Annotated in this window: 105 protein-coding genes and 2 pseudogenes (1 of these 107 only partly in view); 52 read left to right on the forward strand and 55 right to left on the reverse strand. The window is 63.0% G+C overall.

Annotated features, from left to right (window positions below; all coding sequences use genetic code 11):
- Window positions 1-29 precede the first annotated feature (29 nt).
- Genes KIP88_RS22820 through KIP88_RS22830 form a run of 3 tightly spaced genes read right to left on the reverse strand, consistent with a single transcriptional unit; the run spans window position 30 to window position 3,080 of the window.
- Window positions 30-1,058, reverse strand: coding sequence for an SGNH/GDSL hydrolase family protein (locus tag KIP88_RS22820; RefSeq protein WP_374226499.1), 1,029 nt, complete (start codon window positions 1,056-1,058; stop codon window positions 30-32).
- A 13-nt stretch (window positions 1,059-1,071) separates the two neighbouring features.
- A complete protein-coding gene (locus KIP88_RS22825) occupies window positions 1,072-1,842 on the reverse strand; it encodes an SGNH/GDSL hydrolase family protein (RefSeq protein ID WP_249790956.1) in 771 nt (256 codons plus the stop codon).
- On the reverse strand, window positions 1,839-3,080 hold the full coding sequence (locus tag KIP88_RS22830) for an OpgC domain-containing protein (RefSeq protein WP_214490244.1): 1,242 nt from the start codon (window positions 3,078-3,080) through the stop codon (window positions 1,839-1,841). Before KIP88_RS22830 ends, KIP88_RS22825 begins: the two co-directional genes overlap by 4 nt.
- Window positions 3,081-3,314: 234 nt before the next feature.
- On the opposite strand from KIP88_RS22830, the gene apaG reads away from it, so the two are divergent.
- Window positions 3,315-3,707 carry a Co2+/Mg2+ efflux protein ApaG gene (gene apaG, locus KIP88_RS22835; protein WP_214490382.1) on the forward strand — a complete coding sequence of 131 codons (393 nt, stop codon included), beginning with the start codon at window positions 3,315-3,317 and terminating at the stop codon, window positions 3,705-3,707.
- A gap of 842 nt (window positions 3,708-4,549) precedes the next feature.
- Here apaG and KIP88_RS46630 read toward each other — a convergent pair.
- Window positions 4,550-4,680, reverse strand: a pseudogene (locus KIP88_RS46630) (Hsp33 family molecular chaperone); the annotation flags it as partial.
- A 101-nt stretch (window positions 4,681-4,781) separates the two neighbouring features.
- Here KIP88_RS46630 and KIP88_RS22840 point away from each other — a divergent pair.
- On the forward strand, window positions 4,782-5,099 hold the full coding sequence (locus tag KIP88_RS22840; protein WP_214490383.1) for a hypothetical protein: 318 nt from the start codon (window positions 4,782-4,784) through the stop codon (window positions 5,097-5,099).
- Between the two features lie 142 nt (window positions 5,100-5,241).
- On the opposite strand, the gene KIP88_RS47895 is transcribed toward KIP88_RS22840, so the two are convergent.
- The gene (locus KIP88_RS47895; protein WP_283848525.1) at window positions 5,242-5,364 is read right to left on the reverse strand and encodes a hypothetical protein; all 123 of its coding nucleotides are present in this window, start codon (window positions 5,362-5,364) and stop codon (window positions 5,242-5,244) included.
- A gap of 103 nt (window positions 5,365-5,467) precedes the next feature.
- The gene (locus tag KIP88_RS22845) at window positions 5,468-5,728 is read right to left on the reverse strand and encodes a DUF1488 domain-containing protein (RefSeq protein WP_214490245.1); all 261 of its coding nucleotides are present in this window, start codon (window positions 5,726-5,728) and stop codon (window positions 5,468-5,470) included.
- A gap of 412 nt (window positions 5,729-6,140) precedes the next feature.
- On the opposite strand from KIP88_RS22845, the gene KIP88_RS22850 reads away from it, so the two are divergent.
- The 4 genes from KIP88_RS22850 (at window position 6,141) to KIP88_RS22865 (ending at window position 8,199) form a co-directional block, all read left to right on the forward strand.
- The gene (locus KIP88_RS22850) at window positions 6,141-6,440 is read left to right on the forward strand and encodes a hypothetical protein (protein ID WP_308163627.1); all 300 of its coding nucleotides are present in this window, start codon (window positions 6,141-6,143) and stop codon (window positions 6,438-6,440) included.
- Between the two features lie 133 nt (window positions 6,441-6,573).
- Window positions 6,574-6,957: a response regulator gene (locus KIP88_RS22855; protein WP_214490246.1), complete on the forward strand. Its 384-nt coding sequence runs from the start codon at window positions 6,574-6,576 to the stop codon at window positions 6,955-6,957.
- A gap of 109 nt (window positions 6,958-7,066) precedes the next feature.
- Entirely contained in the window at window positions 7,067-7,846 is a 780-nt protein-coding gene (locus tag KIP88_RS22860; protein WP_214490247.1) for a sensor histidine kinase, read from the forward strand.
- 101 nt (window positions 7,847-7,947) lie between these two features.
- On the forward strand, window positions 7,948-8,199 hold the full coding sequence (locus tag KIP88_RS22865) for a hypothetical protein (protein ID WP_308163628.1): 252 nt from the start codon (window positions 7,948-7,950) through the stop codon (window positions 8,197-8,199).
- Between the two features lie 103 nt (window positions 8,200-8,302).
- Here the strand turns inward: KIP88_RS22865 and KIP88_RS22870 are convergent, their stop codons facing one another.
- The 3 genes from KIP88_RS22870 to KIP88_RS22880 form a co-directional block, all read right to left on the reverse strand.
- Window positions 8,303-9,304, reverse strand: coding sequence for an Hsp33 family molecular chaperone (locus KIP88_RS22870; RefSeq protein ID WP_214490248.1), 1,002 nt, complete (start codon window positions 9,302-9,304; stop codon window positions 8,303-8,305).
- Window positions 9,305-9,496: 192 nt separating this feature from the next.
- Window positions 9,497-10,423, reverse strand: a complete 927-nt coding sequence (argF, locus tag KIP88_RS22875; protein ID WP_214490249.1) for an ornithine carbamoyltransferase — start codon at window positions 10,421-10,423, stop codon at window positions 9,497-9,499.
- Window positions 10,423-11,631, reverse strand: a complete 1,209-nt coding sequence (locus KIP88_RS22880; RefSeq protein ID WP_214490250.1) for an aspartate aminotransferase family protein — start codon at window positions 11,629-11,631, stop codon at window positions 10,423-10,425. Before KIP88_RS22880 ends, argF begins: the two co-directional genes overlap by 1 nt.
- Window positions 11,632-12,148: 517 nt before the next feature.
- Here KIP88_RS22880 and KIP88_RS22885 point away from each other — a divergent pair.
- Window positions 12,149-12,658 carry a GcrA family cell cycle regulator gene (locus KIP88_RS22885; RefSeq protein WP_214490251.1) on the forward strand — a complete coding sequence of 170 codons (510 nt, stop codon included), beginning with the start codon at window positions 12,149-12,151 and terminating at the stop codon, window positions 12,656-12,658.
- Between the two features lie 283 nt (window positions 12,659-12,941).
- Here KIP88_RS22885 and phoB read toward each other — a convergent pair whose 3' ends face one another.
- The 10 genes from phoB to KIP88_RS22935 all read right to left on the reverse strand — a co-directional run bounded on the left by phoB (window position 12,942) and on the right by KIP88_RS22935 (window position 22,759).
- Window positions 12,942-13,649, reverse strand: a complete 708-nt coding sequence (gene phoB, locus KIP88_RS22890; protein WP_214490252.1) for a phosphate regulon transcriptional regulator PhoB — start codon at window positions 13,647-13,649, stop codon at window positions 12,942-12,944.
- Between the two features lie 11 nt (window positions 13,650-13,660).
- Entirely contained in the window at window positions 13,661-14,377 is a 717-nt protein-coding gene (phoU, locus tag KIP88_RS22895; RefSeq protein WP_214490253.1) for a phosphate signaling complex protein PhoU, read from the reverse strand.
- Between the two features lie 11 nt (window positions 14,378-14,388).
- Complete coding sequence (gene pstB, locus KIP88_RS22900) at window positions 14,389-15,210, reverse strand: phosphate ABC transporter ATP-binding protein PstB (RefSeq protein ID WP_214490254.1); 822 nt, start codon at window positions 15,208-15,210, stop codon at window positions 14,389-14,391.
- Window positions 15,207-16,052 (reverse strand): phosphate ABC transporter permease PstA, encoded by an 846-nt coding sequence (pstA, locus tag KIP88_RS22905; RefSeq protein WP_214490255.1) that lies wholly within the window; start codon window positions 16,050-16,052, stop codon window positions 15,207-15,209. The genes pstB and pstA overlap by 4 nt, the downstream gene beginning before the upstream one ends.
- 4 nt (window positions 16,053-16,056) lie before the next feature.
- Window positions 16,057-17,046 (reverse strand): phosphate ABC transporter permease subunit PstC, encoded by a 990-nt coding sequence (pstC, locus tag KIP88_RS22910; RefSeq protein WP_214490256.1) that lies wholly within the window; start codon window positions 17,044-17,046, stop codon window positions 16,057-16,059.
- A 185-nt stretch (window positions 17,047-17,231) separates the two neighbouring features.
- Window positions 17,232-18,242 (reverse strand): phosphate ABC transporter substrate-binding protein PstS, encoded by a 1,011-nt coding sequence (pstS, locus tag KIP88_RS22915; protein WP_214490257.1) that lies wholly within the window; start codon window positions 18,240-18,242, stop codon window positions 17,232-17,234.
- Between the two features lie 139 nt (window positions 18,243-18,381).
- Entirely contained in the window at window positions 18,382-19,683 is a 1,302-nt protein-coding gene (locus KIP88_RS22920; RefSeq protein WP_214490258.1) for a cell wall metabolism sensor histidine kinase WalK, read from the reverse strand.
- Window positions 19,684-19,726: 43 nt separating this feature from the next.
- Window positions 19,727-20,788: a lysylphosphatidylglycerol synthase domain-containing protein gene (locus tag KIP88_RS22925; protein WP_214490259.1), complete on the reverse strand. Its 1,062-nt coding sequence runs from the start codon at window positions 20,786-20,788 to the stop codon at window positions 19,727-19,729.
- A gap of 277 nt (window positions 20,789-21,065) precedes the next feature.
- Window positions 21,066-21,362, reverse strand: a complete 297-nt coding sequence (locus tag KIP88_RS22930; protein ID WP_214490260.1) for a hypothetical protein — start codon at window positions 21,360-21,362, stop codon at window positions 21,066-21,068.
- A gap of 2 nt (window positions 21,363-21,364) precedes the next feature.
- On the reverse strand, window positions 21,365-22,759 hold the full coding sequence (locus KIP88_RS22935) for an OmpA family protein (RefSeq protein ID WP_214490261.1): 1,395 nt from the start codon (window positions 22,757-22,759) through the stop codon (window positions 21,365-21,367).
- Between the two features lie 167 nt (window positions 22,760-22,926).
- On the opposite strand from KIP88_RS22935, the gene KIP88_RS22940 reads away from it, so the two are divergent.
- Window positions 22,927-23,985, forward strand: coding sequence for a polysaccharide deacetylase family protein (locus KIP88_RS22940; RefSeq protein WP_214490262.1), 1,059 nt, complete (start codon window positions 22,927-22,929; stop codon window positions 23,983-23,985).
- Window positions 23,986-24,297: 312 nt separating this feature from the next.
- Complete coding sequence (locus tag KIP88_RS22945) at window positions 24,298-25,098, forward strand: SDR family oxidoreductase (protein ID WP_214490263.1); 801 nt, start codon at window positions 24,298-24,300, stop codon at window positions 25,096-25,098.
- A gap of 373 nt (window positions 25,099-25,471) precedes the next feature.
- Here KIP88_RS22945 and KIP88_RS22950 read toward each other — a convergent pair whose 3' ends face one another.
- From KIP88_RS22950 to KIP88_RS22975, 6 genes are all read right to left on the reverse strand, one after another.
- Window positions 25,472-25,744, reverse strand: coding sequence for a hypothetical protein (locus tag KIP88_RS22950; protein ID WP_214490264.1), 273 nt, complete (start codon window positions 25,742-25,744; stop codon window positions 25,472-25,474).
- A gap of 27 nt (window positions 25,745-25,771) precedes the next feature.
- The gene (boxB, locus tag KIP88_RS22955; RefSeq protein WP_214490386.1) at window positions 25,772-27,208 is read right to left on the reverse strand and encodes a benzoyl-CoA 2,3-epoxidase subunit BoxB; all 1,437 of its coding nucleotides are present in this window, start codon (window positions 27,206-27,208) and stop codon (window positions 25,772-25,774) included.
- Window positions 27,209-27,365: 157 nt separating this feature from the next.
- Window positions 27,366-29,054 (reverse strand): 2,3-epoxybenzoyl-CoA dihydrolase, encoded by a 1,689-nt coding sequence (gene boxC / locus KIP88_RS22960; protein ID WP_214490265.1) that lies wholly within the window; start codon window positions 29,052-29,054, stop codon window positions 27,366-27,368.
- 106 nt (window positions 29,055-29,160) lie between these two features.
- Complete coding sequence (locus tag KIP88_RS22965; protein WP_214490266.1) at window positions 29,161-29,676, reverse strand: DUF309 domain-containing protein; 516 nt, start codon at window positions 29,674-29,676, stop codon at window positions 29,161-29,163.
- 30 nt (window positions 29,677-29,706) lie between these two features.
- On the reverse strand, window positions 29,707-30,525 hold the full coding sequence (locus KIP88_RS22970; protein WP_214490267.1) for an alpha/beta fold hydrolase: 819 nt from the start codon (window positions 30,523-30,525) through the stop codon (window positions 29,707-29,709).
- A 176-nt stretch (window positions 30,526-30,701) separates the two neighbouring features.
- The gene (locus KIP88_RS22975) at window positions 30,702-32,249 is read right to left on the reverse strand and encodes a benzoate-CoA ligase family protein (RefSeq protein WP_308163629.1); all 1,548 of its coding nucleotides are present in this window, start codon (window positions 32,247-32,249) and stop codon (window positions 30,702-30,704) included.
- Window positions 32,250-32,279: 30 nt separating this feature from the next.
- Here KIP88_RS22975 and KIP88_RS22980 point away from each other — a divergent pair, with 30 nt between their 5' ends.
- Complete coding sequence (locus KIP88_RS22980) at window positions 32,280-33,281, forward strand: helix-turn-helix transcriptional regulator (protein ID WP_214490387.1); 1,002 nt, start codon at window positions 32,280-32,282, stop codon at window positions 33,279-33,281.
- A gap of 85 nt (window positions 33,282-33,366) precedes the next feature.
- On the opposite strand, the gene KIP88_RS22985 is transcribed toward KIP88_RS22980, so the two are convergent.
- Window positions 33,367-33,657, reverse strand: coding sequence for a hypothetical protein (locus tag KIP88_RS22985; RefSeq protein WP_214490269.1), 291 nt, complete (start codon window positions 33,655-33,657; stop codon window positions 33,367-33,369).
- A gap of 135 nt (window positions 33,658-33,792) precedes the next feature.
- Here KIP88_RS22985 and KIP88_RS22990 point away from each other — a divergent pair, with 135 nt between their 5' ends.
- Window positions 33,793-34,326, forward strand: coding sequence for an AAA family ATPase (locus KIP88_RS22990; protein ID WP_214490270.1), 534 nt, complete (start codon window positions 33,793-33,795; stop codon window positions 34,324-34,326).
- Between the two features lie 171 nt (window positions 34,327-34,497).
- Here the strand turns inward: KIP88_RS22990 and KIP88_RS22995 are convergent, their stop codons facing one another.
- Window positions 34,498-34,986 (reverse strand): GNAT family N-acetyltransferase, encoded by a 489-nt coding sequence (locus KIP88_RS22995; RefSeq protein WP_214490271.1) that lies wholly within the window; start codon window positions 34,984-34,986, stop codon window positions 34,498-34,500.
- A 4-nt stretch (window positions 34,987-34,990) separates the two neighbouring features.
- Window positions 34,991-35,782, reverse strand: coding sequence for an IclR family transcriptional regulator C-terminal domain-containing protein (locus KIP88_RS23000; RefSeq protein WP_214490272.1), 792 nt, complete (start codon window positions 35,780-35,782; stop codon window positions 34,991-34,993).
- A 94-nt stretch (window positions 35,783-35,876) separates the two neighbouring features.
- On the opposite strand from KIP88_RS23000, the gene KIP88_RS23005 reads away from it, so the two are divergent.
- Both KIP88_RS23005 and KIP88_RS23010 read left to right on the forward strand, forming a co-directional pair.
- Complete coding sequence (locus KIP88_RS23005) at window positions 35,877-37,235, forward strand: aromatic ring-hydroxylating dioxygenase subunit alpha (RefSeq protein ID WP_214490273.1); 1,359 nt, start codon at window positions 35,877-35,879, stop codon at window positions 37,233-37,235.
- Between the two features lie 145 nt (window positions 37,236-37,380).
- Window positions 37,381-38,817, forward strand: a complete 1,437-nt coding sequence (locus KIP88_RS23010; protein WP_214490274.1) for a glutamine synthetase family protein — start codon at window positions 37,381-37,383, stop codon at window positions 38,815-38,817.
- A 259-nt stretch (window positions 38,818-39,076) separates the two neighbouring features.
- Here KIP88_RS23010 and KIP88_RS23015 read toward each other — a convergent pair whose 3' ends face one another.
- The 7 genes from KIP88_RS23015 to KIP88_RS23045 all read right to left on the reverse strand — a co-directional run bounded on the left by KIP88_RS23015 (window position 39,077) and on the right by KIP88_RS23045 (window position 45,297).
- Entirely contained in the window at window positions 39,077-39,790 is a 714-nt protein-coding gene (locus tag KIP88_RS23015; protein WP_214490275.1) for an ABC transporter ATP-binding protein, read from the reverse strand.
- Window positions 39,783-40,538, reverse strand: coding sequence for an ABC transporter ATP-binding protein (locus tag KIP88_RS23020; RefSeq protein ID WP_214490388.1), 756 nt, complete (start codon window positions 40,536-40,538; stop codon window positions 39,783-39,785). The genes KIP88_RS23015 and KIP88_RS23020 overlap by 8 nt, the downstream gene beginning before the upstream one ends.
- Window positions 40,539-40,554: 16 nt before the next feature.
- Window positions 40,555-41,502 (reverse strand): branched-chain amino acid ABC transporter permease, encoded by a 948-nt coding sequence (locus KIP88_RS23025; protein WP_214490276.1) that lies wholly within the window; start codon window positions 41,500-41,502, stop codon window positions 40,555-40,557.
- Entirely contained in the window at window positions 41,499-42,416 is a 918-nt protein-coding gene (locus tag KIP88_RS23030; protein WP_214490277.1) for a branched-chain amino acid ABC transporter permease, read from the reverse strand. The genes KIP88_RS23025 and KIP88_RS23030 overlap by 4 nt, the downstream gene beginning before the upstream one ends.
- Window positions 42,417-42,656: 240 nt before the next feature.
- Window positions 42,657-43,832, reverse strand: a complete 1,176-nt coding sequence (locus tag KIP88_RS23035) for an ABC transporter substrate-binding protein (RefSeq protein ID WP_214490278.1) — start codon at window positions 43,830-43,832, stop codon at window positions 42,657-42,659.
- 248 nt (window positions 43,833-44,080) lie between these two features.
- Window positions 44,081-44,968 carry a sigma-70 family RNA polymerase sigma factor gene (locus KIP88_RS23040; RefSeq protein WP_214490279.1) on the reverse strand — a complete coding sequence of 296 codons (888 nt, stop codon included), beginning with the start codon at window positions 44,966-44,968 and terminating at the stop codon, window positions 44,081-44,083.
- 20 nt (window positions 44,969-44,988) lie between these two features.
- The gene (locus KIP88_RS23045) at window positions 44,989-45,297 is read right to left on the reverse strand and encodes a hypothetical protein (protein ID WP_214490280.1); all 309 of its coding nucleotides are present in this window, start codon (window positions 45,295-45,297) and stop codon (window positions 44,989-44,991) included.
- A 212-nt stretch (window positions 45,298-45,509) separates the two neighbouring features.
- Here KIP88_RS23045 and KIP88_RS23050 point away from each other — a divergent pair, with 212 nt between their 5' ends.
- The gene (locus KIP88_RS23050) at window positions 45,510-46,784 is read left to right on the forward strand and encodes an NAD(P)/FAD-dependent oxidoreductase (RefSeq protein ID WP_214490281.1); all 1,275 of its coding nucleotides are present in this window, start codon (window positions 45,510-45,512) and stop codon (window positions 46,782-46,784) included.
- Between the two features lie 6 nt (window positions 46,785-46,790).
- On the opposite strand, the gene KIP88_RS23055 is transcribed toward KIP88_RS23050, so the two are convergent.
- The 3 genes from KIP88_RS23055 to KIP88_RS23065 form a co-directional block, all read right to left on the reverse strand.
- Complete coding sequence (locus KIP88_RS23055; RefSeq protein WP_374226500.1) at window positions 46,791-48,467, reverse strand: tannase/feruloyl esterase family alpha/beta hydrolase; 1,677 nt, start codon at window positions 48,465-48,467, stop codon at window positions 46,791-46,793.
- A 170-nt stretch (window positions 48,468-48,637) separates the two neighbouring features.
- Window positions 48,638-49,849, reverse strand: a complete 1,212-nt coding sequence (locus KIP88_RS23060) for an ABC transporter substrate-binding protein (RefSeq protein WP_214490282.1) — start codon at window positions 49,847-49,849, stop codon at window positions 48,638-48,640.
- Window positions 49,850-49,956: 107 nt separating this feature from the next.
- Window positions 49,957-51,168, reverse strand: a complete 1,212-nt coding sequence (locus KIP88_RS23065) for a cytochrome P450 (RefSeq protein ID WP_214490283.1) — start codon at window positions 51,166-51,168, stop codon at window positions 49,957-49,959.
- Window positions 51,169-51,248: 80 nt separating this feature from the next.
- On the opposite strand from KIP88_RS23065, the gene KIP88_RS23070 reads away from it, so the two are divergent.
- Window positions 51,249-51,779: a MarR family winged helix-turn-helix transcriptional regulator gene (locus KIP88_RS23070; RefSeq protein WP_214490284.1), complete on the forward strand. Its 531-nt coding sequence runs from the start codon at window positions 51,249-51,251 to the stop codon at window positions 51,777-51,779.
- Between the two features lie 257 nt (window positions 51,780-52,036).
- Here KIP88_RS23070 and KIP88_RS23075 read toward each other — a convergent pair whose 3' ends face one another.
- Window positions 52,037-53,248: an ABC transporter substrate-binding protein gene (locus KIP88_RS23075; RefSeq protein ID WP_374226501.1), complete on the reverse strand. Its 1,212-nt coding sequence runs from the start codon at window positions 53,246-53,248 to the stop codon at window positions 52,037-52,039.
- A 113-nt stretch (window positions 53,249-53,361) separates the two neighbouring features.
- Here KIP88_RS23075 and KIP88_RS23080 point away from each other — a divergent pair, with 113 nt between their 5' ends.
- Window positions 53,362-53,877: a MarR family winged helix-turn-helix transcriptional regulator gene (locus KIP88_RS23080; protein WP_214490285.1), complete on the forward strand. Its 516-nt coding sequence runs from the start codon at window positions 53,362-53,364 to the stop codon at window positions 53,875-53,877.
- A 6-nt stretch (window positions 53,878-53,883) separates the two neighbouring features.
- Here KIP88_RS23080 and KIP88_RS23085 read toward each other — a convergent pair whose 3' ends face one another.
- The gene (locus tag KIP88_RS23085; RefSeq protein ID WP_214490286.1) at window positions 53,884-55,746 is read right to left on the reverse strand and encodes a feruloyl-CoA synthase; all 1,863 of its coding nucleotides are present in this window, start codon (window positions 55,744-55,746) and stop codon (window positions 53,884-53,886) included.
- 167 nt (window positions 55,747-55,913) lie between these two features.
- On the opposite strand from KIP88_RS23085, the gene KIP88_RS23090 reads away from it, so the two are divergent.
- Both KIP88_RS23090 and atzF read left to right on the forward strand, forming a co-directional pair.
- Window positions 55,914-56,429 carry a MarR family transcriptional regulator gene (locus KIP88_RS23090; RefSeq protein ID WP_214490287.1) on the forward strand — a complete coding sequence of 172 codons (516 nt, stop codon included), beginning with the start codon at window positions 55,914-55,916 and terminating at the stop codon, window positions 56,427-56,429.
- A 208-nt stretch (window positions 56,430-56,637) separates the two neighbouring features.
- Window positions 56,638-58,443 (forward strand): allophanate hydrolase, encoded by a 1,806-nt coding sequence (atzF, locus tag KIP88_RS23095; protein WP_214490288.1) that lies wholly within the window; start codon window positions 56,638-56,640, stop codon window positions 58,441-58,443.
- Between the two features lie 92 nt (window positions 58,444-58,535).
- On the opposite strand, the gene KIP88_RS23100 is transcribed toward atzF, so the two are convergent.
- The 10 genes from KIP88_RS23100 to ugpB all read right to left on the reverse strand — a co-directional run bounded on the left by KIP88_RS23100 (window position 58,536) and on the right by ugpB (window position 69,320).
- Window positions 58,536-59,186: a GntR family transcriptional regulator gene (locus KIP88_RS23100; protein ID WP_374226502.1), complete on the reverse strand. Its 651-nt coding sequence runs from the start codon at window positions 59,184-59,186 to the stop codon at window positions 58,536-58,538.
- 71 nt (window positions 59,187-59,257) lie between these two features.
- Window positions 59,258-59,671, reverse strand: a complete 414-nt coding sequence (hpxZ, locus tag KIP88_RS23105; protein ID WP_214490290.1) for an oxalurate catabolism protein HpxZ — start codon at window positions 59,669-59,671, stop codon at window positions 59,258-59,260.
- Window positions 59,672-59,673: 2 nt separating this feature from the next.
- Window positions 59,674-61,071: an AtzE family amidohydrolase gene (locus KIP88_RS23110; RefSeq protein WP_214490291.1), complete on the reverse strand. Its 1,398-nt coding sequence runs from the start codon at window positions 61,069-61,071 to the stop codon at window positions 59,674-59,676.
- Between the two features lie 7 nt (window positions 61,072-61,078).
- The gene (locus tag KIP88_RS23115; RefSeq protein WP_214490292.1) at window positions 61,079-61,261 is read right to left on the reverse strand and encodes a DUF4089 domain-containing protein; all 183 of its coding nucleotides are present in this window, start codon (window positions 61,259-61,261) and stop codon (window positions 61,079-61,081) included.
- A gap of 19 nt (window positions 61,262-61,280) precedes the next feature.
- Entirely contained in the window at window positions 61,281-63,083 is a 1,803-nt protein-coding gene (locus KIP88_RS23120; RefSeq protein ID WP_214490293.1) for an ABC transporter ATP-binding protein, read from the reverse strand.
- 64 nt (window positions 63,084-63,147) lie between these two features.
- Complete coding sequence (locus tag KIP88_RS23125; protein ID WP_214490294.1) at window positions 63,148-64,047, reverse strand: ABC transporter permease; 900 nt, start codon at window positions 64,045-64,047, stop codon at window positions 63,148-63,150.
- 9 nt (window positions 64,048-64,056) lie between these two features.
- Complete coding sequence (locus KIP88_RS23130) at window positions 64,057-65,070, reverse strand: ABC transporter permease (protein ID WP_214490295.1); 1,014 nt, start codon at window positions 65,068-65,070, stop codon at window positions 64,057-64,059.
- 12 nt (window positions 65,071-65,082) lie between these two features.
- A complete protein-coding gene (locus KIP88_RS23135; RefSeq protein ID WP_214490296.1) occupies window positions 65,083-66,702 on the reverse strand; it encodes an ABC transporter substrate-binding protein in 1,620 nt (539 codons plus the stop codon).
- A gap of 229 nt (window positions 66,703-66,931) precedes the next feature.
- Entirely contained in the window at window positions 66,932-67,885 is a 954-nt protein-coding gene (locus KIP88_RS23140) for a phosphotransferase (protein WP_214490297.1), read from the reverse strand.
- 124 nt (window positions 67,886-68,009) lie between these two features.
- On the reverse strand, window positions 68,010-69,320 hold the full coding sequence (ugpB, locus tag KIP88_RS23145) for a sn-glycerol-3-phosphate ABC transporter substrate-binding protein UgpB (protein WP_249790959.1): 1,311 nt from the start codon (window positions 69,318-69,320) through the stop codon (window positions 68,010-68,012).
- Between the two features lie 368 nt (window positions 69,321-69,688).
- Between ugpB and KIP88_RS23150 the strand changes: the two genes are divergently transcribed.
- From KIP88_RS23150 to KIP88_RS23300, 31 genes and pseudogenes are all read left to right on the forward strand, one after another.
- Window positions 69,689-69,874, forward strand: coding sequence for a hypothetical protein (locus KIP88_RS23150; protein ID WP_214490299.1), 186 nt, complete (start codon window positions 69,689-69,691; stop codon window positions 69,872-69,874).
- Between the two features lie 89 nt (window positions 69,875-69,963).
- Window positions 69,964-71,958: a HAMP domain-containing sensor histidine kinase gene (locus KIP88_RS23155; protein ID WP_214490391.1), complete on the forward strand. Its 1,995-nt coding sequence runs from the start codon at window positions 69,964-69,966 to the stop codon at window positions 71,956-71,958.
- Window positions 71,928-73,673: a DUF3369 domain-containing protein gene (locus KIP88_RS23160; RefSeq protein ID WP_214490300.1), complete on the forward strand. Its 1,746-nt coding sequence runs from the start codon at window positions 71,928-71,930 to the stop codon at window positions 73,671-73,673. The genes KIP88_RS23155 and KIP88_RS23160 overlap by 31 nt, the downstream gene beginning before the upstream one ends.
- A complete protein-coding gene (locus tag KIP88_RS23165; protein WP_214490301.1) occupies window positions 73,670-74,410 on the forward strand; it encodes a response regulator in 741 nt (246 codons plus the stop codon). Before KIP88_RS23160 ends, KIP88_RS23165 begins: the two co-directional genes overlap by 4 nt.
- A gap of 573 nt (window positions 74,411-74,983) precedes the next feature.
- On the forward strand, window positions 74,984-75,595 hold the full coding sequence (locus KIP88_RS23170; protein WP_214490302.1) for a sigma-70 family RNA polymerase sigma factor: 612 nt from the start codon (window positions 74,984-74,986) through the stop codon (window positions 75,593-75,595).
- 559 nt (window positions 75,596-76,154) lie between these two features.
- Window positions 76,155-76,646: a hypothetical protein gene (locus tag KIP88_RS23175; RefSeq protein WP_249790960.1), complete on the forward strand. Its 492-nt coding sequence runs from the start codon at window positions 76,155-76,157 to the stop codon at window positions 76,644-76,646.
- A 33-nt stretch (window positions 76,647-76,679) separates the two neighbouring features.
- On the forward strand, window positions 76,680-77,663 hold the full coding sequence (locus KIP88_RS23180) for a formylglycine-generating enzyme family protein (RefSeq protein WP_214490303.1): 984 nt from the start codon (window positions 76,680-76,682) through the stop codon (window positions 77,661-77,663).
- A 37-nt stretch (window positions 77,664-77,700) separates the two neighbouring features.
- Window positions 77,701-79,395: an arylsulfatase gene (locus KIP88_RS23185; RefSeq protein WP_214490304.1), complete on the forward strand. Its 1,695-nt coding sequence runs from the start codon at window positions 77,701-77,703 to the stop codon at window positions 79,393-79,395.
- Between the two features lie 158 nt (window positions 79,396-79,553).
- Window positions 79,554-81,183: pseudogene (locus tag KIP88_RS23190) on the forward strand (arylsulfatase).
- A gap of 96 nt (window positions 81,184-81,279) precedes the next feature.
- Window positions 81,280-82,314, forward strand: a complete 1,035-nt coding sequence (locus tag KIP88_RS23195; protein ID WP_249790961.1) for a MoxR family ATPase — start codon at window positions 81,280-81,282, stop codon at window positions 82,312-82,314.
- Between the two features lie 7 nt (window positions 82,315-82,321).
- Window positions 82,322-83,305, forward strand: coding sequence for a DUF58 domain-containing protein (locus KIP88_RS23200; protein WP_214490305.1), 984 nt, complete (start codon window positions 82,322-82,324; stop codon window positions 83,303-83,305).
- Entirely contained in the window at window positions 83,298-83,789 is a 492-nt protein-coding gene (locus KIP88_RS23205) for a DUF4381 domain-containing protein (protein WP_214490306.1), read from the forward strand. The genes KIP88_RS23200 and KIP88_RS23205 overlap by 8 nt, the downstream gene beginning before the upstream one ends.
- The gene (locus KIP88_RS23210) at window positions 83,782-84,780 is read left to right on the forward strand and encodes a VWA domain-containing protein (RefSeq protein ID WP_214490307.1); all 999 of its coding nucleotides are present in this window, start codon (window positions 83,782-83,784) and stop codon (window positions 84,778-84,780) included. Before KIP88_RS23205 ends, KIP88_RS23210 begins: the two co-directional genes overlap by 8 nt.
- Window positions 84,773-86,299, forward strand: coding sequence for a VWA domain-containing protein (locus KIP88_RS23215; protein WP_214490308.1), 1,527 nt, complete (start codon window positions 84,773-84,775; stop codon window positions 86,297-86,299). The genes KIP88_RS23210 and KIP88_RS23215 overlap by 8 nt, the downstream gene beginning before the upstream one ends.
- Window positions 86,296-87,690, forward strand: a complete 1,395-nt coding sequence (locus tag KIP88_RS23220) for a BatD family protein (protein ID WP_214490309.1) — start codon at window positions 86,296-86,298, stop codon at window positions 87,688-87,690. Before KIP88_RS23215 ends, KIP88_RS23220 begins: the two co-directional genes overlap by 4 nt.
- A gap of 82 nt (window positions 87,691-87,772) precedes the next feature.
- Window positions 87,773-89,473: an arylsulfatase gene (locus tag KIP88_RS23225; RefSeq protein WP_214490310.1), complete on the forward strand. Its 1,701-nt coding sequence runs from the start codon at window positions 87,773-87,775 to the stop codon at window positions 89,471-89,473.
- 44 nt (window positions 89,474-89,517) lie between these two features.
- Window positions 89,518-90,834 carry a DUF1214 domain-containing protein gene (locus tag KIP88_RS23230; RefSeq protein WP_214490311.1) on the forward strand — a complete coding sequence of 439 codons (1,317 nt, stop codon included), beginning with the start codon at window positions 89,518-89,520 and terminating at the stop codon, window positions 90,832-90,834.
- A 17-nt stretch (window positions 90,835-90,851) separates the two neighbouring features.
- Entirely contained in the window at window positions 90,852-91,367 is a 516-nt protein-coding gene (locus tag KIP88_RS23235; protein ID WP_214490312.1) for a hypothetical protein, read from the forward strand.
- Between the two features lie 11 nt (window positions 91,368-91,378).
- Window positions 91,379-92,803 carry a DUF1254 domain-containing protein gene (locus KIP88_RS23240; protein ID WP_214490313.1) on the forward strand — a complete coding sequence of 475 codons (1,425 nt, stop codon included), beginning with the start codon at window positions 91,379-91,381 and terminating at the stop codon, window positions 92,801-92,803.
- Between the two features lie 85 nt (window positions 92,804-92,888).
- A complete protein-coding gene (locus tag KIP88_RS23245; protein WP_214490314.1) occupies window positions 92,889-94,385 on the forward strand; it encodes a DUF1254 domain-containing protein in 1,497 nt (498 codons plus the stop codon).
- A 24-nt stretch (window positions 94,386-94,409) separates the two neighbouring features.
- On the forward strand, window positions 94,410-96,539 hold the full coding sequence (locus tag KIP88_RS23250; RefSeq protein ID WP_214490315.1) for an adenylate/guanylate cyclase domain-containing protein: 2,130 nt from the start codon (window positions 94,410-94,412) through the stop codon (window positions 96,537-96,539).
- Window positions 96,536-97,525, forward strand: coding sequence for an ABC transporter substrate-binding protein (locus KIP88_RS23255; protein ID WP_214490316.1), 990 nt, complete (start codon window positions 96,536-96,538; stop codon window positions 97,523-97,525). Before KIP88_RS23250 ends, KIP88_RS23255 begins: the two co-directional genes overlap by 4 nt.
- A 43-nt stretch (window positions 97,526-97,568) precedes the next feature.
- Window positions 97,569-97,814 carry a DUF3302 domain-containing protein gene (locus KIP88_RS23260; protein ID WP_214490317.1) on the forward strand — a complete coding sequence of 82 codons (246 nt, stop codon included), beginning with the start codon at window positions 97,569-97,571 and terminating at the stop codon, window positions 97,812-97,814.
- Window positions 97,811-98,752 (forward strand): HlyD family secretion protein, encoded by a 942-nt coding sequence (locus KIP88_RS23265; RefSeq protein WP_214490318.1) that lies wholly within the window; start codon window positions 97,811-97,813, stop codon window positions 98,750-98,752. Before KIP88_RS23260 ends, KIP88_RS23265 begins: the two co-directional genes overlap by 4 nt.
- Window positions 98,753-99,203: 451 nt before the next feature.
- Window positions 99,204-99,404 carry a hypothetical protein gene (locus tag KIP88_RS23270; RefSeq protein ID WP_214490319.1) on the forward strand — a complete coding sequence of 67 codons (201 nt, stop codon included), beginning with the start codon at window positions 99,204-99,206 and terminating at the stop codon, window positions 99,402-99,404.
- 391 nt (window positions 99,405-99,795) lie between these two features.
- Window positions 99,796-100,755: a hypothetical protein gene (locus tag KIP88_RS23275; protein WP_214490320.1), complete on the forward strand. Its 960-nt coding sequence runs from the start codon at window positions 99,796-99,798 to the stop codon at window positions 100,753-100,755.
- A 147-nt stretch (window positions 100,756-100,902) separates the two neighbouring features.
- Complete coding sequence (locus KIP88_RS23280; RefSeq protein WP_214490321.1) at window positions 100,903-102,312, forward strand: cytochrome ubiquinol oxidase subunit I; 1,410 nt, start codon at window positions 100,903-100,905, stop codon at window positions 102,310-102,312.
- Window positions 102,309-103,316, forward strand: coding sequence for a cytochrome d ubiquinol oxidase subunit II (gene cydB / locus KIP88_RS23285; protein WP_249790962.1), 1,008 nt, complete (start codon window positions 102,309-102,311; stop codon window positions 103,314-103,316). Before KIP88_RS23280 ends, cydB begins: the two co-directional genes overlap by 4 nt.
- Window positions 103,313-103,444: a DUF2474 domain-containing protein gene (locus KIP88_RS23290; protein ID WP_214490322.1), complete on the forward strand. Its 132-nt coding sequence runs from the start codon at window positions 103,313-103,315 to the stop codon at window positions 103,442-103,444. Before cydB ends, KIP88_RS23290 begins: the two co-directional genes overlap by 4 nt.
- Before the next feature lie 155 nt (window positions 103,445-103,599).
- Complete coding sequence (locus KIP88_RS23295) at window positions 103,600-104,199, forward strand: L,D-transpeptidase (RefSeq protein ID WP_214490323.1); 600 nt, start codon at window positions 103,600-103,602, stop codon at window positions 104,197-104,199.
- Between the two features lie 51 nt (window positions 104,200-104,250).
- Window positions 104,251-105,291, forward strand: coding sequence for an amino acid ABC transporter substrate-binding protein (locus tag KIP88_RS23300; protein WP_214490324.1), 1,041 nt, complete (start codon window positions 104,251-104,253; stop codon window positions 105,289-105,291).
- Window positions 105,292-105,477: 186 nt separating this feature from the next.
- Here KIP88_RS23300 and KIP88_RS23305 read toward each other — a convergent pair whose 3' ends face one another.
- Both KIP88_RS23305 and KIP88_RS23310 read right to left on the reverse strand, forming a co-directional pair.
- The gene (locus KIP88_RS23305; RefSeq protein WP_214490325.1) at window positions 105,478-106,617 is read right to left on the reverse strand and encodes an acyl-CoA dehydrogenase family protein; all 1,140 of its coding nucleotides are present in this window, start codon (window positions 106,615-106,617) and stop codon (window positions 105,478-105,480) included.
- 174 nt (window positions 106,618-106,791) lie between these two features.
- The gene (locus KIP88_RS23310; protein WP_214490326.1) at window positions 106,792-107,976 is read right to left on the reverse strand and encodes an acyl-CoA dehydrogenase family protein; all 1,185 of its coding nucleotides are present in this window, start codon (window positions 107,974-107,976) and stop codon (window positions 106,792-106,794) included.
- A 160-nt stretch (window positions 107,977-108,136) separates the two neighbouring features.
- On the opposite strand from KIP88_RS23310, the gene KIP88_RS23315 reads away from it, so the two are divergent.
- Window positions 108,137-108,682: a carboxymuconolactone decarboxylase family protein gene (locus tag KIP88_RS23315; protein WP_214490327.1), complete on the forward strand. Its 546-nt coding sequence runs from the start codon at window positions 108,137-108,139 to the stop codon at window positions 108,680-108,682.
- A 165-nt stretch (window positions 108,683-108,847) separates the two neighbouring features.
- Window positions 108,848-109,351 carry a VOC family protein gene (locus KIP88_RS23320; RefSeq protein ID WP_214490328.1) on the forward strand — a complete coding sequence of 168 codons (504 nt, stop codon included), beginning with the start codon at window positions 108,848-108,850 and terminating at the stop codon, window positions 109,349-109,351.
- Between the two features lie 114 nt (window positions 109,352-109,465).
- On the opposite strand, the gene KIP88_RS23325 is transcribed toward KIP88_RS23320, so the two are convergent.
- The 3 genes from KIP88_RS23325 to KIP88_RS23335 form a co-directional block, all read right to left on the reverse strand.
- The gene (locus KIP88_RS23325) at window positions 109,466-110,692 is read right to left on the reverse strand and encodes an MFS transporter (RefSeq protein ID WP_214490329.1); all 1,227 of its coding nucleotides are present in this window, start codon (window positions 110,690-110,692) and stop codon (window positions 109,466-109,468) included.
- A gap of 119 nt (window positions 110,693-110,811) precedes the next feature.
- Window positions 110,812-111,174 (reverse strand): nuclear transport factor 2 family protein, encoded by a 363-nt coding sequence (locus KIP88_RS23330; RefSeq protein ID WP_214490330.1) that lies wholly within the window; start codon window positions 111,172-111,174, stop codon window positions 110,812-110,814.
- Window positions 111,175-111,201: 27 nt separating this feature from the next.
- Window positions 111,202-112,446: an MFS transporter gene (locus KIP88_RS23335; protein WP_214490331.1), complete on the reverse strand. Its 1,245-nt coding sequence runs from the start codon at window positions 112,444-112,446 to the stop codon at window positions 111,202-111,204.
- 232 nt (window positions 112,447-112,678) lie between these two features.
- Between KIP88_RS23335 and KIP88_RS23340 the strand changes: the two genes are divergently transcribed.
- Window positions 112,679-114,348, forward strand: partial view of a prolyl oligopeptidase family protein gene (locus tag KIP88_RS23340; protein ID WP_214490332.1) — the 5' portion only. The gene runs 388 nt beyond the window's last position; only the first 1,670 of its 2,058 coding nucleotides appear in the window; its start codon is at window positions 112,679-112,681; its stop codon lies off the right edge, out of view.

Consider the following 114,348-nt stretch of genomic DNA (forward strand, 5'->3'; position numbering starts at 1 on the left):
GACCCTCCCCCTCCAGGGGAGGGTGGCGATCACATCGGCCGATACGCCCGCACGTCTGACGGCACGTTGACGCCGAGCTTGATCTGGCCGACCGACCTGATGATGTCGTCGCCGAGCAGTTGCGCGAAGCAGGCATAGCCCCAGTCGCTCATGTGCAGGCCGTCGGCGATCACGAAATTCTCGATCGGGATCGCCTGCTTCTCGTGCCAGTCCTTCATGACCGCGAAGCGCGGGAAAATGCCGACCTTGCGAAGCTCGGCGGTCTTGTTCAGCAGCGTCATCATCTTGCCGGCGCTTTCGGCGTGCTCGTTGACCCGCGGCGAATATTGCGGATCGATCAGCACGACGTCGGCGCCAACGGCCTGAATGCGCGTGATGCCTTCCTCGACGAGTTTTGCCGTCTCGCCCGGATCGAGGTTGCGCAGCACCGCGTTGGTGCCGACCTGCCAGATCACCAGATCCGGATGCATGTCGATGACGGAAGTCTGCAGCCGCTTCATCATTTCGGGTGCATCCTCGCCGCCCTTGCCGGCATTGACGACGGAGATGTCGGCCGTCGGATATTGCCGGCGCAATTGCGCGGCGAGCCGGTTGGGGTAGTTGAATTCCGGCGAGGTCGCGCCGAAGCCGGCGGTCGATGACGATCCGAACGCAACGATCACCACCGGCTGACCCGCGACGAGCTTGTTCGCGACACGCGGCAGCGACCCCATCGATTTGGAGCCGCCCTTTGTCGGCAGGCACGGAACACGGCTGAAGATGTCCCCGGCGGATTTCGCGACCTCCTTCACCTTGTCGATCGCCTTGCCGGTGATGCCCTTCGCGGCAGGATTGGCCGCAGCCACCGGCGCGGCCTGCGGCGGGATGCTTTCAGCCGAGGGCTTCTGTTCGGTCTTGTTTCCAGATTTGGCGCTATCGGACAGCGCCGCCTGCTGGGCGGTCTGTTGCGGGGCCGCCTGGGCATGCAGCGGAAGCACCGAGGCGGGCATCAGCAGCGCCAAGCCCGCGACGGAGACAGTCAGCAATGTCGATAAGCGAAAAGGGCAGTGACGGCTCATTAAGGCTAGTTCCCTAATTCTGCTGCGCCTGGTCAAGGCGGGCCGCATCGAGCACAAATTTCGACAGCGCGCGGCCAATGCAGCCATGAACCCGTTTGGCCATATCGGTGCCATGGAAAGTACTGAACAGGTCGAAATCTCCGGCGTCGTTCCAGTGACGCATGATGGCAAACCGGTCGAACAGCGGAACACTATGCTGCTGCGCCACCACGCGCATACTATCTAGGTATGGCGGCGCAGAAATCATCGTTTCCGTGCGCGGGCTGTATTGCAGATTGACCAGAACCACATCGGCTCCTGCATTTTGCAGCGCAGCAACTCCCTCGTCGACGGCACTGCGAAAATCGTCGGGATCGACGGATCGCATAGCATCGACGGTCCCCGTCTGCCAGATGACCAAAGTAGGCCTTTTTGCTTCCACCAGCTTAACGAGGGTGGCGTCAGTCTCCTCAGCGGTTTTTCCGGGCTGTAATTCTACGGATAGATTGATCGGGATCGAAGGCAGCTTCTCCTTCAGCGCGGCTTGCAATTTGGCGGGATAGGCGCTGTCAGCCGAAGCGGCGATGGTCGAGGAACGGCTGCCCACCACGAGGATGGTCAACGGCCGGCCGTTCTTGACGGCCTCGGTGACCTTCGGCAGCACGCTTTCGGTGTTCAGGAGATAGGCCGGCACCTCGCAGGCCTGGGGTGAGGCCTGGGGGGCCTCCTCGGCGCGCGCCAAGCCGGTAGCCGCAAGGCCGGCGAACAGGGACAGGGCTAGTACGGCTCCAGAATTGGGCCTCATACGCTCCCTCCAGCCATATCGGCATTGCCGCCCGTGCGCTTGTTTTTGGACGCATCTTTGTCGGCCGAATGCTTGTACCACGAAATCACCCACGCCACGCCCCACATGATGAGGATTCCGGCAAGGCTGACCAGGGCGTGCGTGACAGCACCCCCGCCAACTTCGGCCAGCACGAAGTGCCCTGCGAAGGCCAGGAAGACGCCGAGACAGAATATCTCAAGTGAATGCTGGCCACACAGGATCAATGGTCGCAGCCAGGGCGATTTCAGGCCCGACCAATCCTTGGGCAGGAAGCGCACCGTGAGCGCCGCCAGCGCCAGAAAATGGGCAAACCGCAGCACGTCCAGATCGGTCTTGGTGATCGGGTACATCCACTGTTCGAGCCGCTTCGGCATCAGAAAGCTGAGCTGCGGTATGTGCCAGGTCAACGTGACGAAGAACGCAAACAGCAGATAGGTAATGCAAATCCACATCGTCACCGGCGACGACAGGATGCGGGACATGCGCGCCGCGCCGCCCAGCGCACACCAGGCGCCGAATACGAACAGCAACTGCCAGCAGAACGGATTGAAGATCCAGAAGCCGCTCGGATAGGCCGTCAGGTACCAGTCGAAGTGCCATGTCAGTGCGTACAGCAGCACCGACAGCCCCAGCGCGATGTCGGCCCGCCACTTCATCAGCCACAGGATGATCGGCAGAAACAGCATCAGCACGATGTAGAGCGGCAGCACGTCCATATTGACGGGCCGGAATCTCAGAAGCAGCGCCTGGACGATGGTGACGTCAGGCTGCTTGAGAAAATCCAGGATGCCCATTTCTTCGCTGTAGAGCGGGTTCTCGAAACGGGTCGCGACGTAGGAAATCTCGGCGAGGAAGATCGTGAACAGGAACACATGTGCGACGTAGATCTGCCAGACCCGGCGCATGATCCGCGCGGTCGCCACTACGAAGCCGGCCTGCAGCATCGCGCGGCCGTAGACGAAGGCGGCGGTGTAGCCGGAGATGAAGATGAAGATCTCGGTGGCGTCGGAAAATCCGTAATTGCGGATCGTGAACCAGGTCAGGATATTGGTCGGCAGATGATCGACGAAGATCAGCCACAGCGCCATTCCGCGAAACAGGTCGAGCCGCAATTCGCGCTCGCCGGCCACCGGCAGCGCAATCGCCGGCGCGGAAGTCGCCGCGGCCTTGCTATCGCTGAGGGTCGTTCCGGCAACGGGATCGGCAATGGACGACATCTGGCACCGTGAGTTGAGCTTTTAGGCGTGCACTGTCCGGGAACGATAATATCGGCCCGCACCTTGCACACAAGGTACGCAAACAGATACGGGGCCAGACCGCGCGCGGGTGCGCTCTAGAATGGAACTATGTTGAAACCGCGATCAAACAACCGGCAAACCCGGCGCACCGGCGATTGTTCCCCCGGCATTCTTGGCTATGATGCGGAACAGGATTTCCGAAAGCTTGCCCGCATGTACCGCGCCGTCACCCGCCAGATCGAAGTCACCGTCGAACCGAACTTCCTCCCCGGGCGCTCGTCGGTCGACAAGGGCCAGTATTTCTGGTCCTACACGATTGTGATCACCAACACCGGCGCCGAGACCGTGCAGCTCCGTACCCGGCATTGGATCATCACCGACGCCACCGGCCGCAAGCAGGAAGTCCGCGGCGAAGGCGTGGTTGGCGAGCAGCCTGTTCTGGCGCCGGGCGAGCGCTTCGAATACACGAGCGGCGTGCCGCTGCCGACCGCGTCGGGCTTCATGACCGGGCGCTACCAGATGGTCAGCGAAAGCGGCGAACGATTCGAGATCGACGTGCCGACGTTCTCGCTGGATAGCCCCGATAGCAGGCGGGTGTTGAACTAACGAGGGGCACCGCTCTCTCCACGTCATTGCGAGCGAAGCGAAGCAATCCACGCCTCGGCGCGGGGATAGATGGATTGCTTCGCTGCGCTCGCAATGACGTGGAGATAGCGACGCAGCACAACGTCGTCCCCCGCGAAGGCGGGGGATCCAGTACGCCGCGGCCTCTCGGTTCAATCACTTCTGTCTCTGGGATACTGGGTCACCCGCCTTCGCGGGTGACGACAATTGAATATGCGTTCGTAATCTCGCGACATGAACTGTCCGAGGTTGCCAGAAACTTCCCGCCCTCTCGAAATAGAGGGCGCAGGGAAGACCGGGTGCGCGCTGCACCCGCGGTCTCGCGTGCGATTTGCGCAAACAAAACTGCACACGAGCATACAGGGCAGCGGGAGCATTCCGGCCTTCCCTGCGCAATGGCTTTACGGCTTACTTCGTGCTCTCCCCGGAGAACGGCTCTTTTGCCTCCGTCGCCCCCAAGAAGCTTCGCTTCTCCAGGACTTAACGCCAGCACCGCGACGTCCGAACCACACGACTTCGCCGTACGCTTCAGGCGCGTACGTCTCGCGCGCCTCTCGCGTCCATCGCATCTCACCGCACGTTCGTGACGATCGCGAGCGTCCCTCATCTGCCGTGAGACAGGCGGAGTTATGCCGGTGATTTGGCCTGCAAGTTAAGCGGAATATTTTTGCAAGGGGGACTGGACAGGATTCAGGTGATTTGCCCGACAAGTGAAATGGCCGCGAATTGTAGGGTGGGCAAAGCGCAGCGTGCCCACCATTCAGCAGCAATGTCGTGGATAGGTGGTGGGCACGCTTCGCTTTGCCCACCCTACAAAACGGCCGTTACTCCTCCACGCCCGCTGCATGCGGGGTGAACTGGTAGACCGAGGAGAACTCGTAGGTCATCACTACCTTGTCGTCCTTGACCATCTCAGCCCGGTCCTTCGCGCAAGGCTTTTCAGCATCGGCGAGCCCTCATCACGTGCGATTGGTGACAATTAATAGCCGGCTGCGGGAACCATTGCCCTGCGAGCCTATTGGCTTCCTGACACAATCACTTTTGGAAAGAGACATTATGAAAAATCTCGCAATCTATCTGGCGGCAGGCGCAAGTGCGCTTCTCGTGACGGCCGCTTCCGCTGCACCGCTTTCCCCGAATGTATCAGTCGCTCCGGAGAGCAACATTCAAAACGTTCGCATGGTTTGCAATGAGGCAGGCCAGTGCTGGCGCCAACGCGGTGAACGCCGCGTCATTGTCCGTGAGCACCATGATTCATATGGATATGCTCCCCGTCGCGAGCGCTATATCGAGCGCCGTGGCTATGGAGACGGTGGCGGCATCGGCATCCGCGCGCCCGGCGTCAGCGTCGGAATCGGCACCGATCGCTATTGAGGAAGCCGACAACAGTCTGAACACGAAAGAAGCCGCGGAGAAATCCGCGGCTTTTTTTGATGCAAACTCGAGTAGCTCGGAGCGAATGGTCAGCCGGCATCGAGCCGGCGCTCCGACATGCGGCGCTCAACTTGGCCGGTGTTCACACGTGAGGGGCGCTTGCTCCCCGCAGCCGCTCGACGAACCAGAAGGCCCCGATCGTAACGAACGACAGAACGAAAAATGCTCCGCAGGCCAGCAAAGTCGGCACTGAACTTATATCCATGACATCCTCCAGGGTTGATCGCTTGCAGTTTCTGTTCGCGACGAACGAGCACCTGCGCCCGGCCTGCCACGTCATCTCGGCTAACAGATCAAAAGCGCTCGTTTCAAAAATCTGCGGCGACCAGATCGTAAGAGCCCCGGCCTCCACGGACGTAAACCTTCGCAGCCGCCGCGCATATCACATCGCGGTTGCAATCGAACGCGTTCAGGAAACCGGACTCGTCGGGGCGGGCATCTGGCTGAATTCGCCTCAATGCGCCCTCTTCTATAAAGAATGTCGCTTCCAGCGCGCTGTCATGCCCCCAGAACCGCACGGCTCGCCGGGTCTGGTCATACGAGCGGCTGTGATTTGGAAACTCAATCATGGCTTACCACCGATCGGATTACAGGCGTCAAGCCACGCGTCTCACCGGCCTTCACACGACCGGTATCGCGGCCTGGTTCAACGACCTCGAGACGCGCACATCGAAGCGATGTGCGGTTGGTCAATGTCGCTGACAAGATTTGGCGTGGCTAAGCTTCGCGCTGCCGTAAAGGCGATGCTGAAGCAATACGATGGCGCTTGGATTGAGATGGCTACTCAATGCCGCATTACAATGCCTGCCAGGCAGCTCCCAGAAAACAAATTGCGAATCTCCTCGCTATTCGCCTGATAGTCACTATGTTCAAGATATCACCGCGCGCCCCGGGCTGTTATCGGTGACTGAGAGCGTTGCGCTCCCGCCTTAGCCAAAAGGGCGGTCACATGCCAAAACTCCCCGCATTCAATCTTCGTGAGTGGCTGGTACCTCGGGTATTGATGCCGATCTTTCTTGTGCTGCTGGTCGCCGCTGCGATGGTTATTCAATGGTGATCGAGCGTAGCGCGGTTTCACCGCTGGACGGTCGATCTCCGATTAAATCTCAATCTTCGCTGGCGCACGATCTGGACGCCAGGGCGGTGATCGCCCTGGATGAGGCTCGCGAGATGCCGCCGGGAGATGAGCGCACCGAGGCTACTCACAAAGCAATGATCCTTCGAAATGCCGCTGAAATGCACGAACTGCTCTACGGCAAGCGTGGCGCACCGGGCGTATGACGGAGGCTTAGTCCGTTGGCACCGAGCTTTTGGTGTCATTGTCGAGCCAGCGGGGATCATATGGGCAGCGAGATACTTGTCCCATATGAACACCTATCCAAGTCGATCGCCATTCCCCGCGAGCGCCCTTTTGATGGCACTTGATCATTCATGCATTCCCGCCGTCGTTCTCATTGTCGAGGACGAGATGGTGCTCCGCATGCGCGCGGTCGACATGGTGGAAGACGCCGGATACACGCCACTCGAGGCGCTGGATGCCGCCGAAGCCGTCGCCATCCTGGAATCCCGATCCGACGTCGCGCTGATGTGCACCGATATCCAGATGCCCGGCCAAATGGACGGCGTCGGACTTGCGCACGCCGTGCATGCGCGTTGGCCGACCATCAGCATCATCGTGGTATCGGGGCAATTGGACCTGCCGCACCTCGATCTTCCTCCCCGCAGCAGGTTTATCGGCAAGCCACTCAATGCCGGGGAAGTGATCGCCGAAATGCGCGACATGATCGGTTACGCCTGAGACGCCAGTGCCTTTCACGCCGAATACGGCCCAAAGCGCGTGATTTCGGCGAAAACCCCGCCCCCCCGAAGATCAGTGCGGTATCCAGCCTATGATGATACGATCAGCGATGTCTGAAGCCGATCTCCGGACGGAACCGCGTCCCGCAAGCAGCACATCCCCATACCAGGACGAACTGGCGGCAGAAAATGTCAGCCTGCGGCTTCTGCTCGCGCAGGCCGAGATCAATGCGCAGAGTCTGCTGGCCACGGCCGGCATCGACGCCAGGGAGCGCGAGGCGGCCGACAAGCTGCAGAAGCTGATCCTCGAGGAGCTGCACCACCGCATCAAGAATACACTCGCAACCGTCGGCGCCATCGTCTCGCAGAGTCTGCGCGACCTGCCCGAAGCCAGGCACGCGCAGCACGCCATCGAAGGCCGGCTGCTTGCGCTCGGGCGAGCGCACGATCTGCTTTTGCAGGCAAGATGGAGCAGCGCGAATCTTGGCACGATCGTCCGCAGCGCCACCGAAGCCTTCGATAATCCCGATCAGCCGAAATTCTCGATTTCGGGGCCCGATATCCGGATGACATCTGGTGCCGTCATTGCCATCGCGATGACGCTCAACGAACTCTGCACCAACACCACGAAGTTTGGCGCCCTGTCGGTCCCTCAAGGACGCGTCGACATCAAATGGACACTGGATCAACAGGCGCAGCGCCTGCACTTCGTATGGACCGAGACGAACGGTGCGGCAGTCCGCCCGCCCAAACAGCGCAGCTTCGGCACGCGGCTGATCGAGACGCTCGGCAGGCAACTCCGGGGCGACGTGCGGCTAACCTATGAGCCGACCGGGTTCGTCTACACATTCGACGTGCCGATGGCTTCCCTGACTTCGGCGGCGTCATAGGCCCTTCTTCAGGAATTGCGAAAGCCAATCGTCCCATCCGTCCGGGCTGGCCCGCCCTACGCGCTCCAGATCAAAACAACGTAACGAACCCGAAAGAACCCATGATGAAAAAACCCGTCCTCACAATTGACGAACCCCAGCCGAAAAAAGCGATACGAGCCGACCGGCCTCCCACCGATGGCTTCGTGACGGTTGTCGACGGCCATTTCAAATCGGAGTTTGACACCGCCGAGGCAGCCGAAACGGCGGCGCGGAAATTGAAGTCGGCTTACCCGATGCTCCAGATCGAAATCTATGATGCTGCCAAAATGGTCCGCACATTGGTGAGCGAGACCGTCATCCCGGCGAAATAGCAGTCCGTAGGGTGGGCAAAGCGAAGCGTGCCCACCATTCAAGGATGGTCTCTCGGATAGGTGGTGGGCACGCTGCGCTTTGCCCACCCTACGAAACTATCGCCTACTCCTCCACGCCGGCTTCCTGCGGCGTGAACTGGTAGACCGAGGAGCAGAACTCGCAGGTCACCACGACCTTGTCGTCCTTGACCATCTCGGCGCGGTCTTTTGGCGCGAAGCTTTTCAGCATCGCAGAGACCGCATCGCGCGAGCACGAGCATTGCGCGCGCAGGGGCAGCGGCGTGAACACGCGCACGCCGCGCTCGTGAAATAATCGATACAGCAGGCGCTCGCCCGACAGATCGGGATCGATCAGCTCGACATCCTCGACGGTGCCGATCAGCGACTGGCCCTCGACCCAGGCGTCATCTTCGGCAACGGAATGCGTCACCGCGCCATCGGGCGCATCGCCGGGATGCAGGTCGGCCTGCCGCGCCCGCTCCGGCGCCTTCGGCAAGAACTGCAGCAGCATGCCGCCGGCACGCCAACGGTGTTTTCCGCCGTCGCCGCCGCGCCATTCCTCGCCGACCGCGAGCCGCACACGGGTCGGGATCTGCTCGGAGCGCAGGAAATATTCATGCGCGGCGTCTTCGAGGCTGCCGCCGTCGAGCGCCACCAGCCCCTGGTAGCGGCTCATGTCCTGCCCCTGATCGATGGTCATGGCGAGATGGCCCTTGCCGAGCAGAGTGCCTGAATCCTGGCCGTCTTTCAGCCGCTTCGCGTCATAGCGCGCATAGGCGCGCAAGCGATCGGGCGACTGGAAATCCACGATCAGGAACGAAACCGGGCCATCGGTCTGCGTCTGCAGGATGAAGCGGCCGTCGAATTTCAGCGCCGTGCCGAGCAGCGTCGCCAGCACGATCGCTTCGCCGAGCAGCTTGCCGACCGGCGTCGGGTAATCGTGCTTGGTCAGGATTTCGTCGAGCGCGGGGCCGAGCCGGGTCAGCCGTCCGCGCAGGTCGAGTTCTGCGACCTCGAACGGCAGCACCGCGTCATCGACGGGGACGGACGACGGCGCACGAATGGGCGCCTCGGTCGTGATTTTGATGTCTGATTGTGAATCCATGGCGCCTTATCTGGGGTCGGAACATGCAAAACGAAAGGGGTTGAAGAGCGGCGAACTATCTCCACTCGTCGTCCCTGCGAACGCAGGGACCCATAGCCACCGGCGTTCCGAGTTAGGCAAGGCATCAGCCACTGCCTTCATCATTGGGGCCGCGGCGTATGGGTCCCTGCGTTCGCAGGGACGACGAGAGACCTACGCCACTTCGTTAAAACACCAGGCCAGAATGCCTTTCTGCGCGTGCAGGCGGTTCTCCGCTTCGTCGAACACGACCGATTGCGGACCGTCGATCACCTCGTCGGTGACCTCCTCGCCGCGATGCGCGGGCAGGCAGTGCATGAAGATCGCATCCTTGCTCGCCAGCGACATCAGCTTGGCATTGACCTGATAGGGCTTGAGCACGTTGTGGCGGTGTTCGCCGTCCTTGTCGCCCATCGACACCCACGTGTCCGTGACGACGCAATCGGCGCCGCGAACGGCGGCCTCGGGATCGTTGCCGAGCACGATCGGGGCTTGCGTTGCCTTGATCCAGTCCTTCATCGCCTTGTTCGGCGCGAGCTGCGGCGGGGTCGCGACATTGAGCTTGAACTTGAAACGCTCCGCCGCATGCGCCCAGGACGCCAGCACGTTGTTGTCGTCGCCAGTCCAGGCCACGGTGCGGCCTTCGATCGGCCCGCGATGCTCCTCGAAGGTCATCAGGTCGGCCATCACCTGGCAGGGATGCGAGCGGCGCGTCAGCCCGTTGATCACGGGCACGGTGGCGTGCGCGGCCAATTCCAGCAGCGCATCGTGGTTGAGGATGCGGATCATGATCGCATCGACATAGCGCGACAGCACGCGCGCTGTGTCGGCGATGGTCTCGCCGCGGCCGAGCTGCATCTCCGCACCCGTGAGCATGATGGCCTCGCCGCCGAGCTGGCGCATGCCGACATCGAACGACACCCGCGTGCGGGTCGAGGGACGCTCGAAGATCATCGCCAGCGTCTTGCCTTCGAGCGGCTTCTTGGCTTTCTCGTGCGCCTTCAGCTTCGCCTTCATGTCGGCGCTCAAGGCCAGCATGTTGCGCAACTCGCTCGGCGGCAGTTCGCTGATGTCGAGGAAGTGGCGGACGGACTTGCTCATCACCCTGCCGCCTTCTTCAACTGATTACCCGACAGCGCGACGCAGGCGCGCTCGAGCATCTGAACGGATTCATCGATCTCGGTCTCGGTCACGATCAACGGCGCCAGGAACCGCACCACATTGTCGCCGGCGCCGACGGTGAGAAGTTTCTGGTCGCGCAGCGCGTTGACGAGATCGCCCGACGGCACCACGGCCTTGACGCCGACCAAGAGCCCCTCGCCGCGCACTTCCGAGAGCACGGCGGGATAACGATCGACCACGGAGGCCAGCTTCTGTTTCAGGAGCAGCGACATCTTCTGCACGTGGTCGAAGAAGCCGGGCTTCAGCATCACGTCGAGCACGGCATTGGCGGCCGCGATCGCCAGCGGATTGCCGCCGAAGGTCGAGCCGTGCGAACCGGGCGTCATGCCGCTTGCGGCTTCGGCGGTGGCCAGCACCGCGCCGATTGGAAAACCGCCGCCGAGCGCTTTCGCCAGCGACATCACATCGGGCGTCACGCCGACGCGCTTGTAGGCAAAGAGATCGCCGGTGCGGCCCATGCCGGTCTGCACCTCGTCGAACGCCAGCAGCAGGCCCTTCTCATCGCAGAGCTGGCGCAGCGCCTTGAAGAAAGACTGCGGCGCGGAGCGCACACCGCCCTCGCCCTGCACCGGCTCGATCAGGATGCCCGCGGTGTGCGGGCCGATCGCCTTTTTCACCGCTTCGAGATCGCCATGCGGCACCTGGTCGAAGCCGTCCATTGGCGGCCCAAAACCTTCGAGATATTTGGCGGAGCCGGTCGCGGCCAGCGTGCCGAGGGTGCGGCCGTGGAAGGCGCCCTCGAAGGTGACGAGCCGATAGCGCTCGGGATGACCCTTGGAGAATTGATAGCGGCGCACGACCTTGATCACGCCTTCCATCGCCTCGGCGCCCGAATTGCAGAAGAACACGAGGTCGGCGAAGCTCTGCTCGCACAACCGCGCGGCAAGCTTCTCGCCATCCGGGCTCTTGAACAGGTTCGACATGTGCCAGAGCCTGGTCGACTGTTCCTGCAGCGCCGCAATCAGATGCGGATGGCAGTGGCCCAGCGCATTCACCGCGACCCCCGAGGTGAAGTCGAGATAACGATCGCCATTGGTGGCGGTCAGCCAACAGCCCTCGCCGCGCTCGAAGCCGAGATCGACCCTGGCAAAGACGGGGAGCAGATGCGACGTGGCGCTATTGGTCATGGCGATCACTAATGGTTTGCACTGAAGGTTTGAGACCTGCTCTCAAGACCTGCCGCGGAGCACACGCGTGAATTGGCGCGAACGCGGCAACGGCCGGTCTTGCGAAAACGAAACGTGCCGCCTCTTAAGGGCGGCACGTGAGAGGTATTCTATGTGGGCGGGGGGCGCTGTCAACACGCCACGAAGCGGCCTTCTGCACTGCAAGATGGGCTAAATCCGTAGGATTGCGGTGTGGTGGAAAACACGCACTGCAATGCATAGATGTTCGGAACATGTGGACGCGCGGCCCCGGACTCTTGCGCCCGAGTCACGCCATATTGTAGCGTTTGGGCTGTCGGGTACGACATCTCGTGCGGCGGTTCTGATCCCTAAAGTCCATTTTGTAAGGCGTACACGTTCGGGCGCGGTTTTCGCGCCCGGCGAGGGCTAAGGGATTCTGCCCGCTGCGATTTTTGAGACGAATGACGTCGCCTGCGCTGCCCCTGATTGGCCGGCGCGAAGCGAAGGGAAGACTACGATGACGGTATTGACCTGGTCAGACGATCGCGTCGAGCAGCTGAAGAAGCTCTGGGAAGCCGGATTATCGGCCAGCCAGATCGCCGCGGAACTCGGAAATGTGACGCGAAACGCTGTGATCGGCAAAGTGCACCGGCTGGGCCTGTCCGGCCGCGCCAAGAGCCCCTCCTCGGCCGCCCCGCGGCAGCGCAAGGCACGCCCGGCCCAGCAGATGATGCGGGTGTCGCGCCCGGTCTCGCGCGGCAACACCGCGCTTGCGCACGCCTTCGAGGTCGAGATGGAGCCGGATCCGATCGCCTTCGACAACGTGGTGCCGATGAGCCAGCGGCTGTCGCTGCTTGAACTGAACGAGGCGACCTGCCACTGGCCGGTCGGCGATCCCTCAAGCCCGGAATTCTTCTTCTGCGGCGGCAAGGCGCTCTCTGGCCTGCCCTATTGCGCGCATCACTCGCGCGTGGCGTATCAACCGGCCGCCGATCGCCGGAGGCAGCAGCCGAAGCCGACGCGGTAAGGGGCGGTTTGTCGTAGCCCGGATGGAGCGAAGCGAAATCCGGGACAGACCCGCGATTGGCTGACATTCCCCGGGTTGCGCTTCGCTCCACCCGGGCTACGAACTAAATCGTTTGTCGTCCCTGCGAACGCAGAGACCCATAACCACAGGTGTCCGTGGTTATGCTTCGCTGGAGCTCCAGCGCACTTCAACAATCAGCATCGGTGGTTATGGGTCCCCGCGCCCCGCGCGCAATTGCGCACTAGGCGGGGACGACGATGCAGAGTGCGCGACGACGATGGAGCTATTGCTGCTCCACCTTCGCAAACCGGTCATCCAGCGCATAGCCCGCGCCGCGCACGGTGCGGATGGGATCCTGCTCGCGGCCGGGATTGAGCAGTTTGCGCAGGCGGCCGATATGGACGTCGACGGTGCGCTCGTCGATATAGATGTCGCGGCCCCAGACGCTGTCGAGCAATTGCTCGCGGCTGAAGACGCGGCCGGGATGCTCCAGGAAGAATTCCAGCAAGCGATACTCGGTCGGGCCGAGATCGATCTGGCGGCCCGAACGGGCGACGCGGCGTTTCTCGCGATCGAGTTCGATGTCGCCATAGGTGAGCACGGTGGCGAGCCGTTCGGGGCTCGCCCGTCGCAACAGGCCCTTCACCCGCGCCAGCAGCTCCGGCACCGAGAACGGTTTTACGATGTAATCATCGGCGCCGGTCGCAAGACCCCGCACCCGCTCGCTCTCCTCGCCACGCGCGGTCAGCATGATGATCGGTAACTGCTTGGTCTCCGGCCGCGCCCGCAGGCGGCGGCAGAGCTCGATGCCTGACAGCCCCGGCAGCATCCAGTCGAGCACGACGAGATCGGGCACGCGCTCCTTCAGCCGCGTATCCGCATCGTCGCCGCGGCCGACGGTTTCGACCTCATAGCCTTCGGCGTCGAGGTTGTAGCGCAACAGCGTGGTCAGCGCTTCCTCGTCCTCGACCACCATAATGCGCGCGCTCATTCCTTTATCCCTCAGCTATTAGGAACCGTGGTCGCAAACGTCGTCATGTCGCCCTTCGGGCGCTTGTCGAGCATCTGCTGTCCCTCGATCATGTAGAACACGGTCTCGGCGATATTGGTGGCGTGGTCGCCGATCCGCTCGATGTTCTTGGCGCAGAACATCAAATGGATACAGAACGAGATGTTGCGCGGATCTTCCATCATATAGGTCAGGAGTTCGCGGAACAGCGAAGTGCAGATGGCGTCGACTTCCTCGTCGCCCTTCCAGACCGCCATCGCCGCCGGCAGATCGTGCGCCGCATAGGCGTCCAGCACCGACTTGACCTGCGACTGCACCAGGTCGGTCATGTGTTCGAGGCCGCGCATCAATTTCAGCGGCTGGAAATCGTTCTCCAGCGCCGCGACGCGCTTGCCCATGTTCTTGGCGAGGTCGCCGATCCGCTCCAGATCGGTGGCGACGCGCATGGCGCCGACGATCTCGCGCAGATCGATCGCCATCGGCTGGCGGCGCGCGATCGTCAGCACCGCGCGCTCCTCGATCAGATGCTGCAGGCGGTCGATCTCGACATCGGTCGCGACGACACGCTTGCCGAGCGGGACGTCGCGGCGGACCAGTGCGTCGACGGATTCGGTGATCATGCGCTCGACCATGCCGCCCATCTCGGCGACGAGACGGGTCAATTCCTGAAGGTCGCTGTCGAAAGCCTTGGCGGTGTGTTCAGAAGCCATGTGTTATCTCCTCAACCGAACCGGCCGGTGATGTAGTCCTGGGTGCGTCGATCACTGGGCGAGGTGAAAATCTTGTTGGTATCGTCGAACTCGATCAGCTCGCCGAGATACATGAAGGCGGTCTTGTCGGAGACGCGCGCCGCCTGCTGCATGTTATGGGTGACGATGGCGATGGTGTAATCCTCCGCGAGTTCCTGGATCAGTTCCTCGATCTTGGCCGTCGAGATCGGATCCAGCGCCGAACAGGGTTCGTCGAACAGGATCACCTCGGGCCGCACCGCCACCGTGCGGGCGATGCAGAGCCGCTGCTGCTGGCCGCCGGACAGCGACAGGCCGCTTGCATTCAGCTTGTCCTTGACCTCGTTCCACAGCGCGCCGCCACGCAGCGCCTTCTCGACCCGGCCGTCCATCTCCGACTTGGAGATCTTCTCATAGAGGCGGATGCCGAAGGCGATGTTTTCGTAGATCGTCATCGGGAACGGCGTCGGCTTCTGGAACACCATGCCGACGCGGGCCCGCAGCAGATTGAGGTCGAGCTTGGGGTCGAGGACATTGGTCTGGTCGAGCATCAATTGCCCGGTCGCCTTCTGGCCAGGATAGAGATCGTACATCCGGTTGAAGATCCGCAGCAGTGTGGACTTGCCACAGCCGGACGGCCCGATGAAAGCCGTGACGCGGTGGGTGCCGAGCGTCAGGTTGATGTTCTTCAGCGCGTGATGCTCGCCATAGTAAAAGTTCAGGCCGCGCGCGGTCACCTTGGGCGCAGCTTCGGGCAGCGCCACCTGCGGAACGGGTCCGCTCGCGGAACTCACGGATACGGAGAGATCGGTCATTTGGATGTCCTCTCGGCGCCGAGAATGCGCGCGCCAATATTCAGGGCAAGTACGGTGAGCGTGATCAAGAGCGCCCCGCTCCAGGCGAGCTGCTTCCAGTAGGCATAGGGGCTCTGGACGAAGTTGTTGATGGTGACCGGCAGGTTCGCCATCGTCTTGGTCATGTCGAGGCTGAAGAACTGGTTCGACAGCGCGGTGAACAATAGCGGCGCGGTTTCACCGGCGACGCGGGCGGTCGCCAGCAGCACACCGGTGATGAGGCCGGCGCGCGCGGCGCGATAGGCAATCCGCTTGATGACAAGCGAGCGCGGCAGGCCGAGCGCGGATGCCGCCTCGCGCAGGGGATTTGGCACCAGCCCCAGCATGTCCTCGGTAGTGCGGACCACCACCGGGATCACGATCACGGCGAGCGCCAGACAGCCGGCGAAGGCCGAGAAGCCGCCCATCGGCACCACGATGGCGCCGTAGATGAACAGGCCGATGATGATCGACGGCGCGCTCAGCAGAATGTCGTTGATGAAGCGGATCACCGAGGTGAGCTTGTCGTGCTTGCCGTACTCGGCGAGGTACGTTCCGGCGAACAGGCCGAGCGGCGCGCCGATGCCGACCCCGATCACGGTCATCATGATCGAGCCGATGATGGCGTTGCGCAGGCCGCCATCGGTCGAACCCGGTGGCGGCGTATCCTGGGTGAAGACGGCAAGATTCAAGCCGGAAATGCCGTTGTAAAACAGCGTGAACAGGATCAGCGCCAGCCAGGTCACACCGAACAGCGCGGCGCCCAGGCACAGGAACTTGACGATGATGTTGTTGCGGCGGCGGGATGCGTAAATCGGGTTCATGGTCCTAGTTCCCCGCCTTCTTTTCCAGGCGCATCAGCATCAGCCGCGCGGCAGCAAGAACGAAGAACGTCAGCACGAACAGCAAGAGGCCAAGCAGGATCAGGCCGGATTGATGCAGGCCATCGCTCTCGGCGAACTCGGACGCAATCGCCGCCGAGATCGTGGTGCCCGGCGCGAAGATCGAGGACTGGATCTTGAACGAATTGCCGATGATGAAGGTCACCGCCATGGTCTCGCCGAGCGCGCGGCCGAGCGCCAGCATGATGCCGCCGATCACGCCGACCCGGGTGTAGGGGATGACGACGTTGCGGACGACTTCCCAGGTGGTGCAGCCGACGCCATAGGCCGCTTCCTTCAGGACCGGCGGCACCGTTTTGAAGACATCGACCGAGATCGCGGTGATGAAGGGCAGCACCATGATTGCGAGAATCAGCGCGGCGTTGAACAGGCTGAGATAGGACGGGGGACCTGCGAAGATCGTGCCCAGCACGGGGACGCCGTCGAACACGCTGATCATGAAGGGCTGGAAGGTGTTGGCCAGGAACGGGCCCAGCACGAAGAAGCCCCACATGCCGTAGATGATGGAGGGAATGCCAGCGAGCAACTCGACCGCAAGTCCGATCGGACGGCGCAGCCAGATCGGGCAGATCTCGGTGAGGAAAATCGCGATGCCGAGGCCGACGGGAATCGCAATCATCATCGCGATCACGGAGGTGATCAGCGTGCCGTAGATCGGGCCGAGCGCCCCTAGCACCGGCGGATCGGCCGACGGCGCCCAGCGCTGCGTCCACAGGAAGGCTGCGCCATACTCACGGATGGCGGGCCAGGCGCCGACGATCAGCGAAAGGATGATGCCGCCGAGGATGAGGAGAACCGAGATCGCGCAGGCGCGCGTGATCCAGTAGAAGGTGACGTCGCCGAGCTTGAACGCGCTGAGAGCCTTCGCGCGATCATAAGGTCCGGCAGCATCCATTACGTCGCTTTCAACCGCCATTTCTGCCACGCCAATCCCCTGTACTTCTACTTGATCCGGTTCGATCCGTCTCGTGCCCCGGATGCGGCGCAGCGCGCTTGCGGTGCGCTGCTGTTCCGGGGTCCATTCTTGCTTGGCGACGCTTGGGTCCCGGCTCTGCGGTGCACCGCTGAAGAAGCGCTGCACCGCGTCCGGGACAAGGGACCTCAGCTCTTGATTTCAGCCGACCAGGTCTTTTCGATCAGCTTGACCACCGATTCCGGCATCGGGATGTAGTCGAGCTCTTCGGCCATCTTGCCGCCCTTCTCGAACGACCATTTGAAGAACTTGATGGCTTCCTGGGCGGCGGCCTTGTCGGTCGCAGCCTTGTGCATCAGGATGAAGGTCGCCGCCGTGATCGGCCAGGAGGCTTCGCCGGGCTGGTCGGTGAGGATCACGTAGTAGCCGGGCGCCTTGGCCCAGTCGGCGTTGGAGGCGGCCGCCTGGAAGGCTTCAATGGTCGGCTGCACGGTCTTGCCGGCCTTGTTGATCATCGCCGTATGGGTCAGCTTGTTCTGCTTGGCATAGGCATATTCGACGTAACCGATCGCGTTCTTGGTCTGGCCGATATTGCCGGCGACGCCTTCATTGCCCTTGGCGCCGACGCCAACCGGCCATTCGACGGCAGTGCCGGTACCGACCTTGGTCTTCCATTCGGCGTTCGACTTCGACAGATAGTCGGTGAAGTTGAAGGTGGTGCCCGAACCGTCGGAGCGGCGAACCACAGTGATCGCGTCCGCCGGCAGCTTCACCTTCGGATTGAGCTTGGCGATCGCGGCGTCGTCCCACTTCTTGATCTTGCCGAGATAGATGTCGCCGATCACTTCGCCCGACAGCACCAGTTCGCCCGGCTTGATGCCTTCGAGGTTCACGACCGGCACGATCGCGCCCATTACCATCGGCCACTGCACCAAACCGTCCTTCTCGAGCTGCTCGGCCTTCAGCGGCGCGTCGGTGGCGCCGAACGTGACGGTCTTGGCCTGGATCTGCTTGATGCCGGCGCCGGAGCCGATCGACTGGTAGTTCAGACCGTTGCCGGTCTCCTTCTTGTAGGCGTCAGCCCACTTCGAATAGATCGGGAAGGGGAAGGTGGCGCCTGCGCCGGTGATATCGGCGGCAAAGGCCGACGTCGACGCGGCGACCATGCCGGCAGCGACGATTGTCTTGATGAAATTCATGGCTGGTCTCCATTGCTGAGCGAAGCGCCGTTGCGCCCGATCGCGCTCATGCCGCTCGTGGTAAGAGCGGTCGATAGAGCTTTTACGAAGGTTCGATGACAGTTGGATGACACAACCAAGCGATTGAAATCGCTTGAGTTTAGTGCACTGACGGGGCTTTTGCCTGGGGAAAACAGGCGGTAAAGACAGCGCCGTTTTTGGGCACGCTTTCGATCAAAAGCCGGCCGCGATGACGGTTAAGAATATGTTTCACCAAGGATAAACCGAGCCCGGTTCCGCCCTGCGCACGGCTGTCGCCGACATCGACCCGGTAGAAGCGCTCGGTCAGCCGCGGCAGATGTTCCGGCGCGATGCCGGGGCCGAAATCCCGGACCATGATGCGGACTTCCGGCGCGCCCTCGCTGGATGTGGCCTGGCTCAGGGTGACGATCACTCGTTCGCCGGACGCGCCGTATTTGAGCGCGTTCTCGATCAGGTTCTCGAACAGCCGCAGCAGTTCCTCGCGATCGCCCGCAATCGTCACCGGCGCCGCGGGCAGATCGATCTCGATCGCGACCTGGCGTTCCCGGGCCAGCGGCTCCAGCCCGTCGGCGACCTGGCGAATGATCGGCACGATATCGACGGAGGCGTCGGGCCGGACATGGGCCGACAATTCGACCCGCGACAGCGACAACAGATCATCGATCAGCCGCGCCATCCGCGTCGCCTGCGTATGCATGATGCCGAGGAAGCGCTCGCGCGCCTTGGCATCCTCCTTGGCCGGCCCCTGCAGCGTATCGATGAACCCGGACAACGCCGCGAGCGGCGTCCGCAGCTCGTGGCTGGCATTGGCGACGAAATCTGCGCGCATTTCCTCGACCCGCCGCAGCGGCGTCTGGTCGTGGAACGTCATCAGCATGCATTTCTCGGTGCCGCCGAACAGCGTCGGCACCGGCACCGGCGTGATGATCAGTTCCATCCAGCGATCGACCGGAACCTGGTCGTGATAGCTCGCCCGGCGCGGTTCGGTGGTTGCGATCGCCTCGCGCAACGCGGTGATGATCTCGGGCGAGCGCAGCGCAAACTGCGCGAGCTCGTTCTTGCGCAAAGCGGGCGCGAGCTGGGCGGCTGCCGCGTTGAGATGCAGGACGCGGCCGGCGCGGTCGAGCAGCACGGCCGGATCCGGCATACCGGCGACGACGGCGCTGACGGCTGCAGACTCGACCGGAGTGACGGCGCGGACATCGTCACGGGAGGCCGCCACATGATGCAGCCGCCACGGCACCAGCGCTGCGGCGCCGATACAGATGAAAACCGCCACGGCGCGCGCCAGCGACAGATCGGCCAGCACCACGAGCGCGCAAAGCGCGAGCCCAGCGGCGAGCAGAATAATGGCCGAATGCCGCAACCGGTCCGGCCACGGTGCAAAGAAGGAGGAAGAGCTGGAATCGTCGATCGCCATGGCGCAGGCTTTTTCCTCTATTCGCGAAGCCCCCGCCGCGTCATCAGGTGCCCGTGTCTCCACGTTCGCGGACATAGACGGCGGCCTTATGCCTCGTCGGTTCGGCGTCGGCGCCGGCCGCCAATTGGCGCAGGCGCTTCGATCGCGCGCCGATGATAATCTCCCGAAGCGTCAGCAAGATTACAGATATGACAAAGGGACCGATATAATAGAGGACACGGAACAGCAGCATGCCGGCCAGCAGTTCCTCCCGGTCCATCTGCCAGAGGCCGACCAGCATGGCGGCATCGAACACGCCGAGCCCGCCGGGCGAATGGCTGGCGAAACCCAACAGCGTCGCCGAGACGAAGATGACCGCGACGACGACAAAGCCGATCTGGGGCTCGTCCGGAACCAGCATGTACATCGCCAGCGCGCAGAAACCGAGATCGACGATGCCGATGGCGATTTGCAGCAGCGTCAGCGGCCCGCCCGGCAGCGTGACCGTCCACGGCCCGCGGCCGACGCCGCGCGGCGCAACCCAGACCCAGGCCACATATCCGATCAGCGCAAAGATGATGCCGAACGCCGCGACGCGGTTAAGCCAGACCGGGAGCTGATCGATCGAGGCAGCGGCTTCCGGGTGATAGGCGATGCCCAGCCCCAGCACGGCGGCATTGCCGAGCCAGAAGGTGAGCCCGGCGAGGAAACAGATCTTGGCGACATCGATCGCGTTCAGCCCCCAGGCCGAATAGATCCGGTAGCGCACCGCGCCGCCGGTGAAGACGCTGGCGCCGACATTGTGGCCGATCGAATAGGAGGTGAAGGAGGCCAGCGCGGTGACGCGGTAGGGAATGTGGCGGTGACCGATCGCGCGGACCGCGAACCAGTCGTAGAAGGTCAGCGTGAAATAGCCCGCCGCCACGAACAACGCCGCCAGCGCGATCTGGCGCGGGTCGGTGCTCTTGATGGCGTCGATCACCTCATTGGTGTCGATGCCGCGGAGCATGTGATAGAGGACGTAGCACGCAACGGCGATGACCGTGATGCTGATCAAGACCCCGAGCTTATGCAGGACCTGCTTCTGGCGCAGAAACGAGATCGCCCTGCGTATTGCTTCAAGCATCTACACCTCGAATTGCGCTTCTCCGACGACGACAATGGGGTGAACCCCCGCCGGCGCTACGCTGCTCCCCTGCCCCTCTGGTAGCGCGTTTTGAGCCGGAGTGGAATTCGCCTGACGACAATAAAACGCGCTCCTTCAACATATTAGGCCAGTTGATGACGTTAGAAGTACGATTTTGCAGCAATCCCGCCGCCCGAAGGCGATTCGGGACCATAGAAGGGGCCGGTCAAGAACGCGTGACAACAACGGCGGTGAAGCTGTCCGGCCCATCATGCGGTCAGGCCGACGGCGCGCTGCGCGAGACCACCCAGTCGCGCAACCATGATCCGACCGCACAGAAGCAGAGATAGAGCGCGAACATGATCAACCCGAGATCGAGCCAGTAGCCGAAACGGCCGGGCACGACGCGCGCGAGCGCGGCTGCGATCAGGGCCGCGACTACGGCCGAAAGCACCCATCGCAGCTTCCGCGGGACGCCCTCGCCGTGCTGAACCACGGATATCCAGCCCATGGCGAAGCCGAGCAGCGCCGATGCCAAGAGCCAGCCCCAGTAGAATGTGGTCAGATAGCCCATGCTCACTTCACCACGAAATCGATGCGGCGGTTCTGCGCCTTGCCCTGGTCGGTATCGTTAGCCGTAATCGGCTGCGTCGAGCCATAGCCGACCGCGCTGAACCGGTTGGCCGGCAATCCCGCCTTGACGAGGTAGTCGGCGACCGCCTGGGCACGCTTCTCGGACAGCGCCTGGTTGGCCGCCTCGTCGCCGTCGGTATCGGTATGTCCTGATATCTCGATATTGGCGGTCGGACAGCGCAACGCGGTTTCGATCAGGCGGTCGAGCAGACCGGCGGAATCCGCGACAATATCGGCCTTGCCGGATTCGAAGCGGATCCGGGCCTTGCCGAGCAGCTCGGAGAATAATTGCTGGCAGACCGTCGCATCCACCGGCGCCGCGGCCGGCTTGACCGAGATTTCCGGCTTGAACTGCCAGCCCTGCGGAAAATCCTTGCCGAGGCCGGCGCGGATCTGACCGGCGGCGGCTTCATAAAGCGCATCGCCGGACAGCTTGACCTCCCGGTCGGAGATGACGAGCGTGCCGGTCGACAGCCGTGACAGCGCGCCGAGCGCGGGCACCACCGCGTTGGCAAACCCTGAGGGCGCACCGACGCTCTCCTTGAGATTGTCGACGACCTTTTCGCTGAAGAACTTGCGTCCCGCCGCCGCCACCAGCGCGGCGTGGGCGTTGCTGTCGGGCGCGTTGCCGGTCAGCGTCAGCGTCACCGCGACCGGATCCTTGTAGGCCTGGAAGATGTAAGGCGGCGCCTTGACCTCGTTGGTCGCGACCGAAAAGCCTTCGGGCAGATTTTTCAGCGCGGCGGCGATGGCTTCCCGGCCGCCGAGTTCGCGCGCCATGCCGGACAGGCTGACCTTGGTATCCGACAGTGTGATCTTGCCGTCCTTCAGCTTGCCGACCTGGTCGAGCAGCAACAGCGCGGCATTGTCGAAACGCGGCGGCGCCCCGCGCGACAGATTCGTCCGGTCGACCACTTCGACGCCGCCGAGGTTGGCGCGGGCAGCCTCCATCAACCGGCCCTTGCTCGCCGGTAGGGGCGAACTGCCCGACAGCGTCACCCGAAGAACGTCGCGTTCGGCCGACCAGACAAACGGCTTGGCTTCGGGAACGAGCCGGGTTTCATCGTTAACCAATCGCACACCCGGCACCGCTTCCACCGACGCCACCGCACTCTGCCGGCCGTCTTCCGAGAAAGCATCGGCCGCAAGGCTCACGTCGCGGCCTGCGACCGAGATTCGCCTTTTGTCGAGGATGGTGTCCTTCAGGGCTGCGGTCGAACGCTGCGCCAGGTCGGCTTCAAGCGGTTCGGTGCTCGTCCAGGCCGCGATAGCCCAAAACATGACCAAAGGAATGATGCCCGGCCACCATTTGCCACTCCACCTGAAAAGTCCGTGCATTCGAGTTCCCGCAGGGTCCGGAACGGAGAGAAAACAAACCCTTGCGGGGCTGTCAAACCCGAAATGTCGTGAGGGCCGAAAGGCTCTGAAATTGGTCCAGCTAACTGTTTCTTCAGCGGTCTTTCGCTAATTTCGCTCCGTAAATAACCGGGCAGCCCTGCATCTCGATGAAACTGCTTCGCAACACCGTCATCCGCGCCGGACTGGAAGCGCTGTACTTCTCCGGAGCGCATTACCTGCTGCGACCAATCTTCGCAGGTGTCGGCGTCATTTTCATGCTGCACCACGTCCGCCCGAGGCGCGACGGCGAGTTTCAGCCCAATCATCATCTCGAGGTCGAGCCGGAGTTCTTGCGGGCGATGCTGGCGCATCTTCGCAACCTCGACGTCGACATCGTCACCATGGACGAGGTGCATCAGCGACTCCAGGCGCGCAAATTCGCGCGGCGCTTCGCCTGCTTCACCCTCGACGACGGCTATCGCGACAACCGCGATTTCGCCCTGCCGGTGATGCGTGAATTTGACGCGCCCCTCACCGTCTACGTGACGAGCGATTTCGCCGAAGGCACCGGCCGGCTGTGGTGGGTCGCGCTCGAGAAGGCGATCACAAAGGCGTCCTCGATCGAAGTCCCGATCGGCGGCGTCAAGACCCGCCTAGACGCCTCGACGCCGGCGGCGAAGCAAGCGGCTTTCGACCGCATGCACGACTGGCTGCGCACGCTACCAACCGAACACGACATGCAGCGCGAAATCTCCGCGCTCTGCACGCGATATGACGTGGACGAGGCTCCGATCGCCCGCGAGCTCTGCATGTCCTGGGAGGAATTGAAGGCATTCGCTGATGATCCGCTGGTGACGATCGGCGCGCATACGATCACGCATTGCAATCTGGCGCGGCAGAGCGAGGAGACCGCTTCGTTCGAACTGGCCACCAGCCGCGCGCGGATCGAAGCAGCATTGCAGCGGCCGGTGCTGCATCTCGCCTATCCCTATGGCGACCGCATCGCGGCGGGGCAGCGCGAATTCAGGTTGGCGAAGGCGGCCGGATTCAAGACCGCGGTCACGACGCGGCCGGGCATGATTTTTCCGGAAAGCGCCGAGCACATGACCGCGCTGCAGCGGGTTTCACTCAACGGCAATTACCAGGATGCGCGCATCCTCCCGGTCCTGACATCAGGCGCCGCCACCGCCATGTGGAACGGCTTTCGCCGCATCGACGCGGCGTAGGGTCTATCCGTAGTCCGTAGCCCGGATGAAGCGGAGCGTAATCCGGGGCCTCTCACAAGCCGGCAGACTTTCCCCGGATTGCGCTTCGCTCCATCCGGGCTACGCGGCTAAATCTCTCAACACGTCGTCCCTGCGAAAGCAGGGACCCATACGCCGCGGCCCATCCGTTAGGGCGCGATGGAGTAGTCACCTACCAAAACAATTAAAGCCTGTGGTTATGGGTCCCTGCGTTCGCAGGGACGACAGAATGAGCTTCCTTGACTCGCCGCCCTCCCCCGCCCAAAACCGCGGGCAAAGCAAATGGAGGAACGCATGTTCAAGGATCTGTTCTCGCTTCAGGGCCGCGTCGCGCTGGTGACGGGTGGCTCGCGCGGCATCGGCAAGATGATCGCGGCCGGATTTCTCGCGCAGGGCGCGGCGAAGGTCTACATCACGGCGCGCAAGGCCGGGCCCTGCGAAGCGACCGCGAAGGAACTCTCCGCCGCCTATGAGGGCGAATGCATCGCGCTGCCGATCGACATTTCGACGGTCGAAGGCTGTGACAAGCTGGCTGGCGAAATCATCAAGCTCGAGCCGAAGCTCGACATCCTCGTCAACAACGCAGGCGCGGCATGGGGCGCGGAGTTCGACGAATTCCCCGAGAACGGCTGGGACAAGGTCATGGACCTCAACGTCAAGTCGCTGTTCTTCCTGACCAAGGCGCTGGCGAAGCCGCTGCGCGCGGCGGCCTCGCACGAACGGCCAGCCAAGGTGATCAACATCGCCTCCGTCGACGGCATTTTCGTCAACCCCAGCGAAACCTATTCCTACGCCGCAAGCAAGGCCGCCGTGATTCATCTGACGCGGCGCATGGCGACCAAGCTGGTCAAGGACAATATCAATGTCACCGCGATTGCACCGGGCGCGTTCAAGTCGGACATGAACCGCGCCGCGCGCGACCACTCGGACGAAGTCGCAAAGCGCATTCCGGCGAAGCGTATCGGCACCGACGAGGATATGGCGGGGGTGGCGATCTATCTCGCCTCGCGCGCCGGCGATTACGTGGTCGGCAACACCATCGCCGTCGATGGCGGCGTGGTCTACGCAAATGCGGGGCTTGAGATCGCGGGGTAGCTCACAGTCGTCATCCCCCGCGAAACCAACGTCGTCCCTGCGAACGCAGGGACCCATACCGCGTGATGCATCGATGAAGCGCGGTCGCAGACGCCCTGCCAATTACCGCTGTCGCTTGCTGAACCGAAGCCGTCTTCCAATGTGCCCTTCACACCGGCCGCGGCGTATGGGCCCCTGCGTCCGCAGGGGCGACAGGTTGATAGGTTCGCGCCTTTCCCCCAATGTCGTCCCTGCCTAGTGCGCACGGGCGCAGGGACCCATACCGCGTGATGCATCAATAGCGCACGATGGCAGACGCCGTACCAAAATAACGACGTCCGGTGGCTATGGGCCCCGGCTCAAGGCCGGGGCGACGGAGAGATTACGTCTCGATTCACTCGTATTCGAAATCGGCCTTCGGCGCGTTGGGCAGTTCGCGCTCCAACGCTTCGCGATAGCGCAGACATCCGCGCAGAAATTTCGGCCAGGGCGGCACGGCCACTTCGGGTGTGGCCCGCTCGGGCAGTAGCCCCCAGAGATCGGGATGGTGCCAGCACAGGTCGTGACCGGTGCTGTCCCTGTGCGTGCGGATGCCGGCCCTCAGACGCTTCACCTCCGCGACCAACTGGTCGCGGTTCAGTGCTTCGAGGTCGCTGTCGGGGTCCATGTTACTGCTCCCCGATTGCGGGGCGGTTCAGGTTTCGATCTTCACGTACTCGAAATCGCCGGGCTTGTTGTCGATGCCGACCTTCGGCGGCGAGATCCAGTTGGCGTAGACGCCGGCTTCGGTGACCGGCTTCATCAGCGAGGCGATGAAGTCGCCGTCCTGCGTCGAAGGCAACCATTCGCCCTTGCGTTGGTTCCAGGTGGCGTCGTCGATCAGGATGCCTTCCGGCGTGGCGTTGATATCCTTGAACTCACCGATGTGGCGGTGGAACGCGACGTTCGGCAGCGTCAGCTTGTACTGGTAGCCGGCGAGCGAAATGATCTTGTTCCAGCGCAGCATGCCCTTGACGCAATCCTGTGTGTAGTCGTCGCGCAGGCGCATGTTGAGCGCGGTCAGCGCCGGCTCATCGACGCGCTTGATTACACCGTCGACCAGCTTGAGCACCGGATAGGTGGCGTTCTTGAGCTGGTGGTCATCGTCGATCTGGGTTTCCTTGTAGCGGCCCTTGATGCCGGCGTTGAAGGCATTCGCCGCGTTGGTCGAGACTTCCGAACCGAACAGATCGAGCGACAGCGAATAATGCAGGTGCAGCTTCTTCTGGATGGTCGGCAGGTCGATCACCCCTAACGCACGCACCTTGGCGATGTCGGTGGGATCGGTGATGCCGGCTTCCTTCATCGCCTCGCAGGTGCGCTGGACGACGCGGCTGATGCCGGTCTCGCCGACGAACATGTGATGCGCCTCTTCGGTCAGCATGAAGCGGCAGGTGCGCGACAGCGGATCGAAGCCGGACTGCGCCAGCGAGTGCAGCTGCATCTTGCCGTCGCGGTCGGTGAAATAGGTGAACATGAAGAACGACAGCCAGTCCGGCGTTGCTTCGTTGAACGCTCCGAGCATGCGCGGTGAGTCCGCATCGCCGGAGCGGCGGCGCAACAAATCATCCGCCTCCTCGCGACCGTCGCGGCCGAAATATTTCTGCAGCAGATAGACCATGGCCCAGAGGTGACGGCCTTCCTCGACATTGACCTGGAACAAATTGCGCAGGTCGTAGAGCGAGGGCGCGGTCTTGCCGAGATGGCGCTGCTGCTCGACGGAAGCGGGCTCGGTGTCGCCCTGGATCACGATCAGGCGGCGCAGCGTGGCGCGGTGTTCGCCCGGGACTTCCTGCCAGGCAGGCTTGCCGTAATTCTCGCCAAAGGGAATGACGCGGTTCTCTTCCTGCGGCGCCAGCAAAATGCCCCAGCGATATTCCGGCATCTTGACGTAATCGAACTTGGCCCAGCCGCGCGGATCAACCGAATAGGCGGTGCGCAAATAAACCAGCGACTGCTGGAAACCTTCCGGCCCCATGTCGCCCCACCAATCCATGTAACCGGGATGCCAGCCCTCGAGCGCTTTCAGCACCTGGCGGTCTTCACTGAGATTCACGTTGTTCGGAATCTTGGTTGAGTAATCGACGTTCATGAAGTTCATGGCGTGCTCCTTGCTCGCTCTCGTGTCCCGGACGCGGTGCAACGCGGAGCGGTGCGCCGCAGAGCCGGGACCTGTTCAATGTCAGTCACGTGGGTCCCGGTTCTGCAGCGCGTCACTTGCGTGCCGCGCAGCGCCCGGGACGCCGGACTTAAACCCGCGTCATGTCGAATTGCGCCTTCTGGCCGGTGCCGTAGCGGCGCAGCGCGCCGTCTTCGCCGACCGCATTGGGGCGCTGGAAGATCCAGTTCTGCCACGCCGTGAGGCGTGAGAAGATTTTCGATTCCATGGTCTCGGGACCAACGAAGCGCAAATTCGCTTCCATGCCGGTAAGACCATCAGGCGAGAAGGACGTGCGCTCCTCCAGGAACACGCGCACCTCGTCGTCCCAGTCGATGTCATCTAACGCGAAGGTGACGAGGCCGAGTTCTTCGGCTCCCTCCGCATCGAGCGACGTGCCGATGGTGGCTTCCGCGCGCTCCAGATCGGACGGATCGGCCTGGAAGCGCGATTGCAGCCGCGTCAGGCCGTGGCACATCGGATAGGGGCCGAAATTCATGGCGGTGAGCTGGATCGCCGGAGGCTGGCGGTTGTCGCCCTGCCGCGAGCCGATCAGCATGTAGGAGCGGTCGGCGGCGAACACGAGTTCGGCGAGCGTGCCTGCGAAGCAGGAACCGGGCTCGACCAGCGTCACCAGCGTGCGCGAGGTGACGTCGATGCGCTTCAAGACGCGCTTCCAGTAATGCCTGATCTCGTTGACCAGCCAGTGCGCCTTGTTGGCTTCGAGGAAGGTGTCGCAGGCCACCACATTGGCGGTGTCGCCATGCGACTTGAACACCAGCATCGCGATTTCGAGTTCGTTGATGCGCAAGTGCAGAATCGCATCATCAAGCTCGCGCGCGACCTGCAGCGGCCAGAACGACGCGCCTTGCGCGATCAGGCCGTCGATATCGGCCGGCGGGGCCCCCTCCGGCGCCTTGATCGAGATGGTCGCGATCCGCGCGGCGCGATCGATGTCGACGCTGATAAAGCCGTAGCGGATGCCGCTGTCGTCGATGGTGCGGTTGAGCGGCGAAAGCGTGATGCCCTTGCCGTTGCCGTTGCGCTTCGAGGCGGCGGCAAATTCCTTGGCGCGATCGGCGACTTTGGCTTCGAGCTTGCTGTTGGGCACGATCTCATCGACCAGCCGCCATGCAACGGCGCGCTTGCCCTTGATGCCTTCCTCGATGGTGCAGAAGAAGTCGGCATGGTCGCGGCGCACCTTGCGCTTGTCGACTACGCGCGTCAGGCCGCCGGTGCCCGGCAGCACCGCGAGCAGCGGCACTTCCGGCAACGACACGGCGGCGGCGCCGTCATCAGCCAGCATGATGTGATCGGTCGCCAGCGCCAGTTCATAGCCGCCGCCGGCCGCGGTGCCGTTGACGACGGTGATGAAGCGCTGTCCGGAATTCTCCGATGAATCTTCCAGGCCGTTGCGGGTCTCGTTGGTGAATTTGCAGAAGTTGACCTTGTGGGCGTGGGTGGCGCCCGCCAGCATACGGATGTTGGCGCCGGCGCAGAACACGCGGTTCTTGCCCGAACGCATCACCACGGCTTTCACTTCGGGATGCTCGAAGCGCAGCCGCTGCACGGCGTCGGCGAGCTCGATGTCGACGCCGAGGTCGTAGGAATTCAGCTTGAGCTGATAGCCTTCGAACAGCCCGGCGTTCTCGTCGACGTCCATGGTGAGCGTCGCGACGTCGCCTTCGACGCCCAGCTTCCAGTGCCGGTAGCGCGACGGATCGGTTTGAAAATCGATGTACTTCGCGCCGCCTGCGAGGACGCGATCTTCACCGGCCATGGGCCACCCTCTGTCGTTTTCTCAGAATTTGCTTGGTTCGTTAGATGCACAATAATGCATGTTTTTTCTCAAGTCCAGCCTAAAACGTCGAAACATGCATTTTGTTTCATGTTCGGCCGGCGGCGGCGAATGCCACTCCATCAGCCTTTCCGAGCTGTGGCTGGGCCAATTTGGCCCTGACAATCGCCGCCAGCGCCGCGACCGGAAAGCCGTCGGCAAACCCGTCGCCGCCGGTGCTCCGTAGGCCCAACGCCTCGAGTTCGCCGAGCGCTTCGCCAAACAGCCGCACGGTGACGTGCGGCTTCTGCATGCGCAGCCGCAAATTCGCCGTCGCGATCAGGATGCAGGCGCGCAGCAGGATCCGCTCGCGGCCGCCCTGCGGCGCCGCCGCCCACACCGCTTCGAGGATCTCCTGCGATTCCCAGAAATAGCCACGGTCGTTGAGCGTGAGGCCGTAGCGCAGTGCCGGGTGGCGCGCCGGCACGTAGCCGCCAAATCGCGGCGGCACCAGAACGGTGATCTGCCCCAGCGTTTCGTAATCAGCGCTGGATTTCTCGGACTCGCCGGGCACATAGGCCCATCGCGGCAGCGGGAGATTGCCTGCGGCTGGCGGCGGCGTCATCGGGGCGCGGCCCCGGAAAAAAGAAATGCGTTACGCGGCCCGCCCCTGCGAGCCGCTATCGACGTGCAACACCGCGTTTGCGAATTCCGAAATCGCATCCAGCGTCGCCCCCGGGGCTTCACGATGCGGCTGATGCCCCGCTCCCGGGATGACAGTCACATCGACAGGACAGTAGCACTCTTCCTGCGCGATCTCGACCTGCCGCATGGTCCCATACTGGTCGTCCACACCCTGCAGGATCGCCACCGGTACGCGGATATAGGCGAGATACTCGGAAATATCCCAGTTACGGAAGTTCGGATCGAGCCAGGCGCCGTTCCAACCATAGAAGGCGTTGTCGACATCCTTGTGCCAGCGCGCCAGCTTCTCTTTCAGGTTCGTGGTCTCGTAGGCGTCCTTGATCTGCGCAATCGAGGACACCGAAACGTCCTCGACGATGAAATGCGGGGCGATCAGCGCGAGGCCCTGCACGCGGTGGTCCTGATGCGAGCCTGTATAGATCGTCGCGATCGAGGCGCCGTCGGAATGTCCGAGCAGGAGACCGCGGCGAAAGCCGATCTTGTCGAGCAGCTTCGGCAATACGTCGAGCGCCTCGACATGCATGTAGTCGAGCGGCCGTGGCAGTTTCACCGGCGTCGATGCACCGTAGCCCGCGCGCGAATAGACGAACACGCCCGCGCCGGTCGCGGCCTGAAGCTGATCCGGAAAATCGCCCCATAGCCCGGTCGATCCGAGCCCTTCATGCAGCATCACGATAACAGGCGCGGCCTCGGGCGACGGGCCGATCATGCGGTATTCGAGATGCGAGGCGCCGACGGTGAGGAAGCCCGAGGGGGTAAGGGTTGTCATGTCGTAAGCTTTCCGAAAGTGATCCAGACGTCGCAGTCCTTACTCGCGTCGTCCCTGCGAACGCAGGGACCCATACGCCGCGGCCTGTCCGTTGACGCGCGATGTGCGAGACCTTCGATCACAACGAAGTCCGGTGGTTATGGGTCCCTGCTTTCGCAGGGACGACGTGAGAGAGGTCACGATGCCCCATCCCGCAACTTGAACCTTTGAATCTTTCCGGTCGCGGTCATCGGCAATGAATCCACCACGTCGATCCAGCGCGGATATTTCCACGGGCCGATCTTCTGCTTGACGTGCTCCTTCAGCTGTTCATACAGACCGTCGGTGTTGCAATCCGGGCGCAACACCACGAAGGCCTTCGGTTTCAACAACCCTTCGGAATCGGCTTCCGGCACGACGGCGGCTTGCAGCACCGCGGGATGCGCGATCAGCGCGCTCTCGACCTCGAACGGCGAGACCCAGATGCCGGAGACCTTGAACATGTCGTCGGCACGGCCGCAGAAAGTGTAACGGCCGTCGGCATCGCGCGTGTATTTGTCGCCGGTGTAGGTCCAAGGGCCCTGGAATGTCTGCCGGGTTTTGCTGCGCTGATTCCAGTAGCCTTCGGCGGCCGAGGGTGCTTCGACCAGCAGCTCGCCCACCTCGCCATCAGGCACCTCCTCGCCCGCTTCGTTCACCAGCCGCACCTTGTAGCCAGGCACTGGACGGCCGGAGCAGCCGTACTTGATGTCGCCGGGCTCGTTCGACAGGAAGATGTGCAATAGCTCCGTCGAGCCGACGCCATCGAGGATGTCGACGCCGAAGCGTGCCTTCCAGGCATTGCCCACCGATTCCGGCAACGCTTCGCCGGCGGAGGTACAGATGCGCAGTCGCGTGCCGGCACGCGCGTTCTTCGTCGCCTCGTCATTCAACATGGCGGCGAACAGCGTCGGCGCGCCATAGAAGATGGTAGGGTTGTACTTGTTCAAGAGGTCGTACATCCGCGCCGGCGTCGGCCGCTCCGCATTCAGCACCGTGCTGGCGCCGACCGACATCGGGAAGGTCAAGGCGTTGCCGAGCCCGTAGGCGAAAAACAGTTTTGCCGCGGAGAGGCAGACGTCGCCCTCCTTGATGCCGAGCACCTGCTTGCCATAGGTCTCGGCAGTCGCCTGCAGATTGGAATGCTGGTGCCGCACGCCCTTCGGCATGCCGGTGGAGCCGGAGGAATAGAGCCAGAATGCCGGCTCCTCGGCATGGGTCGGCACGGTCGCAAAGGAATCGGTTTCCTTTGCGAGTTCGTCGGAGAGCTTCTTGTGGCCGAACGCGTCGTTGCCGGACACCACGACATGTTCAAGGTCCGGCATCCCGCCGACGATGTCCTTGACGACGGGATACAGCGCCTCGGAGACGAACAGCACGCGTGCGCGGCTGTCGGCCAGCACATAGGCATATTGATCCGAGGTCAGCAGCGTGTTGAGCGGCACCGGCACGATGCCGGCGCGGATCGCGCCGAGAAAGACGGAAGGAAAGTCTGTCGTGTCGAGCATGATCATCGCCACGCGCTCTTCGCGGCGGACGCCGAGCCGGCGCAGCATGTTGGCAGTGCGGCGGCTTTGCCGCTGCAGATCGCCATAGGTGAGCTCGGAAATGGTATCGGTGAAGGCGAGCTTGGCGCCGCGGCCCTCGTCGACGTTGCGATCGAGCAGCCAGGTCACCGCATTATACGAACCGGACGTGCCGCTCACGACGCTTCTCCCCAGGTTTTAAGAATTATAATTCATACAAAGACACCAGCAGCGCTTGCTGTCAATCCTCATCGGCATTATGTTTCCGAAAACCGTCCAACTACCGGCAAAGCCGAACGAGGCAAATTGACCGAGGCCAGCGATCCCGAAACCGGCTTTCTCGAGCAGCTCGGCCAGCGTGTGCGCACCATGCGCGCCCTTCGCGGCATGTCGCGAAAAGTGCTCGCCAAGGTGTCGGGAATTTCCGAGCGCTATATCGCGCAACTCGAAAGCGGCAAGGGCAATGTCTCGATCGTGCTGCTGCGACGCGTGTCGAATGCGATGGGCGCACATCTGGAGGACCTGATTCCTTCCGCCGAGCCGGCGCCGGATTGGGCTGTGATCCGCGATCTCCTGCGCAAGGCGACGCCAGCCCAGATCGCGCAGGCCAAGGACACGCTCGCCGGCGGCGGCCCGTCGGCGCAGCGACGGATCTCCTTCGCCGGCATCGCCTTGATCGGCCTGCGCGGTGCCGGCAAATCCACACTCGGCAAGATGCTGGCGAAGAAGATCGGCTGGAAGTTCGTCGAACTCAACAAGGAGGTCGAGGCGCAGAACGGATTATCCGTCGCCGAGATCATCGCGCTCTACGGCCAGGAAGGCTTTCGCCGCATGGAGCAGGCGGCGCTTTCGCAATTGCTGGCACGCAAGGAATTGATGGTGCTCGCAACCGGCGGCGGCATCGTCTCCGAGCCGCTGACCTTCGACCTGATCCTGTCGTCGTTCTACACCATCTGGCTCAAGGCCGAGCCGGAAGAGCACATGGCCCGCGTCCGCCGCCAGGGCGATCTGCGACCGATGGCGGATGACCGCTCGGCGATGGCGGAGCTGCGCAACATCCTGGTCAGCCGCGAACCGCTCTACGCCCGCGCCTCCGCCGTGGTCGATACCGCGGGGCTTTCGGTCGACGCGGCAGCCGCCCGGCTCAGCGATGCGGTGGCGCCGGTGCTGCACGACAAGCACGCGTTCGGACTGCACAGCGCGGCGTCCTGATCTCCCGGCCGCTACCCCAATCATAAAAGCCGGAATTTGGCCTGTACTGGCGCGCATGCTCGCGTCGGTTGCACGCCGCTGCCATTCACCACCAAGCAAGTTCCGTGCGTACGGCCGCTGCAACACACCCTTCGCTATGTCGTGACCCCGCTTCCACCGCATATCCCGCGATCAGTTCGGCGCGGCCGCGAAACATCGCCAGCCACTGCGCCAGCATCGAGCGCGGCAGCGACAGCACGCCCATGGTGAGAAATTTCCGGCATCCCGAATAACGGGCCACCGGCAGGTCGAGGCCAACCCATTTCTGCCGCACCCATAGCGGAGCTTCGCCGGGAGGGACGGCGACGATGCGGATGATCCAATCGGGTTTGTTCACGTCATCTCCTGCGGCACCTGCATCGACTTCGTGCGGGCGGCGGCTGACTGCGTTCATGAGCCCGCCTGAAAATTGTTTCACGGCGCCAAAATCACCGGTTCCCGCGGATCGAACTGTTCGCGATACTGATCGCGCATGAAGCTGCTTTTTCTCCACGGGGCGCCCGCGGTCGGCAAGTTGACAGTTGCAAGAGCGCTGCTCCGGATCGTGCCGGGCCGGCTGATGGACAATCACGCCGCCATCGATCTGGCGCTCACGGTCTTCGAGTTCGGCGCGCCCGGATTCTGGGAGCTTGTCCACGAGGTCAGGTGTTCGGCCATTGATGCTGCCGCCGAACACGACGTGCCGCTGCTGGTCACGACCTACTGCTATGCCGAGCCCGAAGACCGGGAGCAATTCAGGCAGATCGAGGAGATCGTGCAGCGTCACGGCGCAAAATTGCTTCCGGTCTTCCTGCACTGTTCGCGCGAAGAAGTATTGCGCAGGGTCGGCAATCCCGACCGGGTCGAGCGGCGCAAGATAAGTTCAGGGGAACACCTGATCCGGGAGCTCGACCGCTACGACCTCACGGCCGTGCCTCGGGCCGATTGCCTCAGACTTGATACCGGGACGAATGCTGCGGAGGTGACCGCGCAGAAAGTCGTTCGTCATTTTGGGCTCGACGCCTAGAGCGCAGGTCGAGCAGCGTGCTCGCCCCTTCTCCGTTATCCTGAGGTGCCACCGCGTCATTGCGAGCGAAGCGAAGCAATCCATGCCTCAGCAAGCCGTGAAATGGATTGCTTCGCTTCGCTCGCAATGACGGTGGAGACGCTTCACCAAACCAGGTGCCATTTCGCTAGCCTATCCGAGCTTTGCGAAAGCGGACGCGTACTCAATGCATCCCGCGGTGACCGGAAGTTCGTTTGCTCCAAGCGGCAACACCATCAGATGCGGTCCGGCATAGGGCGAGATAAATCCACTTGCCTTGCCGACATCGAATCCGAAACGCCGATAGAAGGCGGGATCGCCGAGGACGAAAACTCCGAGCCAGCCGGCGGCTTCGCTGCGCGCAATTCCCTGGCGGATCAACCGGCTGCCGATGCCCGTCCGCCGGTATTCTGGCAGTACCGCGACGGGACCGAGCGCCAGCGCCGGAAACGGTGCTTTCATCCGTGAGAACAGGGCATGACCAACGACCGTGTCGTGGTCAACGGCGACCAGCGAGAAAACTGAATCGCCTGCAGCGCGCAGATCGTCGACCAATCGGGCTTCGGCCGACCGGCCAAACGCTAGTTCTTCAACGATGCGGATGGCCGCAATGTCGCCGGGCGTTTCAGATCGGATAATCATCCCGTCACACCAGCATCGACTTCACCGAGGCCGCCGCCTCGCGCAATCGCGGCAGAAAGCGTTCGACCATCTCGGCAGCCGACACGCGGTCGACATGGGCGCCCATGTTGATGGCGGCGATGATTACGCCGTCATAACGGCGGACCGGCACCGAGATTGAACGAAATCCCGGCTCGGCTTCACGGTCGACCAGCGAATAGCCCTGGGCGCGATCGGCGATGATCGTCTTTTGCAACAGCTTTTTGTCGGTGACGGTGAACGGCGTCAGCGGCGCGAGGTCCATTTTGTCGAGCGCCGCGGCCAGTTCGTCATCGGGCAACCGCGACAGCAGGACACGGCCGACCGAGGTGCAGAAAGCCGGCAATCGGTAACCGATATCGATGCCTGCGGAAAATATCCTCGTCGGGCTGGCGCGGGCGATAAAGACGACGTCGTTGCCGTCGAGGATCGCCATCGACGAAATTTCCTGCGCCTCGCCCGACAGCCGGTCGAGCGCAGGCTGTAGCACCGAGACGACGTGGTTGGAGGCAAGATACCCCGACGCCAGCACCAGCACGCGCGGCATCAGGCGGAACAGCTTGCCGTCGGTGGCGACGAAGCCGGCGCGTTCGAGCGTGAAGAGAATCCGCCGCGCGGTCGCGCGCGGCAGGTCGGCGGCCTTGGCAAGGTCGCTCAGCGTCATCGGCTGCTGGCTGCTGCCAAACACCTCGAGCACGCGCAGGCCGCGATCGAGGCTTTCGATGAAATCGGTCCCGCCACGGTTGCCGCCATCGTCTGGGCGCTTCAATTTGGGCATCGCCGCCTCCAAAATCCGCTTGCCGAACTCCCAGCTTACGTTAAAATCGCCCAAAAGTTCAATAGGCGAACAAATTTCCTCGGAGACCCTCGCCATGATGAGCCAGGAAGCGAACGACCTGATCACCCGCACCGGCCGCAAGGACCCCTGCGGCAAGCTGATGCGGATGTACTGGCAGCCGGCGGCGCTTGTGGATGAGTTGCAGGGACCGCGCCCGGTCAAGGCGGTCAAACTGCTCGGCGAAAACCTGGTGCTGTTTCGCGACGAGGAGGGCCGCTACGGCCTGATCGACCGGCACTGCGCGCATCGCGGCGCCGATCTCGCCTTTGGGCGGCTGGAGAATGGCGGCTTGCGTTGCGCCTTCCATGGCTGGCTGTTCGATGTATCAGGCCAGTGCCTGGAAACGCCGGCCGAGCCAAAGGACTCAAAGCTGTGCCAGGGCATCAAGCAGCGCTCCTATCCTGTGGTCGAGAAGAGCGGCATCCTCTGGGCATATTTGGGCGAAGGCGAACCGCCGGCGTTTCCGGAGATCGACTGCTTCGTCGCGCCCGACAGCCATACGTTTGCATTCAAGGGCCACATCAATTGCAACTGGCTGCAGGCGCTGGAAGTCGGCATCGATCCGGCGCACGCCTCGTTCCTGCATCGCTTCTTCGAGGACGAGGATACTTCCACTGCCTACGGCAAGCAGTTCCGCGGCGCTTCCGCCGGAAGCGACATGCCGATGACGAAGATTTTGCGCGAATACGATAACCCGATCATCAATGTCGAGCACACCGAATACGGGCTGCGGCTGATTGCGCTGCGCGAGATCGACGAGGAGCGGACGCATGTGCGCGTCACCAACCAGCTCTTCCCGCACGGCTTCGTCATCCCGATGAGTCAGGAGATGACGATCACGCAGTGGCATGTGCCCGTCGATGACGAGAACTGCTACTGGTACGCGATCTTCACCAGCTACACGGCGCCGGTCGACAAGAAGAAGATGCGCGACCAGCGGCTCGAACTCTACGAATTGCCGGACTACACCTCGCGCAAGAACAAGAGCAACGATTACGGCTTCGATCCGCACGAACAGGCGACTGAGACCTATACCGGCATGGGGGCCGACATTAACGTTCACGACCAGTGGGCGGTGGAATCGATGGGCGCAATCCAGGACCGCACCAACGAGCATCTCGGCACCTCGGACAAGGCGATCGTGCAGTATCGCCGACTGTTGCGGCAGGAGATCGAAAAGGTTTCCGGCGGCGAAAAGCCGTTCATGTTCCTGGACGCCGCGCATGCGCGCAGCATCCAGGGCCCCGCGACGATGGACGGCATCGGCCCGACGCGCGGCTGGGAAATCTACTGGATGGAAATCGACGTGAAGCGCCGCCGCGGCGCGCCGTGGGCGGCGCCTGTGCCGACGGAGATCGCCGGCAAGATTCGGCATTTGTCGGCGGCGGAGTGATGATGATTTCTCCCCCGTCATTGCGAGCGCAGCGAAGCAATCCATCGCGCCGCAAGTGGAGAGATGGATTGCTTCGCTGCGCTCGCAATGACGACCGATATGGCGCTCTTTCAATTCTTCAAGTCAGACTCGCAGGAGCCGCGCGTTGAGTTTCGTCGAACGTCACGGGCTGTGGTCTGAAGAACAGCAGGAAGCGGCGAGCCGCCTGCGCAAGATCGTCGACGAGAAAAATCTCGAAGTCGTCAGGCTCTCATTCCCCGATCAGCACGGCATCTTGCGCGGCAAGACGCTGGTCGCCAGCGAAGCGCTGGCTTCGCTCGAAGGCGGCTGCTCCATCACCACCACGATGCTCGCCAAGGACACCTCGCACAAGACGGTGTTCCCGGTGTTCACCGCCGGCGGCGGTTTCGGCATGAAGGAGATGGAAGGCGCCGCCGACGTGTTGATGGTGGCCGACCCGACCACCTTTCGCGTACTGCCCTGGGCGCCGACGACGGGATGGCTGCTGTGCGACCTCTATTTCAGCGACGGCCGCCCGGTGCCGTTCGCCACGCGCCATCTCTATCGCAAGGTGCTCGATCAACTGGGAAGCCGCGGTTACGATTTCGTCGCGGGCCTCGAGGTCGAATTCCACCTCTTCAAGCTCGAAGACGCGCACATGGCGCCGGAGGATGCCGGCCAGCCCGGGCGGCCTCCTTCGGTGAGCCTGCTGTCGCACGGCTACCAATATTTGACCGAACAGCGCTACGACCAGATGGAGCCGGCGCTGGAAATCATCCGCCGCGACGTGCTGGCGCTCGGCCTGCCGCTGCGATCGGTCGAGGTCGAGTTCGGCCCCAGCCAGTGCGAATTCACGTTCCAGCCGACCAAGGGCCTCGTGCCCGCCGACAACATGGTGCTGTTTCGCAGCGCCGTGAAGCAGATCGCCCACCGCCACGGCTATCACGCCACCTTCATGTGCCGGCCGAAATTGCCGAACGTATTTGCGTCCGGCTGGCATCTGCATCAATCGATCGTCTCACGCGTGAGCGGCGAGAATGCGTTCATGGTCAGCGACAAGGGCGAGGCGCTGAGTGGCTTCGGGCGCGCCTATCTCGCCGGGCTGCTGGAGCACGCCCGCGCGTCCACCGTGTTCACGACGCCTACCATCAACGGCTACAAGCGGTACCGCTCCTACTCGCTGGCGCCCGACCGCGCGATCTGGGGCCGCGACAACCGCGGCGTTATGATCCGCGTGCTCGGCGGCCCGGGCGACGCCGCCACGCGGCTGGAAAACCGCATCGGCGAGCCGGCCGCCAATCCCTACCTCTACATGGCGTCGCAGATTCTCTCCGGGCTGGATGGGGTCGACCGCAAGCTCGACCCCGGGCCGTCGGCCGATACGCCGTATGAGACGAAGGCCGCGCTGCTGCCGAAGAGCCTGCGCGAGGCCGTGTTCGCGCTGCAGGACGATCCGTTCTTCCGGCAGGCGCTGGGGGCGGAGTTCGTGGATTATTTCGTTCACATCAAGAATGCCGAGATCGAGCGGTTTCAGGCCGAGGTGTCGGACTGGGAGCACCGCGAATATTTCGAGATGTTTTGAGGGCGGCGTCGTCGTCCCTGCGAACGCAGGGACCCATAACCACCGATGCCAACAATTAGAGGAAGACCATCGACCACCGCCTTAAATAACAACGGCCGCGGCGTATGGGTCCCTGCGTTCGCAGGGACGACGATGGAGATAGCTCGCTCAAATCGCTGGAATCGTAGGGTGGGCAAAGCGAAGCGTGCCCACCATCAACTGCACAATTGGATGGATGGTGGGCACGGCGCGAAGTGCGCCTTTGCCCACCCTACGCATTTTAAATCCCCAGATACCGATGCTGCAGATCCGGCTCCGCAATCAACTGCTCTGACGTCCCGCTCCACACCGTCCGGCCGCGCTCGATGATGTAGTGGCGGTCGGCGATGCGGGAGAGGTTGGCGACGTTCTTGTCGATGACCAGCACCGATTGCCCGCGGCCCTTCAGCATCGACAGGCAGTTCCAGATTTCCTCGCGGATCAACGGTGCGAGGCCTTCGGTGGCTTCGTCGAGAATAAGAAGTTTCGGATTGGTCATCAGCGCGCGGCCGATCGCCAGCATCTGCTGCTCGCCGCCCGACAGCGTCACGCCCATGTTGCTGCTGCGCTCGGCGAGCCGCGGAAACAGCGCGTGGATTTTTTCGATGGTCCAGGGATCGTGATTGCCCATACGGTTGCCCGAGGCCGCGACCAGATTTTCGTACACTGTCAGGTTCGGAAAGATCTGGCGGCCTTCCGGCACCAGGCCGATGCCGAGTTTTGCGATTCTGTACGACGGCAGGCTGCGCACTTCCTCACCCGCGAAGCGGACCTTGCCGGCGCGGGCCGGCGTCATGCCCATGATGGAGCGGATGGTCGTGGTCTTGCCCATGCCGTTGCGGCCCATCAGGGCGACCATCTCGCCTGATTGGACCTTCAGCGACAGGCCGAACAGCACTTGGCTGAGGCCGTAGCAGGTCTCGATGCCATCGATTTCCAACAAGCTCTCAGCCATGGCTGGTCACCGCATGCTGTTCGCCGAGATAGGCGCGCTTGACTTCCTCGTTGTTCCTGATGGCGTCGGGATCGCCTGACGCGATCACACGGCCATAGACCAGCACCGTGATGCGGTCGGCGAGCGCAAACACCGCTTCCATGTCGTGTTCGACCAGCACGATGGTCACTTCCTTCCGCAGCTCCTTCAGCAGCGCCACCATGCGCGCGGATTCGGTGACGCCGAGGCCGGCCATCGGCTCGTCCAGCAGCAGCAATTGCGGTTTTGTGGCGAGCGCCACCGCGAGCTCCAGCTCGCGCTGCTCACCGTGGCTCAGTTCGGACACCGGCACATCGCCCCGCTGGGCGAGCCCTACCCGCGCCAGCGCCGCCTGCGCTGCGTCGCGCAGATGCTTCTCCTTGCGGGCAGCGCCCCAGAATCGGAACGAGTGGCCGTCATGCGCCTGAGCCGCGAGCGCGACATTGTCGGCGGCCGTGAAATCCGGCAGCAGTGAGGTGATCTGAAACGAACGCGCCAGCCCGAGCCGGCTGCGCTGGTAGGACGGCAACCGGGTGACGTCGCGGCCGGCAAAATGAACCGCACCGGAATTCGGCATCAACTGCCCGGTCAACTGGCTGATCAGCGTGGTCTTGCCGGCGCCGTTCGGGCCGATGATGGCGTGCAATTCGCCCGGCAGGATGTCGAGCGACAGATTATCGGTGGCCTTGATACCACCAAAGCTGCGGACCAGGTTTTCAACGCGGAGCAAGGGATCACCTGAGGAATCAACCACGGCTAAACCTCCCGAGCACGCCCATGATGCCGCCGCGCGCGAACAGCACGATCAGCAGCAACAGCGGGCCCATGATCAACGCCCAGTATTCGGTGAATTGCGACAGGACTTCTTCCAGCAGCAGGAACACGATGGTGCCCAGGACGGGACCGAACAGCGAGCCCATGCCACCAAACACCACCATCACCATGAGTTCGCCAGAGCGGGTCCAATACATCCCGGCCGGGCTGATGAAGTCGGTATTGTTGGCGAGAAGTGCGCCGGCGAGGCCGCAGATCGTGCCTGAGATGACGAAGCAGACCAGCCGATAGCGGTTGGCATGAAAGCCGATTGCCTGCATGCGCTGCTCGTTGGAACGAACGCCCCGCACCACCATGCCGAACCGGGAATTGATGATGCGCCAGATCAGATAGACGCCGCCGAACAGGCAGAAGAGGCAGAGGTAGTAGAACTGCACGCGGTTCGACAGGTCGATCAGGCCGCCGAAAGTGCTGCGCTTGTAGATGGTGAGGCCGTCGTCGCCGCCATAGCGAGAAAGACCCGAGGCGATGTAATAGGCCATCTGCGCGAACGCGAGCGTGATCATGATGAAATAGACGCCGCGGGTGCGCAAGGACAGCGCGCCGATGACGAGCGCATACAGCGCCGACGCCGCCAGCGCCACCGGCCACTGGATGAAGCCGGAGCCGATGCCTTCATAGGCGAGGATGCCCACCGCATAGCCGCCGATGCCGAGATAGGCGGCATGGCCAAAACTCATCATGCCGCCATAGCCCATGATGAGGTTGAGGCTGGCAGCGGCGAGCGCAAAGATGACGATGCGGGTGAACAGCGTCAGGATGAAGATGTTGCCGGTCACCGCCGAATAAAGCGGCAGCAACAGCAGGCCAAGCGCGACGAGCGCCACGACGACGTTGCGGACGTTGATGTGAGATTTCATCGCTTGGCGGCCGGAAACAGCCCCTCCGGACGCACGACGAGCACAATCGCCATCAGCAGATAGATCAGCATCGAGGACAGTGCGGGCGCCGCGGTGGAGGCGGCAGCAGAACTGAGCACCATGCGCAAGAGATCCGGCAGGAAGGCGCGGCCGAGCGTATCGATCATGCCGACGAAGATCGCAGCCATGAAGGCGCCGCGGATCGAGCCGATGCCCCCGATGACAATAATAACGAAGGCGAGAATCAGGATGTTCTCGCCCATGCCGATCTGCACGGTGAGGATCGGCGCCTGCATCAGCCCGGCAAGGCCGGCAAGCGCCGCGCCAAGCCCGAACACCAGCGTGAACAGCAGCTTGATGTTGATGCCGAGCGCACCGATCATTTCGCGGTTCGAGGCGCCGGCGCGGATCAGCATGCCGATGCGGGTCCGCATGACGACGATATAAAGTAGCGCTGCGACCGCCAGGGCGACCACGATGATCGACAGCCGATAGGCCGGATAGAACACGCCGGGGACGATCTGCACCGGCACGGTGAGCCAGGCCGGCAGCGGCAGCGACAGGCCAGCCGGGCCCCAGATCAGCCGCACCGCGTCATTGAAAAACAGGATCAGCCCGAATGTCGCCAGCACCTGATCGAGATGGTCGCGACCGTAGAGATGTCGGAGCGCGATGAATTCGAGCGCGATGCCCAGCAGCAACGTGGCGCCGAGCGCCAGCAGGATGCCGAGTATAAAACTGTTCGTCCACGCCACGAAGGTGGCCGCGAAATAGGCGCCCATCATGTAGAGCGAGCCGTGCGCCAGATTGACGAAATCCATGATGCCGAACACCAGCGTCAGGCCGGCCGCCAGCAGGAACAGCAGCAGCCCGAACTGCAGGCCGTTCAGCGATTGTTCTACGAGGACGAGCATGGATCCCTATACTCAAGACCTAGAGCGTGATGACTCGTCATCCCGCTCTAACTTTATGATTTTGGGCATGATCTTTTCGGAAAACCAGTGCCCACTTTTCCGGATCATGCCCTAACAAAACAGCGGCAGCACATCTGCGCCGCCGCCATTTTTCTTGTTGGGCGGATGATCTGTCGCAAACCGCCCCCGGGTCAAGCCCGGGGACGTGTTCGCGCCATCATGCACCAGCCATGCCAACCATCACTTCTTCATTGGACATTTGTCGGCGAAGCGGTCCTGGTCGTCCTTGACGATGGTCGCCACCGTCTTGAGGGCGAGCTGACCGTCGGCGTCCTTGACCACGTCCTGCAGGTAGAAATTCTGGATCGGGATGTGGTTGTTGCCGTACTTGAACGGACCCCGCACGGACTTGAAGTTGGCCTTCTCCATCTCGGCCTTCATCTCGTCCTTCTTCGAGGTATCGCCCTTCACCGCGACAACCGCGCTGTTGATCAGGTTAGCGGCGTCATAGGACTGCGCCCCGTAGAAGGTCGGGCGCAGGCCGGTGAACTTCTTGCGGTAATCCTCGACGAACTTCTTGTTCTCCGCGTTGGGGAGATCGTTGACCCACTGCTGCGCGCCGGGCACGCCGAGCGCGTTTTCCTTCTGCAGCGGCAGCGACAGTTCGTCGATGGTGAACGCCGTATAGAGCGGGATCTGCGCCTTGATGCCGGCCTGCGCGTACTGATTGAGGAACTGCACGCCGGCAGCACCCGGATAGAACACGAAGATCGACTCGGCCTTGGAGTTCTTGGCCTTGGTGAGTTCGGCGGAGAAGTCGAGCTGGCTCGGCCAAACCGTGTATTCCTCGCCCACGACCTGGCCCTTGAACGTGCTCTTGACGCCGGCCAGCATGTCCTTGCCCGCCGCGTAGTTCGGGCCGATCAGGAACACCGACTTGACGCCCTTCTGGTTCATGTAGGTGCCGACCGCCTGCGGGGTCTGGTCGTTCTGCCAGGAGGTGGAGAATACGTAGGGCGAGCAGAGTTCGCCGGCGAGCTGGGAGGGACCGGCATTGGCCGAGATCAGGAAGGTCTTGGAATCGACCGCGGTCTTCAGCGAGGCCAAAAGCACGTTCGACCAGATATAGCCGGCGATGAAATCGACCTTGTCGGACTGGATCAGTTTTTCGGTCTTCTGCTTGCCGACATCAGGCTTCTGGCCGTCGTCCTCATAGATCACCTCGACCGGCTTGCCGCCCATCTTGCGGCCGAGATGGTCGAGCGCCAGCTCGAACGAGTTGCGCATGTCGTTGCCGATCACAGCGGTCGGGCCGCTGAAAGTCGAGACAAAGCCGATCTTGATGGTGTCACCAGCGGATGCGGGCTGCGCCAGCGCCAGAACCGCTGCGCCCGCCAGCCAGAATGCCTTTTTCATAATCACTCCCCTCCTCGTTATCGTACCAGACCCGGTCGACCGGGCGACCCGCTTGTCTCGCGCGCCTCATTATCATGTGAGGTATTTTGTGCGCGAAATCGCTGGTCTGCGGCAAGCATGAACCGCCGGCCCCGCTTTGGACCTTCGGCTCATACCCCCGTGGCCTGCACCATAATTCGTGGATGGCGGGGATGGCAAGAACTATAGTGCCGGTTGCCGGGGCAACAATTGTCGCACCGGGCGCCGGTTCAGACCGAATATTCCGCGCCGTCAATCGCGTACGCTGCATAGCGAAAATCACGGATGGTCGCGACCATGCCGGCCGACCAGCCCAGCAGCATGAAGTATTTCGGCTCTTTATCAGGCGCGTTCGGGTCGAACACCAGGATGGCAGGATGTCCCTCCACCAGGCCCGGGACCAGACGCCAGTCGCTCACCTTGGCGTAATTGCCGAAATAGCTGAAAACCTCGGCCTTTCCGCGCATGTGGGTCCTGCTGACGAGGTCGAGCCGCACATCGTCCGAGATCATGGCGCGGATCGCGTCGAAATCGCGCGCGTTGAAATGGGCGACATAGGCGCGGAGGCGTTCGCGATCGGCATCCGACAATCTCTGTTGCGGCGTGTCGTCGGGCTCATCGGCGATCTCCCGCAACTGCGCGCGCCCGCGATGCAGCGCGGCCTTGGCCGCGGGCAGGCTGCAATCCATGACCTCGCAGATCTCCTTGAGCGAGCAGCCGAGCACGTCCATCAGGATCACGCTGGAGCGCTGCGTCACCGGCAGGCGCATGAAGGTGCGCAACGAGGTGGCGGCTATCTGGCGGCTCTCCACGGCATCGAGCTGGTCGGCCATCATGTCCAACTCCGCTGGTCCCCGGAGCGCCTCCTGACGGTTACGGCGGCGCAGGAAATCCAACGCCGTGTTGTGCACGATCCGGAACAGCCAGCCTTCGGGATTGCCGATGTTGCCGGCAGCGGCATGCGTCTCCACCGCCTTGATCAGCGCGTCCTGCAGCACGTCCTCGCCGTCGATGACCGAGCCGACCATGCGCGCGCAATAGCGATGCAGCCTTGGCCGCATCGCGACCAGCAGGCGCTCGATGTCGAAGGCGGCGGACGGCTCGGGCACCCCTGTCATTCGGCCTCCGGCAAGCGGGTTCAGTTCTCGTCCAGCATGCGGTAATTGCCAACGACGGTGGCGCCTTTAGGCAGCGGCGGTTCGACGCAACGCTCCCGAATGCCGCTCTGGAATGCGGCGAACGCCGGCAGCTTCGGCAATGGGCTCGAGCCGTCATCGGCCACGGTCTCGACGACATGGATGAAAGTGTCGTCCTCCAGCCGCAGTGACATATAACGCAGGCCCTTGGGCTGCGCCGCCTTCAGTTCCGCAAATACCGCCGCGACCAGTTCGGCATTCCTGTCGGCCATATCAGGCTTGGTCCTGTACCTTATCACGGTCCGTCGCATGGGCTTCTCCTCGTTGGCGGCTGCAAAGGCAGCGCTTCGATCCCAAGGACGTTTGGAACCAGCCAAAGGATGCGGGCCCGGAGAAAATCTTTTTTGGGTCTTTGCGCGATACGCTTTCGCTATCGATCGATCAGCAAACGCGCCTTGGATCGGAGGCGCAAATGGCTACATAATCCAATGTGTTGAATGACCTGAAACCAGGGTTGCATGCCATGACGACAGCGCCGAAACAGCCCCATCACGTCGTGATCGTCGGCGCCGGTTTCGGCGGGCTGGAGACCGCCTTTGGCCTCGCCGGAGCGCCGGTCCGGATCACGCTGATCGACCGCCGCAACCATCATCTGTTCCAGCCGCTGCTCTACCAGGTCGCAACCGCCTCGCTGGCAACGTCGGAAATCGCGTGGCCGATTCGCTACCTGCTGCGCGGACGCAAGGAGGTAACGACGCTGTTCGCAAATGTCAGCGGCGTCGATCCTACAGCGAAGCGCGTGCTGCTCGATGACGGCGAGGCGCTGGCCTATGACACGCTGGTGCTCGCCACCGGCGCCCGCCATGCCTATTTCGGCCACGACGAATGGGAGCCGTTCGCGCCGGGCCTGAAAACGCTGGAGGATGCCACCACGCTGCGGCGGCGCATCCTGGTCGCCTTCGAGCGCGCCGAGCGCGAGACCGATCCGGTGCGGCGCGCGGCGTTGCTGACCTTTGTCATCATCGGCGCCGGGCCGACCGGGGTCGAAATGGCGGGGACCATCGCCGACCTCGCCAAGGACACGCTGCCGCCGGACTTTCGCAACATCGACACCCACAAGACCCGCGTCGTCCTGGTCGAGGCCGGCCCGCGCGTTCTCCCCAGCTTTCCCGAAGACCTCTCCACCTATGCGCAGCGCTCGCTGGAGGCGATCGGCGTCGAGGTGGTGCTGGGGCAACCCGTCACCGACTGTGCCATCGATGGCGTCGTCTATGGCGGCAACAAGCTGGAGGCCAGGACCATCGTCTGGGCCGCCGGTGTGCGCGCCTCGCGCGCGGCGGAATGGTTGAACGCGCCCGCCGACCGCGCCTACCGTTTGAAGGTCGAGCCAGATCTTACCGTGCCCGGCCATCCCGACATCTTTGCCGTTGGCGACACCGTGACGATCGCAGGCCCCGACGGCAATCCCGTGCCGGGCATCGCGCCGGCGGCCAAGCAGCAGGGACGCTATGTGGCGGCGCTGATCAAGGCGCGGCTCGGCGGCGGCACGCTGCCGCCGTTCCGCTACAAGCACGCCGGCAGCCTCGCGCAGATCGGCAAGAAAAAGGCGGTGATTGATTTCGGCCGCATCAAGCTGCGCGGCAATCTCGCCTGGTGGATCTGGGGCCTCGCCCACATCTACTTCCTGATCGGCCTGCGCAACCGGCTCAGCGTGGCGCTGAGCTGGCTGTGGATCCACGCCCGCGACCAGCGCGCCGCGCGACTGATCACGCAGGGGTCGAGCAAGGTCACGGGATAGGCTTCGTCACGGCGCGCAGGCAAAACTGGCCGCCCGATCGACCGGCCCCGATTTGTAATGCGGCCATGCCGGCCACTGGCACAAGGGCAGCGCGCGCGTCGTCTCAAACGCCGGCGCTTCGACCCTCTGCTCGGTCACCTCGAGATCGCCGGGCGCCTTGCCATTCTCGACCCAGTCGACCAGCACGCCCAGCATGTCGACATTGGCGGGCGCGCCGGAGCCGACATGATCGACGCCGGGCGCCGTGTAGAGACGGGCGAACTCCGCCGTCTTTTCAGCGCCCAGCGTGCGCTTCACCTTTTCGAAATAGCGGATGCCCGCATAGGGGCTCTGGGCGTAGTCGGCCATGTTCTCGAGAATTACGAGCTTGCCGCCGCGCGCGGCAAAGCGGCGCAGGTCGGGATTGGTCGAATCCATCAACCGCGATACCTGAAGCAGGCGCTCCTTGTGCTCCTCGGGTTTGTATGTCGTGACATCGAGCTTCGGGTCGCGCGCAAAGACATATTGGATGCCGCCCGCACCATAGATCCAGGCGATGCCGTTGGCCGGCACGGGCGGCTGCGCCGGCGCCACCTTGCCGAGCCACCAGGCGCCCCAACCGCCGGTCGGACCGAAGGCAGGGGTGTTTTCGCCTGACACCCCCCAGCCCGGATAATCATCAAGGCCGTTTTCCAGTGCGAACGGGAATTTGTAGGTCGCGTGCAGCGTCTTGATCGCCGCGATCTGCGGCTCGGTCAGGCATTGGTCGCCGCTCTGGCCCGCCGCGCAACGCAGTGACTCCGGTTGGAATTTCGCCTTGCAGCCGACCGGATCCATAACGAGCAAATCCTCGGCGCCGTCGGCCTTGTCGCAAGCCTCCAGCACCGCCTTGGCGACGAGTTCGACTTGCGCAGGACGTATCCAGCCCTCGCCCATCGTTGCGAGCCCGGACCGCGTCCCGGCATGCTGCAAGCCAACCCAGTTGATGACGGGCACGCGGGCAAAGATGCCGTCAAAGTCTTCAGGATAGCGCTGCGCCATCGTCAGCGCCTCGCGGCCGCCTTCGGACGATCCCATGAAATACAGCTTGGCCGGTGGGTTGCCGTAGGCGCGCACCATCAGGCCGACGGCGGCATCCCGCACGCGCTTGTAGGATCGATGGGCAAAATTTTCGAAAGCCTCGTCGTTGAGCGCAAACACCTGCGGCGGCTCGCCCGGCTTGGTCTCGTGGCCGGAATCCGTGCCATAGGTGACAAAGCCGCGCGCCAACGGGGAAGGGGCGCCGAACGGATAGGCCGGCGGCAAAGCAAGCCCGGTGATCAGCACGCCGTTGAAGCCACCGCCGCCATATTGCAGCGAACGGCCGTTCCACTCGACCGGGAGATTCACCTGGAATTTGATCGGCGGCGCATTGGGATCGGTCGGTGCGATCTGGCCGAGGACCTTGCAGAATTCCGGATTGGCCGGCGTGACCCGCGCCGCCGGCGTTGGTCCTTTTTCGGCGATCGCGAGTGACGAAGGCGCAACGATCGAGGCGGAATCGATCCGGACCGCATTTTCGGCCGATCCGACGAGGCCGCTGCACGTCGCCGCGGGATCGCCGGTCATCTTCGCGGCCATCGCATCCGCACTGAAGAGCGAGGTCGCCGCGAGCAGCGAGGCCAACCGAGTCCATGCGCGCATGTCGAACTTGGAGTGTTGCATCGTTTCCCCCGCTATCGTTTTGCAGCCGCGTTTTGGCCGGCTGTCAGATTTACAATGGTTTGCGCCACGTGGGCGTCAATTGAAATAAAGCGGCGTCGACGTTTGACAGCTTTTATGCGGCGACACCCCCACCCGACCCTCCCCCGCAAGCGCGGGAGAGGGAGGGCATCTCACTTCACCAGCGAGCAGCCGCCATCCGCGAGCGGGCGGAAGGCCTGATCGGCCGGGATGGTCGAGACCAGCTTGTAGTAGTCGTAAGGGTATTTCGACTCTTCCGGCTTCTTCACCTCGAACAGGTACATCGGGTGAATGACGCGGCCGTCCTGGCGGATGGTGACGTCGCCGAACAATTTGTCCTTGCCCTTGAACTTCTTCATCTGCGGCACCGCATCCTTCGCATGGTCGCTGCCGGTCGCCGCCACGGCGTTGAGATAGGCCAGCGTGGAAGCATAGACGCCGGCCTGGTTGCCGCTCGGCATCTTGCCGTTCACGCCCGGCCGCGCCGCAAAGCGCTTTGCAAACGCACGGGTGTCATCGTCCATGTCCCAGTAGAACGCCTCGAACAGTTGCAGGCCCTGGCCGACCTTCAACCCCATGCCGTGGACGTCGTTGATGAACAGCAGGAACGCCACCATCGTCTGACCGCTTTGCTGAAGACCGAACTCGGCCGCCTGCTTCACCGCGTTGACGGTATCGCCGCCGGCATTGGCAAGCCCGATCACCTTGGCCTTGGAGTTCTGCGCCTGCAGCAACAGCGAAGCGAAATCCGCCGTGTTGAGCGGATGCTTGGCCGAGCCCAGCACCTTGCCGCCGTGCTTCTCGATGTAGTTGGTGGCCTCGGCCTCGATTCCCTGGCCGAGCGCAAAGTTCACCGTGATGAAGTACCATTCCTTGCCGCCGCGCGCCATCATCGCCGCCGCCGTGGAATTGCCGGTTGCCCAGGCGTCATTGACCCATTGGATGGTGTTGGGCGAGCAAGCCTTGCCGGTCAGATCGGAACTGGCAGTGGATGACGCAAGAAACGTCATGCGACTGTCGCGCAGCAGCGAATTGATGGTGAGGCCGACGGCAGAATTCGGCACGTCGACCACGGCATCGACGCCGTCGACATCGAGCCATTTGCGCACGATCGCCGAACCTACGTCGGCCTTGTTCTGGTGATCGGCATAGACGATCTCGACCTTGATGCCCTTGCCGCCGCCGTTGAAATCCTCCGCCGCCATCCGCGCGGCTTCCACCGAACCCATGCCGTTGGTGTCCTGGAAGATGCCGGAGATATCGTTGAGCACGCCGACGCGAACGACGTTGTCGGAAATATCCGCGCGCGCTGCGTTGGTCACGAACGACAAGGCCAGCGCCAGACCCAATCCTAAACCCCGCATTGTTTTCTCCTCCGATGTTGATTGAGCGTTCCCGGACTTTCGCCGGGGTTTGCGATTGGCGCGACGCGCCGCTAAAGTTGCCGATCGGATGCCGGGGATGGTATCCGTCAGGCCGGGGAAATGGTGATCGGGAGACTGTCCAGACCACGCAGCGTGTTGTTGTAGCGGCGCTTCACGGGTCCAGTGATCTCGATGCTGCCGACCCGGCGGGCGATCGCAGCCATCATCACTTCGCCTTCGAGGCGCGCGACAAGCTGCCCGACGCACATGTGAACGCCCGAGCCGTAGCCGACATGGCCCGATGTGCGGCGGGTGATGTCGTAACGATCGGCATCTTCCCAGCGGCGCGGATCGCGATTGGCGGCCCCAAGGAACATCAGAACCTTTTCGCCCTCGCCAATCACGTGCCCGCCAAGCTCGACTTCGCGCGTCGTGGTCCGGAAGAAGGTCTGCACCGGGCTTTCGAAACGGACCGCCTCCTCGAAGGCATTGCGTGCCAACGTGGGATCGCTGCGCAGCTTTGCCAGTTGTTCCGGAAAACGCGCGAGGCAATAGACGGCGGCGCCGATGCCGTAGACGGTGGTATCGAGCCCGGCCGACAGCAGCGAACGCACCAGAAGCGGGGCTTCCTCATGGGTGATTTCGCCGGCATCGGCGCGGGCATGGATGCAGGCGCCGAAGCCGCCGGGGGCGAGATTCTCGCGTTGGCATTGTTCGGCGACATAGGCCTGATGCGGCGCTGAGCGCTCGATCGCCTCCTGGCGCAGCTGGTTCGGCGGCCCGAACGCGTTGAACACCAGGCTGGCATAGGGCAGCAGATGCTCGCGCCCTTCCTGCTTCAGTCCGAGCGCATCGGGGAACACCGACAAGGGATAAGCTTCCGCAAGATCGGTGATGGCATCGAAGCTGCCGCGCGAGAGCAGCTCATCGACCTTGGCTTCGGCCAATGCGGTGAAATGAGCGCGCAACGGCTTCATAGCGGTGGCCGACAGCACCTGATTCAGCACCGCGCGTGTTCGGGTGTGGGCCGGAGGGTCCGCCTCCAGGATGATGCTTTGCGGGCGCCACGGCTTCTCCTTGGCGAAATCGCTTAAACCCACGCCACGGCCCGAGCAGAACGTCAGGGGATCGTGGAGGACGCCATGCACCTCGGCATAGCGCGCCACGCCATAGATGCCCCACTTGGCGAGCCATACCACTGGTCCGGCCTCGCGCAGGACCTGGTGAATCGTATGCATATCGTCGAAGAACTCGGTTGAGAACGGGTCGACGTCGAGGCTCGGGACGCCGGTCGGCGCTGCTTGATCGGTCGCGCTCATGAGGGTCTCCTGCATATTGTTCTTGCGGAACGGTATGCCCTGTCTCTATGTCTGGGATGCTGGAGCGGCTTCGGAAGAGCATGAGCAGGAACAGACAGGCGCGCGCGGCCCGCGCGGGCACGGCAGGCAGGAGCGGACGCGCCGAACAGGTGCTCGACCTCGACCGCTACGTCCCGGCGCTCATCACCTTCATTGCCAACAAATTGTCGCGCAGCGCGACCGTGGTCTATCAGAAGCGCTTTGGCGTCAACGTCACGGAATGGCGGATCCTGTCGCTGCTCGCGATCGAGCCGGAAATTTCCGCGGCGCGCATCTGCCATGTGATCGGTTTCGACAAGGGACCGGTCAGCCGGACGCTGGCCGCGATGGAAGAACGCGGGCTGGTCAGCATCAGGGCGGACCGGCAGGACGGGCGCACCCATTCGATCTCGCTGACCGCGAAGGGATATTCCACCCACGACCAGGTCATCGCGGTCGCGCTCGAGCGCGAACGCCGCCTGCTCTCTTGCCTGAGCAAGCCGGAACGCGAAACCCTGATCGGGCTGCTGCTGCGGGTGCACGGCAATCTCGACGCCGTGAAAGGCGCTGGCGAAGTCGACGACCGGGGCTAAGCGGAACGCGCTGGCCGCGCCGCGCTGAACGACGCTTCCGCTATGGCGCCGCGTACGCAACACCGCATTGTGTCGTGACGAGCCGACACGCCCGAACATCCGTTTCTCCCCTGCGCGGCCCGGCATCTCTGTGCTCTGCGATCGGCCGCCTTGTGGAAACACGCTCGCACAAATTAGTTGCCTTGGCAACATATACGACAAGCCTCGAAGACCGATTTTCGACGGCGGCCGGTTCCCACCGACCGCCGTTAGTCAGGTCATTTCTTGACCAGCGGGCAGTTGCCCTCGCTCTCGGGACGGAACGCCTGATCGCCTGGAATAGTTGCGGCGACTTTCAGCAGATCCCATTTAGACGTGGATTCGTCGGGCTTCTTGACCTCGAGCAGATAGAACGGATGAATCTTGCGTCCGTCGCTGCGGATGGTTCCCTTGCCGAACAGCGGATCGTCGGTCGGCATCGCCTTCATCGCCGACACCACAGCCTTGCCGTCGGCGGCGCCGCCCACCTTGTCGACGGCTTTCAGGTAATGCAGCACGGATGCGTAGACGCCGGCCTGCATGTCATTCGGATAATTCTTCTGCGGATGACGTTCGGCAAAGCGCTTGGCGAAGGCGCGCGTGCCGTCGTTCAAATCCCAGTAGAACGGATTCATGATCTGCGCGCCTTGCGCCGCCTTCAGGCCGAGCGCGGGAATGCCGTTCATGCCGAGGATCAGCCCGACCAGCTTCTGCTTCCGGGTCAATCCAAATTCCGCCGCCTGCTTGATCGAGGTGATGGTGTCGTCGCCGGCATTCGCCACGCCGACGATGTCGGCGCCGGAGGCCTGCGCCTGCAACAGGAAGGAGGCGTAGTCGGCGGTGCCCAGCGGATGGCGCACGGCACCGAGCACTTCGCCGCCGGACGCCTTGACGGCTTCCATGGCCTGCTTTTCGAGATCGTGACCGAACGCATAATCGGCGGTGAGGAAGAACCATTTCTTGCCGCCCTGCGCAACCACCGCCTTGCCGAGACCGCGCCCGTAAGCGTAGGTGTCATAGGTCCAGTGCACGGTATTGGGCGTGCATTTTTCGCCGGTCAGCAGCGCCGTTCCGGCGCCGGAGCCGATGAATACCTTGTTCTTCTGCTCGGAGATGGCGGCAACCGCGAGCGCGATTGCCGAGTTCGGCAGGTCGAAGATCGCGTCGACGCTTTCGTTTTCATACCAGCGCCGCGCGATGCCGACACCGATATCAGGCTTGTTCTGGTGATCGGCGGAGACGACCTCCACCGGCTTGCCGGCGGCCTTGCCGCCGTAATCCTCGACCGCCATCTGGGCCGCGATCACCGAACCGATACCCTGGTAGGTCGCAAACACGCCGGACTGGTCGTTCAGCACGCCGATCCGAACGCGGTCCTGGGCATGTGCGGCACCAACGAATATGCCGCCGAGCGCGGCAACGAGCATTCCTGTGCGAAAGAATTGTCGCATGCATTCCCTCCTGTGTGGAAAAAGGCGGGCCTTGGCGACCACTTCTGAATTGCTTATAACTTATAAGCATTTTGAGGATTGTCAATTCATGTGATGCCGTGCGAGCTATTGCCATGGGAAGAATCGCCAAAGTTTCGACGCGCAAGGCCAACGGGGCAGGCAGACCGGCCGAGCCGGATGTGGGCCGGGAACTCGACCTCGCCGCGCTGCGGCAGACCCCGGGATTCATGATCCGGATCCTGCAGTTGCAGAATTTCGAGGCGTTTTATCCGTATTTCGAAGCGCTAAAACTTTCGCCGCTCGAATACGCCATCTTGGTCGCGGTGCGGGACAACAAGACGGTGACGCAGAGCGAGCTCGCCGCCGTGCTGAAGATGCAATTGCCCAACCTGGTGAAGATCCTGTCGCGGATGGAGGAGACGGGAGTTCTCAAGCGCAAACGGTCCACGCGGGACAAGCGGGCAGTCGAACTCAGCCTCAGCGCGGCGGGCGAGAGGCGCGCCGACGAGGCCAGCCGGCTGGGCGAGCGCTTTAATGCGCAGACGCTTTCCGCGCTCAGCAAGCCCGAACAAGCCGCCTTTCTCCAGATGCTGGTGCGGCTGGTCGAAGCCCACAAGAACGGGTTTTGAAGCGTCTCAGCCGGCGCAGCCGATCCATTCGGCCGACGAACCATCGTCCAGCATTGCCACCGCGCTCGCGCGCCGCGTCAGCACCGCGCGCTGGTTGATGTAGCCCTTGTCGGTGATCTCGCCGCCGTCGACGGATGCCGGCTCGGCCAGCAGCAGCGCACGTGTGGCATGACCGGATGAGTTGCCGCTCTGCGCCTTCAGTTTAGCGAGCCCTTGCCCGATCGCGGTGCGAACCTTGTCGTGGCCGACCACGTCTTTCACATCGACGTTGTCTGATAGCCCGGCATGCGCCCGGCAGGCCGCGATGTTCGGAAATACCAGGAAGCGGACCTCGTCGCTGCTATGGCCGGTGACAGCGATATCCTGCGCCAGCGGCGCAAGCGCGGCGATGCCGGCGACACGCAGGGTTCCGACGTTGACCCAGGTGCCGGAATTGAGCTTGAAATCTTCCGCGACACGGCCGTCGAAAAACAGGCCGAGTTCGGGATGCGCCGGATCGGCAAAAGTCACGGCGTCGCCGATCAAATAGAAACCTTCGCTATCGAACGCCTGCGCGGTCAATTCGGGCGCCTTCCAGTAACCGGGCGTGACGTTCGGGCCGCGCACGCGCACTTCCAGCTTGTCGCCTGACGGCACCAGCTTCAGCTCAGTGCCCGGGATCGGCACGCCGATATTGCCGGAGCGTTTTGCCTGGAAGTGGCAATCGGTGGCGAGCGGCGACGTCTCGGTCGAGCCCCAGGCCGAGACCATCGGCAGCGCACGGCCGACCGCCTTGATCGAGAGCTCTTCCAGCCCATCCCAGAGATTCTGTGGTAGTGCAGCGCCTGCATAGAAAGCGAATTTCACCTCGCCGAAGAACTTTTGCCGGAGTTCGTCATCGCTTCGCAGCGCCGCGATCAGCATGTCAAAACCGCGCGGCACGTTGAAATAGACCGTTGGCATCACGCTGCGCAGGTTAGCGAGTGACGTCGCGAACAGCCCCGGTGCCGGCTTGCCACCGTCGACATAGAGCGTGCCGCCGTTGCGCAGCACCAGATTGAAATTGTGGTTGGCGCCGAAGGTATGACTCCACGGCAGCCAGTCGAGGATGACCAGCTTCTCGCCAATGCCCTCGAGGAACGTCCAGGTCTGCGCCTTGGCCTGCTGGCTTGAGGTCAGCATGCGCTGGGTGTTGATCACGGCCTTTGGTGTGCCTGTCGAACCCGACGTGAACAGGAATTTTGCAATCGTGTCGGGCGTGATTGCGACGAAGGCCTTTTCGACATCAGGCGTTTCCGGCGTCGCCGCGATGCTGCGGAACGAGATGGCGTCGGTGTCGTCTGCGTTGCCGCTGACGATCGTAGCCGAATGCAGCGGCTTGATCGCGGCCAGCGCCGCAGCAAACGGTTTTGTGCCGGAAACATAGATCGCACCGGGCCCGAGCAGCGTGATCATGCTCTTGAGCTTGTCGAAGTCTTTGGACATCAGCGAATAGGCCGGCGAGATCGCGGCCGATGGCACGCCGACATGCTGGGCGGCGAGCGCGAACAGCGCGTGCTCGACGCTGTTGTCGGAGAGGATCACCAGCGGCCGCTCGGCGCTTAGCCCTTGCGCGAGGATCCAGGCGGCGGCCGAGCGCACCTGTTGCAAGGCGTCCCTGTAGGTGACGGTCGTCCACGGCGCATCGGTGCTGGCGCGATCGGCGACAAAAATCCGGTCCGGCGCCTGCCGCGCCCAATGCTCCAGCCAGTCGCCGATGCAACGCGCACCCGGCTGAAGCGGCACGGTCGAGCTCACCAGAATGCTGCCGTCGGCGCGGCGGTCGGCGACAATCGCAGGCGTCGCGAACAGAGTGCGGGAATGGTCACCGCTTGCGGCGGCGAGGGTCATGGTTTCCTCCTGTCCCGGCTGTTTCGGGGCTGCCGCGCATCATGCCGGCCTGCGGCTCGAACGGCCGCTTGCCCCTAATGTTGAGCACAACAATTGTTGTCGTCAACAACAATCTTCCCCTGGACCGCGCGAGGCGCTAGAAGGAGATGATGGCGGGAAACAGTCAAATGCCCAAAACGGCCAAATCACGAGCAGGCTTGCAGCCGCGTTTCGGCCGCAAGCAAGCCGGAAACGGCAGATCGCAGGGCGACGTCATGGATGACGAGATCGCCCTCGACGCGCTGGCCGGCCACGCCGGTTATGCGGTGCGGCGCTTCCAGATCTGGATTTTTCAGGATTTTATTCGCACGCTCGGCGCCGTCGATATCCGCCCGACGCAGTATTCCGTCCTGACCGTCATCGGCGCCAATCCCGGTCTGAGTCAGATGGCGGTCGCCAAGCGGCTCGGAATCGAACGCGCCAGGCTGGTGCACCTGCTGGACAGCCTCGAACAGCGCGAACTGGTCAGCCGCCTCAGATCGGCCACCGACCGGCGCTCCCACGCCTTGCATCTGACCGCGCGCGGCAGGACCGCGCTGGCGCAGTTCAGGCGGCTCGCCGCCGAGCATGAGCGCCATGTGGCCGAGAAAATCGGCAAGGAAAACCGGGAGCGGCTGCTGCAAATTCTTTCCGCATTCACCTGATCGCGGCTTCGCCTCGCCATGGGTCCTTTCGCCTAAATTTTAGGCATACGATCGACAGCGCCAAGCCTGCAGAGCGAGCACGCTCATATACTAAACATCTGATATTACGTGGCTATCCTTCAGGGTCGGCTCCATGCAGCCATTGTACACAATGGCACATCGCTTGCTTCATTCCCGGTAACCTTTGCTCGCTGGAGTTTTGCTCGCCATGGGGTCTGACGCGCCTGAAACCGTTGCCGCCATTGTCGCCGCGCACCGCGCCGCGACCATGACCCCGGCGCAAACTGTCGCGCGCAGCTATCAGCGCATCCGCGACCACAACGACCCCGCCATATTCATCAGCCTGCGCGACGAGAAGGAGGCGCTGGCGGACGCCGAAGCGCTGGCCTCGAAAGACGCGGCGGCGCTTCCCCTCTATGGCGTGCCGGTCGCGGTGAAGGACAATATCGACGCGCAGGGCATGCCGACCACGGCGGCCTGCCCTGCTTTCTCCTATTCGCCCGCGCAGGATTCGACAGCCGTGGCAAAACTGCGGGCGGCCGGCGCCATCATCATCGGCAAGACCAATCTCGACCAGTTCGCAACCGGCCTCGTCGGCGTCCGCTCGCCCTACGGCATTCCCATTAATCCGGTTCGCGCCGATCTCATACCGGGCGGGTCGAGCTCGGGTTCGGCGGTCGCGGTTTCCGCCGGCCTGGTGCCGCTCGCACTCGGCACCGACACCGCAGGCAGCGGCCGCGTGCCGGCGATGCTGAACAACATCGTCGGATTGAAGCCGAGCCTCGGGCTGATCTCCAATGCCGGCCTGGTCCCGGCCTGCCGGACGCTGGACTGCATTTCGGTGTTCTCGCTGACCGTCGACGACGCGATGACTGCGCTCTCGGCGATGGCGGGATCTGACGGCGCCGATCCGTTTTCGCGCGACCGGCCGGTGGAGAAGATGTCCGCGTTTCCCGAGAAACTCCGGCTCGGCGTGCCGCGCAACGGCCAATTGATTTTCTTCGGCGACCGCGCCGCGGAGAAAGCCTATGGCGAGGCGCTTGAGCGCTGGACGTCGCTCGGCGCCACGCTGGTCGAATTCGATCTGGAGCCGTTTTATGAGACCGCGCGGCTGCTCTATGAGGGGCCGTGGGTCGCCGAACGTTATCTCGTCATCCGCGACCTGCTGGCATCCTCGCCGGATTCGATTCATCCGGTGACGCGCGAGATTACGGCCGCCGGCGCGCGGCTGACCGCCGCCGACACTTTTGCCGCGCTCTATCGGCTGCAGGCGCTGCGGCGCACAGCCGAGCGCAGCTTTGACAATTACGACGCCATGGTGCTGCCGACGGCGCCGACCGCCTATTCGACCGCGCAGGTGCTGGCCAATCCGGTCGAACTCAACAGCCGGCTCGGCACCTACACTAATTTTGTGAACTTGCTCGATCTCTGCGGCCTTGCGCTGCCGGCCGCGATGCGACCAGACGGCATTCCGTTCGGCATCACGCTGCTGGCGCCCGCAGGCCGCGACGCAGCGCTCGCCAGCATCGGCCACGTGTTTCACGCCGACACCAAACTCAAGATGGGAGCCAAGGGCCTGACGCAGCCCGTGCTCGCTGCATTGCCGGCTGGCACCAGCGGCGAAATCACCATCGCCGTGGTCGGCGCACATCTCTCCGGCATGGTGCTCAACGGCGAACTGCAGGCGCTCGGCGCACGCCTGCTCGAGGCGACCACGACTGCGCCGGACTACAAGCTCTACGCGCTCGACACCACGCCGCCGAAGCCCGGCATGCTGCGCGTGGACGCAGGCGCGGGAAGTTCGATCAAGCTGGAGCTATGGGCGTTGTCGGCCGCAGCCTTCGGCAGATTCGTCGCCGCAATCCCGCCGCCGCTCGGAATCGGCACGGTACGGTTGGCTGATGGAAGAGGGGTGAAGGGTTTTGTCGTCGAGCCCGTGGCGATCGAAGGCGCGCGCGATATTTCAGGCTACGGCGGCTGGCGCGCGTTCATGGCGGAGAAGGCGGGGGTTTAGCCGTCATTGCGAGCGAAGCGAAGCAATCCATCTATCCTCGCACGCCGAAAGATGGATTGCTTCGTCGCTTCGCTCCTCGCAATGACGAAGGGCTACACCGACACCGCGTAGAGCTCGTACTCCCCGCGCACCAGCTCAATATGAGCGCGCATCGCGGCGGCCGCGCCGGCCTTGTCGCCGCGCATGATCGCGACCACGACGCGGTCGTGTTCGGCATGCGATTTCGCCAGACGCCCGAGGTTGCGGAACTGGGCGCGGCGGAACGGTTGCACCCGCACCCGCGTCGCCAGCGTCATCTCGGCGATGTAGCCGTTCTGCGAGCCGGCATAGATCGCGTTATGGAAGCGCTCGTTGACCTCGTGAAAGCGCTCGGGATTTCCGGCATGGCTCAGCACGCGCAATTCCTCGTGTATCCCTTCCAGCTTCTGGCGATCCGCCGGCGGCATCCGCTCGGCGGCGAGCCCGGCGCACAGGGCTTCCAGTTCGGCCATCGCCTCGAACATTTCAGTCAAGCGATCCAGCGAGGGCTGCGCGACGACGGCGCCGCGGTGGGCGCGGGCTTCGACCAGGCCGCTCGCCACCAGTTGGCGCAGCGCCTCGCGAACCGGCGTGCGCGATACGGAAAAGCGCCGTGCGATGTCGGTCTCGTCGAGCGCCGATCCCGGCGGCAGCACGCCGCGCACGATCTCGTCGGCAAGCTGCAGCCGCAGCTCTTCCGCGCGCGTAACCTTGTCGCGTGGCATCGACGGGCGATCGACGCGGCGAACCACCGTCCCGGATTCGACGCCGGACTGCACGACAGGATCATCCAGACTCATGTCGTTTGACCCGTTTGCTTGGAAGATTCGGGCTCGTCGATGATGCTGACGTGGGCCGCGACGATCTTCCACCCTTCCGGAAACCGTATCCAGGTTTGCATCTGCCGCCCTACCCTGCCCGGCGCGCCGTCGCGATAGAACAGCGTCGAGGCGACGGCGGTATCGCGGCCGTAGGTCGTGATCACGGTCTTGTCGGTGCGGCGCATCAGCCCGACCGGCGAACGCGCGGCGCGGAATGCCATGATCGCATCATAGCCGTAGAGGTTTTCGGCGATGCCGTAGCGCAGCGTGTGGGGGTCGTTGCGGAATAACTCGTCGAGCACCGCGACGTCGTTCGACACCAGCGCCTTCTCATAGCGCGCGAATTGCGCGGTGACTTCGGCGAGCACGTCGGGAAGATCGATCTCCATGGCTACAGTCCTCTCGGGAGCGGCGCGGTGGCGACGCCGGCGCGCTCCAGCGCATGTGCAACGCGCAGCGCGATATCTTCCCGCCAGGGAGCGGCGATGATCTGCACGCCAATCGGCATCGGCACCAGCGGAATTGGCACTGCGACCACGGGCAGGCCGATAAACGAAATCGGCTGGGTGTGGATGCCGATATTGGCACGCACTGGCAGTTCGACACCGTCGAGCACGAAGTTTACCTGTCCCAATTTCGGCGCGATGCAGGGCGTGGCGGGCGCGATGATCACGTCGACCGACCTGAACAGCTCCAGCACCTTTGCGCGATACCAGCGGCGGAATTTTTGCGCACGGTCGACCAGCGGCGCCGGCACCATGGCGCCGGCGATCAGGCGGTCGCGCACCGCCGGATCGAAATCGTTAGGACGCTTGCGCAGGCGGTCGAGATGCAGCGAAGCGCCTTCGGTCGTCGTGATCACGTAAGCCGCGGCGCGGGCGCGTGCGGCTTCGGGAATTTCGACGGTCTTGGTCGCGTTCAGCGCCTTGGCGACGCGCGCCACGGCTTCGACCGCTTCCGGGAATACGTTCCTCTGGAAATAACCGCCCGCCACCGCAACCCGCAGGCCGTCGATGCCTTCGACCAGCAGCGGCGTGATCGGCTCGACCGGCCGCGTCGTGCAGGCTGCATCGTCAGCGTCGGGACCCTGCATCGCGTCATAGGCCCGCGCGAGGTCGCCGACATTGCGCGCGAACGGGCCGAGATGATCGAAGCTCGCGACAAAGGGAAACGAGCGCGCCCGCGACAGCCGGCCATAGGTCGGCTTTAGGCCAAAGATGCCGCAGAACGACGAGGGCACGCGGATCGATCCGTTGGTGTCAGATCCGAGCGCGATCGGAACCAGGCCGCCGCCGACCGCACTGCCCGAGCCACCGGAGGAGCCGCCGGTCATCCGCGTCGTATCATGCGGATTGCGCGACGGGCCGTCATGCACGTTCTCGCCCGTAAAATCGTAGGCGTATTCGCCCATGTTGAGCGCGCCGACCAGCACCGCGCCCTGCGCCTCCATGCGCTCGATCAGCGTGGCATCGCGCGGCGACGGCGCCAGATCGCGGTTGATCTTCGATCCGGCGCGGGTGGAAAGACCTTTTACGTCAAACAGGTTCTTCACCGCGAACGGAACGCCGGCGAGCGGACCGACTTTCTGGCCGGCGGCAATCGCCGCATCGACCGCGCGGGCCTTTGCACGCGCGCGGTCGGCGGTGACGTCCGTGAACGAGTTCAGCACGGAATCGTGTTTAGCGATCCGCGCCAGGGCGGCCTCGGTCGCATCGAGCGCGGACAGCTTGCCGTCTGTTACGGCTTGCGCGATTTGCTGGGCTGACAGCCCGTCGGTGTTTATGGTCATGGCTCGGTCAGGCTGTGTAGACACTGGCCGGCTCGGTTTCGTCCGGCAGCGGGAATTCATCGACCAGCCGCGCCAGCCTCAGCGATACTTCGAGGTTCGCCCGCACCGCAGGTCGCCAGGCTTCCTCGACCGGCAGCGCCAGCGCCTTGGATACGGCATCGATGTAACCATCAAGATGATCGGCAGCCATTTCGCTCCCATTCGATTTTCTAGTGAACCGGCAACGGCGGATGCGGGATCGCCGTCAGCAATTCCTTTGTATAGGCATCCTGCGGATCGCCAAGCACGCGTTCGGACGAGCCCTGCTCGACGATTCGCCCCGCACGCATCACGATGACACGATCGCACAACAAACGCACCACGTTCAAATCATGGGACACAAACAAATAACTCATGCCCATCGATTGCTTGAGATCCTGTAGCAGATTGAGCACGACAGCCTGCACGGAGACGTCGAGCGCCGCCGTCGGTTCGTCAAGGATCACGAGCTTTGGATGCAGCGCGATTGCCCGCGCGATGCCGACACGGGCTTTCTGGCCGCCGGATAATTGATGCGGGAACCGATCGAGCAAATTGACCGGGAGGCCGACCAGGCCAGCGAGTTCCTCGCAGCGGGCGCGTAGCGCATCGCGTCCCCTGATGTCGCCGAGTTGCATGATCGGATCGACAATCGCACGTGCGGCGGTGAAGCGCGGGTTGAGGCTGTCGGTCGGGTCCTGGAACACCATCTGGATGCTCTTGCGCAGCGGCAGCCGTGCAAAGGCCTGCGGCAGGATGGCGCCGATCTCCTCGCCATCGAACAGGATGCGGCCGGAAGTCTGGTCGAGCAGGCGCATCACCATCATCGAGGTCGTGGACTTGCCGCAACCGGATTCACCGACGAGGCCGACGCTCTCGCCGTGACCGACGGTGAAGCCGATGCCGTCGACCGCGCGGAATATTTCGGCTTCGACGGGCGGCTTGCGGGAGAACAGTTTTGACAGCACCGCGCTGGCGCCCTGGCGCGGATATTCCTTGACGAGCTTTTCGACGAGGAGGAGCGGCTTTGCACTGGCGTCACCCCCGGGCTTGACCCGGGGGTCCATCCCGGAAGAAGAGTCTTCCGAAGGTTGATGGATGGCCGGGCATAGGCGAGCGGAAGCGACGCCGTCCTTCGGACGGCTATGCCCGGCCATGACAGGAGTACTCTCCTCCTCCGGCAACAGATCGCGCAATGAAACGCCAAGCCTCGGCGTCGCACGCATCAGCTTCTTGGTATAGGCGTGTTCTGGCCTGGCAAAAATATCGGCAGACTTCGCGGTCTCCACCACCCGGCCCTTCTCCATGACCACCACGCGGTCGCAATAAGCGGCGGCAAGGCCGAGATCATGCGTGATCAGGATCGTCGACATGTGGCGACGCTTGGTCAGCTCCACGATCAAATCCATCACCGCCTTCTGCGTGGTGACGTCGAGCCCCGTCGTCGGCTCGTCTGCGATCAGGAGCTGCGGGTTACAGGCCAGGGCCAATGCGATTACGACACGCTGGCACATGCCGCCGGACAGTTCGAACGGATAGGCGTGATAGCGCTCGCGGGGACGGGCGATCTTGACCTGCTCCAGCGCCTCGATCGCCTTCTCGCCGCGGTCGCTGGCCGCGCTCTGCACGTGCTGGCGCAGCACGTCCTCGATCTGGTCGCCCACTTTTCGGATCGGATTCAGTGCCGCGCGCGGATTCTGGAAAATCATCGAGATTTCGCGGCCGCGGAGATCGCGCATCTCGTTTTCGCTCGCGGCCTTGACGTCGATGCCGGAAAACATCACCGAGCCCTCGGCGATCCTGCCGGCGCGGTCGAGGATCCGCATCACGGCATAGGACGTCACCGACTTGCCGGAGCCGGACTCGCCGACGATGCCGAGCGTCTCGCCCTTGCCGACGGCGATGTTGACGTGCTGCACGGCTTTCACGATGCCGCGCCGCGTCGTGAATTCGACTGTGAGGTCGCTGACGTCGAGTAGAGGCTGTGCCGTCATGATGATCCCCGCAAGAATCTCGAAAACAACCCCATGCAAAGTAGAACGGACGGCAACTTGCCCATCACGTCCTCCGCTGCGGATCGACGATGTCGCGCAGGCCGTCACCGAGCAGATTGAAGCAGAATACCGCGAGCATCAGGGCAAGGCCCGGGAACAGCGCGATCCACCATTCGCCTGAAACCATGAAGGTAGCGCCTTCCGCGACCATGATGCCCCATTCCGCCGTCGGCGGGCGCACGCCAAGCCCAATGAAGGAGAGGCCGGCGGCGTTGAGGATCGCATAGCCCATGGTCAGCGACATCTGCACGATCATGATCGGCATGATGTTGGGCAGAATATGCACCAGGAGAATCCGCATTTCGCTGTTGCCGGACAGCCGCGCCGCCTGCACGAAGCCGGCATTGCGACGCACGTTCGCCTCGGCCCGCGCTACGCGCGCGTAAAGCGGAAAGTTCACGATCGCGGTCGCGATGATGATGTTCTGTACGGTATTGCCGAGCGCAGCCACAATGCCCATCGCCAGCACGAACAGCGGGAATGCCATGATGGTGTCCGCGATGCGGCCGACGATACGGTCGGTCCAGCCGCCGAAATAGCCGGCCGCGATGCCGGCAAGGCCGCCCATCAGGAACACCAGCGCCACGGAGGCGACCGCGATGAACGTATCGAGCCGCGTGGCAACGACAACGCGGCTGAAGATGTCCCGGCCCAACTGATCGGTGCCGAACCAGTGTGCGGCAGACGGCGGCTTCAGCGCCGCGGCGGTATCGCTGGCGAGCGGATCGTAGGGAACGATGTAGGGGCCGAAGATCGCGGCGAACAGGATGATGACCAGCAGGCCGAAGGCGAACGCCGTAACGCGGTTCTCGCCGAGCACATAGCTGACATGCTCGAACATCGCAGCCAGCCCCGACGTACGCGCGGGAGCTGTGGGTTCAACGGCAGGCGCAACGCTACTCATCTTCCAACCTCACCCTTCAAGCCGCACGCGCGGATCAATCACGCCATAGAGAATGTCGATGATTAGGTTCAGCAGCACGTACATGACCGCCATGGTCAGCACGAAGCCTTGCACCGGCGCGAAGTCCGACGAGATCAGCGCTTCCACCGCGTAGGAGCCGATGCCGGGCCAGGCGAACACCTTTTCGACCAGCACATTGGCGCCCAGCAGGAACGAGAACACCATGCTGAGCGTGGTGATGACAGGCAGCATCGCGTTGCGAAACGCGTAGGTAACGATCACCGTCGACGGCGACAGCCCGCTGGCGCGCGCGGTGCGGACGAAGTCGGACGCCAGCACCGCCAGCATCGAGGCCCGCGTCATGCGCGCGATCGGCGCCAGCGAGAAGATCGCCAGCGTCGCCGCCGGCAGGATGAGCTGACTGAACGCAGAACGAAACGTTTCGAGATCGCGCGCGATCAGGGCGTCGATGAGATAGAGACCGGTCACGGTGGGCGGCGCGCTGTAGAACACATCGAGCCGGCCGAGCGGCGCCGGCGACCAGCCGAGTCTGAAATAGAACAGGTAGACCAGCACCAGGCCGGTAAAGAACACCGGCAGCGATACGCCGGCCGTCGTCGTGATGCGACAGAGATGGTCGATCCAGGAGCCCGGCCGGGTCGCCGCCAGCACGCCGAGCGGGATCGCAATCATGACCGAAACGACAAGGCCGAGCAGCGTCAGTTCGGCAGAGGCCGGCAGGCGATTGCGGATTTCGGTGGCGACCGGCTGGCCCGTTGTCAGCGAGTTGCCGAAATCGCCATGCGCGAGATCGTTGGTGTAGCGGAAGAACTGCTCGATCAGCGGCTTGTCGAAGCCTAGTTTCTTGCGGATCTGCTCGATGGCTTCCTTGCTCGCCGCGGGCCCGGCGAAATAGGCCGCGGGGTCGCCGGGCAGCGCGCGCGTCAGGAGGAACGTGACGATGACAACCCCGATCAGCGACGGGATCGCAAACATCAGCCGCTTGCCGATCATGGTCAGCATGACGCTCGCCTCTTATGCCTTCACGAGCGCGCGATAATCCAAGCGACGGTGGAACCAATACTGATAGCCCGACACGTTCTTCTGCGTCGCGACGTTGACGTATGGCTGATACAGCGGGATGCGCGGGATGTCCTTGAAGGCGAGGTCGACGAAACCTTTTACGTCGGCGTCGTATTTGGCGGTGTTGCCGATCGCCGCGGCGTCGACGGCGCCGCCGATGAATTCGTCCATCGCCTTCGACTGGTAGCTCATGGTGTTGAAGATCGAATTCTTGCCGTCGTAGCACCAGATGAAGAAGTACTCGGGATAATCGAGCCAACCGGAGAACACGTTGGTGTAGAGCGGCAGCACCTTCTTGTTGAGCTCGGTGCGCCAGTTGGCGCCGGGGATCTTGTTGATGGTGGTCTTGATGCCGATCTGCGCGAGGCTCTCCTGCACCAGCACGCAGAGCGGTTCGTTGACGCCGGCAAAGCCGAGGTCGAACGACAGCGTGGTCTCGAAACCATTGGGATGGCCGGCCTCCGCCAGCAATGCCTTGGCCCTGGCGATATCGGTGACGTATTTGGTCGCCTGCGGCCACGCCACCTCGGTTGCCTTGTCGGCAGCCGCGCCGAACATCGGCTTGGCCAGGCCAAACAGCACCGCATCCATGATCTTCTGGTAGGGGATCGCGCAAGCCACCGCCTCGCGAACCTTGGGGTTGTCGAACGGCGGGATCTTGACGTTCATGCCGATGTACTGGACGCCGTTGGAATACGGCACCGATACGATGTTGAGCTTGCCGCTGTCCTTCAGCTCGACGAAATCCTTGTTCGGCAGATCGTAGGAGATATCGGCGTCGCCGCGTTCCAAGAGCGCGCGGCGGTTGCCGGCCTGCGGCACCATGCGCCAGATCACGCGCTTGACCTTCGGCAAGGGACCACCGGCCCACGCGTCGTTGCGCTCCATGACGACTTCAGTGCCGGCGGTCCACTTCGTCACCTTGTAGGCGCCGGAGCCCGCGGTCTGCTGCTTGGTGTATTCGAGGCCCCAGGGATCCTTCTCGCTGGCGTTCTTCTTCACCAGTTCGGAATTGACGACGCAGGGCACGATCACCGCGAGGTCCGGAATGGTGAGGCGGTCCTTCTTGGCGAAATCGATCCGCACCGTGCTGTCGTCGACAATGACGAACTGCTCGGTCTTGGTCAGGGAGCCCGCGCCCATCTGGAACGTCGGAAAACCGCCGACGCTGACCGCGCGATCGAGCGACCACTTGACGTCCTTGGCCGTGACCGGGGCGCCGTCGTGGAATTTTGCGTTCTTCTTCAGCTTGAAGGTGACCGACATGTCGCCGACGTTCATGTCTTCGGCCAGTTCGGGCTTGAACTTGTCGCGGTCGTAATACGGCACGCCGCCGGGCCCGCTCTTCATCTCGTGGCTGATCAGGCGGTCGTAGCAATTCCACGACACCTCGTAGCCGGGCACGTTGGTGCCGACGCCGTGAATGTCGAGATTGTTGGGGCCGCTTTCCGAGACGATCAGCAGCGTCTCCGACCGCGCATCAGCCTTGGCTGCGGACCAGATCGCCGGCGCGGGCACCATCGCGCCCGCGGCAACTCCGGTGACCGATTTCAAAAAATCGCGACGCTTCATGGGTGATGCTCCAAACGTCAGAGGGAAAACGGCTTTGGAACTGGAATCGCAAGGTTTGTGCCAACCGTTAAGGAAGCGTTATCGCTGCACTAACCGATTGATTTAGCTTACAAAGATATCCGCGGCGCGACACCGCATGCAGTGCGACATCCTGGCAGATTGCATACAAAGAGGCATATTTGCTCAATAAATATGCAGATATTTTCAACGCTCTATTGCTGTGCGGCACTCAGATGGGCCAAAGCAAATCCTGCAGCTCGAACAGGTCGCTCGCCTTCTCTTGCCAACCCTCGATGCAGATGTGCCTGACGGGATCGCTGGCACGATGCAGCAGCATCAGCGCCATCAGCCGCCGCTTCAGATCGGGCGTGATATCCGCGGCAGAGTACCCAAAACCCTCGAACAGGCTCCGCACCCGCCGCGGCATGCCGGCGGTCATGAAGGCGCTGGGACCCAGCAGGTCATATTCGCGCATGCCGGTCATCACGTCGCCGAAATCGATCAGGCCTGCGAGCCGCCAACCCGAACCATCGCGGCTCAACAGGAAATTCTCCGGGATGTATTCGCCGGTCAGGGTCACCGGCGGCCCGTCCAGCGCCGTCAACGCGGCTGCGTCGCGCAGCAGGTCGTCCAGTCCGTCCAGAAATTTCTGCGGCAAACCGAGGCGCGTGTGCCGCGCGCGGCATCCCTCGATTTGCCGGCGCATGAAAGCGTTCCAGCCCGGCTCGATCGAGGCGAGCGGTCCGGCCGGAACACGCTGCACCTCGACAATGGTCTCGCCGATCTCGGCCAGCACGCGCTCCTTGTCAGCTTCCGGCAGCGACGGCCACGCGTCCGCGCCGAGAACGCCCGGCAGCCGCGTGATGACGAGATACGGCCATCCGTCGCGCTCCCCTTCGACGACGGTTTCGGGGATCGCGATACGAAGCTGCCCGCGAAGTTGGGCGAGCGAGCCACGTTCCGAGACGAACTGGGAACGAAGGAATGGTGGGAAGATCTTCAGGATGAGTATGTCGTCGAGCGCCATGACGAGATTGGTGCCGGTGGCGAAAACCTGCGGCGTGGTGCAGGCAAGGCCGTGGCTGCGGGCGATATCGTGTGCGATCGGCAGCCATTGCGCCGGATCGGCGCGCCAGATGCGGAAGGGCTCGTAGTCGGCGAAGCTCGGCAGCGATGCGGTCATGGTGACCTGTCATTATTTATCGTCATTGCGAGCATGTAGCCCGGATGGAGCGCAAGCGAAATCCGGGGCCAGCGCTGCAGCTGAACCCCGGGTTACGCTGCGCTTCACCCGGGCTACGTGACAACTACCTATCCGGATTGGCCCGCTCGAACTGGCGCAGCAGGCGGTTGCCGCGCTCGGCGGCGACGTCGAGGGCTGTCTGCGCGGACTGCTTGCCGCTGAAAATATGCTCGAGTTCTTCATCGATCACGCCGCGGATCAGCACAAAGGACCCGAGCCGGATTCCCTTCGAATTCTCGGTCGGCGGCTTCAAGGTCAGCTGCTCGATACCGATCGCAGCACCAGGATTGCGATCGTAGAAGCCCTGCGCGCGGGAGAGATCGAAGGCGGCGCGGGTGATCGGCAGATAGCCCGTGTTCTGGTGCCAGGCGGCCTGAACTTCCGGCTTCGAGAGATAGGCGAAGAACCGCGCGACGCCGGCGTATTCGCCGCGCGGCCGGTCGCGCAGCACCCATAGCGTGGCGCCGCCGATGATGGAGTTTTGCGGGGCGCCGGCGATTTCGGCCCGGTGCGGGATCATGCCGTAGCCAACCTCGAACTTCGAATTGGCCTTGATGTCCGCACGCGTCCCGGAAGAGCCGATGAAGATGGCGCATTCGCCCTTCTGAAAGCGCGGCTCGGCCGACTGCCCGCGCCCGCTATAGTCGAAGACTTTCGTCGCCTGCCATTCCGCCAGTTGCGCGATGTGCCGCACCACGTCCGGATTGTTGAAGGTCAATTCCGCGTCGAGGCCGCTGAAGCCGTTGGCCCGGCTCGCCAGTGGCAGATTGTGGAACGCGGAAAAATTCTCGACATGGACCCAGGAAGGCCAGGATGTGGTGAGCCCGCAGGGCGAGCCAGCCGCGCGCAGGCGCTTCGCCGCAGCGCCGACCTCAACCCAGGTCTTCGGCGCTACCTCGGGGTCGAGCCCCGCGGCGCGGAACAGATCCCTGTTGTAGTAAAGGATCGGCGTCGAGACATTGAACGGAAACGACAGCATGTTGCCGGCGACATCGGAATAATAACCGGTCACGGCCGGCAGATACGCCTCAGGCGAAAACGGCTCCGACTGATCGCGCATCAATTCGAACACCGGATAGATCGCGCCCTTTGCCGCCATCATGGTGGCGGTCGCGATCTCGTTGACCTGAACGATGGCGGGCTGGCTTCGCGAACGGAAGGCGAAGATCGCCGCCGTCACCGTCTCGGTGTAGTTGCCCTTGTATGTCGGCACGACCCGGTAGTCGGACTGCGACGCATTGAAATCGGTCGCCAGCTTTTCAAGCTGCTTGCCGAGCTCCCCCGACATCGCGTGCCACCACATGATCTCGGTGGCGGCCTGCGCCGGAGACGCAAGCGTCGTGGCGGCGAGTGCTGCGAATTGCAAGAATCTCAAGGCCAATTTCACTGGTGATTTCCTGCTTTGCCGCGCTGGCGAAATATCTGCTCGCTACGTCCTCATAAATCCCTCAGGCTGTGGTTTCAATCCACCCGGCATCACCGCAGCGCACAACACAATCTAAGATTGCCGCAAGATTATGAGGATTACCCGCCGCATACCACCTGCCAGCCCAACCACCAATAGCCAAACATCGGTAGATTCTGATAAAAATGCGTTGAACCTTTTCTCCCCCGCTGCAGACTTCATCTCTAAGGGGATTGTCGCCTGTGTATCGCCGCGCCGACCTTTCGCGGACCTTCGTGCTTGTTGTCGCGCTGTTGCTTACGGCGGTCTCAACGGGTGCTTTTGCGCGCGAGTTTCGTATGCCCGATCCCCAAAACGAGAGGCATCTGATCGACACGTTCCAATCCGGCCGGTTCGGCGCGGAAAAGGAAGCCCTCGCACATATCAGGACCGGCGCGGCCGATCTCAACCGTACCAACGTTGCATTGATCGGAACGATGACGCGGGTATTGATCGGGCGCCTTCGCAGAGTGGAACTGACTTGACCGGCGCACCGCAACAGCAGCGAACAGCGGAACGGCCGGCGAGCTTCGCCGCCCGAGGCCGTTTTCGCGTCGTCCAGTGGCTGCGCGCGGTGCCGATCCGCTGGCGCATCCTGTCGATCGCGGGATTGAACTCCGCCGTCGTCGTGGTGCTCGCCGTGCTGATCTGGAACGGCGCCAAGGTGCTGGGTTCGGCCTGGGACGATGTCCGGCAGGTGCGGGAGTCCGACAAGATCCTGGCGCTGCTGGAGAGCGAAACCAGCCGGCTGCAGAACCTGATCCATCGCTACATCAATCAGCCGAGCCCCGACCTGTTCGCCGAGATCCTGCTGCTGCGGGAAGCAGTGCTCGGCACGCTCACCACGCGCGCCGCGAACGACCCGATGCTGTCAGGATCGGTCGAGCGGCTCGAACTCGTCACCGACCGTTTTCTCAACGGTTTTGGCGAATTGCGCGCCGTGCAGGCCACCATCACCAAGACCTATGAGCAGCAGGTGCTGGGCCCGGCCCGCGAAATGGCCGGGTTGTACTCGATCATCGAGGGCGCCACCGGGCATCGCGATGCGCAGATCTGGCCGGCACTCGGGAAATCCCGCGAGGCGTTTACGGCCATGCTGGTCGCCACCAACGCCTATTATTTGTCGCGCGCCTCGGCCTCCGCCGAGGATGCCCGCAGGAACACCGAGACGATCGAGAACACCATCCCCGCGATGGCCGACCTTGCCGACAATGATTTGCAGCGCATGGCGTTGACGCGGCTGAAGGCGCGCACCGTGGCGCTGCGCGAGGGCATGGCCAAACTGACCGAGCAGCTCGCGATCCGGACCGAACTCCTGCGCAGCACCATCGATGCCAGCCAGGCCGAGGCCATCGGCGTCATCGACGAGCTGTCGGTCAAGATGCGCCAGCGCGAGCAGAAGGCGCAGGAGACGTTCGACAAGACATTGTCGGCCATCTCGCGCCGGGTGCTGTCGATCGCCGTGATGTTCCTCGGCATCATCCTGTCCGCCGGCGTCCTGATCGCGCTCTCGATCCGCCTGCCGCTGCAGCAGATCCTGGCGGCGATGCATGCGATCACCTCGGGCAATTACGATCGCCGCGTGCAGGGTACCACCGCCAGGGACGAGGTCGGCGCCATGGCGCGCGCGGTGGACGTATTCCGCGAAAACGCCATCGCCAAGCGCAAGACCGAGGACGAACTGCGCGCCTCCAAGGAAAAGGCCGAAAGCGCGCTGCTCGAGCTCAATACCGCGCAGCAGAACCTGATCGATGCCGAACGGCTGGCGGCGCTCGGCGGGCTGGTCGCCGGCGTCGCCCATGAGGTGAACAACCCGATCGGCATCAGCCTGACGGTGGCGTCGAGCTTTGCGCGTCGCGCCGACATGTTCGAGCAGGAGCTGCGGACGGAGCCGCTGCGCCGCTCAAAACTCGACGACTTCGTCAAAAGCTCGCGCGACGCAGCAGGGCAACTGGTGGCCAATCTGCACCGCGCCGGCGAGCTGATCCAGTCGTTCAAGCAGGTGGCGGTGGACCGCTCGCACGCCGAGCGCCGCCAATTCAACCTCAGCGAGGCCACCGACCAGATCGTCGCCAGCCTGAAACCGGTGCTGAAGAAGGCGGCGATCACGCTGTCGGTGGACGTGCCCGAAGGGCTTTTCATCGACGGCTATCCCGGCTCCTACGGCCAGATATTAACCAATCTCTTCCTCAACGCCGCCAATCATGCCTTTGCCGACGGCCGGTCCGGGGCGATCACGATCTCGGCGCGGGCGCGCGGCAGCGACGATGTCGAGATCATTTTTGCCGACAACGGGGCCGGAATGACGCCGGACGTGCAGCGGCAGGCGTTCGACCCCTTCTTTACGACGCGCCGCAACGAAGGCGGCACCGGACTGGGCTTGCATATCGTCTATAATCTTGTCACTCAACAGCTCGGCGGCCGGATGATGCTGGAGTCAAGGCTGGGACAAGGCACCACATTCCGCATTATTATGCCCAAAGTCGCCCGGGGCGAACCCACGATTGCAGACCAGACAATAGCCGACGGAACTTCTCAATGGCCGAACAGGACGATGTCCTCCACCTGATCGACGATACCGGGACCGTTCCGGAGGACTCGTCCGCGCGCAAATGGAAGATCGCCGTCATCGACGACGATGCCGCGGTGCACGAGGGCACCCGCTTTGCGCTGAGCGACTACAATCTCCATGGCGCGACGCTGGAAATCCTGTCGGCCTATTCCGCGGCCGAAGGCCGCACCTTGATGCGCAACAATCCCGACGTCGCGGCCGTGCTGCTCGACGTCATCATGGAAACCGACGTAGCGGGCCTGGACCTCGTCGAATACATCCGCAACGAGCTCAAGAACGAAACCGTCCGCATCATCCTGCGCACCGGCCAGCCCGGCCAGGCGCCCGAGCGCCGCGTCATCGTCCAGTACGACATCAACGACTACAAGGCCAAGACCGAGCTCACGGCCGACAAGCTGTTCACCTCGCTCACGGCCGCGCTGCGCAGTTACCAGCAGCTCGAGCGCATGGTGCAGACCAGGCGCGGACTTGAAATCATCATCGACGCCGCCTCGACGCTCTACGACTTCAAATCGATGCAGCGGCTCGCGGAAGGCGTGCTGACGCAGCTCGCCTCGCTGCTCAATGTCGACTGCGCCGGCATCCTGGTGCTGCGCGACGACGGCGCCGCGGGGAGCGAGTTCTCGGTGCTGGCGGGCTCGGGCTGCTACAGCCGCTTCATCGGCACCACGAGCTCCAGGGCGCTCGATCCGGATTTGCGGCAAATGGTGGAAGCCGCCTTCCAGCGCCGCAAGAACGAGTTCGCCGATCATCGCAGCGTGCTTTATCTGCGCACCGGCTCTGGCCGCGAAGTGGTGGTGCTGCTGCAGGCCGAGCGCCAGCTTTCCGACACCGACCGCGCGCTGGTCGAGATTTTCTCCAGCCGGCTGTCGATCGCGTTCGACAACGTCATCCTCTACCGGCAACTGCACGAGGCCAACACCCAGCTCGAGGACCGCGTCGCCCAGCGCACCCGCGCGCTGATGCAGGCCAACCGGCGGCTGTCGGCGCAGTGGCTGCGGCTGCAGCGCGCCAATGGCTTCAAGAACGAGATTCTCGGCACCGTCGCGCACGATTTGAAGAACCCGCTCGGCGTGATCCTCGGCCGCACCGAAATGCTGACGGAATTGATCAGCGCCGGCTCGCCCAAGGAGAACGTCACCGCCCAGGTCGAGCATATCAGGGACGCCACCAAGCGCCTGACCTCGATGGTCGATCACCTGATTTCGGATGCGATGGCGGACGCCTTCGACATCACGATCCGCCGCGAACCGGTCGATGTCGGAGCGCTCGTTTCCGAGGTCGCCGATTCGAACCTGCCTTCGGCGGTCAACAAGCAGCAGTCCATCGCCGTGTCGGCGCCGCCGAATTTCGTCACCATGTGCGACGCCGACCGGATCCGCGAGGCAATCGACAACCTCTTCAGCAACGCCATCAAATACTCGCCGATCGGCGGCAAGATCACGGTAGGCGTCACCCATGATGGCAGCGACACCATCATCCGTATTACCGATCAGGGTGCCGGATTGTCTCCGGAGGATCTCGGCCGGCTGTTCGGCCGGTTCCAGCGGCTGTCGGCCAAGCCGACGGCCGGGGAAAGTTCGACCGGCCTCGGCCTGTCGATCGTCAAACGCATCATCGACATGCATGGCGGCCATGTTACCGCGGAAAGCGCCGGTCCCGGACAGGGATCGACGTTTACGGTTACACTGCCAGCGACAGAGACGACATGACCCAGAGCCCGCACATCTTCATTGTCGACGACGAGCCACCGGCCCGCGAGATGGTCGGTGATTACCTCAAGATGCACGGTTTCAGCGTCACCCTGTGCGACGGCGGCAAAAGCCTGCGCCGCGAGATCGAGACCGCCGTGCCCGACCTCGTCGTGCTCGACCTCAACATGCCCGAGGAAGACGGACTTTCGATCATTCGCGACCTGAAGAGCCGCATCAACGTTCCTGTCATCATGCTGACGGCGACCGCGAGCCCGATCGACCGCGTCGTCGGCCTCGAACTCGGCGCTGACGACTACATCGCAAAGCCCTGCGAGCTGCGCGAATTGATGGCGCGCATCCGCTCGGTGCTTCGCCGCAGTACGCCGGCCAAGGCGGCTGCAGCACCTGAGGCTGCGGCTGCAAAGGCGGAGAAGGAACAGCTGGTGCGGTTCGGCACCAAATGGCTCGACCTCGAAGCCCAGGCGCTGCGCGACGACGAAGGCAACGAGCATCCGCTGACGGCGTCCGAATTCGGCCTGTTGAAGGTGTTTGCGGCGAATCCCAAACGCGTGTTGTCGCGCGAGCGGCTTTTGGAATTGGCCAATGCGCGCGACGCCGAAGCGTTCGACCGCGCGGTCGACCTGCGCATCATGCGCATCCGGCGCAAGATCGAGATCGACCCGACCAAGCCCGCCGTGATCCGCACCATCAGGGGCGGTGGCTATTTGTTCTCGCCGACGGGCGAGAAGGGTTAGGCCTTCGTCGTCCCTGCGAACGCAGGGACCCATACCGCGTGATCTATCGATGAAGCGTGGTGGCTGACGCTCTCCGTTAATCAACTAGCGCTGTGGGCTGCTGAAGCGAAGCCGTCGCGCGCGGCGTGCCCTTCACACCGGCCGCGGTGTATGGGCCCCTGCGTCCGCAGGGGCGACAGGTTGAGAGGTTCTCGCCTTCCCCACGGTCGTCCCCGCCTAGTGCGCAATTGCGCACGGGGCGCGGCGACCCATACGCCGCGGCGGTTATATTGACACGCTGTGGTAGACGTCCTTTCCAGACAACAACGCCCTGTGGTCATGGGTCCTGCATTCGCAGGAACGACGATAGGTTTGCGCCTGTGCGGAACGAATCCGCATCCGAAATCTTCCAATTTTCCGCATATTGAAATTACTGGCCTTTTAGCCCCGAATGTTTCGTCGCAGGCCCTGCGACGAAACAATTCTCTCCTGCACGAAACCATTTTTCCCTTTTGGTGCAGACATCCCGAAACCGAGCCTAATTAACAATTCTCCCAACGAAACGCCGCCCGGCGTCGGAATTGGGAGCCTGTCATGTCGAACGTCGTCGCCATCAACGCCGCAGCCAAGAAGTCGATTGCCGCCGCCCGCGCGACAACAGACGAAATGCTGCTGCAGAGTATTGCCAAGGGCGATCGCACGGCGATGCATGTGCTTTATTCCCGCCATAACGTCCGGGTTTACCGCTTCGTGCTGCGCATGGTGCGCGACACCACCATGGCGGAAGACCTCGTCAGCCAGGTGTTCCTCGACGTGTGGCGGACCGCCAGCCAGTTCGAGGGCCGCTCGCAGGTTTCAACCTGGCTGCTGTCGATTGCCCGTTTCAAGGCGCTGACCGCGCTGCGCCAGCGCAAGCATGAGGACATCGAGCAGGAAGACGTGCTGGAGATCGCCGATGAGGCCGACACGCCGGAAGCCTCGCTCGACCGCAGCAACACCAGCGCGATCCTGCGCGCCTGCGTCGCCAAGCTGTCGCCGGCCCATCGCGAGATCATCAACCTGGTCTACTACCACGAGAAGTCGGTGGAAGAGGCCGGTGCGATCATCGGTATTCCCCAGAGCACGGTGAAGACCCGGATGTTCTATGCCCGCAAACAACTGGCCGAGTTGCTTAAGGGCGCCGGCGTCGACAGCCTCGCCGCATAAAGGATCAGGTATCGTCAACGGCCAACGGGGAGCGGTATCGTCCGCTTCCCGTGTCGTCTATTGATCACTCCACTATTGATCTCTCCACGCACCACTGGCCAAAGCTGTTCGGAAGTATGATACGCCGCAGGTCGTCGCCGTGCGCCGGCGCGGGGCGAAGGCAATGGCGGTTAAGGCTGAATGATTTTCGAGAAATTTTCGCTGTTTGATATAGGTCAATAACTGCACCATTTATTCCACTTGCCAACTTTAGGTAGTCGGACCTAGGCTGAATGTCTCGGACCGCACGTTTTGCGGGACTAAATCCTTCATGCGACAGAGATCGTGGAAAGAAGGTGGTCATGCAGCAAACTGGAAGTTCAGTTTTTTGATCGACTGCACAACGCTTGGTGCGCGCGGCATCGTGCCACCTGCACTTGGAACCGTTACTTCAGAATAGAGCTGACATCGATCCGCCCGATCCTGCGGCGGAATTTGCTTAACCGTTCGGCGATCTGAACATCGCCGGATGAGAACGGCTGTGTCCAAGAACAATGCCTCAAACAAGCCGGAGGAACTAATGGCAAAGCTCACTCTCCAACTACCGCTGCAACGTCTTGGCGCCATCATTGCCCCGTCGATGGCGCTTTCCGCTCTTGTCACGATCGGCCTGACGAATCCCGCATTGTCGGTACCACTCCATCCCACAACCTCCGCACCCGAGCAGGTAAAGGATGCCTCCGATATCATCCAGGTCCGTGCTGCTGCGCGTCGGAGTAGCGTTGCCGTCGGACCGCGCGGCGGTGCCGTGGCCCGAAGCCGGACTGTAGTGCGCGGCCCAGCGGTTCGCCCGGGCGGCGCCGTCGCTGTCGGCACTGTCGGCCGCGCTGGATGGGCTCGGCCCGGCCACTATTCCTGGCCACGCGGCGGCGCAATCGCAGCCGGAGCCGCGATTGGCATGGTGACCGCTGCCACGGCTGCCGCCTGGGCGGGCGCAGCACCGGCGCCGGGGATGTGCTGGTACTATACCGATCCCTCCCGTACCCAGGGGTTCTGGGACTACTGCCGGTAGGGCGGTAGCCCGGCGCACGCGGGAGAAGTCGCGATGTCGCAGCCAGGGGCCGAAACCGAGCAGCGCCCACCGGACGCGAACAGGACCGATGAAATGGTCTTCATTCCCGGCGGCACGTTCCGCATGGGATCCGATCACCACTATCCCGAAGAGGCGCCGGTTCATCGCGTGTCGGTGGACGGCTTCCGGATCGACCGCACGCCGGTGACGAACCGGCAGTTCAAGGAATTTGTGAGGGCGACCGGTCATGTCACGATGGCCGAGGTGCCGCCGGACCCCGCGCAGTATCCCGGCGCGCTGCCGCACATGCTTTACGCCGGCTCACTCGTGTTCGTTCCGCCACGGCGCGTCACCGGCCTCAAGGACTGGAGCCAGTGGTGGACCTTCATGAAGGGAGCCGACTGGCGCCATCCATACGGGCCGAAGAGCAACATCAACGTGCAGGACAATCATCCGGTCGTGCATATCGCCTATGATGATGCCCTGGCCTATGCCAGATGGGCCGGCAAGGATTTGCCGACCGAGGCCGAATGGGAATTCGCCGCGCGCGGCGGGCGCGACGGCGAGGAGTTCGCGTGGGGCGACGTCCTGATGCCCGGCGGCGTTCATATGGCCAACATCTGGCAGGGCAATTTCCCGCTCCAGAATCTCAGCGAAGACGGTTTTGAACGCACCTCGCCGGTGACGGCATTCGCGCCGAACGGCTACGGCGTCTACGACATGATCGGCAATGTCTGGGAATGGACCTCCGACTGGTGGTCGCAAAAGCACGAAGCCGAAGCGCCGAAGGCGTGCTGTATCCCTCACAATCCGCGCGGCGGTCCCCAGGCGGACAGCCTTGATCCATGTCAACCAAACATCAGCATTCCGCGCAAAGTGTTGAAGGGCGGCTCACATCTCTGCGCGCCGAACTATTGCCGCCGATATCGGCCGGCGGCGCGGCATGCCGAACCGATCGATACGTCGACAAGTCACGTTGGATTCAGGTGCGTCAGGAGGAGCTGCGTCGCTGAATAAATGATTCTCAATCCCCATCGTGCAGCAGGAGGCCAGGATGCCCGAAGCAAAGGATCAGGGACCATCTGTAACAGCATCGAACCCGGCTGATCATCAAACACTGAGCCGCCGTAAAATCCTTCTCGGCGGCACATCGCTCGCCGCCGCGACCGCCATCAGCGCCGTCGACCGAACGCAGGTCGCGCAAGCCCAGCAGCCACAGCAGCCTCCAGCCCCGTCGGGGCGCAGACCCAACATCCTCGTCATCTGGGGGGACGATGTCGGCATCGCCAACATCAGCGCCTACTCGTTCGGCCTGATGGGCTACAAGACACCCAACATCGACCGCATCGCCCGCGAAGGCATGATGTTCACGGACTACTACGCCGAGCAGAGCTGCACGGCGGGTCGTGCATCGTTCATCACCGGTCAGGCCGGCCTGCGAACCGGCATGACCAAGGTCGGCTTGCCAGGCGCCACACTCGGCCTGCGCGGCGAGGACATCACGATCGCCGAAGCGCTGAAGCCCCTCGGCTATGCCACCGGCCAATTTGGCAAGAACCATCTCGGCGACCGCAACGAATTCCTGCCGACCGTACACGGGTTCGACGAGTTCTTCGGCAACCTCTACCACCTCAACGCCGAAGAAGAACCCGAGCATCCCGACTATCCGAAGGACGCGAGCTTCAAGGCGAGATTCGGCCCGCGCGGCGTGCTCAAGTGCAGGGCAGCCGACAGAGACGATCCAACCGTCGATCCGCGTTTCGGCAGGGTCGGCAGGCAGACCATCGAGGACACCGGCGCGCTGACCAAGAAGCGGATGGAGACGGTCGACGACGAGACCTCCAACGCCGCGATCGACTTCATCAAGCGGCAGACCCAGGCCAACAAGCCCTTCTTCTGCTGGTGGAACGGCACCCGCATGCATCTCTACACCCATGTGCGCCCGGAATATAAGGGCCGCAGCGGCCTCAGCGAATACATGGATGGCATGCTCGAGCACGACGGCCACGTCGGGAATCTGCTCAAGACGCTCGACGACCTCGGCATCGCCAACGACACCATCGTCATCTACGGCACCGACAATGGCGTCCACATGAACTCCTGGCCGGACGGCGGCATGACGCCGTTCCGCAGCGAGAAGAACACCAACTGGGAAGGCGCCTATCGCGTCCCGGCGATGATCCGCTGGCCGGGCCGCATCAAGCCGGGCCAGGTCTCGAACGAAATCTTCGCAGCACTGGACTGGTTCCCGACGCTGCTCGCGGCCGCCGGCGAACCTGATATCAAGAACAAGCTGCTCACCGGCTATAACGCAGCCGGCAAGAACTTCAAGGTGCACCTCGACGGCTACAACCAGCTGCCGCTACTGACGGGCCAGCAGGAGAAATCCGCGCGCAAGGAGTTCTTCTACATCAACGACGAGGCCCAGCTCGTGGCGCTTCGCTACGAGAACTGGAAGCTGGTCTTCTGCGAGCAGAAGGTCCAGGGCACATTGGAGATATGGGCAGCGCCGTTCGTGTGCCGCCGTCTGCCCAAGATGTTCAACCTGCGCCTGGACCCATACGAGCGGGCCGATATTACGTCAAACACGTACTACGACTGGACGATTCAGCGCGCGTTCCTGATCGTCCCGGCTCAGGCGATGGTGGCGCAGTTCATCGAGACGTTCAGGGACTTCCCGCCACGGCAAAAGCCTTCCAGCTTCAGCGTCGACGAAGTTTTGGCGGCGATGGAAAAGAGCCCCGGCTGACCACGGAAAGCGTGACGCGCCGGTTGGCGGCGCGTCACGCAGAGGCGATCGATACCTCGACAAGCCATTTGGGTTTCAGATGCATTATCAGGCACCCGGAGTTCAGCCATCGATAGCGCCGTCTACAGCTTAGTCTTCTTCAAGGTAGGGAGTGTCGAATGAGCGATGACGTCAAGAAAAAGAACGAAAACTCCAACGGCTCACGTGGTGGGTTACTACGAAATCTGCTTGCCGCGGCGCTTGTGGCAACGTGCATTTCGCCATTCCTGCAACAACCGGCATGGACCCAGCAGCCCAGTGCCGCGAAGCCGAACATCCTCGTGATCTTCGGCGACGACGTCGGACAGTCCAACATCAGCGCCTACACGCACGGCGTGGTGGGCTACAAGACGCCCAACATCGACCGGATCGCCAAGGAAGGCATGTTGTTCACCGACTATTACGCGGAGAACAGTTGCACGGCCGGTCGCTCGACCTTCATCACCGGACAAGTCTGCCTGCGCACCGGCCTTTGCAAGGTTGGCATCCCCCGGGGCCGCGGTCGGGCTGCAGGATCGCGACGTGACAATCGCCCAGGCGCTCAAACCGCTCGGATATGCGACGGGGCAATTCGGCAAGAACCATCTTGGCGATCGCGATGAATACCTGCCCGTAAAGCATGGCTTCGACGAATTCTTCGGCAACCTCTATCACCTGAATGCCGAGGAGGAGCCGGAGCGGCCCTATTATCCGAAGAACGATACCGCATTCACCAAGAGCAACACGCCGCGCGGCGTGCTCAAGGCGTCGGCCGACGGCAAGATCGAGGATACCGGTCCGCTCAACCGAAAGCGGATGGAGACGGTGGATGACGAAACGACCGCCGCCGCCATCGACTTCATGCAGCGGCAGGCCAGGGCCAACAAGCCGTTCTTCACCTGGATGAACACGACCCGCATGCACGCCTTCACGCATGTGCGTCAGTCCATGCAGGGACAGAGCGGAATGCCCGGCAATGAATATGCCGACGGCATGATCGAGCATGACGGCGACGTCGGCAAGCTGCTGAAGGCAATCGACGATCTCGGCATCGCCAACAACACCATCGTGGTCTATTCGACCGACAATGGCCCGAACCAGTGGTCATGGCCGGATGCAGCGACAACTCCGTTCCGCAGCGAGAAGGACACCAACTGGGAAGGCGCATTCCGCGTGCCGGCGATGATCCGTTGGCCCGGCCGCATCAAGGCCGGTGAAGTGTCCAATGAGATGGTCTCCGGCCTCGACTGGTTCCCGACGCTGGTTGCCGCCGCCGGCGACGCCGACATCAAGGAGCGCCTGGTCAAGGGCACCAATCTCGATGGCAAGTCCTTCAAGGTCCATCTCGACGGTTACAACCAGCTGCCGTACCTCACCGGCCAGGCGCAGAAATCGGCGCGCAACGATTTCTACTACTTCAATGACGACGGCGAGATGGTGGCTTATCGCTATGGCGACTGGAAAATCGTGTTCTGCGAGCAGCGGCGACCAGGCGGATTCGAGGTGTGGAGCAACCCGTTTACCTGCCTGCGTGCACCGAAGGTATTCAACCTGCGGATGGATCCCTTCGAGCGCGCGGACATCGTCTCGGACCAGTATTATGACTGGCTCGCCAAGAACGCCTACCTCTTGCAGTACGGCGTGTGGCGGGTGGCTCCCTTCCTGCAGACCTTCAAGGAGTATCCGCCGAGCCAGCGCTCTGCCAGCTTCAGCATCGACCAGATGGTCGACGCACTGATGAAGAACCTGGACAAGACGGGTACGAAGTAAGGCTTCGGCGAGCGCGCTGCGGCCTCGGCGCCGCAGGGCAATGCAGTGAACCGGCCGCCGCCTGTGGCGGCCGGCGGACTTCGAGGCGCGAGACAAATGAACGATCTCGGCACGAGCACGCCCCAAACTGAAGCAGCGCCGGTAACCGCGAAGCGTTCAGCAGCCCGCGACGCCTTGCTTGATCTCAAGGCCCGGATCGGCAAGTCGGTGCTCGGCCAGGATCATCTGGTCGAGAGCATGCTGATCGCGCTGCTTGCCAACGGCAATCTCTTGATCGAAAGCCTGCCGGGACTTGCCAAGACCCGCGCGGTCAAGACGCTCGCGAAAAACCTCGCGGCGGATCTGTCGCGCGTGCAGTTCACACCGGACCTGCTGCCGTCGGATGTGACCGGCGCGGAAATCTATGTGCAGACCGACAAGGGCGGCCAGTTCCAGTTCCAGAAAGGGCCGATCTTCGCCAACCTCGTGCTCGCCGACGAAATCAACCGCGCGCCGGCCAAGGTGCAGTCGGCGCTGCTTGAGGCGATGGAGGAGCGCCAGGTCACCGTCGCCGGCAAGACCTACAAGATGCCTGATCTCTTCATGGTGCTGGCCACGGAGAACCCGATCGAGCAGGAGGGCACTTATTCGCTCCCCGAGGCACAGCTCGATCGCTTCCTGATGCACGTCGTCATCACCTATCCGGACGAGGCGACGGAAGGCGAGATCATCAGGCTGAACCGCGAGGAGAATGCGCAGAAGCCGAAGGACCATTCCGCGGAGCCGGCACCGGTTCCGCAGCAGGCCATCCTCAACGCGCGCGGCGAGATCGACGGCGTCTTCGTTTCGGACCTGGCGCAGAAATATATCGTCGACATCATCTACGCCACGCGGTTCCCCGGCCGGTACGGCGATCCCCTCGGCAAATGGATCCAGGTCGGCGCCAGCCCGCGCGGCAGCCTTGCGATCGATCGCTGCGCCCGCGTGCGCGCCTGGCTCGACGGCCAGGAATTTGTGACGCCCGACCATGTGCGCGCGGTGGTGCATGACTGCCTGCGGCACCGGTTGATCCTGAGCTACGAGGCCGTCTCGCAGGGGGTCAACGCCGACCAGGTGATCGACAAGATCACTGAACTGGTCGCAGCCGCGTGAGGGAGCCATGACCGACGGGACAGCCAACATACCAGGTGTCTACGTCAGTCTCGACGATCTGCTCGCACTCGAATACCGCGGACGCAAGGTCTCGTTCCTGCCGCGTCAGCCGGCGCACAGCCTGTTGTCGGGCCGGTTCGCCTCGCGCATGCGCGGACGCGGACTCAACTTCGAGGAAATTCGCGACTATCGCGCGGGTGACGACGTCCGCTCGATCGACTGGAAGGTGACGGCACGGCTGCAGAAGCCGCATGTCCGTGTCTTCAACGAGGAGCGCGACCGGCAGACGCTGCTGGTCGTGGACCAGCGGCTTCCCATGTTCTTCGGCAGCCGCCGCGCGATGAAGTCGGTCACCGCGGCGGAAGCCGCGGCGATCAGCGCATGGCGCGTTCTTGGCGCAGGCGACCGCGTCGGCGCCATCGTGTTCGACGATCGCGGGCTGACCGAGTTCCGGCCGCGGCGCAGCCGCGCGACGGTGCTGCAGATCCTGTCCGCGATCGTTGCATCCAACCGGGCGCTTGGCGTCGGCCGCGGCCTGTCTGCATCCCCATCAATGCTGAACAAGGCGATTCAGCAGGCACAGCGGCGCGCCTTCCACGATGCGGTGGTCATCATCATCAGCGACTTCGACGGGGCAGATGACGAGACGCACAAGATGGTGGGAGCAATAGCCCGCCACAACGACGTGGTGGCGCTGCTCGTCCACGATCCCCTGCAAAGCGACCTGCCGGCCACGGCCAGCATGACGGTGACGGACGGTGAGTTGCAGATCCATCTGGAAGTGGGGCGCGAAAGCGTCCGCCAAAGCATCGCGCAGGCTTTGCAGGAACGGCTCAAAGGCGTGTTTGCCTGGACGCGGGAGCTTGGTGTCCCCGTGCTGCCGCTCAGCACTGCCGAGGATACCGCCCAACAGCTTCGTCACCTGCTCGGTGCCCTGCAGAATCGCAGCGAACGCGGCGGCCATGGTCAGATGGGGGCGAGCCTTGGCTGACGCGCAAACCAAACCCGCCGATCCGCTTGCCGGCCTAATCGATATTCCGCTCCCGCAGGAGGTGAGCCTGTGGCCGCAGACCTGGCCGTTGCGCATCGCAATCGTACTCGCCGCAGTATTGGCTGTGTGGGCGATCTGGCGGTTCGTGCATCGATATCGCGCCAATCGGTACCGGCGCGAAGCGCTCTCGGAGCTGGATCGAATGTGCCAGACGCCCGAGGCGGTGCCGGATCGGTTGGCGGCCCAACTCTCCCTGTTGGTGCGGCGTACGGCATTGGGGGCCTTTCCGCGCGAGACGGTCGCCCCGTTAACCGGCACGGCGTGGCTGGCATTTCTCGACCGCAGCTACGGCGGGGACGAGTTCTCGCGGGGCGCGGGACGATGGCTCGTCAGCGCGCCCTATCAGCGGACCGCGCCGGGCCGCGATGAGCTGAATGCGTTACGCGGCCTCGTCCGCCGCTGGATCAGGGGGCACCATGTTTGAGTTTGCGTGGCCCTGGATGCTCGCTCTGTTGCCACTGCCGATTCTGGCGTGGTGGTGGCTGCCGCCATACCGCGCGCGTCAGGCATCGGTGCAGGTGCCGTTCTTCGAGCGGCTGGCGGCAGCCACGGGGCAAACCCCGCAGAGGGGCGCCGTGGTGCTGCAGCGGCGGCGTATTCAGATGATCGTCGCTATCCTGATCTGGATCCTGATTGTCGCGGCGCTGGCACGGCCCCAATGGGTCGGTGAGGCCGTGACGCGCGAGATTTCCGCGCGCGATCTCATCCTGGCGATCGATATTTCCGGTTCGATGGAGCAGCGCGATTTTCGCGCCGCTGACGGCGCGACGCTCGCTCGCCTCGATGGCGTCAAGCGGGTCGTCAAGGATTTCATCGCGCGGCGGCGCGGTGATCGCTTGTCGCTGATCTTGTTCGGCACGAGGGCCTATGTACAGGTGCCGTTCACCCAGGACCTGCAGACCGTGCAGCAACTGCTCGACCAGGCCCAGGTCGGCATGGCCGGACAGCAGACGGCGATCGGGGACACGATCGGGCTTGCGATCAAGACGCTTGAGGGAAGCAGTGCAAAGCAGAAGCTCTTGATCCTGCTGACCGACGGCAACGACACGGCGAGCCGCGTGCCGCCCGAACACGCCGCCGAGATCGCCCAGCAAAAAGGCGTCGCCATCTACACCATCGGCGTCGGCGATCCCGCGGCCTCAGGCGAGAACCGGGTCGATCTCACCGTGTTGCAATCCGTGGCGGCAACAACAGGTGGCCGCTTTTTCCGCGCTGAGGATGGCGCGCAGTTGCAGGCGATCTATGCCGACATCGACAAGCTCGCGCCCGCGAAACTCGACACGTTGTCGTGGCGCCCGAAGCTGCCACTGTTCCAGTGGCCGCTTGGTGCCGCGGTCGTTTTGGGGTTGGCGTTGTGGCTCGGCCTGTGGCTGACCGGCGAGCGGGAACGGAAAGGAGCGCTTCGTCATGCATGACGCAGCCAGCATTCCGTTCCACCTGCTGCGGCCACTGTGGCTGCTCGCGCTAATTCCGGTCGCAGTGATCTTCGGCATGCTGCTCTGGCGGCAGAACCCTCGAGCGCAATGGGGCGGGGTAATCGCGCCGCATCTTCTTCAGCACCTGATTGTGCAGCCTGGCCAAGGGCGCGGCTTTAACCCGCTTTTCCTCGTGACGGCCGGCTTGGTGCTCGGCATTGTCGCCCTGTCGGGACCGACCTGGCGGCGCGAACTGCCGCCGTTCGTCGAGGACAAGGCGCCGCTGATGATCGTGCTCGCCCTGAGCAGCTCGATGGATCAGGCCGATGTCGCGCCGACGCGGCTCGAACGAGCCAAGCAGAAGATCCGGGATTTGCTCGGCGCCCGCGCGGGCGCACGGAGCGGGCTTATCGCCTATGCCGGCAGCGCCCACCTCGTGATGCCCCTGACCGACGACAGGTCCGTCATCGAGCCGTTCCTTGCGGCGCTCGTGACCGGCCTGATGCCGGGAGACGGAAAGAACGTCACCGCCGCGGCTTCGCTGGCGACGCAGTTCCTGGCCACCGAACCGGTTGCCGGCACCATCCTTGTCGTGGCCGATGATCTAGATCAACCCGCAATCCGCCAGGCGGCCGGCCGCAACGGCGTCGCGATGTTGAGGGTCGCGCCTGCACAGTCCGGAGAGGGGATGGTCCTCGGCTCCGATATCGTGCGTGTAAGCGTTGATAGCTCCGACATCCAGGCGATCGAGCGCCGGATCGAAACCCGCTTCCAGGCGGCGCAGGGCGATGCGTTCGGCATGCAATGGCGCGACGAAGGCTATTGGTTGCTGTTTCCGCTCGCGCTTCTTGGCCTGCTCTGGTTCCGGCGCGGAACGACGGTGGCCTGGGTGGTGATGTTGTTCGTTGTCTTGCAGGCCTTGCCTGCAAAAGCCGAGGGGCAGCCGCACCGCTTTGCCGACCTGTGGTTGACGCCGGATCAGCAGGGACGAATTGCGTTTGATCGGGGCGATTACAGCACGGCGGCGCTACGCTTTGCGGATCCGATGTGGCGCGGGATTGCCGCCTATCGCGCCCTCGACTTCCTGACCGCGGCACAGGAGTTCCGCAAGGTCGAGACTGTGGAGGGCCGCTTCGCACTCGGCAATGCCGAGGCGCAGAACCATGCCTGGGAAAGGTCGATGAAGGCGTACGACGAGGTGCTGAAGGCGCGGCCCGCTCATCTCGCGGCGAAAACCAATCGCGCGATCGTGGCCGCGCTTTTCGAGGCGCAGGAGGAAAAGCGCCGCAAGCAGGAGCAGGACGACAGCGCGCCGCCGGAGCAAAAGGCGGATGAGATGCGCGTCGATCCCAACCAGAAGGGCGGCAAGCGCATTCAGGTTACGCCGCAAGACGTCACCACGGCCGGCGCCGCGGAGGCCTGGATGCGCGCGGTGCAGACGACGCCTGCGGATTTCCTGAAGCTGAAATTCGCGATCCAGGCTACGGCAAACGCGTCAGGCGCAGGAGGGCGGCGATGAAGCGCTCACTCGCCTCGGCAATCCTTGCTGTCGCCGCCATCGCGCCGTGCGGCGCCTGGGCGCAGCAAGCTCCGGCACCTGAGCCGGTCCTGCATATGACCATCGATCCTCCACGCGTCGTGGTCGGGCAGCCCACGACGCTGCGGATCGACGTGCTGGCGCCGAACTACACGACTTCGCCGCCGGAACTGCCGGGCTTCCAGGTCCGCAACGCGGTGACACGGCAATTGCAGAGCGTCAATCTCTCCGAACAGCGCGACGGGACGAGTTATGCCGGCGTACGCTTCGAGTTCGCGATCTATCCGCAGGAGCCAGGCGCCTTCGCCATCTCGGATCAGAAGGTCAAAGTGAAGTACGCGGCGGAACCGCCTGCCGTGCGCGAAGAACTGCTTTCGCTGCCGCGGGTGTCCTTTGACGCCTTCATTCCCGACGCAGCCGCCGACCTGAACCCGTACCTCGCTGCCAGCCGGCTAAGGATCGAACAATCCGTTCAGCGTTCGTCGGAGCAGCTCAAGGTGGGGGATTCCGTCACCCGCAGCGTGACAATCCAGGCGGAGGAAACGCCGGCGATGCTGCTGCCGCCGGTGACATTTCCTGATGTCGATGGGCTTGCGGTCTATCCCGCCCAACCGGCGCTGCAGGACAAGACCGAAGGACGAACCGATGCGCTGACGGCGACGCGGACGGATTCCGCGACCTACATTCTGCAGCGGCCCGGTGACTATGCGTTGCCTGCGATCGATGTGCGCTGGTGGAACGCAGGCGAAGGGCGCGTCGAGACCGCACATCTCGACGCGGTGACGCTGCAGGTCGCGGCCAACCCGACTGTGCAGCAGGCCGGGGCAAGCGCGCCGAAAGCGCGATTTAACTGGGCGACAATCGTCGATCTCGTCGCGGACCACTGGCTGTTCGCGCTCCTTGCCACCATCGTCATCGCCGGCCTCATCTGGGTCGCGCCTCGAGCGGTGCGAGGGATCGCAGCCTATCGTCGCCGCCGACGCCAGACTTATCTGCAATCCGAGGCCTTTGCCTTCAGCCGACTTCGCCATGCGCTCCGGCACCGCGACGCAAAGGCGGCTTACTTCACCCTGCTTGATTGGCTGCCGCATGTTGGCGCGACAACACCGGATCACACGGTCGAAGCCTTCAAGGTGGCTGCAGGGGACCCCGTGTTGGACCGCGAGATCGACGCGATGGAAGCCGAGCTTTTCGCATCGCAACGCGACACAGCCCGTTCGTCGCGACGTCAACTGCTGCACCGGGTGAGCGCCGCCCGACGAAGGTTGCGACCGCAGGCAGGGCGCAGCAGCAACATGCGCTTACCCCAACAACTGAACCCGGTCGGCCCCTCCAGCGTGACCGCCCATGGCGGCAGAAAGCCGGCCCGATGAAAGGAGCATGCGAACACAGATAGCACACAACACAACGTCCGGATCGATAGAACGAGCAACCTTGAGCACCATGGAGCGTAGAATGAGTAGTGAGGCGAAGAGACACGACCACACCGCTACCGATTCCAAGGGCGGTGACAACGCAGCCATCGATCGTCGGGCGGTGTTGCTCGGCTCATCATCTATTGTCGCGGCGGCAACGCTGACATCGCAAGCGTTCGCGCAAGCCCAGAAGGCCGCGCCGGCTGCGGCTCCGGCGACACCAGCGACCCCGACGGCGCCAGCGGCAGGCCGCAAGCCGAACATACTCGTCATCTTCGGCGATGATATCGGCATACCCCAGATCAGCGCCTACACCATGGGCTTGATGGGATATCGTACGCCCAACATCGACCGCATCGCGCGGGAGGGAGCCATCTTCACCGATTCGTACGGCCAGCAAAGCTGCACCGCCGGCCGCGCTTCCTTCATCCTCGGCCAGGAACCGTTCCGGACCGGGCTTCTCACAATCGGTATGCCCGGCGATCCCCATGGTATCCAGGACTGGATGCCGACGATTGCCGACGTCATGAAGACGCAAGGCTATGCCACCGGCCAGTTCGGCAAGAACCATCTCGGTGACCGCGACGAACATCTGCCCACCAAGCACGGCTTCGACGAGTTCTTCGGAAATCTCTATCATCTCAACGCTGAAGAGGAGCCGGAAGGCTATTTCTATCCGAAGGATCCGAATTTCCGTAAGCAGTTTGGACCTCGCGGCGTCATCAAATCGTCCGCGGATGGAAAGATCGAAGACACGGGCCCGCTGAACACTGCGCGCATGCCAACAGTAGACGAGGAGTTCCTGGGTGCTGCCAAGGACTTCATTGGACGGCAAGCGAGGGCAACCCGGCCGTTCTTCGTCTGGTTCAACTCGACGCGAATGCACATATTCACGCACTTGAAGCAATCATCCCGAGGCAAGACCGGCAAGGGCATTCACGCTGACGGCATGGCGGAGCACGATGGAATGGTCGGAGAGCTGCTAAAGCAACTCGACGATCTCGGCATCGCCGACAACACGATCGTGCTTTACACGACCGACAACGGTGCCGAAATCGCTCTCTGGCCCGACGGAGCCATGACGCCGTTTCACGGTGAGAAGGGTACGACGTGGGAAGGCGGCTTCCGCATCCCGATGATGGTGCGATGGCCGGGCGTGGTGAAACCAGGAACGCAGTACAACGAGATGATCTCGTTGATCGACTGGTTTCCGACGCTTGCCGCAGCGGCCGGGATTCCGGACATCAAGGAAAAGATGAAGGCTGGATTTGCCGGCGCAGGCGGCAAGAGCTTCAGGGTTCATCTCGACGGCTACAACTTCATGCCCTTCTTCAAGGGGGAAACCCAGACGCCGCCCCGCGATTCGATTTACTACTTCGATCAGGGGGGCAATCTCAATGCGATCCGGTGGAACGACTGGAAGCTCAGCTTTGCCACATCAAAGGGAAATATCGCAACGGGGACTCGCGAAGTGCCCGCATGGGCGCTGATCGCCAATCTGCGCATGGACCCCTACGAGCGCGGCATGGAGGAAGGAGGAGGAGCGGTGGATTTCCTTGCCCGGAATATGTGGCTGATTGTGCCCGTGCAGGGGAAGATCAAGGAGTTCTTCTCCGATTTCGACCATTTCCCCTATCAGGAAGGCAGTTCGCTGAACGCCGGCGGGATCAACTATGGCTTGCTCCGGCAGCAGGCCGCCTTGAAGCGGCTCAACGAACTTGAACGACTGAAGCCGCGTTAGTGCGGATGGCCAGGGACTGACAGGATGTAGAAGGGACGATAGCCATGAAAAGGTTTGTCTGCGCAGCATTCACTCTGCTCTTAGCTACGGCAGTGGTAGCAAGCGCGCAGACGCAACCCGCCCGCACCGCGGATCAGGATATCAGCGACGCGTATATCTACCTTCTTGGCCGACTATTGGTGACGCGTCAGCAGCAGCTCGATTTCCAGGAAGGGTTCAAATGGAACGAGCTCGTGCATCGCAAGCCTGGCGCCGTGGACTGGCCGAATCCCAATCTCGACGTGGCCTACTCCGAAGCGTGGGTAGCAGTGGACGAGAGCAGTTGCACGATCGTCAGCGTGCCGAAGGTCGAAGGCCGCTACTACACGGTCCACTTCCTCAACGGCTGGGGCGAGACAATTGCCAACATCAACGAGCGCCTGTTTCCCAAGCGGCCGTTCGGGGAGTTCGCCATGTGCCTCAGGGGCGCGAACGTCGCGATCCCTGCGGGAGCGACGCGCATCGATCTCCCGGCGAAGTATTCTCGCGTGCTGGCCCGGGTCGAGCTCGGCGCCGATCCGGACGCGGCAATCGCCTTGCAACACCAGTTCAAGTTCCGGGCGACGGGAACGCCAAAACTTCCGGAAATCCCCAGGACGCCAATATTCGAGCTGGAGAAGTTGCCGGGCGTCGAAGCCTTCGAGGCGGCCGACATCGCGCTTGACGGCGAACCGGATCTCAGCGTCGGACTGGAAGCGCTACAGGAGAAAACCCGCGCCATCGCCAAAGCCGTCAAGGACCCAGCCGAGCGCGCGCGCGTGGATCACGTGATCCGCACCCGAGCCTTCGCCGATCTCGGCAAGGCCGGGGCCATCATCGGCCACGGCACGGCGCAGAACGGTTGGGCTCGTCCCGGTGTCGTCGGAGAATACGGCCTCGATTATCTGGCGCGGACCTTGGTCAACAACGGTGGCATCTGGGCCAACATCAAGCCGGAGGTGCTCTACTATCGGGGAAGCCACGACAAGACCGGGGCTGATCTCAGCGCAGACAATGTCTACACGCTGACGTTCCCGAGGGATCAGTTGCCTGCCCAGTACGCCACGTTTTTCTGGTCGGTAATCGCGGTGGACGGCGTCCGTTTTCGCGTCCTGCCCAATCCAATCAACCGGTTTCTGATCAACAACCAGTCGAAGCTGCAATACGGCGCGGACGGCTCGCTCACCCTGTACTTCGCCGACCAGAAGCCTGCCGACGCACCTGACGGCAATTGGCTGCCGACGCCGAAAGGATCGAAGTATCGCCTGACGTTCCGGTTCTATCGGCCGACGGAAGGCGTGGCGAACGGCACCTACTATCCGCCGCCGCTGATCAAGCGATGATGCGATGGGAGGGAGCGATGATATCAGGCGCACGCTTTGCCAAATGGGGTCTCGGCCTCTTCATCTTCGGCGTGTTCCTCACTTTCGGGATCATCGCGCATTACTGCGCGGGCGCACGCTGGCCAAACGGCGAGCTGTTCATGCAGAACATCACGTTGTGGTGGGCCTGCCCGTGGACGCTGTCAGTCGCGGCCGTGCAGGCTGGCGGGCTCGGCATGGTGGCAATCGGTCTCACGCTGATGCTGGCCGCGCGGGTATCGCCAACACACCTGGCGGCAGAAGGCTCGACGGCGCTTTGGCTCTGCATCGTCGGGCTGCTGGGTGTCTTCGCCGTCGGTTATCCCGGCTACTTCGTCTTCGATGCGATCTGGCCGAGCTACTACTACTCGCCGGTGGCGGCGGGCAAGAATGCCTGGCTGCTGGGACAGGCGCTGTTTATCGCGGTCTACTTCGTGGGTCTGCTGATTGCATTCAATGACGTGCGGCACGCGCTTGCGCTGGCTGCGCGACAAGCGCCAGGTGCACTCAAGTGAGGAGGATGACGATGAGCAAAGGGCTGTTTGTTGCACTCGCACTATCTTGCCTTACGGGAGGCGCGCTCGCGCAAAATTCACCGCAAGAGCGGCTCATCCGCAGTCGCGCCGTTGAGTCCGTGATCTGGGCCATGCCGGCGGTCAATTACGACCTGATGCTGCAGGAGATGCTCAGCAAGACTGACGGCAAGGTGAACCAGGTCGTTTATTGGGGCCGGCCGCTGGACTGGCGCAATCAAACGCTCACGCCCAATCCGGACGCGATCTACTTCATGGCGTTCTTCAATACCAAGGATGGTCCGATCGTTCTCGACCTGCCGCCCGGCGATAGTGACGGATCGTTCAACGCCAACATCGTCAATGTGTGGCAGATGCCGCTCGAAGATGCCGGGCTGCTCGGCGCCGACAAGGGCAAAGGGGGCAAGTATCTGATCCTGCCGCCGGGTTACGCAGACAAAGCACCCGACGGCTACGTCGCGCTGCAATCGGACACCTTTGGCGGCTATATGCTATTCCGCTCCAATCTCAAAAGTCACAACAGCGCCGACGTCGCGAGATCGATCGAGTACGGCAAGCGGTTCAAGGTCTACCCGCTCGCGCAGGCGTCCAGTCCGGCGCCGACCATCTTCGCCGATGCCAAGGACGTCACCTTCGACTCCACGATCCGTTACGACGCGAGCTTCTTCGAACACCTCGATCGCATTGTGCAGAGCGAACCCTGGCTGCAGCGCGACCGTGCGATGATCGATCCGTTGAAGTCGTTAGGCATCGAGAAGGGCAAGCAATTCAAACCCGATGATGTAAGCAAGGCGCTGCTGACGGCGGCAACACGTGAAGCCGGCGCGTGGCTGGAAGCGAAGTATGATGCCGGCTTGCCGCCGTTCTTTTCCGCGACCAGCCGCTGGACTTATCCAGCGCCTCACGAACTGGTCAAAGCGGCGCAGGAAGCCTATGCCGATCCGAACCTTTATCCCGTCGATAACCGGGGCATGGCCTATAGCTACGCCTATATCGGCATCAAACGGCTTGGTGTCGGCCAGTTCTACCTGATCTCGATCAGGGACAAGGACGGCCAGTCATTCGACGGTGGCAACACGTATCGGCTCACGGTGCCAGCGAATCCTCCGGTCGAGCAATATTGGTCGGTCACCGCCTATGATCGCCAGACTCACGCGCTGATCAAGAATATGCCGCGCGCGAGCCGCTCGTCGCAGATTCCGGAACTGCAGAAGAACGCCGACGGCTCCGTCGACATCTACTTTGGTCCGGCGGCGCCGGCGGGCAAGGATGCGAACTGGGTGCCGACCGATCCGGCGCGGAAGTTCGAACTGATGTTCCGCGCCTACGCACCGACCAAGGCACTGTTCGAAAAGAGTTGGGTGCTTTCCGATGTCGAGAAAATCGGCAGCACGGTCGGAACTGGAGCAGCAAAATGAAGCGCAGCGTGCACGCGATGGTGCGGAAATCCGGCGCGCCGTCGCGGCCTATCGCCTCTAACGCCGCCGGCAATGGGAGATCACGATGAAGAAAACCAGCACAGCCCTTCTTGTCAGTCTGATGGCCGCAACCGCTTCGACAGCATGGGCAGCGGCCGAGCCTCCGCTGCCGCTGTCGCCGAACTGGGGTCGCGCGATGCCATCAGGCCCTGATACCCGCGTCAAGATCACCGAGGAGTATGCCAAGCAGGTCGGACGCGATGCGTATTTCTGGGCGTGGCCGATGGTGAACATGTATAATCGCCGGCTGCATTTCATGCAGGTCAAGGAGATGGTGATTCGGGGGCCGCTGATGGAGGCGCCCGCCAACCGCCTTGCCATGCTCACCGACTATGTCGATCCCGAGGAGCGCTCGGTTGCATGTCCGAACCAGGATGTCGTCTACGGTATCGGCGCGCTTGCGCTCGATGTTTCGCCGGTCGTGATCCAGGTGCCTGATTTCGGCGACCGGTTCTGGGTCTATCAGGTGGTCGATCTTCGCACCGACAGCTTTGTCCAGCTCGGCAAGATGTATGGCACCACGCCGGGCTTCTATCTTCTGGTCGGACCTCACTGGAACGGTGAAGTTCCGAAAGGCATCACGAAGGTCTTCCGCTCCTCATCCAATACCGGACTCGCCGCGCCGCGCGTTGCGCAGAACGACACGCCCGAGGACAAGCGTGCCATCCAATCGGTATTGCCCGGCATCATGATGTATCCGGTAGCGGAATACGACGGCCGGACGAAGACAAGGGATTGGGCCAACCTGCCGAAGGCGCCTGCGCCTCCAAGCGGGGCAGAAGAGACGCCATGGGTACTTCCGGACAAGTTCGTCGACGAACTGCCGGCCGTTCTTGCGGACGCAGCGCCGTTGCCCGGAGAGGAGGCGCGCTACGCCCAGGTGCTTGCGGTGGTGACCGCGGCCAGGAACAATCCCTCGATCAAGCAGGCGATGACCGAGGGCGCAAAGGAAGCGGATGAGAAATTGGTGAAGCCACTGTTCCAGTTCCGCAACTATGGCCAGCAGCTTCCGCACAACTGGTCCACCATCTCCAATGAGTCCGCCTTCGGCACGGACTACTTCACGCGCACGGCCGTGGCGAAATCGAACATCCTGGTCAATGCGCCAAACGAGACGAAATACTTCTACCAGGACCTCGATGCGAACGGCGGGCGCCTCAACAGCGCCAATCGCTACGCCGTCACGTTCGACAAGGATCGGGTGCCGCCGGTGAACGGCTTCTGGTCGCTCTCGATCTATAACGAGCATCATTTCTTCGTAAAGAATCCAATCAACCGCTTCTCGGTCGGCACCAAGAACAAGGATCTCAAGTTCGCCGCCGACGGTTCGCTGACGATCTACGTTCAGGCCGAAGCCCCGACCGATCCCGCGCAGCGCGCCAACTGGCTGCCGGCGCCCAAGGGCGATTTCTCGCTCTTTGTCCGCGCGTACTGGCCCAAGGCGGAAGTCATGGAGGGTTCGTGGACACCGCCTGCGGTGCGGCGAACAGACGAGGGAACGACGATGGGTGTGCGGCAGTGACATAACAAGAGGGCGTCGCATGAAATGAGTGGGACCAGCAGCAACGGTAGGCGCCAGCTTCACATCGGCTTTCGCACGTCGATCATCACCGTGTTCATCGCGGTTGTGCTGTTCGTTGGGCTGATCCTGGTCTATCTCAGCTTCGACCGCGTCTCCTCGATCACGCGAACGGCGGCCAGCACCTTCATCGAGAAGGTCGCCCAGCTCGGCGCCGACCGCATCGATTCGCAGTTCAAGAGCGTCAGCGACAGTCTCGACATCCTCGCCGGGCTGCCGGCGGTCCAATCCGCGGAGATCGACGACAATCCGAGACTGTATGCGTTGATGGCATCGATGCTGCGCAACAATCCGCAGCTATTCAGCCTCTATGTCGGGTATGAGGACGGCTCCTTCCTGGAGATGGATTTCATCGACCGCGCCAAGCCTGGCTTCAGGGCGAGCCTGAATACTGACGAGGATGCGGTGTTTCGTCTCGTCGTCATCTCCCGCACCGGCAAGGCCACTGCTGCGCCCGTCACGCGATACCTGTCTGAGAACCTGATCGAGGTTGCGGAGGTACCGGGTCCGACAAGTTACGACCCGCGCCGGCGTCCGTGGTACGTCGACGCCTTCAAGAACGAAAAGACCTTGCTGACCGGTCCGTACATTTTCTTCGCCACCGGCGAGCCCGGTTACACGTTCCGCACCCAACTCAGGGAAGGCCGCCGTGGCGTCGTCGCAGGCGACCTCCTGCTCAACAGGCTGGAGCAATTGCTGGCCCAACAGCGGCTTGGCCAGTCGGGATTGACGTTCCTGTTCAACGAGGCCGGTAACATCGTCGCCCATCCCGAGATGGGCCGGCTGATGGACGCGAGCGATGAGCTTCCCACGCTCGCCGCCATCGAGCTCGCCGGGCTATCTCCCGCGATTGAGGCGTGGCGCAAGGGCGGACGTGCCCAGCAAATCTTCGCCGATCAGGCAGGCAGGACACATGTCGCCGCCTTCCGCCCGATCGAGATCGCCGGGCCCGCCAATATCCACCTGGCGGTGGTCGCGCCGCTTGACGAATTCTTCTCCACGATCATCTCCGAGCGACGAGCGCTGTTTGCGGCCGCTCTGGCGTTCGTTCTCGCGACCCTGCCGCTCGCGTTCTGGCTGGGATCGCTGATGGCGCGTTCGCTGCGGGAGTTGGCGAAGCAGACCGACGAAATTCAGAGGTTTCAGGTTACAGAGCGGCCGCGGCTACGTTCGATGATCAACGAGATCGATGAACTCGGCCGTTCGGTTTTCACCATGCGAACCGTAGTCCGCAATTTTTCGAGCTTTGTTCCCAAGCAGATCGTGCGCCAGCTGATCGAGTCAGGGACATCGTTGGGTCTGGGCGGGACCCGGCGCGAGGTCACGGTATTGTTCACCGACGTCGCCGATTTCACCGCAAAAACGGAGAAGGCCGATCCGTCGCAGGTCATGATCTTCACTTCGCGCTATTTCGCGGGCCTATCGGAAGCGATCATGAATCATCACGGCACCATCGACAAGTTCATCGGCGATGCGGTGATGGCGCTCTGGAACGCGCCGACCGATGACCCCGACCACACCATCAATGCCTGCGAGGCCGTCCTGGCGTGCCTGCGCAAGAACGACGAACTGAACGAATCTTTTGGAAGTGAGGGATGGCCGCCCTACGAGACGCGGTTCGGCCTTCACGTTGGCGACGCCGTCGTCGGGAACGTCGGTTCGTCGGAACGCATGAACTATACGGCGCTGGGCGCGACCATCAATCTTGCTGCCCGGCTCGAAGGCCTGAACAAGAATTATGGCACAAGGGTCCTCGCAAGCGCGGCCATCAAAACTCGCGCAGAGCACCGATTCGTCTTTCGTACCATCGACCGGATCTCGCCAAAGGGCTTTGCAGAAGCGGTTGCGATCTATGAACTGCGCTGTGCGCGCGAGGACGATGTCGCGGCAGAGCTGGCTCTGTGCAGGCGCTGGGACGAGGTCTATTGCGCTATTGAGCGCGAAGATCCCGCGCGGGCGCTTGCAGCAATTTCCGCCTTCCTCAGCGAATACCCCGGGGACAGCGTTGCCAGATACTACGCCGAACGTGTTCAGGCCGCCCTTCATTCCGGGCGGCCAAAGGGCGCCGGCATGGGTCTAAGGAAGCACGCGCGATGAACAGGCGACAACTCTTGACGGGCGCGGCCGGCGTCGCCGTCGGTGCGGCGCTTCCGATGCCGGCGATCGCGCAGACCAGAACGAAGATCCGGCTCGGTCACCTCCATGTGGTCGCCGTCGATGGACAAATCCTGACCGGCCTCGATCGCGGTTCGTTCGAGAAGCGCGGGATCGACTTCGAGCGCTCGGAATTCAATACCGGTCCCGAAGTTTTCGCGGCGATGGCGGAGGGACGTCTCGACGTGCTGTCGGCCGGCGGCGTCATCTCCAACTATCTCGCGCTTGGCGCCGGCCGCGCCTTCCTGATCAATGATATCGAGATCGCTACCGCGCAGCTCTGGATCCGGCCGGATCAGGGCGTCAAGACGTTCGCCGATCTGAAGGGCCGACGGATCGCGACGACGACCAAGACGACGGCGCATATCTTTCTGGACAGGGCGCTTCGTGCCAACAACATCAATCCTTCCGACGTCGAGTTGGTCAACGGCACGATGACGGACGCCGTGGCATCCTTCATTGCAGGCACCGTTCCCGCGGTCGCGCTCTGGGTCCCGTTCAACATCAGGGTTCGCGAGGCCTTGCCGGGCGCCGTCAAGCTGGTGGATGCGTCTGCCTTCTATCCCCAGTCCGCCGTCGTTGGCGGCTGGGTCGCGCGGACTGACTACTACAACGACAACAAGGAGGTCCTCGGCAACATCATCCGCGCCTGGGCGGACGCCAACGATTACATCGTCCGCAATCCCGCTGCTGCAGCCGAAGCGCTGCAGAAGAACCACTATAGGCAGGCGTCAGTGTCCGATATTGCCGAAGCGCTGAAGGCACAGAAGATGTTCACGTCGCGGGAGTGGCGGAGGCTTTACGTCGACGGGACGGTCACGAAATGGCTGCAGCAGGTCAGCGATTTCTTCATGACCGATGCCGGCATCACGGGCGCCAAGCCTGCTTCCGAATATTTTGACCCTGATCTGTATCTTTCGGTGATCTGACCCTGAAAACGTGATCGACGAATCAAATGATTGGAGTGACGCCATGAGCGGCCTCGATATCTTCGCATGGATCGTCCTGATCATCCTGATCGCGAGTGCCATCGCGGTGTTCTGCATCGCCGGTTGGCTGCCCGGCCATATCGCGAAGGCGCGCGGCCACCCTTACGCGCAGGCGGTGACGGTGGCGGGCTGGATCACCCTGATCTGCGGCTTTGCGCTGTGGCCGATCGCGCTGATCTGGGCCTATGTCGACGTGCCGGCGCCCCGCAAGGCGGAGTCTCAGCCATGATGATCGCCCTGATGGCCGTTTACCTGACGCTGCTGTTTGCGATCGTGCAGCTCGGCATCGTCCGTTTCAACCTGTTCTGGAAGGCCTCGCCCTTCATTGTGCTCCTGCTGCTGAATCTCGGCCTGTTCATCCCGATGGGATGGGGCGCACCGCAGGGTTCCGCGCTGGTGGTGCGAAACTCGGTCGCCATCGTGCCTGATGTTGCGGGAGAAGTTACCGACGTGCCGGTCACCGCAAATGAGCCGCTGAAGTCGGGCGACGTGCTCTTTAAAATTGATCCTACGCCGTACGATGCCCAGGTCAGGGCCATCAACGCACAGCTCAAACTATCGGACCTCAGGCTGTCGCAGATGACGCAATTGTACGAGCGCGACTCCGGCCGACGTTTTGATGTCGAGCAACGTCAGTCCGAGGTCGATCAGCTCAGGGCGCAATTGGACGGCGCGCAGTGGAATCTGGACAAGACTATCGTCCGCGCGCCGGCCGACGGTTACGTCACCAACCTTGCGCTGCGCAAGGGCGCACGCGTCGCCAACCTGCCGCTGTCGCCGGTCATGGCGTTCATCGACACTTCCAACACCATCATCGGCGTGGAGATCGCGCAGATCAATGCGCGCTATATCGCACCGGGACAGGAGGCCGAGCTCACCTTCAAGTTCAAGCCGGGGCAGGTCTATTCCGGAAAAGTCGAAAGCGTTCTGCAGGCCATCGCGCCAGGACAGACGCAGACATCGGGCACCGCCGTGATGCCGAAGGAGGTCCAGTCGGCGCCGTTCGTGGTGCGGGTCAAGCTCGATGATGAAGACTTTGCGCGCCGGCTGCCCGCGGGCAGCACCGGCACGGCGGCGATCTTTACCGAGCATGTCAAGGTCAGCCACATCATTCGCCGCGTGCTGCTCCGGCAGATCGCGATTCTGAACTACGTCAATCCGTTCTGAGCTAGAGCATGATCCGGAAAAGTGGATACCGGTTTTCCCTCGCGACAAACGCGGAACGCGTTTGCGCGGAGATCATGCTCAAATCAAAGAGGTAGAGTGGGATGACGTTTCGAAGAAAAGTCATCCCACTCTACGGCGCTTTCACGTGCATCGGTCGGCGCGGCGCTGGATGTTCAGGCGCAGCCGGCGAGAACGCCAGCGTGCTGCTTGCCCGCAAACAAATTGGCAGAGGTGCTTAAGGCCGCCGGCGTGGACAGATCGCTCCGTAAACACACACGATTTCAATAAGTTAGATCGATTCCGGGAACGAGAAACAGGTCGATTTCGACGGACAAAGATTACCTCCGACGAAACAAATGAAACAATCGGCGACATCACCCGGAAAAACTCAGCCCCTATACCTATAATCACCAACGCAACGCCAACACCAGCGCCGAACAGGAGAGCGAACATGCTGAAGCCGTCCTTCCGCTTTTTCATCGTCCCGCTCGGCGCCGTCGCGACCCTGGCCACCCTGTCGGCCCAGAACGTCCAGCCCCGCGCGCAGCGCGATAGCGGTTCGACGTTCGTGCGTGAACAGGTGGTCGATTGCGGCACCAGAAGTCCCAAGGAGATCTGCGTGATCTCCTACGACAGCGAGACCCCCCGCTGAATTTCTGACCACCCAAGCTCTAGACCTCCCAAGTGACCTCCAACGACCCGGCCGGGATGCCCCCCAGCCGGGTCGCTCTGTTTTTGGCGTCCGATTTCGCGTACGCGATGTGAAAGCCGCACGAAGAAGTGACATCACTCGCTTGCTGCCGACGCAGCGTCCCTGGCGTCCGCCCCGATTCTACCGTTATTGGGCGGCGCTATATGCGACCTATCTTCGACCAGAACGGCAAAATCGTATGCCAGCACGAACAGATCAGCCGCGCCCTCGCATGGCTGCCGAACGCTGCGTCCCGAGAACAGGCAACCCTGACTTGTCGTATTGCAACCGCACTGCTTGCTGCTTGACGCGGCTACGCCGCTCGTGATGTTTGCCGCCGACGATGGATGCTGTGGCAAACGAGAATGAAGTCAGATTGCGCAAGGGTACGTCGCTCAATGAGCGGCTCGTTCTCGCGGGCATTGCCGTAGTGGTGTGCCTGATCGCCCTGCCCGGCCTCGCCCATCTGGCAAATGACCAATGGCTCGGCATCGCCGCGCTGTTTGCGCTGTTGTTCGGGTGCCTTCTGCTGGGCGCAGCCCTGTTCGATCGCAACGTCGTCTGGATCGTTACATCAGGCGAAATCCTGATCGGCGAACAGCGTCCCTTCGGGAAACTGCACCGAAGATCGATCAGGGACGATGAACTATCGGGGATGCGTCTTCGCAGGAGCATCGGCAAATCAGTCGAATTCACCCTCGTGTTCGAGACCGGATCGGGAGATACACTCACCTCGCCTCCACTGCCTGACATCACCCAGGTGCAACGAACCATCGTGCAGATTGCGCAGCTACTTCAGTTGCCTGCTCCCGAATTGGTCGAAAATCCGCTCGACGCCGCGAATGCGGCGATACGACTGGGCAAGCCGGTCAGTTCCAAACGCGTACGAGCCTACAGGGCTCTCGTCGTGCTGCTTGCCTGCTCGCTGGCCATTCCACTCATCTTCGCGCTCTGGAGCGGCAAATTGTCCGCCCTCGGAATCGCTGTCGGGTCATTCGGCGGGATCATGGCCTTTTTGCTGATCAGGCACCTCTATCGGGCGAGTGGATGCTGGATTGTCCGTGATGGCGACCTCAGGATTGAGCGCCTGTCATTGAAGGGTACGATCGAGGTCATAACCGCCGGCGGTGAAGACGTCGCGGTGATTGATGTCGAAAGCGGCGGCCGGCGCGCCTCCCACTACGCGATCGCGATCCGGCTCCACTCGGGAAGAAAGATCCGCAGCCCGGTGCTGGTCGGCAAGGACCAGACCCGCGCCGTGCAGGCCGAGATCACCAGGCGACTGAGGCTGAATCGATCGGGTGCAAGATAGGGGCCGCACGTCTGTTCCGCGCACGGCGCGGGTACAATCCGCCTCGGGGCGTGATAAGGTACACGCCTGGTTCGGCGCAATTTTCGAAAACTGTAATTCCTTTTTCGAAAGCTATCGCGCCCGACGAAACTGCGACAGGTGGTGCCGATGTTCGAAGGCTGGGATGCGGTCGTATTGGCCCGGGCGCAGTTTGCCTTCACGATGTCGTTCCACATCATATTCCCCGCCTTCTCGATCGGGCTCGCCAGCTATCTGGCGGTACTCGAGGCGCTGTGGCTTTGGACCGGGCGCGAGGTCTTCATCAACCTGTTCAACTACTGGCTAAAAATCTTTGCCGTCGCCTTCGGCATGGGCGTGGTGTCGGGCATCGTGATGTCCTACCAGTTCGGCACCAACTGGTCGGCCTTCTCCGACAAGACCGGCCCGGTGATCGGCCCGCTGATGGCCTATGAGGTTTTGACCGCGTTCTTCCTGGAAGCAGGCTTCCTCGGCGTGATGCTGTTCGGCCTGCAGCGCGTCGGTCCAAAACTGCATTTTCTGGCGACGCTGATGGTCGCGATCGGCACGCTGATTTCGGCGTTCTGGATTCTATCCGCCAATTCCTGGATGCAGACGCCGACAGGGCACGCCATCAATGCCGACGGACAATTCATCGCCGCCGACTGGCTCAAGGTGATTTTCAATCCGTCATTCCCCTACCGCCTCGTGCACATGGTGCTGGCGGCCTATCTGACCACCGCGCTGGTGGTCGGCGCGGTCGGCGCATATCACCTGCTGCGCGACCGCCACCTCGCCGGCCCGCGCGTGATGTTTTCGATGGCGATGTGGATGGCCACTTTGGTCGCGCCGATCCAGATCATCGCCGGCGATCAGCACGGGCTCAACACGCTGGAGCATCAACCCGTGAAGATCATGGCGATGGAAGGTCACTTCCAAAGCCACAAGGACGGCGCGCCCCTGATCCTGTTCGGCCTGCCCAACCAGGCGGCCGGCAGGGTCGACTACGCGATCGAAGTGCCGAAGCTGGGCTCACTCATTCTCAAGCACTCCCCGGACGCGCCGATGGCCGGCCTCGACACGGTGCCGCGCGAAAACTGGCCGCCGGTGGCGATCACGTTCTGGTCGTTCCGGATCATGGTCGGCATGGGGTTGCTCATGCTGGCGCTCGGCCTGTTCAGCCTGTTGATGCGCGTGCAGGGCAAGCTCTACGATTCCCGGCTGCTGCACATGTTTGCGGTCGCGATGGCTCCCGCAGGCTTCATCGCCGTGCTCGCGGGCTGGATCACCACCGAGACCGGACGCCAGCCGTTCACGGTCTATGGATTGCTGCGCACGGCTGAATCCGCCTCGCCGCTGGCGGCGCCCGCGGTCGCCTCCTCGCTGATCGCCTTCATCATCGTCTATTTCGTCGTGTTCACGGCCGGCGTGATCTATCTGCTGCGCCTGATGGCGGCCCCGCCGCATCCGGGCGAACAGGGACCGTCGTCCGACGTCCCGATCCGCACCGCCGGCATCACGCCCGCCGCGGGCGCGGCTGCCGAGGGAGCCGCCCGATGATCGCAATCGACCTCGCAATCGTCTGGGCCTTCATCATCGCCTTTGCCGTGTTCGTCTATGTCGTGATGGACGGCTTCGACCTCGGTCTCGGCATCCTGTTCCCGCTCTTTCCCGAGAAACGGGATCGTGACGTCATCATGAACAGCGTCGCCCCGGTCTGGGACGGCAACGAAACCTGGCTCGTTCTTGGCGGCGGCGGCCTGATGGCGGCGTTCCCGCTGGCCTATGCCGTGCTGATGCCGGCGCTTTACACACCAATGATCGCGATGCTGCTCGGGCTGGTGTTTCGCGGCGTCGCCTTCGAATTCCGCTGGCGCACGACAAGGGAGCGCAACCGCTGGGATGCCGCGTTCTTCGGCGGATCCCTGCTGGCGACGCTGGCGCAGGGCATCGCGCTCGGCGCCATCCTGCAAGGCATCCACGTCTCGGGCCGTCAGTATGCCGGCGGGTGGTGGGACTGGCTGACGCCGTTCAGCATCCTGACCGGCGTGGCGCTGGTGATCGGCTATGCGCTGCTCGGCGCGACATGGCTGGTGATGAAGACGGAAGGCGAATTGCGCGACCGCGCCTATCATCTGAGCTGGGTCCTGTTGCTCGCGATGCTCGGGGCCATCGGCGCGGTGAGCATTGCGACGCCGTTCCTCCATGTGCAGTACACGCACCGCTGGTTCAGTTGGCCAAACATCCTGCTGACCGCGCCGGTGCCGGTCGCGGTGGCTGGGATCACCGTGTTGTTGCTGCGCAGTCTCGCCAACAAATACGACTACCAGCCCTTCTTCCTGACCCTGGCGCTGTTCGCGCTGTCCTATGCCGGGCTCGGCATCAGCATGTTTCCCTATATCGTGCCGCAGAGCATCACGATCTGGCAGGCGGCGGCGCCGGAGAACAGCCAGATCTTCATGCTGTTCGGCGTCGCCGTGCTGATCCCGCTGATCCTCGGCTATACCGCCTGGGCCTATTGGGTGTTTCGCGGCAAGGTCAAGCCTGAGAGCGGATACCATTGACCCAGATCAAGCCAAGCCCGCGCCCATTGACACAGCGTTTGCTGTGGTTCGTTGCCCTGTGGCTTGGCGGCGTCGGCACCGTGACGCTGATTTCGTTTTGCCTGCGGCTGTGGATAGCGCCGAAATAGGCGAAATCTGAATATCCCACGAATAGGGCGGTTGGCGGAAATAGAAGACATTTCAGTCACCTATCCGCCTCATTCGCCCTAAACTTGCCATCAAGCTGGCCCTGAGATTTGATGGTTCCGCTAATTGGCCAACGCGCCGCGAGGAGAGTTTTGCGATGACGAAATTTCGGCACCTGATCTGGATGGTGATCGCTGCAGGCGGTCTGGTCCTTTCGGCCCCGCTGAGCCAGGCGCAGACGCGGCAGCCCGACGTCGGCGACCAGCCGGGGCTCATCGCGGATGATTCCGTCGAGCTCGATCCGCAGTTCAGGAAGACCGCGGTGCTCTATCGCACCAACGAGGCGCCGGGTACCATCATCGTCGTCACCGCCGAGCGCCATCTCTACCTGATCCAGGGCAACGGCCGCGCGCTGCGCTACGGCATCGGCGTCGGCCGTGAAGGATTTCAATGGCAGGGGCTCGTGAACATCACGCGCAAGGCGGAGTGGCCGGACTGGACGCCGCCGCCGGAGATGATCGCGCGCCAGCCCTATCTGCCGCGCTTCATGGCCGGCGGCCCGGGCAACCCGCTCGGCGCCCGCGCGATGTATCTCGGCACCACCATCTACCGCATCCACGGCACCAACCGGCCTGACACCATCGGCACCGCCGTCTCTTCCGGCTGCTTCCGCCTGGTCAACGCCGACGTCGCCGATCTCTACGAGCGCGTGCCTGTCGGCACCAAGGTAATCATCCGGCAAAAGCCGGAACTGTAATTGCGCGGCTCCTCCCGCCGATCCATTTCCCTGAAATTGTGAGTTGAAAAAATGCTACGGACATTTCGAGGCGGCCTCCTCATCGGGCTGGCGGTCGCAATCGCGATCGCGGCCGCTGCAATCACTTATGAACGTTACGATACCAAGACGTTGAAGCGCACCATCCGCCGCGGCGACGTGCTGTGCGGCGTCAACAAGGGCCTGCCCGGCTTCTCGATTCCCGACGAAAAGGGCGACTGGACCGGCTTCGACGTCGATTTCTGCCGCGCGGTGGCCGCGGCGATCTTCGACGATCCGAAGAAGGCGAAGTTCGTACCGCTCGACGCCAGCGAGCGCTTCAAGGAGCTGCAGAGCCGCAAGGTCGACATCCTCTCCCGCAACACGACCTGGAGCATGTCGCGCGAAAGCAACTACGCTCTCTACTTCCCGGCGGTCGCCTATTATGACGGCCAGGGATTCATGCTGCCGCGCTCGCGCAACATCGATTCCGCGCTGGACCTCAACAACAGCAAGGTTTGCGTGCAGGAAGGGACGACGACGGTGCTCAACGTCGCCGACCACTTCCGCGCCAACAATATGAAATACACGGAGGTCAAGTTTTCCAAGCTGGAAGACGTGCTCAAGGCCTATGAATCCGGCAAGTGCGACACCTTCACCGCCGACGTCTCCCAGCTCTACGCACTCCGGTTGAACCTGATCCAGCCGAGCGACCATGTCATCCTGCCCGACGTCATCTCCAAGGAGCCGCTCGCGCCCGTGGTGCGTCAGCGCGACGACGACTGGATGATGATCGTGAAGTGGACGCTGTATGCGATGATTAACGCCGAGGAACTCGGCATCACCTCGAAGAACATCGACGAGGCGCTGAAGTCGAAGAAGCCCGACGTGATGCGGCTGGTCGGCACCGAAGGCGCTTATGGCGAAGACCTCGGCCTGCCCAAGGACTGGGCCGCCCGCATCATCCGCCATGTCGGCAATTACGGCGAGGTCTACGAGCGCAATGTCGGCGAAGGATCGAAGCTGAAGATCCCGCGCGGGCTGAATTCGCTCTGGAGCAACGGCGGCATCCAGTACGCCCCGCCGATCCGATAGGGCATTTCGCTAGCCACATACACTACTGTCGTCGCCCGGCTTGACCGGGCGATCCAGTATTCCAGAGACGTCGGTGATTGACCGAGAGGCCGCGGCGTACTGGATCACCCGCCCCAGTGCGCAATAGCGCACAAGGCGGGTGATGACATGGGTGGGTGAGGCGCAGCGCGCGCCTCGAAATGAAGATCAATAGCTCTTCATCCGCGCCAACTGATCAGCGTGGTAATTGCTGTCGCCAAACAATTCCTGGCAAACCCGCGCGCGCTTCATGAAGAAGCCGATGTCGAACTGGTCGGTCATGCCCATGCCGCCATGCATCTGCACGCCCTCCTGCACCGCCAGCGTCGCCGTCGTGCCGGCGCGGGCCTTTGCGACTGCGACGGCCGCGCTTGCGTGCTCGAAATCACCGTCCAGCGTCTGCAGCGCCTTCAACACCGCAGCGCGGGTGATCTCAATGTCGATGTAAAGCTGGGCAGCGCGGTGCTGCAGCGCCTGGAATTCGCCGATCAGTTTGCCGAACTGCTTGCGCTCCTTCAGGTAGGTGACGGTGCGGCCGAACACCTCCTCGCTCAAGCCCACCATTTCGGAGGCCACCGCACCGCGGCCGATATTGAGTACACCCTCCAGCAGCGCCCCGCCCTGATCGACCTCGCCGAGCACATGATCCGCGTCGACCTCGACATTGGCGAATTCGATTCTGGCGGCGTTGTGCGCATCGACCATCACGGTGCGTTCGATCGCGACGCCTTTGGCCTTGGGATCGACCAGGAACAGCGTCAGCCCGTTGCGCTCGCCGGCAGCGCCGCCGGTGCGGCCAGCGACGATCAGGAGATCGGCGACGTGGCCGTCGACCACGAGAGCCTTGGCGCCGCTCAGCTTGAAACCGTTGCCGGAGCGGACAGCCTGCAGTTTGGTCTGCAGCGGGCGATGCTTTGCGCCTTCATCGACCGCGAGCGCGGCCAGCAGCGAGCCGTCCGCAATCTTCGGCAGATGTGCTGATTTCTGCGCGTCGCTGCCGCCGCGCGCCAGCGCGGATACCGCCAGCACCGCGGTCGAGAGAAACGGCGACGGCATCAGGCTGCGGCCGATTTCCTCCATCACCACGCCGGCCTCGACATAGCCGAGTCCGCTACCACCGAAATTTTCGGGGACCAGCAGGCCGGAAAAGCCCATCTCGGCAAACGCCTTCCAGAGGTCGCGGGAAAAGCCCGTGGCGTCCTTGCTGTCGCGCAAGCTGCGCAGATGCGACACCGGCGCCTTGTCGCTGATAAGGCCGCGCGCGCTGTCGCGCAGCATGGATTGTTCTTCGGTGAGGACGAGTGCCATTGAGAAATCCGTTTCAAAAGAGAATTGAGCTACTTCGTCGTCCCTGCGAAAGCAGGGACCCATACGCCGCGGCCTATCGAGTAGGAATGGAGCTGACGTCACAATCAATACTCAAACAGCGGTGGTTATGGGTCCCTGCTTTCGCAGGGACGACGAGGGAGAAGGCTTGGGCGCTCACGCCCCCGGCAGATCGAGGATGCGCTTGGCGACGATGCCGAGCATCACCTCGGAAGTGCCGCCTTCGATCGAGTTGGCCTTGGTGCGCAGCCAGGCGCGCGGGCGAGCGCCGCCTCTGGAACGCTCGCTTTCCCATTCCAGCGCATCGATGCCGCCGGCCGACATCAGGATTTCGTGGCGGCGCTTGTTGAGCTCGGTGCCGTAATATTTCATCGCCGAGGAAAACGCCGGATGCGACTGCCCGGCTTTCGCCAGATCGACCGCGCGTTCGGCCGCCGCGCCAAGTGCCGCCTCGTCGATTTCGAAGGTCGATATCTGGCTGCGCAGCATCGCGTCTTCCAGCCGGCCCTGCTCGTCGGCACCGACGGAATCGGCGGCCACCTGGCCAAGCGGCCGGCCGACGCCGCGCTCGCCCATGCCTGAGATCATCGCACGCTCATGCTGCAGCAGGTATTTCGCGACATCCCAGCCGCGGTTGACGGTGCCGACCACATGCGATTTCGGCACGCGCACATTGTCGAAGAAGGTTTCGCAGAACGGCGAATAGCCCGAGATCAGGAGGATGGGCTTGGTCGAGACGCCCTTCGAGGCCATGTCGAACAGGATAAAACTGATGCCGTCATGCTTTTTGGCCGCGGGATCGGTCCGCACCAGGCAGAAGATCCAGTCGGCGTAGTTCGCATACGACGTCCAGATCTTCTGACCGTTGATGACGTAATCATCGCCGTCGCTCTCGGCGCGGGTCTGCAGCGAGGCGAGGTCCGATCCGGCGTTCGGCTCGGAATAGCCCTGACACCAGCGGATAAGGCCCGCGGCGATCTTGGGCAGATGTTCCTGCTTCTGCGCTTCGTTGCCGTACTTCAACAGCGCCGGCCCGAGCATCCAGATGCCGAAGCTCGACAACGGCGAGCGCGCGCTCATTGCCGCCATCTCCTCGCGCAGCACCTTGTGCTCGGCGCGATCGAGCCCTCCGCCGCCATATTCCTTCGGCCAGTCCGGCACGGTCCAGCCCTTGTCGCGCATCCGCTCGAACCAGATGCGCTGCGGCTCGGACGAGAATTTTGCGTTACGGCCACCCCAATAGGTGTCGTTCTCCGAGATCATCGGACGCCGCATCTCCGGCGGGCAGTTGGCCTCCAGCCAGGCGCGGGTTTCATGGCGGAATGTTTCCAGATCGGACATGATGGCGTTTCCATGTGGGATGTTGGAGATGACCTTAGCCCTCGCGTTGCGGAATTCAATATATGTCTGACGTCAGCCCATGCTGCGCCGACGGTGGTCATGACGCCCGATCGGGTGTATGCGCAAAGCCGTAACGATTGAAAAACAAGAGGAAACGGGCATGCGGCTGAAATTGCTTTCGCCTGGCGAAATGAGCGCCGAACAAAAAGAAACCTACGACGAAGCGATATCCGGCAAGCGCGGCGCCCCGCCGGCGCCGATGATGGCCTGGCTCAACAGCCCGGACATGGCGCGGCATGCCACGCGCCTGGGCGAGCAGCTGCGTTTCAACACGATTTTTCCCGCAAAGCTTTCCGAGATCGCGATCCTCGTTACCGCCCGGCACTGGACCTCGCATTACGAATGGTTCGCGCACAAGCGCCTGGCGCTGAAGGGCGGCATGGATCCCAAAATCATCGAGGACATAAGGGATCGCCGCACGCCGACGTTTGATGATCCGAAGGGCCAGATGATCTACGACGTCGCCAAGTCGCTGCATGAAGGCCATGGCGTGTCACAGGCGCTGTACGACGAAGCCGTGAAGGTGCTCAGCGAACGTGGCGTGGTCGAGGTCATCGGACTGTGCGGCTACTACACCATGGTGTCGATGACGCTGAACACGTTCGAGTTCGGGCTGCCGGACGGCGAGGTGTCGGATCTTGTGTGAACGCAGGCGGTGACTACGTGTCCCGGACGCGGTGCAGCGCCCTTGGCGCTGCTCCGCAGAGCCGGGACCCATGCCGGCCACACCCAGTATAGGCCCCGGCCTAGCAGCGCATCGCTAGCGCGCTGCGCAGCATCCGGGGCACGCCAGCGCTCAAAGGGAGACAACATGCCCCAGACCCCACCCATCATATCAGGCACCCGGATCGGGCATGTCCATCTCAAGGTCGCCGATCTCGAGCGCGCGCTGGGGTTCTACTGCGGCGTGCTCGGTTTTGAGGTGATGCAACGGATGGACTCTGGTGCCGCGTTCATTTCGGCCGGCGGCTATCACCACCACATCGGGCTCAACACCTGGGAAAGCAAAGGCGGCCATCCGCCGCCGCCGGGCACCACCGGGCTGTTTCACACCGCCATTCTCTATCCCACGCGGCCGGCGCTGGCGGATGCGCTGTATCGCGTGATCGAGGCCGGCATCGAGCTTGACGGCGCCAGCGATCACGGCGTCAGCGAGGCGCTGTATTTGCGCGATCCCGACCAGAATGGCGTCGAGCTCTACCGCGACCGGCCGAAGGAAGAATGGCCGCGCGCGCCGGATGGATCGCTGGCGATGTTCACGAAAAGGCTGGATCTGGAGGATTTGCTGCGGCAGCGGGGAAGCGTAGAACCGTAGCCCGGATGAAGCGCAGCGAAATCCTGGGCCTGTGCACGCCGGATGAACGATTCCCGGATTGCGCGGAGCCTGTCATCGGGCGCGCATTCGCGCGACCCGTTGGCTCCATCCGGGCTACGCGCTTTTTCCGCGCCCGCGTATCATCACCAGCACTGCCGCCGTCAACTCCACCGCGATGCAGCCATAGAACGGCAGCGTATAGCTTCCCGACAAATCGTGCAGCAATCCGACCACGCCGGGCCCGAACGCGTAGGTGATCTGGTTGATCGCCGTAATCAAACTGACCAGCACGCCGAACGAACGCGGGTCGAACTCGCGCTGCACGATCAGCGCCGGCAGCGTGATCAGGTTGCCGACCGAGAAGCCAAACAGCGCGCAGGCGGCGAACAGCGCGTAATCATGATGCACGTTGATGACGATCAGAAGCGCGATCGCCTGGCTGACAAAGGAGAGCGCGGACGCCAGCCGCTGGTTCATCCGGTCGATCACGAAGGAAAACAGCACGCGGCCGACCACCGCCATCGCCGTCAATAGCGCCATCGCAATCGCCGCGCGTTCGCGTCCGATCACCGAATCCAGAAACGCGATCAGATGCACGATGAAGCCGACCTGTGCGAACAGTACCAGTGCGAACGCCGCTGATACCGAGAGGAAGCCGATATCGCGAAAGGCGCGTGCGCGAATTTGCGTCGGCGACGGCGCGTCCGCGGCCTCGATATCGCCTGCGCTCGCATGAACCGGCGGCCGTCCGACGGACAGCAGGATCACCGGAACCATCACCGCGACCATCACCACGGCGGAAGCGGTCATCGCGCCGGAAAAGCCGAAATAGCCGATCGCCATGATCAGCAGCGGCACGCCGACGATGCCGCCAAAGCTCGCGCCGTTCAGCGCCAGGCTGATCGCCATGCCGCGCTTGTTGTCGAACCAGAGGCCGAGCACGTTGGTGATGATGCCGAGGCTGGTGCCGGCCCAGCCGAAGGCGAGCACGGCATTGGCGAGGTAAAGCTGCCAGGGTTCCCGCACCTGACCGATCGAGGCCGCGGCCGCGGCCATCGCCAACGTTCCCGCGACCAGGCAATTGCGCGGGCCGAACGCCTTGATGGCTTCGCTGACGAACGCGACCAGCGCGGCGCCGAACAGATAGAAGAATGTGGTGCCGGACGAGATCAGCGATGCCGGCCAGCCGTGCAGCCGCTGCAGCTCGGCGACATAGACGCTCTGGCCATAGAAGCCGAGCCCCCAGCCGAACGTCGCCAGCAGGAAACAGACGACGACGATGCGCCAGCCCTCGTAGCGGATCGAGGTTTCGTCGCGGGGGGTGAAGTTGAGAGCGTCCAAAAGAGGCCTCTTCGTTTCTGTCGCGTCCGTGCCGCGTTTGCCCGGCACATGTCGGCAACAGCGAACAGAGCTGCAAGGGTTATCAATTCGACGGACACCGAACTGTCAGCAGATGGCAGCTATGCGGCAGGCTTCGACGGATCGTAGAAGAACCGCTCGCGAAATACGCGGTCGCCGCGCCATTCCTGCAGCGCGACCTCGTCGAAGCGACCGGTCTTGCCGGAATGATAGACGAATTCGAACACCCAGTTGATTGCGACGCGATCGCCCTCGACCACCGAGGCCACGCAGGTCGACGTCACGCTCTTGACCCGTTCCAGCACCGCGCGCTCATGCGCCACCAGGAGATCGCGGCCGACGCGCGGCGGAGCGGCATTCTCCTGCATGCTGGCGTCCTCGGTGTAGAAACGTTCGATCGCCCCCGCATGATCGCCGGAGACGACGGCTGCAATGAACTCATCAAGACGGGCGCGCGTCGGCATGGAGCCTCCAGCAATTGAAATCAAAGATCAGATACCCGAACCGGGAATCTCGTTGACCAGCTGCAATTTCGCGCGCCGCTTGGCGAACGACGCCAACAAGAGAACGGCAAGGCCGAGCAGCACCGGCGGAAACACCACCATGTTTACCATCGACCAGCCGTAATGCGCCAGCAACTGGCCGGACGAGAACGACCCCAGCGCCATCATCCCGAACACCAGGAAATCGTTGAAGGCCTGCACCTTGTTGCGTTCCTGCGGCCGATGCGTCTCCAGCACCAGTGCGGAGGCGCCGATGAAAGCAAAGTTCCACCCCACCCCGAGCACAATCAGCGTCGCCCAGAAATGCATCGCGGTGATGCCGGCAAGGCCGATTCCCGCCGCGGCCGCCTCGAGCAGCAGGCCGAGCGCAACGATTTTCGGCGCGCCGAAGCGCGCAATCAGCGAGCCCGTGAAGAAGCTCGGCCCGTACATCGCCACGATGTGCCACTGAATGCCGAAATTGGAATCGCTGACGGTCAGTCCGCACATCTTCATGGCGAGCGGCGCCGAGGTCATCACGAGGTTCATCATGGGGTAGGCGATCACCCCGCACAGCGCCGCCGCAATGAAGCGCGGCTGCCGCGCGATCTCGAACAGCGGCCGGCCGCCATGCATATCCGACGGCGCCGGCTTCGGCGCATCGACGCCCCACAGCACCGCCATCGCCACCAGCGCGACGAAGGCCTGCACCACGAAGCTGAAGGCAAACAGGTAAGGCGGCCAGATGTCCATGGTCCACTGCACGAGCTGCGGACCGAGCACGCCGGCGAACACGCCGCCCGCCATCACCCACGACACGGCCTTGGGCCGGAACGCGGTGCTGGCGCCGTCGGCGGCGGCAAAACGATAGGACTGCGCGACCGCGCCGTAGAGACCGCCGAGAAACGTCGCGCCGCAGAACAGCCAGAACGAAGCGTACAGGACGGCGATTGCGGCGAGCGCGCCGGTCAGCACGCCGCAGAACGTACCGATGATGAAGGCGATGCGGCGGCCATAGGCCCGCGAGATCGCGCCGGTCGGCAGCGTGCCGGCGGCGAGCCCCAGCACATACATCGAGAGCGGCACGGTGGCGAATGAGATGCTCGGCGCCAACGTCGCGCCGACGATCGAGCCGGTGGCGAAAATGACAGCCGAATTGGCGCCGGTCAGTGCCTGCGCCGCGGCGAGCCGCAGCACATTGGCGCGCGCGCGTGCGTCATCGGCGATCTCTTGGGTAGCAGTCGTATCCAGCATCGGCCTTCCCGCCCCGGCAGGCCCCGGGCGGGGAGCCTCATTGATTCAATGCGGGGGCACTATGAAGACGCGAAGCGGTGCGATCAACCGGCGCAAACGGGAGCGCGCTATGCGAGGGGCGCACATTGGACAGCGCGCGGACAACAGCCTACATCGAGGTCGCCCCGATCATGCCTATTGCGGTACAAGCGACCGGTGTTTCTGGAGTTCAAGCCATTTCTGGAGTTCAAGTATGGCAATCGACGACAGGCCGACCATCGCCGCGCCCGACGATGATCCCTATCTCTGGCTCGAGGAAATCGAAGGCGAACGCGCGCTCGACTTCGTCGACCGGCAAAGCCGGCTGACGCTGGAAACCTTCGGCGGCCGGCAATTCGAGGCGGATCGCGATACGCTCGCGGCGATCTACGACCGAAGCGACAACATTCCCTATGTCACGCGCCACGGCGGGCTCGTCTATAATCTCTGGAAGGATGCCAAAAATCCGCGCGGCGTCTGGCGGCGTACCACGCTTGCAGACTTTCGCAACGCGGAGCCGGGCTGGGAGACGCTGCTGGACATCGACCGCCTCGCCACCGAAGAGGACAAGGATTGGCTGCTCAACTGGACACAGCCGCTGCCGGGAAACTCGCGCGTGATCGTGTCCCTTTCGAAAGGCGGCAGCGACGCGGTAACGCTGCGGGAATTCGATCTGGATACCAAGGCTTTTGTCGCCGACGGCTTCACCTTGCCGGAAGCCAAGAGCGGGGTCGAATGGATCGACGCCGACACGCTGCTGCTTTCGAGCGCCCTTGGCGAGGGCATGGCGACAACTTCCGGCTATGCGAGAACGGTCCGGCTGTGGCGCCGCGGCGAGCCCGTGGAACGAGCGCCGGTGCTGTTCGAAGTGCCGGCCGATCGGATGGCCGCGTACTGCAGCGTCGATGACACCGGGCCAACACCGCGGATGTGGTTCATCGATCGGATCGATTTCTTCCATCAGAATCTCTGGCTCGGCACCGAGGCCGGTCCACACACGAAACTCGACTTGCCGACCGACATCTGGCTGGAAGCACATCAGGACTGGCTGGCCGTGAAATTGCGCGGCGCCTGGACGGTCGCGGGCAGGACCTATGCGCCGGACAGCGTGCTCGGCATTTCGCTCTCGGCCTTCCTGGCCGGCGACCGCAACTTCACCATTGTTTTCGAGCCGCAGCCACGGCGGGCGTTACAGGGCTTTTTCTGGACGGCCGGCAAACTCGTCTTGTCGATCCTCGACGAATTGCGCCCGGTGTTCGAAATCTGCACGCCGTCGGCAAGCGGCTGGACGCGCGCGAGACTGCAGGACCTTCCCGAAATCGGCGTGGTTGATGTCTGGCGTCTCGACCGTCACGAAGCCGAGAGCAATGGCGACCTGCTGGCCAACGTGCAGGATCCGGTTACGCCGCCGTCGCTGCTGCTGATCGAGGGCGTCGCCAGCCCCGCTCTATTGAAACAGGCGCCGAAGACCTTTTCCGCCGACGGACTCATCGTCACCAGCCACGAAGCGATTTCGGTGGACGGCGAGCGCATTCCCTATGTGCAGACCGGCCCCGCCACCGAGACCGGCAACGCACCGGTCTATATGAGCGCCTATGGCGGCTTCGGCCTTGCCGTAAAACCATATTACAGCTCCGCACTCGGCAAACTCTGGCTGGAGCGCGGCGGCACCACGGTGCAGGCCAATATCCGCGGCGGCGGCGAGTTCGGCACGCGCTGGCATGATGCCGGTCGTTACGACGGAAAACGGCTGGCGCATGATGATTTCGCGGCGGTTGCCGCCGACCTCGTGAAACGCGGCGTGACGCGCGCCGACAGAATTGCCGCCGAAGGCGGATCGAACGGCGGCATCCTGATCACCAACATGCTGGTGCGCTACCCCGA

It is taken from the genome of Bradyrhizobium sp. SRL28, assembly GCF_018596315.1.
Classification (GTDB): domain Bacteria; phylum Pseudomonadota; class Alphaproteobacteria; order Rhizobiales; family Xanthobacteraceae; genus Bradyrhizobium.

Excerpts from the sequence above, each read along its gene's own strand:
- KIP88_RS22820 (WP_374226499.1), bottom strand. The coding sequence starts at position 1,058 with ATGAGCCGTCACTGCCCTTTTCGCTTATCGACATTGCTGACTGTCTCC.
- KIP88_RS22825 (WP_249790956.1), bottom strand. The coding sequence starts at position 1,842 with ATGAGGCCCAATTCTGGAGCCGTACTAGCCCTGTCCCTGTTCGCCGGC.
- KIP88_RS22830 (WP_214490244.1), bottom strand. The coding sequence starts at position 3,080 with ATGTCGTCCATTGCCGATCCCGTTGCCGGAACGACCCTCAGCGATAGC.
- apaG (WP_214490382.1), top strand. The coding sequence starts at position 3,315 with ATGTACCGCGCCGTCACCCGCCAGATCGAAGTCACCGTCGAACCGAAC.
- KIP88_RS22840 (WP_214490383.1), top strand. The coding sequence starts at position 4,782 with ATGAAAAATCTCGCAATCTATCTGGCGGCAGGCGCAAGTGCGCTTCTC.
- KIP88_RS47895 (WP_283848525.1), bottom strand. The coding sequence starts at position 5,364 with ATGGATATAAGTTCAGTGCCGACTTTGCTGGCCTGCGGAGCATTTTTC.
- KIP88_RS22845 (WP_214490245.1), bottom strand. The coding sequence starts at position 5,728 with ATGATTGAGTTTCCAAATCACAGCCGCTCGTATGACCAGACCCGGCGA.
- KIP88_RS22855 (WP_214490246.1), top strand. The coding sequence starts at position 6,574 with ATGGCACTTGATCATTCATGCATTCCCGCCGTCGTTCTCATTGTCGAG.
- KIP88_RS22860 (WP_214490247.1), top strand. The coding sequence starts at position 7,067 with ATGTCTGAAGCCGATCTCCGGACGGAACCGCGTCCCGCAAGCAGCACA.
- KIP88_RS22865 (WP_308163628.1), top strand. The coding sequence starts at position 7,948 with ATGATGAAAAAACCCGTCCTCACAATTGACGAACCCCAGCCGAAAAAA.
- KIP88_RS22870 (WP_214490248.1), bottom strand. The coding sequence starts at position 9,304 with ATGGATTCACAATCAGACATCAAAATCACGACCGAGGCGCCCATTCGT.
- argF (WP_214490249.1), bottom strand. The coding sequence starts at position 10,423 with ATGAGCAAGTCCGTCCGCCACTTCCTCGACATCAGCGAACTGCCGCCG.
- KIP88_RS22880 (WP_214490250.1), bottom strand. The coding sequence starts at position 11,631 with ATGACCAATAGCGCCACGTCGCATCTGCTCCCCGTCTTTGCCAGGGTC.
- KIP88_RS22885 (WP_214490251.1), top strand. The coding sequence starts at position 12,149 with ATGACGGTATTGACCTGGTCAGACGATCGCGTCGAGCAGCTGAAGAAG.
- phoB (WP_214490252.1), bottom strand. The coding sequence starts at position 13,649 with ATGAGCGCGCGCATTATGGTGGTCGAGGACGAGGAAGCGCTGACCACG.
- phoU (WP_214490253.1), bottom strand. The coding sequence starts at position 14,377 with ATGGCTTCTGAACACACCGCCAAGGCTTTCGACAGCGACCTTCAGGAA.
- pstB (WP_214490254.1), bottom strand. The coding sequence starts at position 15,210 with ATGACCGATCTCTCCGTATCCGTGAGTTCCGCGAGCGGACCCGTTCCG.
- pstA (WP_214490255.1), bottom strand. The coding sequence starts at position 16,052 with ATGAACCCGATTTACGCATCCCGCCGCCGCAACAACATCATCGTCAAG.
- pstC (WP_214490256.1), bottom strand. The coding sequence starts at position 17,046 with ATGGCGGTTGAAAGCGACGTAATGGATGCTGCCGGACCTTATGATCGC.
- pstS (WP_214490257.1), bottom strand. The coding sequence starts at position 18,242 with ATGAATTTCATCAAGACAATCGTCGCTGCCGGCATGGTCGCCGCGTCG.
- KIP88_RS22920 (WP_214490258.1), bottom strand. The coding sequence starts at position 19,683 with ATGGCGATCGACGATTCCAGCTCTTCCTCCTTCTTTGCACCGTGGCCG.
- KIP88_RS22925 (WP_214490259.1), bottom strand. The coding sequence starts at position 20,788 with ATGCTTGAAGCAATACGCAGGGCGATCTCGTTTCTGCGCCAGAAGCAG.
- KIP88_RS22930 (WP_214490260.1), bottom strand. The coding sequence starts at position 21,362 with ATGGGCTATCTGACCACATTCTACTGGGGCTGGCTCTTGGCATCGGCG.
- KIP88_RS22935 (WP_214490261.1), bottom strand. The coding sequence starts at position 22,759 with ATGCACGGACTTTTCAGGTGGAGTGGCAAATGGTGGCCGGGCATCATT.
- KIP88_RS22940 (WP_214490262.1), top strand. The coding sequence starts at position 22,927 with ATGAAACTGCTTCGCAACACCGTCATCCGCGCCGGACTGGAAGCGCTG.
- KIP88_RS22945 (WP_214490263.1), top strand. The coding sequence starts at position 24,298 with ATGTTCAAGGATCTGTTCTCGCTTCAGGGCCGCGTCGCGCTGGTGACG.
- KIP88_RS22950 (WP_214490264.1), bottom strand. The coding sequence starts at position 25,744 with ATGGACCCCGACAGCGACCTCGAAGCACTGAACCGCGACCAGTTGGTC.
- boxB (WP_214490386.1), bottom strand. The coding sequence starts at position 27,208 with ATGAACGTCGATTACTCAACCAAGATTCCGAACAACGTGAATCTCAGT.
- boxC (WP_214490265.1), bottom strand. The coding sequence starts at position 29,054 with ATGGCCGGTGAAGATCGCGTCCTCGCAGGCGGCGCGAAGTACATCGAT.
- KIP88_RS22965 (WP_214490266.1), bottom strand. The coding sequence starts at position 29,676 with ATGACGCCGCCGCCAGCCGCAGGCAATCTCCCGCTGCCGCGATGGGCC.
- KIP88_RS22970 (WP_214490267.1), bottom strand. The coding sequence starts at position 30,525 with ATGACAACCCTTACCCCCTCGGGCTTCCTCACCGTCGGCGCCTCGCAT.
- KIP88_RS22990 (WP_214490270.1), top strand. The coding sequence starts at position 33,793 with ATGAAGCTGCTTTTTCTCCACGGGGCGCCCGCGGTCGGCAAGTTGACA.
- KIP88_RS22995 (WP_214490271.1), bottom strand. The coding sequence starts at position 34,986 with ATGATTATCCGATCTGAAACGCCCGGCGACATTGCGGCCATCCGCATC.
- KIP88_RS23000 (WP_214490272.1), bottom strand. The coding sequence starts at position 35,782 with ATGCCCAAATTGAAGCGCCCAGACGATGGCGGCAACCGTGGCGGGACC.
- KIP88_RS23005 (WP_214490273.1), top strand. The coding sequence starts at position 35,877 with ATGATGAGCCAGGAAGCGAACGACCTGATCACCCGCACCGGCCGCAAG.
- KIP88_RS23015 (WP_214490275.1), bottom strand. The coding sequence starts at position 39,790 with ATGGCTGAGAGCTTGTTGGAAATCGATGGCATCGAGACCTGCTACGGC.
- KIP88_RS23025 (WP_214490276.1), bottom strand. The coding sequence starts at position 41,502 with ATGAAATCTCACATCAACGTCCGCAACGTCGTCGTGGCGCTCGTCGCG.
- KIP88_RS23030 (WP_214490277.1), bottom strand. The coding sequence starts at position 42,416 with ATGCTCGTCCTCGTAGAACAATCGCTGAACGGCCTGCAGTTCGGGCTG.
- KIP88_RS23035 (WP_214490278.1), bottom strand. The coding sequence starts at position 43,832 with ATGAAAAAGGCATTCTGGCTGGCGGGCGCAGCGGTTCTGGCGCTGGCG.
- KIP88_RS23040 (WP_214490279.1), bottom strand. The coding sequence starts at position 44,968 with ATGACAGGGGTGCCCGAGCCGTCCGCCGCCTTCGACATCGAGCGCCTG.
- KIP88_RS23045 (WP_214490280.1), bottom strand. The coding sequence starts at position 45,297 with ATGCGACGGACCGTGATAAGGTACAGGACCAAGCCTGATATGGCCGAC.
- KIP88_RS23050 (WP_214490281.1), top strand. The coding sequence starts at position 45,510 with ATGACGACAGCGCCGAAACAGCCCCATCACGTCGTGATCGTCGGCGCC.
- KIP88_RS23055 (WP_374226500.1), bottom strand. The coding sequence starts at position 48,467 with ATGCAACACTCCAAGTTCGACATGCGCGCATGGACTCGGTTGGCCTCG.
- KIP88_RS23060 (WP_214490282.1), bottom strand. The coding sequence starts at position 49,849 with ATGCGGGGTTTAGGATTGGGTCTGGCGCTGGCCTTGTCGTTCGTGACC.
- KIP88_RS23065 (WP_214490283.1), bottom strand. The coding sequence starts at position 51,168 with ATGAGCGCGACCGATCAAGCAGCGCCGACCGGCGTCCCGAGCCTCGAC.
- KIP88_RS23070 (WP_214490284.1), top strand. The coding sequence starts at position 51,249 with ATGAGCAGGAACAGACAGGCGCGCGCGGCCCGCGCGGGCACGGCAGGC.
- KIP88_RS23075 (WP_374226501.1), bottom strand. The coding sequence starts at position 53,248 with ATGCGACAATTCTTTCGCACAGGAATGCTCGTTGCCGCGCTCGGCGGC.
- KIP88_RS23080 (WP_214490285.1), top strand. The coding sequence starts at position 53,362 with ATGGGAAGAATCGCCAAAGTTTCGACGCGCAAGGCCAACGGGGCAGGC.
- KIP88_RS23085 (WP_214490286.1), bottom strand. The coding sequence starts at position 55,746 with ATGACCCTCGCCGCCGCAAGCGGTGACCATTCCCGCACTCTGTTCGCG.
- KIP88_RS23090 (WP_214490287.1), top strand. The coding sequence starts at position 55,914 with ATGCCCAAAACGGCCAAATCACGAGCAGGCTTGCAGCCGCGTTTCGGC.
- atzF (WP_214490288.1), top strand. The coding sequence starts at position 56,638 with ATGGGGTCTGACGCGCCTGAAACCGTTGCCGCCATTGTCGCCGCGCAC.
- KIP88_RS23100 (WP_374226502.1), bottom strand. The coding sequence starts at position 59,186 with ATGCCACGCGACAAGGTTACGCGCGCGGAAGAGCTGCGGCTGCAGCTT.
- hpxZ (WP_214490290.1), bottom strand. The coding sequence starts at position 59,671 with ATGGAGATCGATCTTCCCGACGTGCTCGCCGAAGTCACCGCGCAATTC.
- KIP88_RS23110 (WP_214490291.1), bottom strand. The coding sequence starts at position 61,071 with ATGACCATAAACACCGACGGGCTGTCAGCCCAGCAAATCGCGCAAGCC.
- KIP88_RS23115 (WP_214490292.1), bottom strand. The coding sequence starts at position 61,261 with ATGGCTGCCGATCATCTTGATGGTTACATCGATGCCGTATCCAAGGCG.
- KIP88_RS23120 (WP_214490293.1), bottom strand. The coding sequence starts at position 63,083 with ATGACGGCACAGCCTCTACTCGACGTCAGCGACCTCACAGTCGAATTC.
- KIP88_RS23125 (WP_214490294.1), bottom strand. The coding sequence starts at position 64,047 with ATGAGTAGCGTTGCGCCTGCCGTTGAACCCACAGCTCCCGCGCGTACG.
- KIP88_RS23130 (WP_214490295.1), bottom strand. The coding sequence starts at position 65,070 with ATGCTGACCATGATCGGCAAGCGGCTGATGTTTGCGATCCCGTCGCTG.
- KIP88_RS23135 (WP_214490296.1), bottom strand. The coding sequence starts at position 66,702 with ATGAAGCGTCGCGATTTTTTGAAATCGGTCACCGGAGTTGCCGCGGGC.
- KIP88_RS23140 (WP_214490297.1), bottom strand. The coding sequence starts at position 67,885 with ATGACCGCATCGCTGCCGAGCTTCGCCGACTACGAGCCCTTCCGCATC.
- KIP88_RS23150 (WP_214490299.1), top strand. The coding sequence starts at position 69,689 with ATGCCCGATCCCCAAAACGAGAGGCATCTGATCGACACGTTCCAATCC.
- KIP88_RS23160 (WP_214490300.1), top strand. The coding sequence starts at position 71,928 with ATGGCCGAACAGGACGATGTCCTCCACCTGATCGACGATACCGGGACC.
- KIP88_RS23165 (WP_214490301.1), top strand. The coding sequence starts at position 73,670 with ATGACCCAGAGCCCGCACATCTTCATTGTCGACGACGAGCCACCGGCC.
- KIP88_RS23170 (WP_214490302.1), top strand. The coding sequence starts at position 74,984 with ATGTCGAACGTCGTCGCCATCAACGCCGCAGCCAAGAAGTCGATTGCC.
- KIP88_RS23175 (WP_249790960.1), top strand. The coding sequence starts at position 76,155 with ATGGCAAAGCTCACTCTCCAACTACCGCTGCAACGTCTTGGCGCCATC.
- KIP88_RS23180 (WP_214490303.1), top strand. The coding sequence starts at position 76,680 with ATGTCGCAGCCAGGGGCCGAAACCGAGCAGCGCCCACCGGACGCGAAC.
- KIP88_RS23185 (WP_214490304.1), top strand. The coding sequence starts at position 77,701 with ATGCCCGAAGCAAAGGATCAGGGACCATCTGTAACAGCATCGAACCCG.
- KIP88_RS23195 (WP_249790961.1), top strand. The coding sequence starts at position 81,280 with ATGAACGATCTCGGCACGAGCACGCCCCAAACTGAAGCAGCGCCGGTA.
- KIP88_RS23200 (WP_214490305.1), top strand. The coding sequence starts at position 82,322 with ATGACCGACGGGACAGCCAACATACCAGGTGTCTACGTCAGTCTCGAC.
- KIP88_RS23210 (WP_214490307.1), top strand. The coding sequence starts at position 83,782 with ATGTTTGAGTTTGCGTGGCCCTGGATGCTCGCTCTGTTGCCACTGCCG.
- KIP88_RS23215 (WP_214490308.1), top strand. The coding sequence starts at position 84,773 with ATGCATGACGCAGCCAGCATTCCGTTCCACCTGCTGCGGCCACTGTGG.
- KIP88_RS23220 (WP_214490309.1), top strand. The coding sequence starts at position 86,296 with ATGAAGCGCTCACTCGCCTCGGCAATCCTTGCTGTCGCCGCCATCGCG.
- KIP88_RS23225 (WP_214490310.1), top strand. The coding sequence starts at position 87,773 with ATGAGTAGTGAGGCGAAGAGACACGACCACACCGCTACCGATTCCAAG.
- KIP88_RS23230 (WP_214490311.1), top strand. The coding sequence starts at position 89,518 with ATGAAAAGGTTTGTCTGCGCAGCATTCACTCTGCTCTTAGCTACGGCA.
- KIP88_RS23235 (WP_214490312.1), top strand. The coding sequence starts at position 90,852 with ATGATATCAGGCGCACGCTTTGCCAAATGGGGTCTCGGCCTCTTCATC.
- KIP88_RS23240 (WP_214490313.1), top strand. The coding sequence starts at position 91,379 with ATGAGCAAAGGGCTGTTTGTTGCACTCGCACTATCTTGCCTTACGGGA.
- KIP88_RS23245 (WP_214490314.1), top strand. The coding sequence starts at position 92,889 with ATGAAGAAAACCAGCACAGCCCTTCTTGTCAGTCTGATGGCCGCAACC.
- KIP88_RS23250 (WP_214490315.1), top strand. The coding sequence starts at position 94,410 with ATGAGTGGGACCAGCAGCAACGGTAGGCGCCAGCTTCACATCGGCTTT.
- KIP88_RS23255 (WP_214490316.1), top strand. The coding sequence starts at position 96,536 with ATGAACAGGCGACAACTCTTGACGGGCGCGGCCGGCGTCGCCGTCGGT.
- KIP88_RS23260 (WP_214490317.1), top strand. The coding sequence starts at position 97,569 with ATGAGCGGCCTCGATATCTTCGCATGGATCGTCCTGATCATCCTGATC.
- KIP88_RS23265 (WP_214490318.1), top strand. The coding sequence starts at position 97,811 with ATGATGATCGCCCTGATGGCCGTTTACCTGACGCTGCTGTTTGCGATC.
- KIP88_RS23270 (WP_214490319.1), top strand. The coding sequence starts at position 99,204 with ATGCTGAAGCCGTCCTTCCGCTTTTTCATCGTCCCGCTCGGCGCCGTC.
- KIP88_RS23280 (WP_214490321.1), top strand. The coding sequence starts at position 100,903 with ATGTTCGAAGGCTGGGATGCGGTCGTATTGGCCCGGGCGCAGTTTGCC.
- cydB (WP_249790962.1), top strand. The coding sequence starts at position 102,309 with ATGATCGCAATCGACCTCGCAATCGTCTGGGCCTTCATCATCGCCTTT.
- KIP88_RS23295 (WP_214490323.1), top strand. The coding sequence starts at position 103,600 with ATGACGAAATTTCGGCACCTGATCTGGATGGTGATCGCTGCAGGCGGT.
- KIP88_RS23300 (WP_214490324.1), top strand. The coding sequence starts at position 104,251 with ATGCTACGGACATTTCGAGGCGGCCTCCTCATCGGGCTGGCGGTCGCA.
- KIP88_RS23305 (WP_214490325.1), bottom strand. The coding sequence starts at position 106,617 with ATGGCACTCGTCCTCACCGAAGAACAATCCATGCTGCGCGACAGCGCG.
- KIP88_RS23310 (WP_214490326.1), bottom strand. The coding sequence starts at position 107,976 with ATGTCCGATCTGGAAACATTCCGCCATGAAACCCGCGCCTGGCTGGAG.
- KIP88_RS23315 (WP_214490327.1), top strand. The coding sequence starts at position 108,137 with ATGCGGCTGAAATTGCTTTCGCCTGGCGAAATGAGCGCCGAACAAAAA.
- KIP88_RS23320 (WP_214490328.1), top strand. The coding sequence starts at position 108,848 with ATGCCCCAGACCCCACCCATCATATCAGGCACCCGGATCGGGCATGTC.
- KIP88_RS23330 (WP_214490330.1), bottom strand. The coding sequence starts at position 111,174 with ATGCCGACGCGCGCCCGTCTTGATGAGTTCATTGCAGCCGTCGTCTCC.
- KIP88_RS23335 (WP_214490331.1), bottom strand. The coding sequence starts at position 112,446 with ATGCTGGATACGACTGCTACCCAAGAGATCGCCGATGACGCACGCGCG.